Genomic DNA, 114,405 nt, shown 5'->3' with positions numbered 1-114,405 from the left:
CCTCGGCATCGGCGACACCAAAGGCCATCGGCAGCGCTGCCGCGACGGCAGTGACCGTGAGAAGCTTGTGGAGATGCATGTGCCTTTCCTTGCTTATCGTTGTGAGAGGATCAAAGCAGCATTCTTTCAAGCGTATGGCGGTCGGGGCCGGGGCGCTTGCCCCAGGCTCGGGAAGTTTTGCCCGTTACTGTTGTCTGGCTGAATCTGGCCGGGGTCCGGCTGAAAAGCGTCTGCGCTCAGTGGTCGAGGCAGCGGCGCTGCATGGAAGGCGTCACGCCGAAAGTGCGTCGGTATGCGCGGGAAAAGCTGCCCTGGTCGCGAAAACCGACCAGCGCTGCAATCTCCCCCAGGGGATGGATGCTGGTTTCGATCAACTCGCGGGCATGGGCCAGACGTCGCTGCTGCACGTAAGCCAGCGGCGTCATGCCGGCATGCTCACGGAAGCAGGCATGGAAGTGGCCGGGACTCAGGGCGCATTGTGCCGCCAGATCATCGACCAGAATCACCTCGTCGAGGTGGGCGTCGATGAACCCGTCCAGGCGTGCGAGATCGATCCGGGACCGCGCCTGCCCGCGACGCGGCGACGCCGGTAGCGCCTCGTCGTGCAGATTGAGGTAGATGGCTCTGAGCACCAGCGTGGCGATTTCGGTATGCAGCGCCGTGTGCTGCTGCACCTGTGGAAGGAGCCCATTCGCCAGCTGATAGAGGGTCTGCGGCACGTCGAAGAAGCGTGGCCGCTCGAAGAGCCGGCTCACCTCGTCGGCACAGGAGGTCAGCGCCAGATTGGCCAGCGGAATGTCCAGCACCAGGGTCTGGTTGGCACCGTCGCCGATGTACTCGTGATGGTAGGTGGAAGGAATCAGGCAGCCCCGCTCGCGCGTGATGCGTTCGCCCCGCCCCTCGATCTGCAACTCGGTGACGCCCGACGTCGCCAGGATCAGCTGGTGGTAAGGGTGCTCGTGAGCGATGTATTGCTGCATCAGGTTGCAGGTACGCAAATTGAAGAAGGACATGATGTTGTTGTTATCGATGGCCGTTGGGATGCGTTCTTTCACCATACCCCTGGACGGCTAGATCTGGAAGCCTCGCGTGAGCGCACGGGGCGGCAAGCGCTGCCGCCCCGGACGAATTCAGCAACGCCCCTTCTTGGCCTGCCCCGGCGGGCAGAAGTCGCCTCGATCATGGTCGCGATCGCGATGATCGTGATGCCCATCGCCGATTTCGATGACCGGCTCGGGATCGATACGTGCCGGGGTATAGCTACAACCACTAACGACGATACCCAGGGAAAGTACAGCGGCAATCAGTAAACGCGGACGCATGGCTCCTCCTTCTTTTTCGTGTCAGTCATGAAGCTTAAATAAAAAGCGCCCCCTACGTAAGTTGCATCGGCAAATGCCGGGTGTCGCTTTACAGTCGACACTGCGATTAGCAATTTGGTATACAACTCAGGTACACAAAACAATACACCTCCGGTACGACGAGCAAGGCACCTGAACCACTGACCGGGCTTCCCTGCGAGTGGGTAACCCTTCGAACTGGAAGGGGGTGTTCGATCGCCGAGGAGACACCATGACCGAGACTGCACGCACCCTGTGGATCCGCCACCCGCTGGCCTGCGCCGACGACCGCGCCGCCGGCGGCGTGGTGGTTGCCGGGACACGCATCGTGGAAGCCGTACCCGCCGGTGGCCAGCCCAGCCGGGCGGTGGACGAGGTATTCGACGCCTCACGGCACGTGCTGCTGCCGGGGCTGGTCAACACGCACCACCACTTCTATCAGACCTTGACCCGCGCCTATTCCCCCGCGCTGAACAAGGAGCTTTTCCCCTGGCTGACCACCCTCTACGACGTGTGGGCCAACCTGGACGAGTCGCAACTGGCGCTGGCCAGCGAGCTGGCCATGGTCGAACTGCTGATGTCCGGCTGCACCACGGTGGCCGACCATCATTACGTCTTTTCCGGTGCGCTGCTCAACGCCATCGACCAGCAGGTCGAGACGGCCCACCGCCTGGGCGTGCGCGCTGCGTTGACCCGCGGCTCGATGAGCGTCGGCCGCGATGACGGCGGGCTGCCGCCCCAAACGGTGGTGCAGGACGAACGGACGATCATCGACGACAGCCAACGCCTGATCGAGCGCTACCACGAGCGCGGCGACGGCGCGATGGTCACTTTGGCCCTGGCGCCCTGCTCGCCGTTCTCGGTCAGCCGGGAACTGATGCAGGAGAGCGCCCGCCTGGCCGAGACGCATGACGTACGCCTGCATACCCATCTGGCGGAAACCGAAGACGAGACCGACTACTGCCAGCGCCTGTTCGGCATGCGTCCGCTGGATTACCTGGAAGATTGCGGCTGGCTGTCCAACCGGACCTGGCTGGCCCACGGCATCCATTTCAACGACGACGAGGTGCAGCGCCTGGGCCGGGCGGGCACCGGCATCGCGCATTGCCCGTCGTCGAACATGGTGCTGGGCTCGGGCATGTGCCGCACGCTGGAGCTCGAGGCCGCCGGCGCACCGGTCGGGCTGGCGGTGGACGGCTCGGCCTCCTGCGATCATTCCAATCTCGCCGAGGAGATGCGCCAGGCCATGCTGCTCGGCCGCCTGCGCTATTCGCCGGGCGAGCTCACCCACGATGCGGTGATCCGCTGGGCCACGCGGGGTTCCGCGCGATGCCTGGGCCGTGACGACATCGGCGGGCTGGAAGCCGGCCAGCAAGCCGACCTGGCGCTGTTCCGCCTCGACGAATTGCGTTTCTCGGGGGCCGAAAATTCCCTGGCCGCCCTGCTGCTGTGCGGCGCACATCGTGCTGACCGGGTAATGGTCGCCGGGCGCTGGCGGGTGATCGACGCCCTGCCCTGCGAGGTCGATCTCGAGGCATTGATGGCCAGGCATGACGAGGCGGCACGCCGGTTGCGCGCCGCCCTGTAACCCAGTTCGATAACGACTATTCGGAAAAAAACATCCGACAACAACAACGGAGAATCACCACGATGCCCACTCCCGCATCCGAGCAGTTGCAGGCCGATCCCCCTCGGGTCCGCAGTACCCACGACGTCAATGCCATGCCGCCGTTGGGGCGCGCCGTCCCGCTGGGAATCCAGCATGTCCTGGCGATGTTCGTCAGCAACGTCACCGTGCCGATCATCATTGCCGGCGCGGCGGGCCTGTCGGAGGCCCAGACGACGATGATGATCCAGGCGGCGATGTTCGTCGCCGGGGTCGCCACTTTGGTCCAGTCGCTGGGCCTCGGCCCGATCGGCGCACGGCTGCCGATCGTCATGGGCACCAGCTTCGGCTTCGTGCCGGTGCTGATTCCCATCGCCGTGGGCATGGGCGTGCCGGCCGCACTGGGGGCGGCATTGTGCGGGGGTGTGGCGATGGCCCTGGTGGGGCTGTTCCTGCCCTATGTGCGCTTCCTGTTTCCCCCGGTGGTGACCGGCGCGTTCGTGATCATGATCGGCGCCCTGCTCATGCCGGTGGGCTTTGCGTACGTCGGTGGCGGCTTCGGTGCGCCGGACTTCGGTGCCCTGCATCACCTGTTGCTGGCCGGGCTGGTCATGGCGATCACCATCGGCCTGCATCAGTTCGGGCGTGGCATCTGGTGTGAAACCGCGCCGCTGATCGGCCTGGTGGTGGGCTTTGTCGTTGCCGTGGTGTTCGGCTATGTGGATTTCTCCAGCGTGGGCAAGGCCGCCTGGTTCTCGTTGCCGGTGCCCTTCGCGATCGGCGTGGAATTCCATCTGAGCGCCATCCTGCCGGTGGTACTGCTTGCCGTGGTGACCTGCGCCGAATCGATCGGCGACATCGTCGGTACCACGGTCGGCGGAGCGAACCGCGAGCCCACCGAAAAGGAACTCTCCGGCGGCGTGATGGCCGACGGCCTGGCCAGCGTCTTCGCGGCGATCTTCAATGCCTTCCCGCAGATCAGTTTCAGCCAGAACGTGGGCATCGTGGCCCTGACCGGGGTCGTCAGTCGCTACGTGGTCGCCATCGGCGGCGCCTTCCTGGTCATCGCCGGCCTGTTTCCCAAGCTGGGCGGGCTGATCTCGGGCATCCCCAATGCGGTGCTCGGCGGTGCGGTGCTGATCATGTTCGGCATGATCGCCAGTGCCGGCATCAAGATGCTCAGCGGCATCGACTTCAACAAGCGCAACATGCTGATCCTGGCCCTGGCGCTGGCCACCGCACTCGGCCTGCCGGCCCAGGAAGGCCTCTACGCCGGCTACTCCGACAACATCAAGGCGATCATCGAGTCCGGCCTGATCCCCGGCGCGCTGGTGGCCATCGTGCTCAACCTGATCCTGCCGCACAGCGAAAAATCGATGCGCAGCGACGTCTGAACGCCCTCCTGCCGCCCAGGTCCCGGCTGCACAGCACCGGGGCCAACTTCGACGCCTGGAAGGCAACTTAGTAAAGCGTCAACAGGACGACGCTACCCCACGTCACCAATACAGCGCCGATGATCCGCCCCACCCAATGCCCGGCGGGTACCAGCTTTTCCACCAGGACCAGCAGCGCTAGCCCGGCGATCCACGCCAGATTCATGACCCCGCCAACGAATAGCAACAGCATGAGCATCCAGCAGCACCCCAGACAGTACATACCGTGACGTAACCCCATCGCGTACGCACCATACAGCCCTTCACGCCAATGCATGAGCACGAAATCCAGGGGTGAGCGGCAATGCCTGAGACAGGCATGTTTGAGCGGCGTCCACTGGTAGATACCGGCAGCGACCAGTACCGTGCCCGCCATGGCCGTACTGGTTGCCTGCATCATTGGTGAGAGCAGCGCCGCCCTTTCCAAGGCGAACTGCAACGCGACAGCGGCCAGGCTGAATGCTGTCCAGACCGAGATATACCCCAGCGCAAACGTACCCGATACAACCATGCGCCTCGCAGGGGTCTGCCGCGCCCCGGCAATGGTGGCGAATAGCAACAGCATGGGCGCAGCGCCAGGCAACATCATCGCCACCATCATGATGGACCACATCAGGAACATCATCAGCGCATGACTCAGCGTCCACGCTGAAGGAGACATGGCCATCTCGTCCGCATCGCCTGTCATTCCCGTCATGACGCCTGCCCCTGCCAACAGGTAGGCCCAGCACAGGACGACGGCGATCAGTAGCGCGGATATGAAGAGGACCCGATCGTGCCGCAGCGCTCTTTCGAATACTGGAATCGCCATTACCGATCTCGCTTACGCTATGCTTCAACCCCCTCGGGCGTCTGCACCACATGCGCAAGCGTGCTATGCGACCCCTGCGTGGAAAACGCAATCGCTCCACTGCTCTGGATGGTGGCGCTAGCGATCTCGCCCGTGATGTGCTCGAACCCTTCCGGCATGACGACCCGGATACGGTGGGGCCTGTCGGTCACCGGGTTCCTGATCGGCTCCACGTTGCTTTCGAGCACCCCGGGAATGGATAGCCGTGCAGTTCGCGCTGATTCATCGAACTCGAACGTCACGGGGGCAAAGATCGGATCGTGCATCTTGTTCACGATGAGACTGAAGATATGAAACAGGGTCCCTTCCGCCGAGTGCTTTCCCGACATGATCTCGAACAACGCCTCGCGCTGTTCCGGACTGGCACGTTCATCGATGATCGGTTGTGCCTGGCCGTTTCCTTCATGTAGCGGTCCCGGGAATTGCACGACCACGAAGAAGCTCAGATCGTTCAGGTGAGTATTTTCGTAGTGCCCCTTGGTGATATGCATACCCAGTAGCCCTTTGCATTCACCGTTCGTCGGTCGAGCGTTGAAGTCGCATGGGCAACCGAACGCGCAATTACAGTTCTTGAGCCACTCCCCTTCGAGACGCCAATCTACCTGTGCCATGGTCGAAGCCTCCCCCGACGTGAAGTCGAGTCGTTCAAGGCTCGGCGCGGTCGAAGTATGTTTGTTGTGTAGAGTCGATGAACCCTCTGCCCATCTATTTCAATATAGTTCACCCCTTCCCACTCTGACCGTTCTTTGACCTGTCAATTCTGTCTATTTTTTAGCGCGCAAGTCTGGTTTGCCTCTGCGACCAAAGCTCTACTTTACGTTAACGTAAACCCCTCCTATCCTGCTTTTCATATCGAATTACGCTGCGACTCCGCAGCCAGCACAACGGCTCACAGACACAATTACCAGGAGCTAGGCCATGCACGCCGCTTATACCCCTCTCGATTTCGGCCTCCCCGACGAGCTGAACATGCTGCGCGATCACGTCAACGCCTTTGCCCGCGACGAGATCGCCCCGCGTGCCGCGCAGATCGACCAGGACAACGTCTTCCCCAACGATTTATGGCAGAAGTTCGGCGACATGGGCCTGCTCGGCATCACCGTGCCGGAAGAAGACGGCGGCAGCGGCATGGGCTATCTCGCCCACTGCATCGCCATGGAAGAGATCTCGCGGGCCAGCGCCTCGGTGGGGCTGTCGTATGGCGCGCACTCCAACCTGTGCGTCAACCAGATCAAGCTCAATGGCAGTGCCGAGCAGAAAGCCAAGTACCTGCCCAAGCTGATCAGCGGCGAGCACGTCGGCGCGCTGGCGATGTCCGAGCCCGGCGCCGGTTCCGACGTGGTGTCGATGAAGCTGCGCGCCGAGAAGCGCGGCGACAAGTACGTGCTCAACGGCAACAAGATGTGGATCACCAACGGCCCCGATGCCCACGTGCTGGTGGTCTATGCCAAGACCGATCCCGAGGCGGGCTCCAAGGGCATCACGGCGTTCATCATCGAGCAGGATTTTCCCGGCTTCTCCACCGCGCAGAAGCTCGACAAGCTGGGCATGCGCGGCTCCAACACCTGCGAGCTGGTGTTCGAGGATTGCGAAGTGCCGGCGGAGAACGTCCTCGGCGAGGAGAATCGCGGCGCCAAGGTGCTGATGAGCGGGCTGGATTACGAGCGCACGGTGCTGGCCGCCGGCCCCATCGGCATCATGCAGGCGGCGATGGACGTGGTGGTGCCCTATCTCCACGAGCGCAAGCAGTTCAACCAGGCCATCGGCGAGTTCCAGTTGGTGCAGGGCAAGGTCGCCGACATGTACACCACGCTGAATGCCTGTCGCGCCTACTTGTATGCAGTGGCCGGCGCCTGCGACCGGGGCCAGGCCTCACGCAAGGATGCCGCCGGGGTCATTCTCTATTGTGCAGAGAAAGCCACCCAGGTCGCGCTCGACGCCATCCAGCTGCTCGGCGGCAACGGCTACATCAACGAATACCCCACCGGGCGGTTACTGCGCGACGCCAAGCTGTACGAGATCGGCGCCGGGACCAGCGAGATTCGGCGGATGTTGATCGGACGCGAATTGTTCAACGAGTCGGCATAAGGGCGACGACACATGGCTATTCTGACGACTCAGATCAATCCGCGCAGCGAGGCCTTCCAGGCCAACGAGGCGGCAATGCGCGCCGAGGTCGAACGGCTGCACGCACTGACTGCGAGCATCGCCCGGGGCGGTGGCGACAAGGCCCGCGAACGCCACGAATCACGCGGCAAGCTGTTCGTGCGCGACCGCATCGATCATCTTCTCGACGAAGGTGCGCCCTTCCTGGAAATCGGCGCGCTGGCCGCCCACGAGGTCTATGGCACGGACTTGCCCGCTGCTGGCGCGGTGGCCGGCATCGGCCGGGTGAGCGGCGTCGAGTGCGTGATCGTCGCTAATGACGCCACGGTCAAGGGCGGCACTTACTTCCCGCTGACCGTCAAGAAACACCTGCGCGCCCAGGAAATCGCCCGCAAGCACCGCCTGCCGTGCATCTACCTGGTAGACTCCGGCGGCGCGCACCTGCCCCACCAGGACGAGGTGTTCCCCGACCGCGACCACTTCGGGCGTATCTTCTACAACCAGGCCACGCTATCCGCCGAAGGCATCCCGCAGATCGCCGTGGTAATGGGCTCGTGCACCGCCGGCGGCGCCTACGTGCCGGCCATGGCCGACGAATCGATCATCGTGCGCAACCAGGGCACCATCTTTCTCGGCGGCCCGCCGCTGGTGAAGGCCGCCACCGGCGAGTCGATCAGCGCCGAGGACCTGGGCGGCGCCGACGTGCACGCCAAGGTCAGCGGCGTGGTCGACCATTACGCCGACAACGATGCGCATGCCCTGCAACTGGCGCGCCGCGCCGTGTCGCGCCTCAACTGGCAGAAGCGCGGCAGTCTGGCGATGAAGGCCCCCAAGCCGCCGCGTCTCGACCCCCGCGAGATCTATGGCATCGTGGGTACCGACCTCAAGAAGCCTTTCGACGTGCGCGAGGTCATCGGGCGGCTGGTCGACGACTCCGACTTCGACGAGTTCAAGCGCTACTACGGCGACACCCTGGTCACCGGCTTCGCGCACCTGCACGGTCGTCCAGTGGGCATTCTCGCCAATAACGGCGTGCTGTTCTCGGAGTCCGCCGTCAAGGGCGCGCACTTCATCGAGCTGTGCGCCCAGCGCAAGATTCCGCTGATATTCCTGCAGAACATCACCGGCTTCATGGTCGGCTCGAAGTACGAGCAGGAAGGCATCGCCAAGCACGGCGCCAAGCTGGTCACCGCAGTGGCCTGCGCCAAGGTGCCCAAGTTCACGGTGCTGATCGGCGGCAGCTTCGGCGCCGGCAACTACGGCATGTGCGGCCGCGCCTACGACCCCAACCTGCTGTTCATGTGGCCCAACGCACGCATCTCGGTGATGGGCGGCGACCAGGCCTCCAACGTGCTGGCCCAGGTCAAGCGCGAGCAGCACGAACGTGCCGGCAGCGAGTGGAGCGCCGACGACGAAACCGCCTTCAAGGCACCGATCCGCGATCAGTACGAACGCCAGGGCCACCCGTACTACGCCAGCGCCCGGCTGTGGGACGACGGCGTGATCGACCCGCTACAGACCCGCGACGTGCTGGGGCTGGCGCTGGAGGCAGCGATGAATGCGGACGTGGAAGAGACGAAATTCGGCGTGTTCCGGATGTAACCGGCCCATTAGGCCCGAATGCAAGGCCTACATGAGCGGCGCCGGGAACAGGAACAAGCGAAGCTCATTTTTCAGGGACGAAAAATGGAGCGTCCAAGGAAGGATTTACAGCGTCTTCGCGGTTCATGTTCCCGGGTAAGCCGCGCGCTGTGAATGGGACTAGCCGGAAGAGAGACAGACATGGCTGATACACAGAGTTATTCCAAGCTGGACATCGACGAGCGCGGCGTCGCCTGGCTGACCCTGGCACGCCCCGACGTGCACAACGCCTTCGACGACGCGCTGATTGCCGAACTCAACCGTCATCTCGATCACCTGCATGGCGCCGCCGAACGTGGCGAGGTGCGCGTGGTGGTGCTGGGCTCGGAAGGTAAGCACTTCTCCGCCGGGGCCGACCTGAACTGGATGAAGCGCATGGTCGAGTACAGTTTCGATGCCAACCTCGACGACTCCCGCGAGCTGTCGCGCATGATGCACCGCCTCGACACCCTGCCCTGCCCGACCGTATGTCGCGTCCAGGGCGCGGCCTACGGCGGCGCCGTCGGGCTAGCGGCGTGCTGCGACCTGGTCATTGCCTCCGAGGCGGCACGCTTCTGCCTTTCCGAGGTCAGGATCGGCCTGTCGCCGGCGGTCATAAGCCCCTACGTGCTGCGCGCCATCGGCAGCCACCAGATGCGCCGCTACGCGCTGACCGCCGAGGTCATGGACGTGACCACCGCCCAGACGCTGGGGCTGGTCCACGAAGTCACCGGCAAGCAGGAAATCGACGAGCGCGTCGCGGTGTACGTCAACACCCTGCTCGACGCCTCGCCCCAGGCCAGCCGCGCCACCAAGGCCCTGCTCGCCGAAGTCGCCCGCGCCCCGGACAGCGACGCGACCCGCGAGCGCTGCTGCCAGGTCATCAGCGAGCTGCGTGTCAGCGCCGAAGGCCAGGAAGGCCTGAGCGCCTTCTTCGACAAGCGCCCGCCCGCCTGGAAGCCCCAACAAGACAACGACAAGGAGCCGGGTGCATGAGCCTCGCCAACGCCCCCAAGCCGCTTGCGACGGTCCTCGTCGCCAACCGCGGCGAGATCGCCTGCCGCGTGATCCGCACCGCCCGCCGCCTGGGCCTCAAGAGCGTGGCGGTCTATTCCGACGCCGATGCCAATGCCCGCCATGTGCGCGAAGCCGACGAGGCCGTGCGCCTGGGCCCGGCCCCGGCACGCGAGAGTTACCTGGCTATCGACGCTGTCATCGAAGCGGCCCGGCGCACCAACGCCGACGCCATCCACCCCGGCTACGGCTTCCTGTCCGAGAATGCCGCCTTCGTCGCCGCCTGCGAAGCGGCCGGCATCGTCTTCGTCGGCCCGCCGGCCAGCGCGATTGCCGCCATGGGCGACAAGTCCGCCGCCAAGGCGCGCATGGAATCCGCCGGCGTGCCGCTGGTGCCCGGCTACCACGGCGATGAGCAAGCCGACGACCATCTGAAAGCCGAGGCCGATCGCATCGGCTACCCGGCCCTGCTCAAGGCCAGCGCCGGCGGCGGCGGCAAGGGCATGCGCGTAGTCGAGCGTGGCGAGGAATTCCAGGCCGCCCTCGACGGCTGCCGCCGCGAGTCCCGGGCTGCGTTCGGCGACGACCGCATGCTGATCGAGAAATACCTGACCCAGCCCCGCCACGTCGAAGTACAGGTGTTCTGCGACAGCCAGGGCAACGGCGTCTACCTATTCGAGCGCGACTGCTCGGTGCAACGCCGCCACCAGAAGGTTCTGGAAGAAGCCCCCGCACCGGGCATGAGCGAGGCCCTGCGTCGCGAGATGGGCGAGGCCGCGGTGCGCGCCGCCAAGGAAATCGGCTACGTGGGCGCGGGTACCGTCGAATTCCTCTTGGATGCGGATGGCCGCTTCTACTTCATGGAGATGAACACCCGCCTGCAGGTCGAGCACCCGGTCACCGAGATGATCACCGGCGAGGACCTGGTCGAGTGGCAACTGCGCGTGGCCGCCGGCCTGCCGCTGCCCAAGGCGCAGGATGAACTGACCATCAGCGGCCATGCCTTCGAGGCGCGGCTCTACGCCGAGGACCCCGAGCAGGACTTCCTCCCCGCCACGGGCACGCTCGAGCGCTTCGGGCTCGATCTGACCGGCGCGGGGCTGGACGCCGAGCGTGTGCGGCTCGACAGCGGCGTCGAGGCCGGTGACGCGGTCTCGATGCACTACGACCCGATGCTCGCCAAGCTGATCGTGCATGGCGACGAGCGCGACCAGGCCCTGGCCACCCTCAACCGGGCGCTGAGCGCGCTCGACGTGGCCGGCGTGATCACCAACCGTGCCTTCCTGCAGCGCCTGGCCAGCCACCCTGCATTCAAGCAGGCCGAGCTCGATACCCGCTTCATCGAGCATCACCACGACAGCCTGTTCGCCGCCCCACGGCTCGATGCCCAGGCTTATGCCGCAGCGGCCCTGGTCGCCATCGACCGGCTGCAGAACGAGGCCCGCGCCGCCTCCCCCTGGGCACGCCGCGACGGCTGGCGGCTCAACGCCCCGGCAGCCATCCGCATCGCCCTCACCGCCCCGGCGCATGCCAGCGACGAGGCCGACAGCGACGCCATCGTCACCGTACTGGCCGAGCGACCGATGACCGACAACGACTGGCGCCTGCACATCGGCGGCGACACCCTGACCGGCCGCCTGCAACGCCTGGAAGGCGACGCTGCGGCAATCACCCTGGACGGGCATCGCCGCCGCCTGCTGGCCCGCACCGAGCGTACCGCCCACGGCGACACCCTCATCCTGGGCAACGCCCAGGGCGAGACCCGGCTGTTCTGGCGACGCCTCGATGCCGTCGATCATGGCCACCACGAAGTCGACGCCACCCTGACCGCGCCCATGCATGGGACCGTGGTCGCGCTGCTCGTCGAGCCCGGCCAGGCCGTCGAGAAAGGCACGCCGCTGATGGTCATGGAAGCGATGAAGATGGAGCACACCCTCAACGCCCCCGCCGAGGGCCATGTGGAAAGCTTCCACTTCCAGGCCGGCGATACGGTGGGACAGGGAGATGTGCTGGTGGAGTTCGCTCCCTCTGAATAAGCTAAAGCGAAACTGAGAGCGCCAAGGTGAGCGGCGCCGGGGACAGGGCGAAGCGGAGGTCATTTGCCAGGGAGGGCAAATGTAGCGTCCAAGGAAGGATTTACAGCGCCTCCGCATAGCCCTGTCGACGGAGAAGCCGCGTTGACAGAATCAGTTGAGCGGTAACAACTGGAGTAAACGGAATGGCATTTCCTAATCAAGTTAGGCTCGTTGAGGTCGGCCCCCGCGACGGCCTGCAGAACGAACCCGAGCCGATCAGCACCGCCACCAAGCTGGAACTGATCGACCGCCTCGGCGCGGCAGGCATCCGGCATATCGAAGCGGCCAGCTTCGTCTCGCCCAAGTGGGTGCCGCAAATGGCCGATCACCGCGAAGTGATGACCGGCCTCACCCGCCGCCCCGGCGTGGTGTACTCCGTCCTTACCCCCAACCTCAAGGGCCTGGAAGCTGCACTGGAATGCGGTGTCGAGGAAGTCGCCGTTTTCGGTGCCGCCAGCGAGGCCTTCTCGCAGAAGAACATCAACTGCTCGATTGCCGAATCGCTGCAACGCTTCGAACCGGTGCTGGAGCGCGCCAAGGCCGCCAACGTGCGTGTGCGCGGCTACGTCTCGTGTGTGCTCGACTGTCCCTACGAGGGCGAGATCGACCCCGCCAAGGTCGCCGAGGTTTCGAAAGCGCTATACGAGATGGGCTGTTACGAAGTCTCGCTCGGCGACACCATCGGCACCGGCACCCCGCTCAAGGCCAAGCGCATGATCGAAGCCGTGAGCCGAGACATTCCCCTCGACAAGCTCGCCGCCCACTTCCACGACACCTACGGCCAGGCACTCGCCAACCTCTACGCCGTGCTGGAAGAAGGCATCGCGGTTATCGACAGTTCCGTCGCCGGCCTTGGAGGCTGCCCCTACGCCAAAGGGGCCTCCGGTAACGTGGCGAGTGAAGACGTGGTGTATCTGCTGGATGGGCTGGGCATCGAGACGGGAATCAATCTGAACAAGCTGGCAGGAACCGGCAGTTGGATCACCCAAGCGATTGGGCGACCGAACCGGTCGAAGGTAGGGGTGGCGTTGGCGGCGAAGTAAACAGACCTGAATCAAAACCCCGGCCAGCGGTCTGAATTGCACTCCGAGAGTTGAACATTCATCCGACCTTGGGGATATTTTTGATGGTGGTTAACGCCCCCATCACCGGTGACCGAACCGCAGCGGAGGTTTTGGAATCCGGTGCATGCCCTGGTTATGTGCTGCTTCAGGCCGCAACAAGCCGCTTCACTTTGAGCTCTTTGCGATGTTGTTCGGCATGCCAGAGTTCATATTGGGACTGCTGATTCAGCCAGCTTTCTGCGGAGGTATCGAAAGCGATAGAGAGCCGGATTGCCATTTCTGGACTGATACCGGCCTTGCCATTCAACACGGCACTCAGCGTTTTGCGGCTAACACCCAGTGCCTCTGCCGCCGCCGTGACAGAGAGGCCAAGGAGCTCAAGACAAAGCTCTCGCAGTATTTCACCCGGGTGCGGAGGGTTGTGCATTAACATTGGCGGTACCTCAGTGATAATCCTCGTAGTTCACAATCTCGGCATCTCCGTCTTCAAACCAGAAGGTCACACTCCAGTTGCCACTTACTGTCACTGACCAGAATCGTCCCTAGTTTCGTAGACACCTCCAAGCCTTATACTGAAGGCATCAGGAGGTTCCATGAGCCCTCAACGATACGCTGAAGAATTCACCTTAGCCGTCCAAGTCAGCTTTGGGCATACCGTAACCAACCGTAACGTTGAGAACAACGCCAACATTAGCATTAGGCGGCACTAAGCGGCGGATCTTGATTGATATCTGCAAAATGAAAAACCCCGAAGGATGAATACAGTCTTCGGGGTTAGTTTCATACGAGGGGAGCTTCTCCCACTACGGGACTACCCCTCAGCGGTGCAGGTCGAAGCGGTCGTTCTCCATGACCTTGGCCCACCCTTTCACGAATCGATCTTTCATTCGCTCCTCGCCATCGTCGGGGTCGTACTCCTTGGCGATGGCGCGTTGCTGCGAGTTGAATTCATAGATGAGATCGGGTGGCGAAGCAGCAGCAATGTTCGGCGCCGACAACGATCCTTCTCGCAAAACATCGACTACTCGATTGTCGCATCGCTGCAACGTTTCGGACCGGTGGCATTCATCGTTTACATACTCGACTTTGAACGATTAGACCCAAGAACTTGCCGCAAACAACTAACTATCTCTGAGTTCTCTTGCTGCCTATATGCCTCGTCGAGTGCCGCATTCAGGAAGTTATCGTAATCTTTTCCGGCCTCGCTTTGTATCTGTCGTCCTCGCTTGGTAATCACGGTATAAACGCCACGTTTGTCGTTAGGACAAGCATCACGGATTGTATAACCATTGCGCTCCATGCGCTCCACAAGTCGTGTCACGGAACTCTGATTCAACCCGAGCTTATTGGCCAACTCTTGCATGCGTAGCTCGGAGTCGGTTGCTGTTGCAAGCAACTGCAATGCCCGATATTCAGTGAGACCCAAGCCATGCTCACGCTGCAGGTCTTTCGCAACTTGGCTCTCTACCGACTCGAAGACATTCCGAACCTGTTGCCACACTACTGATTGGGGGGTCATAGCTGTTCTCATCTAAGCAGTCGCAGTTATCGCTACCTATTAGCCTCGATACTTGTACATGCATACACTAGCCGATGTCTGACCTATGCGCCAGCCAAAGCCTCGGAACGTGTAGGAAATTTGCCACGTTGCGCGATGTTCACCTGATCTCCTCTCGAAGTCACCACTGCCCCTTTTATCACTAATCACCAATAAAAATTTTATATTTCATAGCATTAGGATAATCACCCTCGGTTACAGACAACCATTGCAAGCGAAATGACGCACAACATTCATTGTATTTGCATGTGCAAACATGTTGACACGCTAGCGCGCCCTGCTACCCTGTGAATGCTTGCACATGCAAGCATATGTTGAAGCATCCTCATGGGCGGAGCACATGATGAAGTTGCCCTTACGCGATGAACGTGACCAGTTGACCCTGCTCGACCGCAACGACTTCATCGCTAAAGTCCGTGGCGTGCGCCCCAACCTAGAGGACATCGAGCAGGCCTTGGCCAAGATGCCCATCGTCAAAAATGCCGTAATGATCACAATGGTTTAATATCAAATATTTGTATGTACAACCATAGGTGAATGTATGTCTAAACAAATCACTATCTATACCGACTACGTCTGCCCGTACTGCCTATTGGCAGAGCACATCATCGAAGAGGCGATTCAGGGGCAGGACGTCGAGATCAACTGGCGCCCCTACGAGCTGCGGCCCGAACCGGTACCGACCCTGCGCGTCGAGGATCCTTATTTGCCACAGATCTGGAAGCAATCGGTTTACCCGATGGCGGAGCGACTCGGCGTTCCGATCAAGCTGCCGGCCATTTCGCCCCAGCCACGCACCGACAAGGCCTTCGAAGTCTTCGCGATGGCAGATGAGCAAGGGCTGGGACATGCGTTTTCGATGCGCGCTTTGAAAGCCTTCTTCCAAGAGGAAAAGGATATCGGCAACCCCGAGATACTGGCCGATCTGGGGGCCGAGGTGGGCCTCGAGCGCGAGTCGGTACTGAGCGCACTGGCCAAGGGTACTTACCGTGAGCGTCACCGCGAGGCCCTGCGTCATGCCCGGGAGGATATGACCATCACGTCCGTACCCACCATTGTGGTGGGCAAGCAGGTGTTCCGTGGCGTGCCGTTACCTGGAGAGCTTCGCCGGGCACTGGAACAGGTCTCGATCGAGACGGGCCACGAGCAGCACCTGCCTGATACCTCGGTCGCAGGCAACGCACGCTAGGCCCACACCAACAGGGCCAAACACAACCAACGTTCCAACATTCTAGGAGTAAACATCATGATCAGCTGGCTATACCTCAGCGTCGCCGTCCTTTTTGAAATTGCCGTCGCCTTTTCAGCAGGAAATGCACAGGGGTTCACCCGACTCTGGTGGACGATTGCCACGCTTGTCAGCGGAGCCATTGCCACCTTCTTCCTCAGTCTCGCGCTTCTCGAGTTCGACGTCGGCGTGGGCTACTCCATTTGGACCTCCGTTGCCGGGGTCGGGATTGTCATCCTGGGTGCAGTGTTCTTCCAGGAGCGGCTCAACCTGAGAAAGCTCTCGGGCATCGCCATGGTCATTGGCGGTGTCATCGGGCTTCGGCTAAGCGGCGCGGCGTAAGACTAATCCAGCATTCAACGCAGTAGCGATACGTATGACATCCACACTAGACCAAAGGAAATCGACATGACTAATGCAACTACAAGCCAAACTAGCAACGGGCGTGCCTGGATCGCGCTATTGCTCGCCGGCGCCTTCGAGATCGTTTATGCCCTGAGTGTCGCTGGTAGTGAAGCCTTCACCGTTCTGAGCTGGTCGATCTCGGCCATCGTCTTCTTCTTGCTCACGCTATACGCGCTCAGTGTTGCCCTCAAGACGATCGATGTCGGGATTGGCTACGCCGTATGGGCGGGCATCGGCGCTGTAGGTTCAGCTGTTTTCGGTAGCGTGCTGTTCGAGCAATCCCTCACGTTGAGCCAGGCGTTCTGGCTGGCAATTATTATTGCGGGCGTCATCTGGCTGAAACTGGCCAGTAGCGAGAAGCTGCAAGCCGACGAATCGAGCCTTATAGCGCCCTAAAAGACACACAACCCTTCCGGAAGGACAAGCAACCGCAAGCTGCTTGTCCTTTCGTGGAGGATCCACTCAGTCGGAGATCTTGATGTCCACTAGCCCAACTGAACGCTTCTCGCAGCTCATGGAAAATCTTGTCGACTACTCCTGCGAGCATGTCCGCAATGGCGGCATCCCCTTCACTGCCTTTGTCGTCGATGCCACCGGAACGGTTCTGGGACGTGGCGTAAACCGCGTTCTGGAACATCACGACCCGACCGCCCACGCAGAGGTCGAGGCTATCAGAGACGCGTGTCGTAACGTCGGCGGCAGCCAATTGCGGGGGAAGACGCTCTTGGCTTCGGGCGAGCCCTGTGCCATGTGCTACCTAAACGCCCTCTTCGCAGGTATCGACGAGGTGATCTACGCGGTCGATCGGGACGGTGCCGCCGAAGCGGGCTTCGATTACCGAAGTTCGTACCAGATGCTGGCGCATTTCCCCGATCTTTGGCCAATGAAGGTGCACAAGCACGCCACCACCCAGGCACTCGAGCCGTTTAAACTTTGGAGAAGAAAAAGGATTTTCCTGTGAATGCCCCAATGACTCTCCGAAGCGTAAAGTGTCTCCTTCATCCAAGAGGGATAAAGTTCCTATGCGGTTCTCTCCGTACATAATGACTGACCAAGGCTTCTCGTTCCATCGTTGCCGATGAATAGAAAGCTGAAAGGCCTCATCCCATCCCCACCTCGCGGAAATGTGAGGGCCCATTGCATCTTTCTTCACCTGATAGGCAAAGTCGTATTCGTCGTTTAAGGCCGGTCTGAGGCGTAGATTCATACGTTTAACCTCTAGCGCCTTGGGTAAGCCGCCGGGACGGAGCCCAGCGTAGTACCGGTAGGCTTCATCCGCTGGTTAAGTTTTGTCTGCGGCTGCCACAAACAGATCATAATACTTCTCAGCCTCTTCCTCTGGTCCCAACGCAACATCTATAAGCATTTGGAGACTCTAGACTGGCCCGGGAATTACCTGATCCATATCTAAATCCTCTGGATAGGATTCCGGATCTATTGCCATTTCAACATGCTCGAACCACCACATTTCGATCTTTCGTAACAGAGCTACCATTTCGTCGAATGCTTCCGCAATGTTGAAATCTACGCCATTGGAAGCGAAAGAAAGCATCTCGTGTGTCAACGTGTTGCGACACTTTTTAATTGTGTTCAAACTTTCCCATGTCCTCAGCATTGATGGCGTCCATTCCCTGCAGCCACTTCAATGACGCGTAGAGGGGGCTTTTGTTCAGAGAAAGGACCTTTTCTTTGTATTCTGGGCTGACAAGCGGTCCATTCTGTTCAAACCCGTTCGTAAAGAAATCTTCGATCTTTTCAACAATGCTGCTCTTCAGCATTTCGAAAGCCATCGAGAATATTGACGCTGTGATGATGTTGGTTTTAAGGGTTTCTGGGTGAAGAGTCCGCTCCCAGGATGCTCGTATTTTTTCATCCATGACCGATCCCGATTTAAACTTATCGCCGAAGCTCAGTTGCCCCTATGGATCGAAGTAAAACAGCGGACAACCTCAGCGATCGGTTGGACACTCTTTAGTTCAACCAGAGCTTCATCCCTTCATGCGACGCGCTAAACCCGAGCTTTTCGTAAAAACGAATTGCGTCCGGCCTTTTTTTGTCGCTGGTTAATTGGACGATTAGGCAACCTTTTTCCTTGGCTCGTTGTATCGCCCATTCGAGAAGCTTGGCACCAACTCCCTCACCTCGCTTAGAAGACGCAACCCTAACGCCCTCGATCAACGCTCGCCAGCCTCCAATATAGGTCAGATAAGGTATGAACGTGATTTGGAGCATACCAAGTACCTGTCCATCCGATTCGCAAATGATGAGCTCGTTATTTGGGTCGTTTTGGATAGATTTAAATGCTGCAGCGTAGCCATAGTTCAACGGCGTTCCCGGTAGCTCACGAGATTGCCCAAGCTCATCATCAGCAAGCATTTCGACTAGAGCTGCAAGGTCATCTGATCGAGCTTCTCGGAACAGGTATTCCTTCATAGATACTTTACCTCGTGCTTTTTAGTCCCAACAGGTATTAGACTTCACGCTCGTTTATTCATTTGAAAGCGCATGTGCGTTCAAGAATATTATTTAGCGTACCATTTTCTGTCTAATGCACTGATTTAAAACCAACAACTATAATTCGGCATTTCATTCGTTTCCATGGAGTGCGCTATCCGGCCTGCATGGGAGCTTCCGAGACGCATGCATATAGAGCCTTTGCAGTGTGGAGCTGCATGTGCCGGAGACCACAAAATCAATCCGGTTAGAATTCAAGGGACGGGCACACTACCGCCCTACCCGTCAGAATGGATGATAATTAGCCATCCCTAGTGCGGCAGTCCCTGAGTACCCTGTTATTTCCTTAGCCGTCCAAGTCAGCTTTGGGCATACCGTAACCAACCGTAACGTTGAGAACAACGCCAACCAAAGCATTAGGCGGTACTAAGCCACGCCTCTTGATCTAGTTCTGCAACAAAAAAACCCCGAAGGCTGAATCAGCCTTCGGGGTTCATTCATCAGCGAGAGGCTTCTACTGCTACGGGCCTAATCCTCAGCGGTGCAGGTCGAAGCGGTCGTTCTCCATGACCTTGACCCAGCCCTTGACGAAGCGGTCGATCATTCGCTCTTCGCCACCATCGGCGGCGTACTCCTCCGCGATGGCGCGTAGCTGCGAGTTGGAGCCGTAGATAAGGTCGACGCGGGTGGCGGTCCACTTCTGCTCGCCCGTGGCCCGGTCCTTGCCGACGAAGCGTTCTTCGCTCTCATCGACCGGCTCCCAGACGGTGCCCATGTCGACGAGGTTGGCGAAGAAGTCGTTGGTCAGTTGCCCGGGCCGGTCGGTGAAGATGCCTTCATTGCTGTCGCCGACGTTGATGCCCATGGCGCGCATGCCGCCGAGCAGTGCGGCCATCTGCGGTACGCTGAGGTTGAGCATGAACGCCCGGTCGACCATCAGGTGTTCGGCGGGGATGGCGGTCACCTGGGGCTGCATGTAGTTGCGGAACGCATCGTGCCTCGGTTCCAGGTAGGCGTGCGTATCCACCTCGGTCATCTCCTGGGTGGCATCGGTGCGGCCCGGAGTGAATGGCACGGTGATGTCATGGCCGCCCGCCTTGGCGGCCGTCTCGACCCCGACGCTGCCAGCCAGCACGATCATGTCGGCCAGCGAGATGTTGATGCCGGAGTCACTGCGGATCTGCTCGAGCCGGTCGAGCACCTCGGGCACCCCGGAGCGCACGTTGACGTCCCAGCCGGCCTGCGGATCGAGACGGATGCGTGCCCCGTTGGCGCCGCCGCGGTGGTCGGTCTGGCGGTAGGTGCAGGCTGAGGCCCAGGCGGTGCCTACCAGTTGCTTGACGGTGAGGCCGGAGTCGGCGATCTGCTGCTTGAGCGTAGCGATCTGCGCCTCATCGACGAGCGGCCCTTCGTGCTTGGGTACCGGGTCCTGCCAGACGAGCACTTCGTCAGGCACCTGCGGGCCGAGGTAGCGGGCCTGCGGGCCCATGTCGCGATGCAGCAGCTTGTACCAGGCACGGGCGAACTCGTCGGCAAGTTTGTCCGGATTCTGGTGGAACTCCTTGCAGATCTCCAGATAGGCAGGGTCGGTGATCATCGCCATGTCGGCGGTGTTCATCACCGGCGGGTTCTTCTTGCCTGGGACGTGGGCGTCGGGCACCCAGTAGCCCTCCTTCACCTCGACCGGCTCCCACTGGTTGGCGCCAGCCGGCGACTTCTTGACCTCCCACTGATGGGCGAAGATGGTGTTGAGGTAGGAGTTGTCCCACTGGGTCGGGGTCGGCGTCCAGGCACCCTCAAGGCCCGAGGTCACCGTGTATTCGCCAAGGCCGGTCTCGTGCTTGTTGGCCCAGCCGATCCCCTGCTGGAAGATCTTCGCGCCTTCCGGTGCCTCGCCGACGGCATCCGCCGGGCCGTTGCCGTGCATCTTGCCGAAGGTGTGACCGCCAATGGTCAGGGCCGCCGTCTCGCGGTCGTTCATGCCCATGCGTGCGAAGGTTTCGCGCACGTCCTTAGCGGACTTCATCGCGTCAGGAATGCCATTGGGGCCCTCGGGGTTGACGTAGATCAGCCCCATCTGCACCGCAGCGAGCGGATTGTCCAGCAAGCGGTTGCCGTCCTCCCAGCTACCGGTGTAGCGCTCGTCCTTGGTGGCGAGCCATTCAGTCTCGGGACCCCAGTAGATGTCGTCCTCGGGTGCCCAGATATCGGCGCGGCCGAACCCGAAGCCGAAGGTGCGAAAGCCCATCGTCTCGAGGGCGCGGTTGCCGGCGAAGACCAGCAGGTCGGCCCAGGAGATCTTCTCGCCGTACTTCTTCTTGATCGGCCAGAGCAGTCGGCGCGCCTTGTCCAGGTTGCCGTTGTCGGGCCAGCTGTTGAGCGGTGCGAAGCGCTGCGCGCCGGTGCCGCCGCCGCCACGCCCGTCAATTGCTCGATAGGTCCCTGCTGCGTGCCATGACATGCGGATGAAGAACGGCCCGTAGTGGCCCCAGTCGGCGGGCCACCAGTCCTGCGAGTCGGTCATCAGTGCATCGACATCGGCGGTCAGTTCATCGACGTCGAGTCGCGAGAACGCCTCGCCATAGCGGAACTCGGGGCCGAACGGGCTCGCGTCGGGGTGCTTCTGATGCAGGATGTGAAGGGTAAGCTGGTCGGGCCACCAATGCTCGTTGCCCTGCAGGCGCGGCGTCGTGCGTGCAGCCCACTCCGGGCGCTTAGGCTTCTGGTCGGACATAGTAATTATTCTCCTCGACAGGATTGTGGCCCACAGGAAAATCCGACGATTCATATCGTCTTGGGGCTGCGGACTACCTTCAGGCCTATGCTGGAGGCTTTGAAATTCTTATAAGCCATCAAAATACAGTGAAGGATTCAGGAACACAGCCGTCAAGCAGAGAGAAGCTTTAGCCATGATAGGAAAAGCCTATAAGAGCAATCACTTAGGCTGCGAATGGCTCGAACGAAAAGGCCCTGATCTAGCCGATCGAGGCCTTCTCGAAGCCTTGGCAGTCGAACAGTCAGCCTTAGAATCTTGGATTGATACTCAACGACAGCATGGCCGATAACTGACACAACGGCCTTCCAGAACTCTGCTGCAACTCGTTGAAAGCGCCCTGCACGGCTTGCATATCGCGCTGACTGGTAGGGGGTTGGTCAACAACGCCTGCGGCTATCAGGCGTGCGACCACATCGCTGGTCAACAGGAACGTATCCTTTCCGACCAAGCGCAAAAATGCGGAAGCCGAGCGTCCGCCCAGGCGAGCGCCGCGTTTGGCCAGCAAACGCCATAAGCCGACGATGTCAGTGCTCGGCCAGTTGGCAATGAACTCGCCGAAACTGCTGCCCTGCTCCTGGCGAATATCCAGTATGAATTGGGCATTCTTGGGGATGGTCTGCAGTTTGGTGCGGTGGCGTATGATTCGATCGTTCTTCATATAGCCTTCGATTTGCTCTGGGCTGAGCAACACCATCGTCTCAGGAACAAAACCCCAGAACGCTTCTTCAAAGGCAGGCCACTTGGCATCGACCACCGAGTGTTGCATACCGGCCCGAAATACCCGCTGGCTCATGGCGGAAAGGTAACGGTCATCGCCCTTCTGCTTCAGCTCGTCGGCAGCAAGCGCTTTGGGCAGGAAAGCTTCCATGGCTTCGTCGGATTCAAAACGCCTGCGTGCGGTGTCGTAAAGCCAGCGGTAGTCGAGTGTCATGCTTGTCTCAATGGCGGTGATGGAATCAGTACCTTTTAAGCGCTCTCTGCTCCAGCGGCGCCCAGCATGCTTTCCAGCTCGCTTTCATTGACGCCGAGCATCCGCAGAATGTTGCGCTGAGCGGCGTTGAGGATGTGCTGTCGCTCCTGTTCGCCGGGCAGGCTCTTGGCGATGGCCACGGCGCCGACCAGCGAGGCAAGAATGACGCGGGACTTGTCGGCAATGACGTCGCGGTCGGGTTCGAAAGGCAGTTTCTTGAGGCGGCTCAGGGCGATGAGGCGGGTTTCGAGCATCTTCTTCATGCGCAGGTAGGAGGCTTCGAACAGCGTGCGGATCTCGGCGTTCTCGTTGCCGATCTCGTTGAACAGTACCGACTCCGGGCCCGGCTTGTGCTTGCGTTCCAACTCCTGGAGATTCCAGCAATTGGATACCAGTTCCGTCAGGTGCTTTACCGACAAGGGCCCCTTGACCAGCCTGGCCGCACGGCTGCTCTCCAGGGTTTCCTGTACCGAGGCGTGATAGAGCGCTTCCTTCGAGGCAAAGTGCGCGTAGAAGGCACCATGGGTCATCTTGGCCAGCTTCATGATCTGACCGATGGAGACTTTCTCGAAGCCTTTACGACTGAACAGCTCGATAGCGGACTTGAGAATGCGCTCCCGCGATTTGGCCTTGTGATGAGTCGAGTAGGGCATGGCGACTCTCATCTCCTGCGCTGAATATTACCTTGATCATATAAAGCCCGGTGCTAGCGTGGCACGATCCCAAGTCGTTCAGGAAACTACCATGCAATCACCGCTCGTCATCACCGGCATGGGCATGATCAGTCCCCTAGGTTGCGGCGTCAAGGCGGGCTGGGAGCGCCTTCTTGCCGGCCGCTCGGGCATTTCCCCGATCACTCGGTTCGATACCGGTGACCTGCCGATCAAGGTCGCGGGGTCGGTGCCCGATATCGCCGACGACCCCGAGGCCGGCCTCGACCCGGATCGTGTGCTCGATGCCAAGGAGCGGCGCAAGCTGGAGCTGTTCAGTCTCTACACCATGGCCGCCGCCGAAGAGGCGCTGGCCCAGGCCAACTGGTTCCCGACCAGCGATGCGGACCGCCTGGCCACCGCGACCATCGTTGGTTCCGGCATCGGCGGCTTCCCTACCATCACCCAGGCGCAGAACACCCTGTCGACACGCGGCTACCGCCGGCTCTCTCCGTTCACCGTACCGGCTTTCCTGGCCAACCTGGCGGCAGGCAATGTGTCGATTCGCCATGGCTTTCGTGGGCCGCTGGGCTGTCCGGTGACCGCCTGTGCCGCAGGCGTGCAGGCCATCGGCGACGGCATGCGTCTGATACGCAGCGGCGAGGCTGAGGTGGCCCTGGTGGGCGGCGCCGAGGCCTGTATCGACCCGCTGTCGCTGGCCGGCTTCCATGCCATGAAGGCACTCTCCACAGAGCAGGAAGAGCCCGCCAAGGCATCGCGGCCCTTCGATCAGGCTCGCAATGGCTTCGTCATGGGCGAAGGTGCGGGGCTGTTGGTGATCGAAACCCTGGCCCACGCCGAGGCACGCGGGGCAACGCCCCTGGCCGTGCTAAGTGGCTATGGCACCAGCGCCGATGCCTACCACATCACCGCCGGCCCGGAAGACGGCTCAGGAGCCGCGGCAGCCATCCGCGCAGCGCTGAAGATGGCGGGGCTTTCTCCCGAGGAGATTAGCCATATCAACGCCCATGCCACCTCGACGCCGGTCGGCGACCGGGCCGAGATCGCCGCCCTGCGCAATGCCTTTGGCGATGCCCTCGCCGGCATTCCGATTTCCGCGACCAAGTCGGCCACCGGCCATATGCTCGGTGCCGCCGGCGGCGTGGAGAGCATCTTCTCCGCTCTGGCGGCAATGCACGACCGGCTGCCCCCGACCCTGAATCTGGAAAACGTCGACGAGGATATTCAGGACCTGGACTTCGTCTCGGGCTCGGCGCGCGAGCATTCGACACAGCATGTGCTGTGTAACGGCTTTGGCTTTGGCGGGGTGAATGCGGCGCTGATCGTCAGCAAGGTGTAACGTCACACACTGACACTCACCGGATTATGAATGGCAAACCCCGAGTCAATACGTTGGCTCGGGGTTTACGAAGTATCATGTTCAGAGCCTGGCGGGTCGTTGGAGCCTCAGCGACTCCCTATGCATCAGGCCTTATCTTCGCGAGTCATGTCTGTCTCAGCCAACGTCTCTTCCTGATCAATGGGAGTTGACGCCTCGTCTTCACGCATCACAGTCTGGGCAGGCGCTGCGCTATCTACCTTATCGAACGCCGCGACCAATACTTCATTCTCGCTATTCATGTCGATGTCGCCACGAAACACAGCCCCATCCTCCAGCGCCAGGCAGGGAGTGATGATCGATCCCACGATATGCGCCGAGCGGTGCACGGTGACCTTCTTCGAGGCTATCAGACGCCCTTCCACCCTACCGGCAACATGCAGCGTCTGTGCATAGATATCGCCTTCTACGCGCCCGGTGCTGCCAATGCTGACGCCGTTGCGCTTGAACTCCACCGTGCCCGTTATCTGGCCATCGATGATCAGTTCTTCCTCCCCAATGACGCTACCTTCAACGCGGGTATTAGCCCCGATGATGGAGGGTCGCACGCCACTGCCGCGCAGCTCATCGGCACTCGAGGCACGCTGTGGCCGTGCGGGGGGCGTCGCCGCTTGATCGGCAGGGTCACTGGCGGGCTTGTGCTTGCTGAACATGAGGAAAGGCTCCGGGTCGCATGAAGGAATCGCACACTAGTGGATATTGCCTGGCCTGTATCGGATCAAAGCAGGAATTAGCCAGCGGAAAAGCCGGTTAGTCGTCAATTCTCAGCGTCTGGCAGCCCACTTATACTGGCAATGGGCATCCCACACCGATCAAGGGGCTATTATGGGGGGCAGGGACGTATTGTTCGTTCTGGGCGTCGTGGCGCTCATCATCCTTATACTCGACGGCAAGCGGCGCAGCAGAAAGCGTGCTGTGGCGTTCCGGCCGGCCGCCGTGGAAGCTGTCCAGGATCGAGTAGCCCTACTACCCCGCGAGTCCATCAAGCCGGCGACCCAAACGGCCAACCAGACGGATACTCCCTTGCCGGCTCTTCCCGCCGCAGCGCTCGCTCATGTGCTTCCGTCACATTCAGGCAGCCAGTTCGGCTCAACGTTGCTTATCCAAGGGAAAGTGGACTCAGGGGAATCGCTGGCCATCCACGGCACCATCGAGGGTAGCGTGACGGCCAGGGAGCATAGCGTGAATGTCGCCGCTTCGGGGCGCGTATGCCATTCCATCGAGGCACGCGTCATTAGCGTCGCGGGGCGCGTCACAGGGCGGCTAGTCGCCACGGATCAGGCGCTGTTGCTGTCCAGCGCGCGGGTCAATGGCAGCATCGATGCGAAACGTCTCAAGTGTGAAGCCGGTGCCTGGCTCAAGGTTGTCGGTAGCGTTAACGCGGAACGCAGCCACCTTTGAAAATTTATTGCCTTCTTGATCCGCTGGCTTCAATCGAAGATAAGGCCTTCCCCGCCTGATTCCTGACCCCTTCAATCCGACGGTGGCGAGCTAACCTCGTGCTCGGCAGCGTCTTCGAATCCTTCCTCGACCATTTCCCGAGCCCTCTCTGCTTCCTCAGCAGAGGCTCGCGGCTTTGCGTTGTCCTTATTCGCGACGGCCAGTGTCGCGGTAATGGCGAAGTGATCGGAGCCGAACACCCGTTGCCGGCCGAAGTCGGCCAGATGGAAGCCGTCGGAGACGAACAGATGGTCGATAGGATATCTCCATAGGGGGTGCTGTGCATGGTAGGTAGCCAGCAACCGCCGGCCACGGCGCGGATCCTTCAAGTCGGTCAGGTCAGCGAACAGTTGCGTCGTATCCGACCACGCCACGTCATTGAAGTCCCCGGTGACGATCCAGCGGTTGTCTGCGTCCTCCTCGACCTCGCGAGCGACTAGCATCAGCTCCGCGTCGCGGACTCGGCTGTCGCGACGCTCGGAGGTTTGGTCGTTACGGGCAATCCGGTCACGCAGCCCTGGCGGGACCGGATGGATACCGACATAACGGACCGGTCCGATTCCCGGTATATCCAGGGTCGTAAAGATCGAGGGACGGCGCTCGGAGACCAGATACTTGATCTCTTGTTCCAGTAGCGGGAACTTCGACCAGAGCACCATTCCCAGCCCCTCGCCACGGACCTCTCCAATCCGATGGGCATAGCGCTCATTCAGCGGCGCCAGACCCTCGTTCCACTCGCTGTCGATTTCGAGCGTTAGCAAAAGGTCTGGATCCTCATGCCGCACCAACTCCAAGACCTCGCTGTAGTGATCGTTGGTGTAGGTGACATTCGCGGTCATGACTTTGAATGTCACCCCGGCTTTGTTGGGGTGAGTCTCAGCGTCGGGGACTTCGGGCTGCCAGACCGGAGTGAACGGCAGGATATGTGACAGCTGCCATATCCCCGCCGCGAGGATTATTCCCAACCACGCTGCATGCTCTTTCCGCGGACGTTTCCACCAGGCGTGCACTGCAAGCAGCGCCAAGGGAAGGAGCAGCGCCCAAGCCAACTGAAGCCGTGGAAATTCCCACAGTCTGATCCACCACTGACCGCTGGGGACCTCTGGCAGCACACTCACCAGTGCCATGCAGAGCGCCAGCACCCGAATGGTCCACAGAAGGAACTTTGAAGCCATGACACCTCTTTTTCCGTGCGGCAGCGGTAATTTGGGACGCCCCGGTCGCATGGACGGCTTTGTCCAAGGCCGTGAAGCTCTTATTTGTCATTATCTCTTTCTTCAAGTCTGACGTAGATAATCTTTATCAAGTGGAGCAGGCTTCACCGATAACGTGACTAGGCACCAGCCGGCCCAGCCACGGCAAGACACGGCCCTCGGCTCCCATAGCAAAGCAGCGGAGAAGCGCCATTCTACAAGCGATTGCCTAGCCAGTACATGTACAGTATTCTGTACATAAATGACATCCCGCTCAGGAGCGCTTTATGGACGCCATCAGCTACACCGCAGCGCGAACTCATCTAGCCAAAACCATGGAGCAGGTCTGTGAAGACCATTCACCAGTCATCATTACCCGGAGCAAAGCGCAGTCCGTGGTGATGATCTCCCTGGAGGACTACGAAGCGCTGCAGGAAACCGCCTACCTGCTGCGTGCGCCGAAGAACACTCGCCGCTTATTGGAATCTGTCGCTGAACTGGAGCAAGGCCGTGGTCAGGAGAAGGAACTCCTTGAATGAAGCTGCTCTTCTCCGAAAACGCGTGGGAAGATTATCTGTACTGGCAAAAAACCGACAAAAAGACCCTTAACCGGATCAATAAGCTGATCAAGGAAACCAAGCGAGAGCCGTTCGAAGGTGTCGGTAAGCCTGAACCTCTCAAGCATAGCCTGGCCGGCTACTGGTCCCGGCGAATCAACGAAGAAGACCGCATGGTCTACAAGGTGACGGATGATGCGCTGCTTATTGCTCAACTTCGTTACCACTACTGAAGCTAAAGGCTGAGCCAGCGGAAGGCTTAGTGCACACCAACCAGCCCAGCCACGGCAAGGCATGACGCTCGACTGCCGTGATGCGCCAGGAAGATGAACTCCTCCAGTTCAAGACCGGCATCACGAAGCTGGGCTTTGAAATCGTCCTCATAGGTCACTTGGCCGAAATCGATACTCGTTACCCGTTTGAGTACGGGCTTTAGCGTCTCCATCCAGCGCGATGGCCGCGTCTGGATGGTTTGCGTGAAGAATATCCGTCCGCCCGGGCGCAACAGCTCGCAGCAGTGCCGTAGCGCCCGGTCAGGCTCGGGCAGGAGCATGAAGCTGGCCGAGAAATAGACGGCATCGTATGGCCCGCCCAGATGCTCGTAGACCGATTCGAGATGGATGTCGGTATGGTCAGCCAGTGGCGACTCCACCAACCTTTGCCGGGCACGTTGCATATAATCGGCATCGATATCGATGCCCGTCACATGCAGGCGCTTTCGCCTGACCAGTTCGGCATTGGCCAGCAATGCGCCCGCCGTGCCAATACCGACATCCAGCACGGCAGCGCCCTCGGGCACGCGCTGCAGCACCTCCGCATACCACCGGGAAGTGAGCCTGAGGATAAGCGTGTCGTAGATGAAACTGCGCATCGTGCCTCCTTGCACCTTGTCTGTCTTGATCCATGTCAAAGGAAAGCCAGCCAATGTCGGCTTGCTCGATAAATCCCGCCATCCGACTACTGTCTGGCCTATCCCTGCCGATAAAGCGCAGAGCCCCCTACTCGATTCGATGGAGAATTGTTCCGATGACCCAAGAGACTCCCACCGTAGTAGCCGACATCATGATCCGCGACATCGTCACACTACGTCTCGAGCAGACACTCAACGACGGTAACGAGACCATGCGGGAACACAAGATACGGCATCTGCCGGTGCTGGACGACCAGGGCCAACTGGCGGGATTGCTCAATCAGAAGGTCGTGCTGCGGGAAGCGTTGCGAATCACCGATACCTACGGCTCGAAGCGTTTGAGCCAGCATCTCGGGCGGATACCGCTTGCCGAGGTCATTTCCCGGGACGTGCTCACGCTGTCGGCCGACACGCCACTCGCCGACGCCGGGCGGCAACTGCTGGCACATCGCCAGGGCGCCATGCCGGTACTGGACGACGGAGGTCGTCTCGTCGGCATTCTTTCTTCCGTGGATTTCGTGCGTCTGGCCGTCGCGTTGCTCGAAACCGATCAGAAATAGCTCCGCTGCCCGTTTTCGATGCGCAGTCGCCCCGACGCAGCTTCCGGCCGAACTAACGACTGGCTCGGAGCTTGCGGCTTACCAAAGCTCGGGGCGCATGAGTGAGTCGGCACATATAAGTCGCCCCTGCAGCGATTCGAGCGAAATACCACGCAGTGAGCGAGCCATCCACGCTTCGGGATAGGGGAGCTCGTATGGTGGATGAACGTGGTGTTTCGAGAAGAAGCCATGGCGACCGTAATACTCGGGATCACCCAGCACGAACACCGCATCGCCATCTTGCTCACACAGGGCTTCGCAGCCACTTTCGATCAGTTTGCGGCCGATTCCCGAACGCTGAACGTCCTTGACGACCGCCAATGGGGCCAGGATATAACTGCAGATCTGCTCGGCGCCTTCAAGCGTTACCGCGCTGAAAATAACACTGCCGACAAGCCGGTCACCTTCTTCCGCCACGAGGGTTACCCGGGGCTGTGCGGATTTATCCTCTATCAGCGACAGGGCCAGATTCGATACAGCCTCACCCTCCTCCTCGAAGGCTTCGCGAAACAGTTGCCTGAGTGACTCAAGATCAGTCTCTTTTACCATTCTTATCTGCATGCGCCCTCCTGCTAGCCTGACGCCGCCCGTCCGGGGCGATGGCAAGTCAGTTCCACACCAGTACACAGTCCCGAATAGTGTGGAATATCTCACTGTAGGGCTATACGAGATTAACGAAAAGCCCCCGAGCCGGGAAACCGACGCGGGGGCTACGTTACCTATGAGGCAACGATCAGGCTGAGACTGCGGCTACTCCCGCTCTGGCAGCGCGCGCCGCGTGCAGCTTCCTGTAGCTCTCGATCAGGCGCTGATGGCGATCGATGCCTTCCAGCTTCATGCTGGTGGGCGTCAGGCCGTGGAAGCGCACCTCGCCGGTTACCGAGCCGACCACGGCGTTCATGGTCTCGTCGCCGAACATGCGCTTGAGGTTGGCGAAGTAATCGTCCAACGCCAGTTCGTCGTCCAGAGTGATTTCCAGCACTGCCTGCATCGCCTGGTAGAACAGCCCACGCGCCACGGTGTTGTCATTGAACTGCAGGAACATCGCGACGTGATCCAGCGCCTCTTCATGCTGCCCGAGCGCCAGGTGAATCAGCAGCTTCAACTCCTGAATGGTCAGCTCGGACCAGACGGTGTTGTCGTCGAACTCGATGCCGATGAGGGTGACGATCTTCATCTGCTCGTCGAGTTCGCTTTCCTCCAGGCGTTCGAGCAGATCTGCCAGTTGCCCGTCGTCCAGCGAATGCAGGTTGAGGATGTCCTCGCGGAAGGCCAGCGCCATGTTGGTGTTGTCCCAGACCAGGTCCTCGACCGGATAGACCTCGGAATAGCCGGGCACCAGGATGCGGCACACCGGCGCGCCAAGATCCTCGTGAACGGCCATGTAGGCTTCCAGGCCCATTTCCGAGAGAATCCCGAACAGGCGCTGCGCCTCTTCGTCGTTGGTACCCGAGAAATCCCACTCGCAGAACTCGACATCGGCATGCGAGCTGAAGAAGCACCAGGAAATCACCCCCGACGAGTCGATGAAGTGCTCGACGAAGTTGTTCGGCTCGGCCACCGCCTGGGAGTTGAAGGTGGGCGGCGGCAGGTCGTCCAGCCCTTCGAAGCTGCGTCCCTGCAATAGCTCGGTAAGGCTGCGCTCCAGCGCCACCTGCAGGCTGGGATGCGCACCGAAGGAGGCGAACACGCCGCCGGTACGCGGGTTCATCAGCGTGACGCAGGCCACCGGGAACTGGCCGCCGAGGGAGGCGTCCTTGACCAGCACCGGGAAGCCCTGGGCCTCCAGCGCCTCGATGCCTTCGCGAATGCCGGGATATTTCGCCAGCACCTCGTCGGGCACGTCGGGCAGCACGATCTCTTCCTCGATGATGTGCTTCTTCACCGCCCGCTCGAAGATCTCGGAGAGACACTGCACCTGCGCCTCGGCCACCGTGTTGCCGGCGCTCATGCCGTTGCTGAGGTAGAGGTTCTCGATCAGATTGGAGGGGAAGTAGACCGTCTCGCCGTCGGACTGGCGCACGAACGGCAACGAGACGATGCCGCGATCCGCCCGGCCGGAGTTGGTATCGATCAGGTGCGAACCGCGCAGCTCGCCGTCGGGGTCGTAGATCGCCCGGCAGTGATCGTCCAGGATGCCTTCCGGCAGTGCGTCGCTGGGCCCCGGCTGGAACCACTGCTCGTTCGGGTAGTGCACGAATGCGCTATCCGCGATCTCCGTGCCGAAGAACTGGTCATTATAGAAGAAGTTGCAGCTCAGGCGCTCGATGAACTCGCCCAACGCCGAGCATAGCGCGGCTTCCTTGGTGGCGCCCTTGCCGTTGGTGAAGCACATCGGCGAGGCGGCATCGCGAATGTGCAGCGACCATACGTGCGGCACGATGTTGCGCCACGAGGCGATCTCGATCTTCATGCCGAGCTTCTCGAGGATGCCGGTCATGTTGGCGATGGTCTGCTCCAGGGGCAGGTCCTTGCCTTCGATCCAGGTGTTCTCACCCTCGACGGTGCCTCCCATCAGCAGCGCCTGGGCATCCTCGTCGATGTTGTCGACCACCTCGATCTGGAACTCGGGGTTATTCTGGATCACCCGCTTGACCGAGCAGCGCTCGATGGAACGCAGGATGCCCTGGCGATCCTTGTCGGACAGGTCGTTCGGCAACTCGATCTGGATGCGAAAGATCTGGTTGTAGCGGTTTTCCGGATCGACGATGTTGTTCTGCGACAGCCGGATGTTCTCGGTGGGGATGTCCCGCGCGTTGCAGTACACCCGCACGAAGTAGGCCGCACACAGCGCCGACGAGGCCAGGAAGTAATCGAACGGGCCCGGGGCGGAGCCATCGCCCTTGTAGCGGATCGGCTGATCGGTGATGACGGTAAAGTCGTCGAACCTGGCTTCCTGACGCAGGTTCTCGAGATAGTTGACCTTGATTTCCATAAGCGGGAGCCGGGTTGATGGCTTTCGGGGAGTCTTGAGATATGGCCCGCCATTATCCCGATTTTGCCACCCGGCGTCTTGGGCAGCCGTCAAAAATTCCCTCCGGCCGCCCTACCCCATGCCGGCGAGAACCAACGTCAAGGCCTACATGCCGTATTCGCGCTCGACCCTGGCGATGCGCACCCGAAAGTCGCTATACCATTGCCCGCGGCCCAGTCGCTGTGCCTCCAGGTGTTCGGCGTGCCGCTTCCAGCTCCGGATGGCTTCCAGGCTTTCCCAGTACGATACGGTGATGCCCAGTTCCTCCCGGGCGGACTCGATGCCGAGAAAACCCGGCTGCGTGGCGGCCAGCGCCACCATGCGTTCGGCCATGGCGGCATAGCCATGATCGCCCTCGGTTCGATGGCTGCTGAAGATGACGGCGTAGTATGGCGGTTCAGGCGTGTTGGCTGTTGTCGACATGGGTTCTATAAGTGTAGGACCTGGAATCAATACAGAGCCTTGGTAATGATAGCTCTGCCCGTGCAACTAAAGCGTAATTTCGACACTCGAGGAAAGGAGATCGTCATGGCACTGACACCTTCCAACATGACCGAGCTGGGCTCGCCGATGCCGGAGTTTCGGCTGCCCGATCCCGAAGGAAACGAGATTTCCAGCGAGCAGTACGGCGGCCATCCACTGCTCGTCGCGTTCATCTGCAACCATTGTCCGTTCGTGCAGCATATCGCCGATAGCTTTGCGGCCTTCGCCAGTGAGTACATCGAAAAGGGCCTGATGGTCATCGCCATCAACAGCAACGACTTCCACGCCCACCCGGACGATAGTCCCGAGCGCATGCGCAAGGAAGCGATAGCTCGCGGCTATACCTTCCCTTACCTGGTGGACGAGAGTCAGGAAGTGGCGCGTGCCTTCGGGGCGGCATGTACACCGGATTTCTTCCTATTCGATAGCGAACACAAGCTGGCCTACCACGGACAGTTCGATGATAGCCGGCCCGGCAAGGGCACGCCGAATGGCAAGGACCTGCGAGCCGCTGCCGATGCCTTGCTGAAGGGCAAACAGCCGAATGCCAACCAGACGCCCTCGATGGGCTGCAGCATCAAGTGGAAGTGAGGCGTCAGCCAGAGCTGCGACACCGAGGATTACTGGCTACCTGCGCTAGCCAGGGCGTATATTAGCGGTTTGGCCAAGCGGCGGCTCGCTCATGCAATCCCACCTCGAACAGCGCGCATTGAAAATCTCCATTGGCATGACGCTGTTCGTCGCCGGGCTGGGTGTCGCCTTGGGCCTGCTGGCCGGCTCGCAATCCATCCTCTTCGATGGGATGTTCTCTACCATCGATGCGGCCATGTCGGGACTCGCCCTGCTGGTGTCGCGACTGGCCGTGCGTGAGGCCAGCGAGCGCTTTCAGCACGGCTATTGGCACTTCGAGCCGATGGTGGCCGCCTTCAACGGCGCCGTGCTGACACTACTCTGCTGCTATGCCTTTCTGAATGCCGTCCAGGGGCTACTCGAAGGCGGGCGCGACCTCGCCTTCGGCGCGGCCATCGCCTATGCAGTCGTGGTCGCCTGCGTCTGCTTCGGCATGTACGTCTTCGAGAAAGGGGTCAATCGACAAGCGGATTCCGAATTCCTGCGCATCGATACGCAAAGTTGGCTGATGGCGGCCCTGATCACCTCCGCGCTGCTGGTCGCCTTTGTCATTGCGGCGCTGCTCGAAGGCACTCCCCTGGACCACTGGACGCCTTATGTGGATTCACTGCTGCTGGCGGTGTTGACGGTTTGCTTCCTGCCGGTCCCACTGGGCATCGTTCGCCGCGCCATGAAAGAAGTGTTCCTCATCGCGCCGAGCCACATCGACCAGGAGGTTCACGATGCCATGCAACGGATCATGCAGCGCGACGGCCTGCTCGGCTATCACAGCCACGTCGCCAAGACCGGGCGCGGCCACTTCATCGAAATCCATATCATCACCCGCAAGGACTTCGCCTCGCAGCGCGGCATGACCGAACTCGACGAGATTCGCGAGGAGATCGCCGCGAACCTGAGCATCCCGCCGCAGAACCGCTGGTTCACGGTGGCCTTCACCGCCGATCCCCGCTGGGCCTGATACTGCGTTAGCCCCACCTTCACCCCCTTGTCGCCGCCCCGTAACACAACGTGGTCCATACTCAGCCGTGCCCCCGTTTTCAGGAAGAAGACAGCGAGTCGAACCATGCAAAAGAAGAATGCCCTATCTGTTGCCCTGAGCTTGGTTGCCTTGCCCACCATGGCCTCCCCGACTTGGGCGGACGACGCTGAGCAGGCGGTCATTGCCGCCACCGACCACATCACTTTGGGGCCACGCCCACTGTTTCTCGTTCAGGACATGGACGAAGACACCCAGCGCTCGCGCGACCTCAAGACCAGGCTGCTGAACTGTGCGGCCCAACGCGGCGACTGGCAGCGCACGGAATTTTCCATCGCCCACCGGGGGGCGCCGCTGCAGTTTCCCGAACACACGCGGGAGGCCTACATTGCCGGCGCGCAGATGGGCGCGGGCATTCTCGAGTGCGACGTGACCTTTACCGCCGACAAGGAACTCGTCTGCCGCCATTCCCAGTGCGACCTGCACACCACCACGAGCATTCTGGCAACGGACCTGGCGCAGAAGTGCAACGTGCCGCCCAAGTTCGACCGGAGCGGTGAGCTGACCAATGCGCCGGCAGTGCAGTGCTGCACCAGCGATATCACCCTGGCCGAGTTCAAGACGCTCAAGGGCAAGATGGAAGGCGCCGATACCGAGGCGCGCAGCATCGCAGCCTACATGGACGGGACACCCAACTGGCGAACCGACCTGTATGCTCAGCGCGGCACGCTGATGACTCATGCCGAGAGTATCGAGCTGTTCAAGGCCATGGGCGTAAAGATGACGCCGGAGCTCAAGGCCCCGAGCGTGGCCATGCCCTTCGACGACATGTCGCAGGCCGACTACGCGCAGAAGCTCATCGACGAGTATCGAGCTGCCAACGTTGCGCCCAGCGACGTCTATCCGCAATCGTTCGAGCTGGAAGACGTGCGTTACTGGATCGAGCATACGCCCGAGTTCGGCAAGCAGGCCGTCTATCTCGACGACCGCTATGACGAGGAAGGCTTCGATCACGCCAAACCCGATACCTGGGAGCCCAGCATGCAGGCGCTGGCCGACGAGGGCGTGAACATCATCGCCCCACCGCTGTGGATGCTGCTGGCCTCCAATCCCGAGGCTGGCGAATCCGGTAGCCGCATCGTGCCGTCGGTCTACGCCGAACGCGCCAGACAGGCGGGGCTCGACGTCATCGCCTGGAGTTTCGAGCGTTCTGGCCCGCTGAGCGAGGACGGCCAGTGGTACCACCGCACCACGGACGAGGTGATCGACAGCGACGGGGACAAGCTGTTGACGTTGGACGTGCTGGCCCGCGACGTGGGGGTGAAGGGCCTGTTCTCGGACTGGCCGGCGACCGTGACGTTCTACGATAACTGCATGAACGTCGGCACCTGACCCCTACTTCCCGGTCGGAGAACGCCTCATCCGCCTTGGATGAGGCGCCGTCATTACCTGATCGCTTGTCCAGATCAGCGGAACAGGGTATCGACGTGTGCCGCGCCAATACCCACTTTTTCATAATGCTCACGGCATAACGCTATATAGTCGTGAACGTCGAAATAACCATTCGCCTCTCCCTTTTCGTCCAGCCAGATCAGCGGCCCCTTGACGATAAAGAATACGCGCATGGGATCCGGATGGTCATAAGCCACCAAGGTGTGCCCTTCGCCTGGCGTTTCATAGACGAAATCACCCGCCGTGGCGATCCAGTCATGTTCCAGATAGCCCCACTTGCCCGAAATGGTATAGGCGAAGACCTCATTGGGATGATAGTGGCGGTTGACCAGCCCTGCTCCCTTGGCCATCAGTACGTCGCACCAGCGGTTCTGTGATGGCGAGATCCATAGTGGCCGCGAAGATACCGTTTCACTGAACGGTACGTAGTAACGCTCGTCGTCGGTAGGCGCATTGGCAATGTGTACTTCTGGCAAGGTATCCGGCTTGAAGCTGTTGGCAATGGGCGGCAGGTCTTTCCAGAATTCGTTCGTCGCCTGGTTGGGCATGGATGTTCTCCTCGGTGTTGTCGTTGTCAATCGGCTACTGCCGTGGCTAGACCTTAGCAACTCAGCCAAAGGCCGCATTGACCCAAGCGGACCGAACATTTGACTCTACGGGACATGCCATCACTGGGGAAAGACGCATGGCCCTGCCAGCATTGCGCCGCATATCGACGCGAGACGTGCCTCGAGAGCAGCGCCTCGCCTATTGGGAAAGCTCGGCGTGCGAGACCATCGTCGGACTGCGTTGTTCCTCGTTTGCCGAGGCAGGCCTCGATGCAGAACAGCTCAACCTGAAGACACCCGGCTTGGGACTAAGCGACATCCGAGGCAATGAGCATGTTATCGAGCGAACACCGGAACTCGTCAGAAGGAATGCCAAGGATTCCGTCTTTGCCTGTTTGTTGCTGGAAAGCGAGGCGTTCTTCTACCAAGGGAACCGTTGCGTCAATGTCAGCCCCGGTGAGCTGATCGTCTACGATACGGACATCCCCTACCTGTACGGCTTCGTCCATCCGATGCGTCAGCTGCTCGTCGATCTGCCCAAGGCCTGCTTGCAGGGCTTACCGGAGACAGCATTGGCGTCGCCTATCAAGATCGCTCCCGTCTCAGGCAGCGAACGCCTCTTGCTGCGTACCTTTCGGCAACGCCTGCTTGAAGCCCTGACCCGCCCTGCAGCGGACAATGGCAATGCATTGCATGGAGACATGCGTGAACTGCTGCAGTTGATGCTAATGAACGAGCGACGACCGGCGAGCTCCCTGGACACGGCCTATTTGCTTCTCGCTGGGCAATACATCGAAGACCATCTGCACGAGCCCGAACTCGATGGTGCCCGCATCGCCGCCGCTGCGGGCATTTCGCTGCGCCACCTCAATCGGTTGTTTGCCCGGCGGGAACAAAGCGTTGCCAGGCTCATCATGACGAAACGTCTCGACAGGGTGCACAGGATGCTGGGCGACGAGAAATGCCGGCACATGAGCATTGCCGAGATCGCTTACTCGTGGGGTTTTCTGAGTCAGGCACATTTCTCGCGTGCCTACAGAGCGCGCTTCGGCATGACAGCCAGGGAAACGCGACAGATGAGGCTCGATAACGCTTGCCACCCAGGCCCCGCCACAGCGTAATCATCCAAGAACATCACGGCGCCCGAGGCTCGATTCGCCCTCATGCCGTGCGCTCAACCAACTTTCGAACTCCTGGGCAGGCAGGGGTTTGGCCAACAGGTAGCCCTGCGCCTCGTCACATCCCAATGCTTGTAGCAGCCGATAGGCTTCATGCGTCTCTATGCCTTCGGCAACGACATGGTATCCAAGCTCGTGAGCCATTGAGATCATGGATTTCACCAGCGTCCAGCTGCGCGCCTCGTTCTCGATTTGCGCGACGAAAGAGCGGTCGACCTTAACGACTTGTGCCGGAACATGCTGCAAATACGACAGGCCGCTGTAACCCGTGCCGAAATCGTCGATGGCTATGCGCACGCCCGCCTTGGCAAGAGCATCGAGCTCGTCACGCGCCGCGCGCCCCTTGCCGACCAATGCACTTTCGGTCAACTCCAGTTCGATGGCGGATAACGGCACGTTCTGCGCTGCCAATGTCGCCAGCAAACGTGCCGTGAAATCCTTTTCTTCAAGATTGGTGGCGGAAATATTGATAGAAACGCGGATTCCCAGGTTTTGTCGGTGCCACTGGGCCGCTTGGGCAACGGCATGGCGAATGACCCAATCGGTCAATGCCCGTGCCAGCGGCGTTTTTTCAACCAAAGGGATGAATTCAGCCGGAGAGATCGTTCCGAGTCGAGGGTGGTTCCAACGGATGAGCGCCTCGGCGCCTACACAACCGCCTGTGCTCATCGACACCCGCGGCTGGTACGCCAGCCCGAGTTGTTGCGGTTGCTCCAGGGCCTGACGAAACCCGGCAATCAGGGAAAAACGGCGCTGATGAATGGCATCCAGCGCGAGAGAATAGAAGCCGACGCCGGTTTCTGCATGTCGCGCGTCCTGACAGGCACTATGTGCCGTACGCAGGATCGTGGCGGGGTCTTCCTTGCCCAGATGGAAGGGAGTCACGCCGACGGCGGGACTCAACATGAAAGGCAGCTTATCGGCATTCTCCATGGCTGCCAGCGTCTGCTGAAGCCAAGCCGCCCTGCTCACTACCTGCTCATGTTCCGCGTCCTCCAATACCAGCGCATATTGGCAGGGACCCATATGGTATAAAGTGACCTCGAGACCCAGCAGCTCCTGAAGAAAGCGGGCGGAATCGCGGGACAGGTCATCCAGATAAGCGGGCCCCATGACCCGTTGCAGGGTACTCGCCCCGGCGGTATCGACCAGATCGATAAACAGCGCGAAGCATATCGACCCGGTATTGTCCCGTGCGCGATCCTGAAGGTCTTCCACGAACTTGCTTCGATTGGGTAGGCCGGTTAGCGGATCGAGACGACCGAAGGCATGCTGCAACTCTATCTGCGCCATGACCATGGCTGCCAGATCCTGCAGTATCGCCACCTCGTGCTCGGTGATCTCGCGTGGTTGCTTGCCCAGCACGCACATGGCTCCCAGCGTATAACCATCGTTGGTCACCAATGGCGCCCCGGCATAAAAGCGAATGCCGGACTGGGCCAACGGACTGTCTCGATAGTGGTTCGACGCCAGCAGATCGTTGATCACCAGGGTATCGGCGCTATCGGCCACCTCGCCACAGCAGGCCTTGAAACGTGGAATCTCCCAATGCTCCACCCCGACCCGGGACTTGAACCACTGACGGTCCGCATCGGTCAGCGAAACCGCGGCAATGGGTAGGTCGAAAAGCTGGCTGGCAATGCGAGTGATACGGTCGAAACTTTCGCTGGGCGACGTGTCGAGCAGATTGAGTTGTCGCAAGGCAAACAACCGCTTGCGTTCATACTCTTCCGCTTCGTTATGCAAGGTATTAGTCATGGCGGCTCGTCTACGGCAAGACGTCTACCACATTGGCTAATTTCCCTTAACGCTGCAAGACGCGCCTTGTTATGGCCTTCAGCGGTACAACCGTGTTAAGCCACCGTCAACGTCCACCGGTCACGTCGATGATCGTTCCCGTGGTGTAAGACGCTGCATCGGAAAGCAGCCAGAGAATCGCCTGCGCCACTTCTTCGGCCTGCCCGCCGCGTTTCATGGGCACCGTGTCCTTGAGTCGGTCGACTCGTCCAGGCTCGCCGCCGCTGGTATGGATATCGGTATAAATGATGCCGGGTCTGACGGCGTTGACGCGAACGCCTTCGGCGGCCACTTCCTTGGCCAGTCCCAGCGTGAAGGTGTCGATGGCCCCCTTGGTCGCCGCATAGTCGACGTACTCGTTCGGCGCGCCCAGGCGTGCCGCGACGGAAGACAGATTGACGATGGCTCCACCCTGCCCGCCATGGGCCGTCGACATGCGCCGGATGGCCTCGCGCGCGCACAGAATGCTGCCGGCGACATTGACGGCAAGGATACGTGACAGGCGTTCGGCGTCCATGTCCTCGACGCGCATCTGGCGCTCGAGAATACCGGCGTTATTGACCAGCGCCGTGACCGGGCCCAGGCGCTCGTCCGTGGTCTGGAACAGCCGCAGGATATCGGCTTCGTTGCCCACGTCGGCTGCCACCGCGATGGCGGTTCCGCCGTCCCGCTCGATCCCGTCGACGACGGACTGCGCAGCGGCTTCGTTACCCCGGTAGCTGAGGCAGACACGATACCCGGCGGCGGCGCCCAACCTTGCCGTGGCGGCGCCAATGCCCCGGCTGCCGCCGGTGACGATCATGACCTTGTGCATCGATGGTTCCTTTGTGTTTTTTCTTGCCGGACACTCAGTGCGCGACCTGAAAGACCTTTTTAAGGTAGTTCACGTAACTCAAATCCCGGGATGACGCTTTGCCCGGCTCGTCCGAAATCTTGGCCACCGGCTGCCCGTTGCACGACATCATCTTGATGACGATGTTCATCGGCTGCACGCCGGGCACGTCGCAGGTCAGGTGGGTGCCGATCCCGAAGCTGTTCCTGATCCGTCCGTCCAGCGCCAGCTTGATGCCCATCGCCTTGTCGAAGGTCAGCGCGTCGCTGAAGATCAACGTCTTGGTCATCGGATCGATTCCCAGCGACTCGTAGTGCCGAATGCACTTTTCGGCAAATACCATTGGGTCGCCGCTATCGTGACGCAAGCCATCGAACAGCTTGGCGAAATACAGATCGAAATCGTGCAGGAAGGCATCGAGGGTAATGGTATCGGTCAATGCGATACCCAGATGACCGCGGTACTCCTGTACCCAGGCCTCCAGCGCCGCTCGCTGGCTGTCGATCAGCCGGCTGCCCAATTGCTGGTGGGCCATGACCCATTCATGGGCCATGGTACCCATCGGACACAGATCATGGCGATGCGCGATATCGACGTTGCTGGTGCCGACGAAGTTGCCGGGAAATTCCTCGGCCAGCACCTCGACGATGGCTTCCTGGACGGGCTGGGAAAGACGCCGGCGCGTGCCGAAGTCGGCCAGGTTGAATCCCTCCAGTTGCGCTGCCGTATAGCGGCTGCGCAAGCCGTCGAGCTTGCGACGCAGTTGCGCGACGGCCTGGTCGATCATCACCTCGGGATACAGGGCTCGATTGCGCACCTCGCTGACGATTGCCAGGATCACGATCTCGAAGAGGATGCTATGCGTCCAGGGCCCGTCGATGACGATGCATAGTTCACTGCCCTCCATGTGCACATCGACATATTCCGGGCGAAAGCGGAACAGCTCGAGAAAGCGGATGAAGTCGGGCGACAGATAGGGGAACGTACTCAGGTACGCCGATTCCTCGGGACTTAGCCGAATCGCTGCCAAATTGTCGATCTGTTCGCGTATCTCGTCGATGAACGGTTCGAGATCCTCGGCATTCCGGCTGCGAAACTCCCACGTCACGCTGGCGTTGGGGTACTTGTGATGCACCCCCTGCATCATGGTCAGCTTGTACCAGTCGGTGTCCAGCAGGGAAGTGATGATCGGTCCCTGGGTGCGGTAAGTCGCAGTCAACGTCGTCTCCCGATAAGCAGTCCATGTTGCCATCAGTGTACACGTACTGCGCTACCGGTTCCGAACATGCGCTTTGCGGCTCAAGCCAGGTGCGGCGTCAGCCATTGCTTGAGCTGAGAGCCCTGCATCGCTCCCGCTTGTCTGGCCACTTCCTGGCCGTGCTTGAAGACGATCAGGGTTGGAATGCTGCGAATGCCGAAGCGCCCCGCCAATGCCTGCTCGGCCTCGGTATCCAGTTTGGCGAACCGCATGCGGGGTTCCAGCTCACCGGCCACCTGGGCGAAGACGGGCGCCATGACCTTGCACGGCCCGCACCAGCTCGCCCAGAAATCCACCACCACCGGCAACTCGCTACGCACGACGACGGCATCGTAATTGGCCGCCGTCAGGTCGATGGGAACTCCCGTGAACAGCGCCTGCTTGCACTTGCCACAACTGGGCGCATCCTCGAGACGCGCCCGTTGCACCCGGTTCATCGCCAGACAATGGGGACACGCCAGCAATAAAGCCTCACTCATCGATCTCACTCCACACGCTGGATCCATCGGAAACTATGCTGGCGGCCCCTGGCGAGGTCAAGCCAGCCGGTTACTGGGGCCGATGATGCATCGGTTCTGCCTTCTGGCGGGCTGGCGGACCGAAACCGAAATAGCCGGCGACCAGCGTATTGAGCAGGTGCAGCCAGATATCGTTGCCATAGATCGGCGCCAGACCGAACAGGATGTTGGTGACCGGAAAGAGCCCCAGAATGACCAGCGCGCCGAAAATCACCGTGTTGGCCCGGGCATAGAACACCGCTGATCCGAAGCTCTTGGCGGCGACTATGCCCCATACCCCGATGGCCAGGTGAACCAGGTTGTGCCAAAGATTGACGGCGAAGAGGCCCAGAAGCTGACCGTAACCCGTATCGGCAGGCATATCGAGGGTCGCTTCCGGCGGGGTAACCAAGCCGGGAATGAACCCCATGATCCCGATCAGGACATAAACGATGCCGAAGATGAGTGCGAATTTTTTGACCATGGCGATTCCGTCCTTGTGGATTGGCGTAGCGTTCCTTACGTCCCATAGGCTAGCAATCCACGCTCTCCCGTCACCTGCCAATAGGCCATGCGAGATTAAAAAACGCTAAAAATTACCGCAATTTACATTGCATCCGAAAAAAGTGACATGCGGCAATCAACGCATGCACAGTAGCCTGCGCCGGTAACCCGCCGATACGTTTCCCCTCTCGCGGGCGTCTACGCTAACGACTGCATACTTCGATCCATACGCCTCACTTCAAGGACGACACCATGCACGAACGTTATCGAGACTTGCAGTTGATGCCTCTCGCTGGCGAATGGCGCGAGGGGAGCAGTGAACGCACCCGCGATGTGCAGAATCCTTACGACCAAAGCACTCTGCTTACGCTGTGCCAGGCCGATCGCAACGATATGGATGCCGCCTATCGCAAGGCAAAGGAGGTTCAGCCCGAATGGGCGGCCATGGGTCCGGCGGCTCGCGCCGAGGTCATGCTACGCGCGGTTGGCATTCTGGACGCACGCCGCGACGAAATCGCCGATTGGCTGATACGCGAAGCGGGCAGCACCTATATCAAGGCCCAACTGGAAATCGACCTGGTACGTGCCGTCACGCTGGAAGCGGCCAGCCTGCCCAGCCGTGTGCACGGTCGTATTTTGCCGTCGGAGATTCCCGGCAAGGAAAGCCGCGTCTATCGCGAGCCGCTGGGTGTGGTCGGCGTCATCAGCCCGTGGAACTTTCCGTTGCAACTGTCGCAGCGCTCGGTCGCACCGGCCCTGGCGGTGGGCAATGCGGTCGTCATCAAGCCCGCCAGCGATACGCCGCTGACCGGGGGACTGCTGTTGGCGCGCATCTTCGAAGAAGCCGGACTGCCGGCAGGCGTCCTGAGCGTCGTCGTCGGGCCTGGTTCGGAGATCGGCGATGCCTTTGTCGAGCATCCGATCCCCAAACTGATTTCGTTTACCGGCTCTACGCCCGTGGGCAAGAACCTCGGCAAACTGGCCAACGGTGGCGACTGCATCAAGCACGTCGCGCTGGAATTGGGTGGCAACGGCCCGCTGGTCGTACTGGACGATGCCGACATCGATCAGGCCGTCGATGGTGCGATTGCCGGCAAGTTCCTGCATCAGGGCCAGGTGTGCATGGCGGTGAACCGGATCATCGCCGCCAATGCCTGCCATGACGCCTTCGTCGAACGCTTCGTCGAGCGTGCGAGACAGCTGCCGGTTGGCGACCCCAGACAGGAAGATACCGTGATCGGTCCAATCATCAACGCCAAGCAACTGGACTCGCTTCGCGACAAGATCGAGACGGCTAAGCGTGAAGGCGCCAAGGTATTGCTCGACGGCGAGATCCGAGGCCAGATCGTGCCACCGCACGTCTTCGGCGACGTCACCCAGGACATGAACATTGCCAGCGAGGAGATCTTCGGTCCGCTGGTGGGCATCCTGCGCGCCCGCGACGAAGAGCATGCCCTGGCACTGGCCAACGACACCGAATACGGCCTGTCGAGTGCCGTCTATACCCGCAACCTCGAACGCGGCGTACGCTTTGCACGCCGCATGGAAGCCGGCATGACCCACGTCAACGACATGGCGACCAACGACTCGCCGAATGCGCCCTTCGGCGGCGAAAAGAACTCGGGCATTGGTCGCTTTAACGGCGATTGGGCCATCGAGGAATTCACTACCGACCACTGGATCACCGTCCAGCACGAGCCCCGCCGCTACCCCTTCTGAGCGGCATCGTTGTCAGCACCGGCCTGGTGGATGGCCAGGCCGGTGCAATCCCGTTACGCTGCCAGGATATCGTCGCCGAGATTGTCCCTTTCCCAGCCTGGATATCCCATGAGCCAATCGCGACCGAATCCGCGTATCCTGCTGCGCCTGCTCGGCCTGTTGCGCCCTTATCGAGTGCGCCTGGCGCTGGCGGGAGCGGCACTGTTAATTGCCTCGGGCAGCGTGCTGCTGCTGGGCCAGGGGCTGCGCCTGGCCATCGATCAGGGATTCATGGACCGCGACGCCAGCGACCTCAACCAGGCGCTGTTCGCCATGCTGTGTGTCGTCGGCGTGCTGGCCGGGGCGTCCGCCCTGCGTTATTACCTGGTGACGTGGATCGGCGAGCGCCTGGCAGCCGATCTGCGCCGTCGCGTCTTCGATCATTTGCTGACCCTCGACCCGGCCTTTTTCGAAAATGGCAGCCACAATCAGGGAGCGGGCGAGATACAGTCGCGCCTGACCGCGGATACCAGCGTGCTGCAGAGCCTGTTCGGCTCATCGCTGTCGGTGGCGCTGCGCAACCTGCTGATGCTCATCGGCGCCACCATTCTAATGCTGGTCACCCAGCCTTGGCTCAGCGCCCTGGTGCTGCTCGGCATACCCGCAACCGTATTGCCGATCCTGTGGTTCGGGCGTCGCGTGCGTCGCCTGTCGCGGCACAGCCAGGATCAGGTTGCCGAGCTGGGGCGCTATGCCGGCGAAACCCTGACCGGCATTCGCACCGTCCAGGCCTTTGGGCATGAAGCGGCCGACCGCCGCCATTATGCCCGGCATGTCGAGGCCGCCTTCGGGGTCGCCGTGGCCCGCACCCGTCAGCGGGCCTGGTTGACCGGGATCGCCATGCTGGTGATCTTTTCCGCCGTCGGGCTGATGCTCTGGCAAGGCGGCCACGCCGTATTGGCCGGTGACATGACTGCCGGCGAACTCTCCGCCTTCGTGTTCTATGCCGTGCTGGCTGCCGGTGCGGTCGCCGCGCTATCGGAAGTGGCCGGCGACGTGCAGCGTGCCGCCGGCGCCGCCGAGCGCCTGCTCGAGTTGCTCGATGCCCGGTCCAGTATTCGCCCGCCTGACCGGCCGATGCCGCTACCGTCGCCGCTGCAAGGCGCCATCGACATCGAGCGCGTTTCCTTCGCCTACCCCAGCCGGCGCCACACCCCCGCTCTCGATGACGTCACGATCCATATCCGTCCGGGCGAGCGAATCGCCCTGGTCGGCCCGTCGGGGGCCGGCAAGAGCACCCTGCTGCAGTTGCTGTTGCGCTTCTACGATCCCGATCGCGGCAGGCTATGTCTCGACGGTGTGGACTTGCGCGACCTCGATCCGGCCCAACTGCGCTCGGTCATCGGCATGGTCGCCCAGGAGCCGGTGCTGTTCACCGGTTCGGCTGCCGACAACATTCGCTACGGCGCCCCCCAGGCCAGCGATGCCGAGGTGCGTGCCGCGGCGCATGACGCCAATGCCCTGGCTTTCATCGAGGCCCTTCCCCACGGCTTCGATAGCCACCTGGGACCCGGCGGCGTGCAATTGTCCGGTGGCCAGCGTCAACGCCTTGCCATCGCCCGCGCCCTGCTGCGCAATCCCCGCGTGCTGTTGCTCGATGAAGCGACGAGTGCGCTCGATGCGGAGAGCGAGCGACTGGTCCAGGAAGCGCTGAACCGACTCATGCAAGGCCGCACCACCCTGGTCGTCGCTCACCGGCTCTCGACCGTGGTCTCCGCCGACCGGCTGCTGGTCTTCGACCATGGCCGGCTGATCGGCGAAGGTCCCCATCGTCATCTGCTGGAAAGCAATGCGCTTTATCGTCATCTGGCCAGCCTGCAGTTCGGCACCGGCTCAGCGAGCTCCGCAGATCATGACAGCGTCAGCTCCTTGGGGCTCGATTAGCGTTAAAGAGTCACGCTCGGCCGCCGATATCCGTGGGTAGGAGACTCCAGAAACCTGGCCGTCGGACGTGCCCCTACGGTGCTTTCGTGACGCCCCGCACCAGCGCTGAGCCATGCAGTCCACGACGCACAATAAATCGACCCACCGACGTTTCCTCGTCGTATTTGCGGCGCTGCTCTTGGTGGCGGGTACGTTGATGTGGTGTATCGCCCACGACACGCCACGGCTTTATTTTCTGCAAGCGACTTCCCTACCGCTACGCCTGGCCTTGTCCGCTGCAGTCCTGATCGCGGCCCTGGTCGCAACGGTGCTGTTCCTTCAGCGTTGCTTTACCCGCCCGGTCCACGATCTCGTCGAGTACGTCAGGCAACAGCGCGAAGGAAACGCTACCTCCCCTCCCAGGTCGCTGCTGCAACGAGACGACGACATAGGCTTGCTGACCAACGAGATACAAAGCCTGTTGGATACGCTTCGCGAGCAGAACGAGCGCCTGCTCGAACAGACACTCAACGACCCCCTGACCGGCCTGGGCAACCGACGCCTGCTGGAGCAGCGCCTGGATGTCGCCCTACCGCTGAGCCGGCGCCGTATGGCGCCACTGTCGGCGCTGATGGTGGATGTCGATCATTTCAAGGATTACAACGACCACTACGGCCATCCCGCCGGCGATGAGTGCCTGGTCGAGATTGCCAACGTGCTGCGCGACACCTTTCGTCGCGAAACGGACATCGTCGTCAGGCTGGGAGGCGAGGAATTTCTGGTGGTATTGCTCGATGTCGGTCTCGACGAAGCCATGCGCCTGGCCGAAGCCATGCGCAGCATGCTGCAGGCCGTCGGCATTCCCCACGAGAAGTCCAGCGCCGCCCCGGTGGTTACCGTCAGCATCGGGGTCGCCACCGCGCTTTCCGGCACGCCGATCGATGTCGAGACGCTGATCGCCTGTGCCGATTCGGCACTCTATCAGTGCAAGGCCAAAGGGCGTAACTGCAGCGTCGCTTCCATCGTCGATCCACAGATGCTGGAAAGCCTGCCACTCTCCACGACCTGATCAGCTGGAAAATTGAGCAACCGCCAAGGCTTTCGTACACTCGTTTGACACCTATCGACGAGGAAGGCGAATGGCTTTCGAAGGAACCTCCAGCTACGTTGCCACGGATGCACTGCGCCTGGCCGTGGACGCCGCCGTCGCTCTGCAGCGGCCGTTACTGATCAAGGGCGAACCCGGTACCGGCAAGACGCTGCTGGCCGAGGAACTGGCACGCTCGCTGGGCACCCGGCTCGTCACCTGGCACGTCAAGTCCACGACCAAGGCCCATCAGGGGCTCTACGAGTACGATGCCGTCAGCCGCTTGCGCGATTCCCAACTGGGCGTCGAGGGCGTGCACGACGTCAGCAATTACATCCGGCCAGGCAAGCTCTGGGAGGCCTTCGAGGCCGACCAGCGCGTGGTTCTGCTGATCGACGAAATCGACAAGGCGGATATCGAGTTTCCCAACGACCTGTTGCAGGAACTCGACCGCATGGAGTTCTACGTTTACGAAACCGATCAAACCATCCGTGCCCGCCACCGTCCGATCATCGTGATCACTTCCAACAACGAAAAGGAACTGCCCGACGCCTTCCTGCGCCGCTGCTTTTTCCACTATATCGAGTTTCCCGACCGCGAGACCATGCAGGCCATCGTCGATGTCCACTTTCCCGATATCGACAGGCGCCTGGTCGAACAAGCGCTGGAGGTCTTCTTCGACCTGCGCGATGCCCCGGGCCTGAAGAAGAAGCCTTCGACCTCGGAGCTGGTCGATTGGTTGAAACTGCTCATGTCGGATGAACTCGCCCAGGATGCCTTGCACGAGCGCGACCCGGCGCGAACGCTGCCGCCCCTGGCCGGCGCCCTGATCAAGAACGAACAGGACACCACCCTGCTCGACCGCCTGGCATTCATGGTCCGGCGCGGCGAGCGGAGGCGCTAGGGCAATGTTCATCGATCTGTTCGACCTGCTGAAACGCGCCGGCGTGCCGGTATCGCTACGCGAATGGCTCGACCTGCATGCCGCGCTGGAACGCGGCGTCGCGTTCGCCGACATCGACGCGTTCTATCGCCTGGCCCGGCTGGTCATGGTCAAGGACGAGCGCTACTACGACCGTTTCGACCGCGCATTCTCGGCCTGGTACGAAGGCGTCGGCAATCTCGATGCCGCTCTCGAGACGCTGATTCCCGAGCAGTGGCTGCGCCGCGAATTCGAGCGTTCGCTGTCCGAGGAGGAGAAGGCGAAGATCGACTCCCTGGGCGGCCTGGACCAACTGATCGAGACGTTCAAGCAGCGCCTCGCCGAACAGCGTGAACGCCATGCCGGGGGCAACAAGTGGATCGGCACTGGCGGCACCAGTCCCTTCGGCGCCTACGGCTATCATCCCGAGGGGATTCGCATCGGCCAGCCCGAGTCACGCCAGCGCCGCGCGGCCAAGGTATGGGACGAACGCCAGTTCCGCGATTACGACGACACCCTGACGCTGGGTCCACGCAACATGAAAATGGCCCTGCGCCGCCTACGTCGCTTCGCCCGCACCGGAGCCGGCGAAGAGTTCGACATCGATGCCACCATCGACGCCACGGCCCGCGACGGCGGACTGCTCAACGTGCGTACCCGCCCCGAGCGACACAACGCCGTCAAGGTATTGCTGCTGTTCGACGTCGGCGGCTCGATGGACGATCACGTGCGTATCTGCGAAGCCCTGTTCGCTGCCTGCCGAAGCGAGTTCAAGCATCTGGAGGCTTATTATTTTCATAACTGCCCGTATGAAGGGGTCTGGCGTGACAACTCACGCCGCGACCAGCGGCTGCCCACCATGGAGCTGCTGCGCACTTACGACAGCGACTACAAGGTCATCGTCGTCGGCGATGCCGCCATGTCGCCCTACGAAATCACCCACCCCGGGGGGAGCGTCGAACATTTCAATGACGAACCGGGCGCCATCTGGCTGCAACGCCTGACCCACAAATATCTCCGCTTTGCCTGGCTCAATCCGGCCCCGAGACGGCATTGGGACTACACCCAGTCCACCCGTTTGATACGCGAGCTGATCGGCGATCGCATGTACCCCCTGAGCGTACAGGGGCTCGACGCAGCCGCTCGCGAACTGGTGCGTTGAGATATTTCCGCTCGCGCCGGTTGGTTACATGCCTATACAACTCGAGGGCTGCAATGCCTAGCCAGTCGCTATATACTGTACATAAATACAGTATGGAAACTTGGTATCTATAATAGCCATATTTGACTATTATCTCGTTTAATAGCTTTTTTAAGCTATAGAATACGCACGAGGACCCCGCGATGGCCAACATCGGTGTCTTGACCGGCGATGTGGTCGGCTCTCAACGCATCGACGACAAGCAAGCGCTCAGCCATGCGTTGGACGATAGCCTGCGCCTGCTACAAACGACGTTGGGCGCACGTAGCGATCGTTATCGCGGCGACGGTTTCCAGGTTGCCGTTCCGAACCCCGGCCAGGCCATGCTGGCCGCCATCCTGTTGCGCGCCTCGTTGATCCGCCACTCCCCGTCGCGTTCGGCGATGTGGGATGCCCGGATCGCCGTGGCCGTCGGTGGCGGCCGCTTGCCCACCAGCGATCGATTCTCGGATGCCCAGGAAGAGGCCTTCGTCCTGTCGGGGCGGCGCCTGGACGCCCTGGGTGACGGCCCGGATCGCCTGGCCATCGTCACGCCGGCAGAAACCGCCGAAGGGCATCTGGCGCTGTTGACGCGCTTCGCCGACGACATCGTCAGTCACTGGTCGAGCTTTTCCGCCGAGGTGGTCTCGCTCAGCTTGTTGCATCGCGAATCGCAACAGCAACTGGCCAAGCGCCTGGGCCGCGCTCAGCCGACCGTCAACCGTCGACTGGCAGCGGCCCGCTGGCCGTTGATCCGCGATTATCTCGACTACATGCAAAAAGCATTGGGGAGCGTTGCGACGTGATGACGGACTCGATCGGCTCGCTTCTGGCCCTGCTGATGGCCCATCTGGGCGGCGATTTTCTGCTCCAGGGCAAGGCCTGGGTGCAGAGCAAGAAGAATCTGCAGCATCGTTCGCCTGCCCTTTACAAGCATGCCGGCGTGCATGCCCTGCTGAGTCTCGTGGCACTCCTGATCACGCAGCAGCCCTGGGGATCGGCCGTGGCTGGCGCGCTGGTGATCGGTGCAACCCACCTGGGCATCGATATCGTCAAAAGTCACCTGCCCGAGCGTCTGGGGTATTTTCTGCTCGACCAACTGCTGCATCTGCTCATGCTGCTGTCGGTCTGGCTGTGGCTCAGCGAGCCCTGGGCGGCGCTGACGGCCTTCGGCCAGTGGCTGCTGCGCCCGGAGACGCTACTCACCCTGCTCGCCTACCTGCTGATCACCCGCCCGCTGTCGATCCTGATTGCGCTGGTCATGCGCCGCTGGAGCGCCCAGGTCGACAATCGCAGCACCCTGGCGGACGCCGGGGCGCGTATCGGCATGCTGGAGCGGTTTCTGGTGCTGACCTTCGTGCTGGCCGGGGAGTGGACGCCGATCGGCTTCCTGCTGGCCGCCAAGTCGGTATTGCGATTCGGCGACCTGCGCGAGGATCGCGACCGCAAGCTGACCGAATATGTCCTGCTCGGCACCATGCTCAGCTTCTCGTTGACGCTGATGCTCGGGCTCGGTCTGCGCACCGTACTGGATGCCGCCCCCTGAGTTACGCTGTCGTCAGACGTCGATCCGGCGCGGATAGTGGATGACGTCATGGAAGCGCGCGGCGCTGTGGTGTCGATTGCGATAGCCATGCGCCCTGTCGGCCGCGAAGCGTAGCCCTTCGCCAGGTTTGAGAGGCTGCCAGACGCCTTCGACGCAGACGTCCATCTCTCCTTCGATGACGACGATGTGTTCCACCACGCCCCTGGCATGCGGCGTGGATTCGCTGAGCGCCCCCGGCGCCAGGTCGATCACGAAGAACTCGAAGCCCAGCTCGGACTCGAACGGGAACAGCGGCACCACCTGCATTCCCGGCGCACGTTCGACCAGCGCCGCCGTCTGACCACGTCGAAGCAACGTGCCTTCGGCCACGCCCGAAGTTTCGAGAAACTGGGAAAACGACACGCCGAGCCCACTGGCGATCTTCCACAGCGTCGCCACGGTGGGGCTCGACTCATGCCGCTCGATCTGTCCCAGCATGGCCTTGCTGACGCCGGTCTCCCGGGCGGTACGATCCAGGCTCCAGCCACGTGCCTGTCGCAACGTCTTCAAGGTAATGGCGATATGTTGGGCGATTTCCTGCATGAAGGGCTCCCGATGCGGACCACCATTGTACGTCATAACGCCCGGTGGTATGTTGCACTCCATCGTGCGTTATAACGCACAAGACACAACGAGGCGCACATGGCTCAGGAACCCTCAACGACCGCCCGGCGCCCCCGGCATTTCTCGCTATTTCGCGATATGGCCGCGTCCAGTGTGGTCTCGGGCTTCGTCGCCGTCCTCGTGGGTTACACCAGTTCGGCGGCGATCATTTTCCAGGCGGCGGAAGCGGCCGGCGCCAGCCAAGCCCAGATCGGCTCCTGGCTATGGGCGCTGGGCATCGGTACGGGGCTGACGACGCTGGGCTTCTCGCTGCGCTATCGCATGCCGCTGCTCACGGCCTGGTCGACGCCGGGCGCCGCCCTGCTCGCCACCAGCCTGCCGGGCATTGCCATGAGCGAGGCCATCGGCGCTTTCCTGTTTTCGGCCCTGCTGATTACCCTGTGCGGCGCGACCGGTCTTTTCGAACGGGTCATGCATCGCATTCCCCCGGCGATAGCGTCGGCCATGCTCGCCGGCGTGCTGCTGCGCTTCGGGCTGGATGTCTTCGTTGCCATGGAGTCGCGCTGGCTGCTGCCATTGAGCATGTTCGTCGCTTACCTGCTCGCCAAGCGATTGTGGCCACGCTATGCCATCGTCTGCGTACTCGCCGTAGGCGTTGTCGTTGCCCTGGCACAGGGCCTGCTGGATATCGGCAGCGTCGAGCTGGCCTTAGCCGTGCCGGTCTTCACCATGCCGAGCTTTTCGCTCCCGACGCTGATCGGGGTGGGCATCCCCCTGTTCGTGGTGACCATGGCCTCGCAGAACCTGCCGGGTATCGCCGTGATCCGCGCCTCGGGTTACTCCCCTCCGCTCTCCCCGCTGATCGGCTGGACGGGCGTCGCCACCCTGCTGCTGGCGCCGTTCGGCGGTTTCGCCTTCAATCTCGCCGCTATCACGGCGGCAATCTGCATGGGGCCCGAAGCGCACGATCAACCCGCCAAGCGTTACACCGCGGCAGTCGCCGCCGGCGTGTTCTACCTGCTCATGGGGGTGCTCGGCGCGACGGTGACGGCGCTGTTCACGGCCTTTCCCCGCGAGCTGATCATGGCCATCGCCGGGCTCGCCCTGCTGGCGACCATCGGTTCCGGCCTGGCCACGGCCGTCAGGGAGGACACGCACCGCGAGGCCGCCCTGATCACCTTTCTGGTGACGGCGTCGGGGATCAGCCTGCTCGGCATCGGCTCGGCATTCTGGGGCTTGCTAGCGGGACTGGCGGCGCTGGTCGTGTGGCGGCGTTCCAACAAGGCCTGACATCTAGACTCCGCACGGCGTCTTGCCATTGCAAGGCGTAGCCAGTCGAATCGCAACAGGCATCGCGTAGGGACGGGGCAAGTCGGAGTGAAGGTCATTCGCCAGGGATGGCGAATGTAGCGTCCAGGGAAGGATTTACAGCGCCTTCACGCAGGCCTGCCCCGGCCCGGCATGGCCACGAAACTGCCAGGGCTTGTAAACCGTATCAGGCCGCCTCGGTCACCGGCATCACATCCACCGCCACTTCCAGGCTATGCTCGCCGCCGCCGCTCATCACGCCGGTCAGGGGCGGTACGTCGCCGTAATCCCGGCCCCAGGCGACGACGATGTGCTGCTCACCCGGCAGGCTGCCATTAGTCGGGTCGAGCTCCAGCCATCCCCAGCCCGGCAGAAACACGGCCAGCCAGGCATGCGACGCATCGGCGCCGACCAGCTTGGGCTGTCCCGGTGGCGGCAGAGTTTCCAGATAGCCGCTGACGTAACGCGCCGCCAGCCCGATGGAGCGCAGGCAACCGATGGCCAGGTGGGCGAAGTCCTGGCAGACACCGCGACGCTGCTCGAGGACGTGCATCAGCGGGGTTGCCAGGGTGGTGAAGCTGGGATCGTAAGTGAAGTCCTCATAAATGCGCCGATTGAGATCCTGGACCGCCTCGAGCAATGGTCGTCCCGAGGCAAAGCTCGGCTTGGCGTAATCGGCCAGGCGGGCATCGCTGCGAATGAACGGCGAATCGAGGCGAAACATGCGGGCATGCAGGCAGGAGCGCTCGGCAGCGCCGGCCAGGGTAGCGCGGCAGCTCTGCCAGTCATCCTTCCAGGCTGCCGGCAGCGTAGGCCTGGCGAGCGTCTGCAAACGCGTGCTGACCGTCACCTCCAGTGCCTGATGAATATCCTGGATGGCAAAGTACATGACCCGGTTGCCGAAGAAGTCCATCCGCTCGCTCTGCACCGCCGGTGTCGGAGCGATCTGCACCCGGGAAGGTTCGCAGCGCTGCCACGGCAGCTCGCGCGGCAGCATGCGCGCCTCATTGTGGCAGAGTGCGACCGGTGCGCTGTATTCGTAGCGTGTGGTGTGGGAAAGCTGGTAGATCACGGTTGCACCTGCATCCTGAGCAGTTGCCGGGGCGTCTCGGCATGGCTGAAATGCGTGTGGCTGATCGCATCGGAAAGCTGTTCCAGCGGCTCGAGCAGATCGGCGAACAGCGTCGACAGTGCCTCACGCGCCGGTTCCGAGGCATGCACGTCGGACAGCAGGGCGATGTCGGCAAGTTGCAACGTACTCGTTGCCTGCAGGATGAGCCGCTGCTCGCGCGAGCGATACGGCGTACCGGCAGGCTGCGGCAGGCGCTCGATCTGCTGCCCCAGACGCCTGAGCATGTAGCCCACCGAGCGGGGGTTGCCTTCGTCGAACAGCAGCAGGTCGAGGATCGCGGTAGGATGCAGCTCACTGCGATAGCGCCGCCGGTAGGCGGTGAAATTGTCGGTGGTGGCCAGCACGACCTCCCACAACGGGATGCCGGGCTCATGCGCATCGGTCAGCACGCGCCGCAGCAACTCGAGCGTTCCCAGCGCACGTTCGATGAAGCGCCCGATGTCCATGAAACGCCAGCCGTAATGATGCGGCATGGTTTCGTTGCACAGGCCGAAGAAAGCCGCCAACTGGGTGATATTCTCCTCGCAGGCCCGCCGGCCGGCGCTGGCCGAAGGCACCTTGGGCAACGCCGCCGTATGGCGGCGAAGATGATTGATCACCCGCCAGGAGTCGTCACCCAGATGGTCGCGTACCGCCCGGCAATTGCGCAACATCTGCTGGAAGCACCTGGGTAAGCTACCTACGGCCTCGTCGCTTAGCAGAGTCAGCAAGGCTGCACGCAGTTCCAGGAAGCGACGCTCGCCCTGGGCCACTTCCGGCATCTCGAGTTCGAGCGCTTCGAACAGATCGATCAGCGTGCTGTCGGCGTATTCGTCCTGCTCCTGTTCGAGCAGACGCAACAACCCCTCGCGCAGCAGCCGCGAACGCACGTCCAGACGTTCTCCGTAGCGTCCCAGCCAAAACAGGCTGTCGGCCACCCGGCTGGGCAGATCGACGCCGTCGCGAGTGACCACGATCGGTCCGGTGGCCTGGCGAAGCTGGCTGATGTGCGGCTGCGGCGTTTCGGCCAACACCCAGACGTCCTTGACCACCTCGCTGCGCAGCGATGGCAGGCCCGGCGCACCCACCCAGGCCAGCCCACCGGGCATGGCGCGGTATCCCCACTCGTTGCTGTCCCGCTCCGCCGCCTCGCGGGTCACGAACATGCGCAGATTGAAGGGCCGTGAGACGAACCGCCGTTGTTCGTCATCGTAGACCGGCGCGGACGCCGACGCGACGGGACGCAGAGCGACATAACGCTCGGGGTGGGCCAGCAGCTTGTCGCGCAGCGCGCCGGCCTGCCTGTCGTTGAGCTCCGCCACTGCGACAGGCAGCGCCCCGGGATCGATGGTGCGCAGCGTCAACCGCTCGAACTGCGCCAGCACTTGCGTCAGCGATGCCGGATCGCCGCACCACCAGCTTTCCGGCGCCTGCAGCCGCAGCGGTTCGCCAAGCAATCGCTGGCACAGCGCCGGCAGGTACGGCGCCAACCCGGGATGTTCGAGCACGCCGACACCCAATGGGTTGGCCATGGCCACGTGACCGCTACGCGCCGCCTGGACCAGGCCGGGCACGCCGATCACCGAGTCGCTGCGCAGCTCCAGCGGGTCGCACCAGGCGTCTTCCAGGCGACGCAGGATGACATCCACCGGCTTGAGCCCCCCTAGCGTACGCATCCACACGCGGCCGTCACGCACCACGAGGTCCAGACTCTCGACCAGCGACAGGTTCATGTAGTTGGCCAGGTAGGCATGCTCGAAATAGCTGTCGCTACCCGGGCCCGGCGTCAGCAGCACGATATTGGACTGTTCGCGTTGCACCGGTGCCATGGTCGTCAGCGCCATGTGCTCGGCTTCGAGAAAGCCGGCCAGGCGGCGCAGCGGCGCCTCGCGGTATAGCGTGGGCATGGCGCGCGCCAGGATGATGCGGTTTTCGAGCGCATAGCCGGCCCCTGACGGGGCTTGCAGGCGATCGCCGAAGACCCGCCACTGGCCTTGGGCGTCGCGAACCAGATCGATACCGTGAAAGACCAGGCCGGGACCCTGTGTCGCCAGGCTCTGGTCGCAGGCCAACAGAAAACCGGGATGACCGAAAACGAGTTCGGGGGGAAGGTAGCCTTCGTCGATCAAGCGGCGCGGACCGTAGAGATCGGTCAGTAACGCATTGAGCAGTCGGCTGCGCTGGATCAGGCCAGCCTCGAGCTCTTGCCACTCGGCTGGGGAAATCGCCAACGGCAACGGGTCGACACGCCAGGTGCGCAGACGACCGTGCGTGTCGTCGTGCACATTGAATGTGACCCCGTTTTCGTAAAGCAGGCGCTGGACTTCGTCGGCACGTTCCGCCAGGCCTTGCTCGCCAAGGGTCGCCAGTTCACCGAGCAGACCGCGCCAATGCTCGCGCACTCGCCCTTCGTCGCTAAACAGGACGTCGTATTGCCCTGCGGGAACGTAGCCTGCGAGCAGTTTGGCGACCGCATCGTCTTCATCAAGCGGTGACGCCATATCGGCTCCGCTGCCTTGAACTTCACCCAGCATGGAAAGTTACCCGTTTGAACGCGCAAACAGGCCGGGATGAAGCGACGCTCCTTGTCCGTTTCCGGCCATCGCACTACTCGCCACGACGATACATGCCGGGCATGCTGGCGTATGCGCCAATTACACACCCCCAGCCCGGCTATCTCATCGAATCGGCTCAGGTGGGCCGACGCAGATCGAGCGTCAGCGGCAGTTCCAGACTCGGGATCTCCGGCGTGGCCGGCACCCGCCCCTGAGTATGGCCATGGGCCCAGAAACGCGCCAGGCGACGTGCTTCCGCTTCGTTGGCATTGACCGGGAAGGTAGCGTAATTGCGCCCCGCCGGGTGCGATACGTGATAGGTGCATCCGCCGACCGAGCGCTGATTCCAGGTATCGATGATATCGAACACCAGCGGAGCGTGCACCGGAATTCGCGGATGAAGCGCCGATGGCGGCTGCCAGGCTCTATAACGCACGCCGGCCACCGCCTCGCCGCTGCGCCCGGTGGGGTGCAGCGGCACGCGCCGTCCGTTGCAGGTCACCACGTAGCGATCGCCGCTCATGCCCGTCACCTTGACCTGCAGGCGTTCCACGGAGGAGTCGACATAGCGCGCCGTGCCGCCGCCGGCATTCTCCTCGCCCAGCACGTGCCACGGCTCGATGGCCTGGCGCAATTCGAGCTCGACATTGCGGTAGGCGACACGTCCATGAGCCGGGAAGCGAAACTCCAGAAACGGCGCAAACCATGCCGCCTCGAAGTCGAAACCGGCATCACGCAGATCGTCCAGCACGTCACCTAGATCGGCCCATAGAAAGTGCGGCAACAGCCAGCGATCGTGCAACGCCGTGCCCCAACGCACCAGCTTGCCGCGATAGGGACGTTCCCAGCAGCGCGCCACCAGGGCGCGAATCAACAGCATCTGCATCAGACTCATGCGTGCATGCGGCGGCATCTCGAAGGCGCGCAACTCCACCAGTCCCAGCCGCCCGGTCTCGGTATCCGGCGAGTAGAGCTTGTCGATGCAGAATTCGGCGCGATGGGTATTGCCGGTGATGTCGGCCAGCAGGTGGCGCAGCAGGCGATCCACCAGCCATGGCTGAGGCACCTCGCCTTCGGGTATCTGCGACAGGGCGATCTCGAGTTCGTAGAGCGACTCGTGGCGCGCCTCGTCGACCCTCGGCGCCTGGCTGGTCGGCCCCAGAAACAGGCCGGCGAACAGGTAGGACAGGCTCGGGTGATGCTGCCAGTAGGTCAACAGGCTGCCCAGCAGGTCCGGGCGACGCAGGAACGGCGAGTCGATCGGCGTCGCACCGCCCAGCGTGACGTGATTGCCGCCGCCGGTACCGGTATGCCGGCCGTCGAGCATGAACTTCTCGGTGCCCAGGCGTGCCTGTCGCGCTTCCTCGTAGAGGATCGTGGTGTTATCGACCAGCGTGGGCCAGTCTCCCGCCGGCATGACGTTGACCTCGATCACCCCCGGGTCGGGCGTGATCATGAATTTCTGCAGGCGTGGATCGGCGGGCGGAGGATAGCCCTCGACGACCACCGGCATGTCCAGCTCTGCGGCGGTGTCCTCGACGCTGGCCACCAGGTCCAGGTAGTGCTCCAGCTTGGTCAACGGCGGCAGGAAGACGTGCAGGCGCCCTTCTCGCGTCTCGAGGCACAGGCTGGTGTGGATGACCCGTTCGCCGGCGTCGATGGACGGCTGTTCCTGCCAGTCCTGCCCGGTTGCGCCACGGCGCGGTCGCTCATGCACCCCGTCGTGAGCCAGGCGATGGAACTGGCTGTGGCGGCGCATCACTTCGCCGTGCACATCGCCGAGCCCCTGCCGAAACTCGAACAGCGACTGGGGATGAGGGATGTCGGGGCGCTCGCTCCATGGCAGTGCCGTTAGCGGCAGGCGTAGCCCCATCGGCGAATCGCCGGGAACCAGGTAGAGGTGATCGCGGCGCAACGGCCATGCCCCACTCTCCCAGGTGTGCGCCTCGCGCAGCGAATGGCGCAGCGGCAAGGCGAAACCGGTCATTTCGCCCAGGCCCCGCTCCAGCAAGCGGGCCAGGCGACGACGCTCCTCGTCGTCATCGAGATCGTACCGGCGAGGATCGACATTGACCGGCAGCGTGTGCTCGCGCCATAGATAATAGTAGGCGTCCTCGTAAGCGGGAATCAGGCGGTCGCCGGCAATGACCAAGCGTCGGCAAAGTGCCTCGCCGAATCGCCGGGCATCGGCAACGTCATAGCGACCGGATTGACGATCGTCGGCCAGCAGGGCCTCGTCACGCCATAGCGGCGTGCCGTCCTTGCGCCAATAACAGGCTAGCGCCCAACGTGGCAACGACTCGCCCGGGTACCACTTGCCCTGGTGGGTGTGCAGCAGGCCGCCCGCGGCAAAGCGACGCCGTAGCCGCTTGAGCAGATCCCCCGCGAGCCTACGCTTGGTTGGTCCCATGGCTGCGGTGTTCCACTCGGCGCCATCCATGTCGTCGACCGACACGAAGGTCGGCTCGCCGCCCAGGGTCAAGCGTACGTCGTTGTCGTTCAGGCGTGCATCGACCCGCTCGCCCAGCGCCATGATGCGGGCCCATTGTTCCTCGCTGTAGGGTTTGGTGACGCGCGGGTCTTCATGAATACGCTCCACCTGCATGGAGAACTCGAACTCGACCTCGCACTCGTCGCTGAAGCCGCTGATCGGCGCCGCGCTGGAGGGCTCCGGCGTCGCGGCCAGCGGGATATGGCCTTCGCCGGCCAGCAGTCCCGAGGTGGGATCGAGCCCGACCCAGCCGGCCCCGGGAATGAACACCTCGGTCCAGGCATGCAGATCGGTGAAGTCGACGTCCGTGCCGGATGGACCGTCCAGCGCCTTGACGTCGGCGGCGAGTTGAATCAGATAACCCGATACGAAGCGTGACGCCAACCCCAGGTGACGCAGGATCTGCACCAGTAGCCAGGCACTGTCGCGGCACGAGCCGCTGGCCTTGCCCAGGGTCTCTTCGCAGGACTGGACTCCCGGTTCCATGCGCACCAGGTAACTGATGTCGTGCTGCAGCCGCCGGTTGAGGTCCACGAGGAAATCCACCGTACCCCGCGGCTCGCGCGGCACCTGAGCCAACCATTCGGCCAGGCGGGGGCCGTCCTCACGAACTTCGAGATACGGCGCCAGCTCCTTGCGCAGCGCTTCAGGATAGCCGAACGGAAAGCTGTCGGCGTACTCCTCGACAAAGAAGTCGAAGGGATTGATCACCGTCATCGGCGCGATCACTTCCACATCGACGGATAGCTCGGTGAGTTTGTCGGGGAAGACCGTGCGGGCGATGAAATTGCCGAAGGGGTCCTGCTGCCAGTTGAGAAAATGCGCTCCGCCCCCGATAGCCAGGGAGTAGGCCTCGATGGGCGTACGGCAATGCGGTGCCGGCCGCAAGCGGATCAAATGCGGCGATAGCTGGACCGGACGATCGAAGCGGTAACGGGTGCGGTGATGCAGGACAACGCGAATGGTCATGAAGGACTCCACGGCTCGCCGCCTGTACGGCGTCTGTCACACTAGCAAGTAGGCTGGAAATCGACACAAAGCCCGTTTCAACGCACCGACCTGTCGAGCGGAGCGATTCTGGTATAGCCTAGTTTACATAACTTCAATGTCTGCAACTTTGCAGAAGAAGCGGTCACTCGGCCGCTCAGGGCGAGGGAATGCCGATGAGTCTGATCGACTGGAAAAGCTATGACAGCAAGGGGTTCTATGACGAGTTGATGGAAGCCCCCGGCCTTCCCCGCCAGGCTGCGCGCGATCTGTGCGACGTCCTGGCCAGCTTTAGTCCCCAGGAGCTGGCCGAGCGCAAGGCCGCCGCGGAAATCGCCATCCAGACCATGGGCATCACCTTCACGGTCTACTCGGAAGGCAGCATGATCGACCGCGCCTGGCCGTTCGACATCGTGCCCCGGGTCATTCCTGCCAACGAGTGGCGGCGCACCGAGGCCGGGCTAAAGCAGCGCGTCGAGGCGCTCAACCTGTTCATCGACGATCTCTATCACGACCAGCGCATCGTCAAGGACGGCGTACTACCGGCCGAAGTGCTGGAACAGTCGGTCAACTTCCGCCCGCAGTGCCGGGGCATCGACCCGCCCCACCGGGTCTGGGCGCACATCTGCGGCTCGGACCTGGTGCGTGACCGCGACGGCACCCTTTACGTGCTGGAAGACAACCTGCGCGTGCCGTCGGGAGTGTCGTACATGCTCGAGAATCGCAACGTCACCAAGCGCGTCCTCCCCGAAGTGTTCGCCACGGGCCGCATCCTGCCGGTCGATGACTACACCGCCCAGCTCTACGATATGCTGGCCAGCCTGTCGCCGCGCCCCTACGACGAACCGCAGATCGTCGTGCTCACGCCGGGCATTTACAACTCCGCCTATTATGAACACGCCTATCTCGCCCAGCAGATGGGCGTGGAACTGGTCCAGGGGCCGGATCTGGTGGTCGACGATCACGATATCGTCTACATGCGTACCGTCGAAGGTCTGACCCGGGTCGACGTGATCTATCGCCGTATCGACGACATGTTCCTCGATCCCGAGGCCTTCAATCCCGACTCCATGCTTGGCGTACCCGGCCTGATGCGTGCCTGGCGCAACGGCAAGGTGGCCCTGGCCAATGCGCCGGGGGCCGGCGTGGCCGATGACAAGGTGGTCTACGCTTTCGTGCCCAGGATCATCCAGTATTACCTGGATCAAGAGCCGCTGTTGCCCAACGTGCCAAGCTACCTGTGCATGTTCGAGGACGACCGCAACTACGTGCTGGAGCATCTCGACGAACTGGTGGTCAAGCCGGCCAACGAATCCGGCGGCTACGGCATGCTGATCGGCCCGCGCGCCAGCGCCAAGGAGCGCGAGGAGTTCGCCGAGCGCATCAAGGCCAACCCGCGCAATTACATGGCCCAGCCGACCCTGGCCCTGTCTACTGCCCCGACGTTGTGCGACGGCACGACAGAAGCTCGCCATGTCGACCTTCGCCCGTTCATTCTCTCCGGCCCCGACATCCAGGTCACCATGGGTGGCCTGACCCGCGTGGCGCTGGTCAAGGACTCGCTGGTAGTGAACTCGTCGCAGGGCGGCGGAAGCAAGGATACCTGGATCGTCGAAACGGACGAGGAGTAACTGCCATGTTGTCGCGAGTCGCCGAAAACCTCTACTGGACGGCACGCTATATCGAGCGGACCGAGGACACGGCCCGCCTGGTCAGCGTCAATAGCCATCTATTGCTCGACCTGCCCCACCACACCGCGCTGGGCTGGTCGACATTGATCGACATCACCGGCAGCGATCAGCTCTTCGACGAGCGCTTCGAGCGGCGTAGCGAGAAGAACGTCCTGCACTTTCTGTGCATGGAACGCGACAATCCCGGCTCGATCCTGGCCTCGCTGGCCAGCGCCCGGGAAAACCTGCGCACTACACGCGACGTGGTCTCTCGCGAGATTTGGGAACAGATCAACGAACTCTACCTAGAGGTACGAGAGTCGAGCGACGCCGGCCTGGCGCCGCGCCGCCGCGACGCTTTCCTCAAACGCGTCATCCGCGGTTGCCAGACCGTCACCGGGCTCATCGAGGGTACCTTGAGCCATACCGCGACCCGCTGCTTCATCGAGCTGGGCCGTCATCTCGAGCGTGCCGACATGACCACACGCATCCTCGATGTCCGCTCGGGCAACTTATTGCCCAAGGATCCCGAGGAACTGCGACCGTTCGAGAATCTGCAATGGATGAGCGTGCTCAAGTCGCTGACCGGCTACCAAATGTACCGTCAGCAGGTGCGCCTGCGTGTGCGCGGCCCGGATGTATTGCGTTTTCTGTTGCAGGATAGACACTTTCCCCGCGCCGTGGCCCGCAGCCTGGAGGCCCTCTCGTGGGAGCTGCAAACCCTTCCCCGCCACGATCGCGCCCTGGCCGCGGCTGCGCTGGTCAGAGCCGACGTGCTGGAAGCCGACGTGCAAACCCTGGCCCGCTCGCCGGACGACCTGCATGCCTTCATCGATGAACTGCAGATCGGCTTCAACAACATTCACGACGCCATCTCTGCCACCTACTTCGCACGCTTCGATGACGTACCGCGCGCCGTCACGGCCGAAGCCGAACTGGACGAGGAGGAAGATTAGGCCTGCTGCGCATCGGCCTCCGTTCGCTTCACGGGCGATCTGACCAACCCGTGAACGTATTCGAGTTTATCGCGGATCGTCGGGGTAATGACTTCCGGCACCAGATCGGTAAGCCCCATGTCGCGGTTGAGTTCGTTGACGGCCAGGCCGACCTGCTGAAAGGCAATCAGTATCGATGCGAAGCTGTCATCGTACTCGACTCGCGATAGCCCCAGATTGCGCGCCGTGTCGATCACCGAGACGATATCCAGATAGAAGGCGAAGGTTTCGGCGAAGTCCTCCCAAGGATGCATGGTGGCGTATGCCGAGACGAAATGCTCCGGCCAGTCATCGGGCGGCCCCTGGTCGTAGTAACGCTCCAGGGCCTCGCCATAGGTGGGGTTGGCGTGGTCGCCGAATAGTCGGCGACTGTTCTCTTCGTCGCGCCCCTTGACCAGCACGTCCCAATAGTAGTGACCGATTTCGTGGCGGAAGTGGCCGATCAGGGTGCGATGCGACTCGTTCATGTCGACACGCAACCGCTCGCGCTCGACATCGTCGGCTTCCTTGAGGTTGATGGTGATATGCCCTTCGGCGTGTCCGGTATAGACCTTGTCCGTCCCGGACATGGTCCGCCACAGGCCGGCGTCGGGCATGGCATCGGCCATGAACGAGAAGGATAGCGGCGGCTCGACACCGTCCTCGGGCGTGCCGTGGGGCAAGCCCAGCAGATCGAGGGTGTAGAACAGACGGCGCTTGGCGGATTCCAGTGCCGCCCAGCGCTCGGGATGACCGGGAATGGTGAGGTCGGGAATCACAGCGTTGTAGCGACAACAGTCGCACAGGGCACTGGCCTCGCCTTCGCCTTCGGCGGCATCGCCCTGCATCGCCACCATGCGATTGCACACCTGATACTCGCTGTAATTGAGGCACTTGAGCAGCGCGGCTGCGCAATCCTCGTAGGTACAGCGGTAACCACCCTCGGACAGCGGCTCGAGTGCGGCGATCCGCGAGCAGACGGGACACCAGCCGACCTCGCGCTCGCAGTTGAGGCATTGGCTATTGTCGAAGAACAGACGATTCCCGCAGGTGCAATCATAGGTTCGCATGACAGGCTCCTTTGTCACGGCCCGGCTTCAGCCTATCCGGTCCCGACTACAGTCTAGATATAGCCGGGCCATTTGCGAGCAGACGCCGCTGGCTGGTCTACCGCCCCGGCACTTGGTAGGGTGCTTTCCAAAGCCATTGTCATCGGGAAAGAAACCACATGGTCGACATAAGATGTTTGCAGGGAAACGCCATCGAACCGTTTCTCGATGCATTGGCCACGCTGCGCATCAGGGTATTTCGCGATTATCCCTACCTTTACGACGGCGACCATGGCTATGAGTCGGATTATCTGCGTCGCTACGCCGAGTGCCCCGACAGCCTGTTCGTGCTGGCTTTCGATGGCGAGGCGTTGATCGGCGCAGCCACCGGCATGCCGTTACGCGCCGAATGCGACGAGTTTCGCGCACCGTTCGAAGCGCATGGCTACGCTATCGAGCGTATTTTCTATTATGGTGAATCCGTCCTGCTTCCCGAGTACCGTGGCCAGGGCATCGGCAAAGCCTTCATGACCGAGCGCGAGCGACACGCCGCGCAAGCCGGCTACGACCTCGTCGCGTTTTGCGCCGTCCAGCGTGCCGAGGACCACCCTGCCCGTCCAGCGAACTATCGACCGCTCGACGGCTTCTGGAAAAGCCGCGGTTACCAACGTCATCCGGAACTGACCACGCACTTTGCCTGGAAAGACGTGGGTGACAGTGACGAGAGTGAAAAACCCATGACCTTCTGGCTCAAGTCACCCGAGGAGGAACGCGCCTGATGGCCCGCACACTCGACGTCGCCACTGCGCAGTACCCGATCGATACGTTCACCTCCTTCGCGGATTTTCAGGCCAAGGCGGCACGCTGGGTCCAGGATGCCGTCAGTCATGGCTCGCAACTGCTGGTCCTGCCCGAATACGGCAGCATGGAGCTGGCGTCGTTGTTGGCGGATTCCATCCGTGACGATCTGCATGCCCAGGTCAGGGCGCTGCAGCCCATGCGCGACGACGTGGTAGCCACGTGGCGGGACCTTGCGCAACGCTATGGTGTGACGCTACTCGCCCCGTCGATGCCCTGGCAGCTCGACGACGAGCGGTTCGTCAACCGGGCCTGGCTGTTCACCCCGACAGGCGCCGACTTCCAGGACAAGCAGATCATGACCCGCTTCGAGCGTGGCCCCTGGGGCATCGGTCCCGGCCAGGACCTCAAGCTGTTCGATACGCCTGCCGGCCGGCTCGGCGTACTGATCTGTTATGACAGCGAGTTTCCGCTGCTTGCCCGCGCCCTGGTGGAAGCCGGCGCCGAGCTTCTGCTGGTGCCCAGCTGCACCGACACCGATGCCGGCTATCATCGTGTGCGCTGGTGCGCCCAGGCCCGTGCCATCGAACAACAGGTGGCGGTCGTTCATTCGCCCACGGTCGGCGAGGCACTCTGGTCACCGGCCGTGGATATCAATATCGGGCGCGCGGCAGTCTACACGCCATGCGATCATGGCTTTCCACCCAACGGCGTCCTTGCGCTGGCCGACGACAGTACACCCGGCTGGCAGTATGCCCGCCTCGATCTGGATGCCATTCACGAGTTGCGCAATTCCGGCCAGGTCAACAACCATGACGATTGGCCATTGCAGCACGAACGTCTCGAACATACGGTGAAACGCCTGTCGCTGCGCTAAGGCCATAGGGGGCTTTTGCTGCCGCTCACGCTTGGCCGTACAATGCACCCACGCTCGTTTACCCCTTACCAAGGAATCGCCGGACCCATGCGCGCCAGTCAATTGTTGATCGCCACTCTCAAGGAAACTCCTGCCGATGCCGAGGTCGTCAGCCACCAGTTGATGCTGCGGGCCGGCATGATCCGTCGGCTGAGCTCGGGTCTGTATACCTGGCTGCCGGTAGGCTTGCGTACCTTGCGCAAGGTCGAGCGAATCGTGCGTGAGGAGATGGACCGCGCCGGCGCCCAGGAAATCCTGATGACCGCCGCCCAGCCGGCGGAGCTGTGGCAGGAGTCGGGGCGTTGGGAGCAGTACGGCCCCGAGTTGCTGCGTATCGTCGATCGCCACCAGCGCGACTATTGCTTCGGGCCGACGCATGAAGAGGTCATTACCGACCTGGTGCGTCGCGAGATCAACAGCTACAAGCAGCTGCCGAGCAACTTCTACCAGATCCAGACCAAGTTCCGCGACGAGATCCGTCCGCGTTTCGGCGTGATGCGTTCGCGTGAATTCATCATGAAGGATGCCTACTCCTTCCACGTCGATGAAGACTCGCTGAAGGAAAGCTACCAGGCGATGTACGACGCCTACATGCGAATCTTCACTCGCCTGGGCCTGAACTTCCGCCCCGTGCTGGCCGACAACGGCGCCATCGGCGGCACCGGTTCGCATGAATTCCATGTTCTTGCCGATTCCGGCGAGGACGACATCGTGTTCTCCAGCGAGTCCGATTACGCCGCCAACATCGAAAAAGCCGAGGCGCTGCCAGCCCCGCAAGACAAGAGTGTCGAGCGTGCCGCCCCCAGCGAGGAACTGCGCCTGGTCGATACGCCGAACGCCAAGACCATCGCCGCCTTGGTCGAGCAGCATGGCCTGCCCATCGAGAAAACCATCAAGACACTGATGGTGCATGCCGCAGAAGGCGGCCTGATCGCCCTGCTGGTGCGCGGCGACCATGAGCTGAACGAGATCAAGGCCGAGAACCTGCCCGAGGTCAAGGCACCGCTGACCATGGCCAACGAAGAGGAAATTCGCGCAGCCGTAGGGGCCGGACCGGGCTCGCTGGGCCCGGTCAATCTGGACATGCCGGTCGTCATCGACTGCAGCGTGGCGCTGATGAGCGACTTCGGGGCCGGCGCCAACATCGATGGCAAGCACTACTTCGGCATCAACTGGGAGCGCGATGTCGCCCTGCCCAAGGTGGCCGACATCCGCAACGTGGTCGAGGGCGACCCGTCCCCGGACGGCAAGGGCACGCTGTCCATCAAGCGCGGTATCGAGGTCGGACACATCTTCCAGCTCGGCAAGAAGTATTCCGAGGCGATGAACGCCACGGTGCTCGACGAGAACGGCAAGGCCGCCACCCTGTGGATGGGCTGCTACGGCATCGGTATTACGCGCATCGTTGCGGCCGCCATCGAGCAGAATAACGATGCCAACGGTATCATCTGGCCGAATGCCATCGCTCCCTTCGAGGTCGTTCTGGTGCCGATGAATGCGCACAAGTCCGAACGCGTCCGGCAAACCGCCGAGCGGCTCTACGCCGAGCTCACCGCTCAGGGTTTCGACGTGCTGCTCGACGATCGCGACACGCGTCCCGGCGTCAAGTTCGCCGACCAAGAGCTGATCGGCATTCCCCACCGCATCGTCATCGGCGATCGCGGCCTGGACAATGGCGAACTCGAGTACAAAGGGCGCCGTGACGAGGCCAATACCATGATCCCAGCCGACGATGTGGTCACGTTCCTGCGTGAACGTTTGCAAGGGTAAGTCTCGCGTCGCCATGAGCCTGCTCATGGCGACTTTCCTGCACGTTTCATCCTCCACACCAGCGACGGCCGCCGCGCAGGTGCCCGAGGCGCTGCCTCCTACATTGATCGACACGCTGACCGAGGCGACAACCTTTCCCTTCGATAGCCAACGACGGGCCACGACCGAGACGTGGCTTGCCCATCGCCACGATCGGCTGGCGCGCTTCGCCCCCCAGGCAGAACGACGCCTCGCCCTACTCGCCGGGGTACAGGCAGAAGCGACGCTGGCCGGCCTTTCGCCGGATATCGTCATGGCGGTCATCCAGGTCGAGAGCGGGTTCGATAGCCATGCCGTTTCCTCCGCCGGAGCCCAAGGACTGATGCAGATCATGCCATTCTGGAAAGAGGCCATTGGGCGTGCCGATGACAATCTTCTCGATCCCGGCCTGAATTTGCGTTATGGCTGTACGATACTTGCCTATTATCTAAAATTAGAAAGTGGCGATCTCACCCGTGCATTGGCACGCTACAACGGCAGCCTGGGGCAGACATGGTATCCCGAGCGAGTCATGCAGGCTTGGGTCGAGTATTGGTGGACGTCTGACGCCGATTAAATAACGCGCCGCCATGCGCACTTTTTTGCGTCGCCGCAGTCAAAGTCAGTAACAAAGCGTTTACAATTGCCGTTATCATGCCTGTCCTGAGCCGGCGTCTGTACGGCTATGCTCCGGAAAGGAACGGTTCCGTTCATCCCTTACCCTTGTACAGTGACTCTTCAACGTGATGCTAGCCAACTTTCGACGCTGCCTCGGATTGTTACTGCTAGGCTTGGCACTAGGTGCGAGTCACTTGGCGATGGCCCTGCTGCCAGCCTCGGCCCGCTGTCCTCCGACACCGCTCATGAACCGTCAGCAAAGCCTGCTCAACCGGTTTCAGAAACGCCTGCTGGCATGGCAGACGCCACTTCACGCCAGCAACCTCGACGCCCTGACCGGCCTCGGCACCTACGTGAGTGCGCTGCAGGAAATCGATCGGCTGGTGACAGCCAACGCCGAGTTTTCGTTGATTCGACTGAGCGTCGATAACGTCAAGCAGATCAACAAGACACTGGGCCATACATTGGGCGATCAGTTCCTCATTGCCCTGACACATCGTCTCCTGTCCTTGGATTTTCATCACGGCCGGCTGTACCGCTTGGGTGGCAATGAGTTCCTGATGCTGGTCAACCATCCGGAAGCGTCTGTCGCCGTAACCGACCGGCTGCGTGAAGAGCTCTGCTTACCGCTCGAACTGGACGGCACCGCCCTGGTACCGTCCTTGTCCATCGCCGACCTGCAGAGCCCCGAGCATGGGCAGGATCCCCGGCGCCTGCTGAGGCGCTCGGCCATCGCCTTGGGGCTCGCCCGGGATACCAACGATGGTTACTATGCCTACCAGAGCGGCCACGATCGAAACTATGAGCGTGACCGATTGCTTCTGCGCGACCTGGTCAGGGCGGTTCGCGACCAACAGCTGCACCTGGTCTATCAACCCAAGGTCGGTATCGCCAACGGCGAAGTCAGAGGTTTCGAGGCACTGTTGCAATGGCGGCATCCTGCCTTCGGGCTGCTCCAACCCGACGAATTTCTTCCCCTGGCCGCGCAATCGGGCCACATGGGCCTGATTAGCGACTGGATGCTCAGCCAGGTCATCCAGCAAATGGCCGATTGGCAGAGCCTGGGAGAGCCACAGACAGTCGCCGTCAACCTCACGGCCGACGATCTCGAAGACAGTCAACTTCCGACGCGCCTGTTACGCAACTTGGAACAGCAGGGTATTGCGCCCCATCTGTTAATGCTCGAGATCACCGAGCAGGCTGTCATGCGAGACCCCGCCCTGGCGGCCAAGCTTTTGAGCGAGCTTCGCGACCATGGCATTCGTGTCGCCATCGACGATTTCGGCACGGGTTACTCCTCGCTGGCCCAGTTGCGCCGCCTTCCTCTCGACGCCCTCAAGATCGACAAGTCCTTCGTACTCGATCTGCCGCTACAGCCCGAAGATGCGGTGATCGTGCGTGCCAGCGTCATGCTGGCCCACAATTTCGGCCTTCAGGTCATCGCCGAAGGGGTCGAAACGCAACAACATCTCTCGCTGCTTGCCGAAGCCGGCTGCGATCAGGCTCAGGGATACCTGTTTTCACGTCCATTGAGTGCCGATAAGGTCCTGGCATGGATAGCGGAGTACCGGCCCGCACATGTCGGGCTCACCTCGGAAGCCGATACCCGCCTTACCTAGACTCGCGCGATCCCATTGTCAGTGTTGGGTTGATAGGCGAGATATTGACGATCAACGCAGCAAGTCGTCAGACTTTCATGATTCGGCGCCTACTGCCGCCGCCTTGAGGCCCCATAAGGGGCTGACACTTGGCATGACGAAAGAAGAACGACAACCCGCTCTCCGTTCCAGCCACGGGCGCTACCGGGCCCGATTACTGTTGGCCATGCTCCTGTTGGGCAATTTTTTGGCCGCTGCTCTCATCATCGTATGGGTGAACCAACAGCAAGCCGATTCCTCCCCAGACAGCCTGTTTCTGCAAATGCTAGCTGCCATCCTGGTTAGCCTGGGCCTGCTCGGCATCGTGGCGATTCTCGGTTATCGCTACTTGTCTCACCATGGCCGGGTCCTGTCCCGACAGAACGACGAACTGCGCGACACCCAGGCTCGGCTACGTCAACAGCAGCAGATCTGGCAACATTTGCGCGACCTCTACCATCAGGATATTTCCGAAGAGAATTTTCTGCAGGCGGTTCAGGTCGCACTTAGTGAATTGCTGAACGTACATCGCATCTCGTTATGGTTCTTCGACGATCCTCCGGGCGCCATGACCTGCCGAAGCAGCCTGGAAACGTCGCTCGTCGGTGTCCAGATCGACATGACCTCGCTCGGCAAGTACATCGAAGCGCTGCATCGCGCGCCTTGCCTGGCCACGCTCCATTCTCAGCAGGATCCAAGACTGGAGGCATTGCGCTCTTACTTTGTCGAACACGGCATTGTATCCACCATGGAAGTGGGCATTTTCGTTGGCGGAGAACTGCGCGGCACCCTGTGCTGCGAATCGCTACAGCCCCGCGAATGGCGTGCCGATGAGATCAATAGTGTCATGGGCGTTTCGGGACTGCTGTCGCAGTTTGCCGAATCGCTCCGGCGGCGCGAAATCGAACACGACCTGTATCAGCACATTCATTACGACCATGTGACCGGGCTGCCGACGATTCACGCCCTGAACGAGACGCTCGAACGGACCGCGAGTCGTATGCCGGCGTTTCACCTGGTTCTGATACGCGTTCGCGGGCTCGGACACATCAATGCACTACTCGGCCAGGGTGGCGGTGATGAAGCCTTGCGCCAGGTCGCCACGGAAATCCGCGGTTACCTGCTGCCGCATCGTCGCATTCCCCGTCTGGTGAGATTGCCCGCCAACCAGTTGGCCATCATCCTTCCGGGTACGGGGCTCGATGCCTGGCTTCAGCAACGCCTTGGCGAAATGCTGAGCAATCTGACCGAGCGGGCCTGGCTAGTACAGGCCCAGTCCTGCCAGTTGCGTTTTTCGGCAGGCATGGCGCATTACCCCAGTGACGGAAACGACTTGCAGCTCGTGCTACAGCGTGCCGAGCTGGCCCTCAAGCATGCCCGTCAACAAACCATACCGGCGCTCATCCAGTACGAGCCGGCTCTCGGCGAGTGGGAACGCCAGCAAATCCAGATCGAACGCGAACTCCGCCTGGCGCTCGACACGCAACAGTTCCGGCTCCACTTGCAGCCACAATTCACACCGGAGGGCGAACTGCGCGGCGCAGAGGTGCTGTTGCGTTGGCAACACCCGGAACACGGCCTGGTGGCGCCCGGCTACTTCATCGACCATGCCGAACGCAGCGGATTGATTCGTCCGATAGGCTATTGGGTACTCGAGCAAGCCGTCGAATTGCTGCGTGGCCCGCTGTCGGGTACCGATACGACGCTATCGGTCAATGTATCCGTCCAGCAGCTCAGCGACGACGATTTTCTGTCACGCATCGAAACGCTCCTGGATAAAGGCGGTTTCGCCCCCCGACGCCTGGTGTTGGAAATCGTCGAATCACTGCTGGCCACACCCGGCATGGTCACGACCTTGTGTGCACTGCGCCAGTTGGGCGTGCAACTCGCCCTGGACGACTTCGGCACGGGTTATTCCTCATTGCGTTACCTGCAGGAATTCCCTGTCGACGAGATCAAGCTCGACAAGGCATTCATCGATCCCGTCCAGCACGGTGCCGATGCGCCCTTGGCCCGATCCATCATTGCATTGGCACGCACGCTACATCTGCGTCTCGTGGCCGAAGGCGTGGAAACGGCCACTCAGTTGGAGTTTCTGCGTCAGCAACAGGCCAGCATGATGCAGGGTTACTATCTGGCTTATCCCGAGCCGGTCGAGACGTTCCTCGCAAGGCCCGAGTTGCAAGCCTGTTCGATGACCTCGGAGTGAAAGCGCCCAATAAAAATGCCGGCCCGAAGGCCGGCTAGCGGGGGCAGCAGCCCCCTCCCCTGACGACAACCTGAAACACTGGGATCAGCGCGGGCGTTTTCCCTTGCCGCGCTTGTTGTCATGCACGACGAAGGCAAAGATTCCGCCCATGAAGGCGATCAGCAGACCTACCGTCACCAGCCCGAAAACGACCGCTTCATCCCAGTACATGATCCTGTCCCCCAACCGATGTTGAACCCAATGTAGCGGGGAGAAGACGGGGAAGTACTGACCCAGGTCAATGTCCTGCCTGCCGAGTGCAAGACGTACCGCCAGGTTTGATCCCGATCAGAAACTCAGAACTGTTTACGATCTTCGACTTGGGTGTGATCGACATCCTCATCCAGCGGGTGCCCTTTGGCGAGTTCGGCACGCGTGGCCTCTCTCACCTCGAGAATATCGACGTCATAGTGCAGGGTCTGCCCGGCCAGGGGGTGGTTGGCATCCACCGTGACCCGGGTATCGTCGGCATCGACCACCGTCACGGTTCGCGGACCGTCGGGGCCTTGCGCCTGAAAGCGCATGCCGGGCTTCAGATCGGCGACATCGCCGAAGGCACTGCGCGAGACATGACGGACCAAGGCCTCGTCGCGTCTGCCGTAGGCCTGCTCCGGCGCCAATGTCACGGTCAAGCGCGTTCCGCTTTCGGCCCCGGTCAGCGCCTGCTCCAGGCCGGCCACGATATTGTCGTGACCATGCAAGTAGCTTAACGGCGCATCGCGCTGTCTCGAATCGTCGAGTACATGCCCTTCAGCGTCGCGAAGCATGTAATGCAGGGTCACGACCTGCTGGGGGATTATCGGCATGGTTACCTCGTTAATTGCACGAATTGGCTTGAGACTCGTCATGAACGCTTAATGCCGACGCAGATCCCCGACGGGCACTTCCAGGCGCTGCTGCTGATGCAGCATATTGAGCAGGACGATGGCGCGCTCTTCGCCTTTCTGGCTCTCGAAGACCGCCTGAAGCGCGCGGAACGGCCCCTCGGTGATCTCGACGATCTCACCGGCACGGAAATAGACGTTGGTATCGTGAGGCCCGGCCTCTTGACTGGCTTTTTCGAGCAGGACATCGACCAGGCGGTCATCGACCGGTAGCGGATCGTCGCCGAATCCGACCAGCTTGAGTACGCCACGGGTAGAACGGATTGGACGCCAGTTGCTGGCAACACGGTCGAGGTGAATGAAAAGGTAATAGGGAAACAGCGGTTCTTCGCTCCAGCAGAGCTTACCGCGGCGCTTCTTCTGGACCTGTAGAACGGGATGAAAGACCCGGTAGCCCTGGTTGCCCAGATGCTCCGCGGCACGAAAGGATTCCCCCCCCTTGCACTGGATCACATACCAACGCGGAGTCGCGTCTTGTCCGTTCAGGCTGCGATCCTCCATCTGATCACTCATAATGCTCCACAAACGTCATGGCCTCACGGCTCGCTGCCAACAGACTGGCAACGGCAAGGCGTTGAATTGCCGGGGATGAACAACGTAAGTTATCCCTCAGTTTATCATTGCAGCCGGTATCGTCGGCTATCGGCAATCACGCCTTTTCGGTTAGGAGAATACCTCTTGATGCACCGCCCCCCATCCCGATCTTGGCTAGACGCTTTTGGCGTCTATTTCAAGGCGCCGGTCATCGCCATGCTGTTTTTGGGTTTCTCGGCCGGCCTGCCCTTTCTGCTGGTGTTCTCGACACTGACGGCCTGGCTCCGGGACGTCAATGTCGAGGTGGCTGCGATCGGCTTCTTCTCCTGGATCGGCATGCTCTACTCGATCAAGTTCTTTTGGGCGCCGGTGGTCGATCGGCTGCCACTGCCCGGGTTGACTCGTCTGTTCGGCCAACGCCGTGGCTGGATGCTGCTCGCCCAGGCGACCATCGCCGGCGGTCTGGTGGGATTGGCGCATGTCGACCCCACCGCGAGCTTGGCGGCGGTCGCCGGCTTTGCGCTGCTGGTGGCGTTCGGTTCGGCGACACAGGATATCGTCATCGATGCGTTTCGCATCGAGTCCGCCGCCGAGGAAATCCAGGCCGCCATGGCCTCGACGTACATCATCGGCTACCGGGGCGGCTTGCTGGCGGCGGGCGCCGGTGCGCTCTATGTGGCCGACCTGGCTTCATGGTACTGGGCCTACCTGACCATGGCCATGCTGGTCGGCGTCGGCATGCTGACCGTGCTGCTGCGTCCCGAGCCTCCCCGTTCATCGCTGGGCATACAGCTGATCCACGAGCCCCAGGTACGCGCGTTTTTGCGTAAGACACGTGGGCAGCCACGGCTCTGGAGGCGCGTGGGGGCGTGGACCATCGGCGCCGTGGTATGCCCGTTCACGGATTTCTTCCGGCGCTATGGCCACAAGGCGCTGTGGTTGCTGCTACTGGTCGGACTCTATCGCATCAGCGACCTGTCGATGGCCGCCATGGCCAATCCGCTGTATATCGATCTGGGCTTCTCACTGTCCCAGATTGCCAACGTGACCAAGGTGTTCGGCATCCTGATGAGCATTGCCGGCGGGATCCTGGGGGGGCTGCTCGTGGTGCGCTATGGCATCGGGCCGATGCTGGTCGCCGGCGCACTGATCGTGGCGCTGACCAACCTGCTGTTTGCCGCCCTGGCGTCGATAGGCGCCGAACTGCCCATGCTGGTGGTGACGATCATGGGCGACAACCTGGCCAACGGGCTGGCCAGTACGGTGTTCATCGCCTTTCTGTCGAGCCTGACCTCGCGCGCCTACACGGCGACCCAGTACGCGCTGTTCTCGTCGTTGATGACGCTGCCTGGCAAATTCATCGGCGGCTTCTCGGGCATCGTGGTGGCCAGTCAGGGTTACGTCACTTTCTTCCTGCTGGCCTCGCTGCTTGGCTTGCCTGCCATCGTCCTGGCCTGGTATATCGCCCGGGACCGCACGCTAGTGCCTATGGGCAATCCCGTTAGCGATACCTAAGCGACTCGGCACAGGCTTGCCAACTGAAGACCTGTGCCGAACACACGCCTAGAGGATCTGGCGCCGCTGCTCCGCCAGCCAGCCCAACGCACCCTGCGTCGCCGCCCACTGGTCGCGCATCAGGGCACGGTATTGCCATGCCTCGGCCTTGGTACCCGGCTCGGGGACTTCCAGGGCCAACGGAACCGGTCGGGGATTCTCGGCACACATCATGGCGATGGCATGGCTGTTCAGTTCGTGGACCGCACGCAACGACGCTTGGGCTTCACTCAGTTGCTCGAGACGATAAAGCGCGAGAACACGGCCCATGAGCACGCCCAGCAGTGGCGACTGGCCAGCCGGTTCGGCCTGATCGCTGAGCTGGAGAGCCTCTTCGTCACGTCCCTCGCGCAGCAACTGATCGAGCACCAGTTCACGCAGACCCAGGCTGTCCTGATCGTCCAGCACCAGCAGGCGCTCGGCCAGCTGTCGCGAACGCTGCCGATCCCCGCGCTCCATGCCGACCACCAGCGCCAGGCCGGTCCTCAACAGCAAGGCATTGTCGGCATCGTCCCAGGCGAAGCGCCCCCCCTCCGTTTCGACCTGCGTCAGCCAGCGCTCGTAGCGACCCGCCAAGGGAGCAAAGAAGCTATCCGCCATCCACGGCAGGCTGCCGAAACGGCTGGCCAGGGCCATCGCCAGGGTCTGGACCACCTGCGGAGAATCCAGCCACTCCGGATGTGCACAGAGTTCCGGCAACCAATCGCCGGCATAGGGCCAAGGGTCTTCCTGGAAACCCAGCGCCGCTTCCTCATCGACAAGCGCCTTGAAGTGACTCTGCCAAGCGGCGAACAGGGTATCCTCGCGCGCCGAGGTGCGGTACTCGAGGCGCCCGTCGGCGGCATGCGTGAAGGTCAGACGCGGCGCACCGGACAACGCTTCGAGTAGCGCCTGGAGTGCGGTCAAGGGCTCGGCCAGCGCCTCTTCGGAATTGACCATTTGCTCGGCCAGCGTCGCTCCGGGGTTTTCCGCCAGATCGGCCAGGAACTGGAGCTGCTCGGGGTCGAGATCGCCGCGCCGGGCCAGGCGGCGGAACCAGAAGCGCGCCCGCTCGCGTGCCTCGTCGGCATGCCCCTCGTGCAGCAACAGCATGGCCTCGATGTAGGCCAGCGTCGGGGAATCGGGCAGCGTCTGCTGGGCGCGCACGAAGGCTTCGCGCGCACTGGCCAGGTCGTCGCTGTCGAGATGCATCAGGCATAACCGCTCGAGCGCCACGCCGCGCAGGAAAAGCGGGCCCCTGTCGAGAATCGCATCGAGCAGTGCCGCCTTCTTGCGGTGAAATCCGCGCTCTTGGTAGAGATCGGTGAGCAATTCGAACGCGGGCTCGGCCTGTTCAGGCAACCGGCTCCAGTCGCTGGTATCGAAAAGAGCCTCGAGAATCTGCTGGGCGCGACCGCGTTGGCCGCCCTCGGCCGCAATCAGACCGGCCTCGAGCAGGGCCTGGGCAGGTGCACGACCGCTTTCCAACGCCGCTTTCAGGGTGTCGCCCTTCCATTCACGCAGCGACAGCATCCACATCAGGTGCGGCGGTATCGGACCAGGCAGCGTTACGGCGCCGCAGCACTGCTTGGTCTTGCGCCCGGAGTCGCACCAGCAAGGTTCATTCCGGCCAGGCAACGCCAACGCCTCGCAATCGAAATCGAGTCGCACCAAGGGCGTCTGGTTCCACAGCTCGGGGGCCAGCGCCTGCGCCAAGGCCAGGTTCCCGCCCACGTGTTGCGCACCCTCATCTCGCGCCCAGGCCATTAGCGCCGGGTAATGTTCGTCGCTACGAATCGTCTCGAGCGCGCCTGCGGCATACCCCAGCAATTGCTCAACCCACATTGCCAGCATCGCACCCCTCCTCATGAAAACCGCCCTAGTCTAGCATGCCGACCGATTGGCGCTCATCACGCTGCAGCGCTGGCAGCCGTCTCCCGGCGATGCTAGGTTAGGGCCTCCTGCCTTCGTATAGTACAAGGATCAGTCAGTTGCGCCTGCCGTTTCGTCGCCCTGCCCGTTCTCATACCGAAACCCCTCAGGTGCGCCTCGAACGCGAAGGGCGTGACGAAATCCGTCGCATCACCTCAGCGGTCGAAAGGGTGCCATGGACCGTCAGCCTGCTTCAGATCCTTTGGACCGCGGGCCCGGTCACTTTGCTCGGGGCCTGGGGCGGTTACCTGATGGGCTATGGCAAGGCGCCCACTGCCGAAAATTACATTTTTTTCATTTCCTATACGGTGATCACCGGGGCGGCGGGCATTATCGCCAATCTCGCCCATAACCTGACCGGCGGGCGCAAGGCGGAACGCACCGCAGTCAAGGTCGAGCGAGTCATCAGCAGTTTGCCCGAGCTACTGCTAGTCACCCGTAATCTGATCGTCGAAAGCCTCGAGGGTGACGCCAGGCGACGCGAGGCCGCGGCCATGCTGTTGCGCAAGCAGGATCTCTCGCCCGAGGGTGTGGAGCTGGCGGCCATCGAGTTGCTCGACGATCGCGACAGCGCGCGCATCATCGCCCAGATCGAGATCTACCGCCGAATCGGTCTGCAAGCGCGTATCCGTGACCTGACGAGTCTTTATCAGGACACACTCATGCCTCAGTTTAGCGAACTGGCCGAACTGGCTCCGGATGCCACGGCCCTGCTACGTCAGCGCTTCGAAGGCCATGCACCCGACATTCGCCACGGCGTGGCACGCGACGACAACTTCATCGAACGCGTTCTCGCCGCCATCGAGCAGGACGACGAGCTGCTGATGACGCTGCAGGATGTCGAAGAGATGATCGTGTTGGCGTTCGAGCTGATCAGCGGTCGCCGCATCCCCATGCTGACCTTCGAGTATCGCGGCCGCTGGCGCCTGGCCCAGGCGCTGGATGCACTCGAGAAGTCGCGTGCCCGTTATCGCATCGCCCAGGCGACCGGTCTTTCCCGCCTGAAGGCGTTGACCGCCTATCTCGCCGAACAGTCCGGCACGCTGATCGAGGATGCCGCTACGGGCCTGCGCGCCGAAGTCCTCGAGCAGCGCGCCGTTCAGGCACTCGATGCATTGACCGAGCAGACCCAGCATCTGGCCCACGCAGTGGCCAGCGGCCAGACCGAGCGCAAGAGCCAACTACGCTACAAGGCCGACCAACTGGCCACTGCCATTCGCCTGTACCGCACGGCTTACAACGCCTATGCCCAGGTCGGACGCGATCATGTCCAGGTACTCAAGGCGGCTCAGCGCTGGGAAAACGTGACCGCCGGTCTGGACGATCGCAAGACGCGCCTGCGCCTGGGTCCGGGACGTCGCGGGCTGCGCATTCGCGAACACGTCATCGCCCTCAACGATGCCGCCAAGGCCGAAGTCTGCAAGCACCTGGCCAGGTATCTGGGCGAGGTGAGCGGCGAGGTCAACCATCTGCGCAATGGCTCGAGAATCGAACACGAGCGCCTGCTGACGATGGGCATCGATGCGGCCAAGCGTCTGGCGATCGAGATCGCCCTGGCGCTGGAGCCGCACATCCAGCTTTCCCGGCCCGAGGTGCAGCGCGCCATCAACAGCACCAATGCCGCCGATTTCGGCCAGTTGGAGCTGAACCTTTCCGCCGCCGCCAAGGCCGCCCTGGGGGCGGCCATGGTCAAGGAGATCGACGTCGATCTCTCACGTCCTGCCGAGTCCTTGGCCCTGGCTCTGGTCAGGCACTACCGCGTCGACCTCGACCCGGCCGCCAAGGACTTTCTCGTCAGCCAATACGGCGCGCGCGAGGCAACCCTCAACATGCTCTCCAACTACCTTTCCCAGCAATCGCGCAGTCCGGCACACCCCGTCAGTTACCTGAGTCAGCGTCCGCCGGTGGTCAATGCGCCCCAGCGCGACTGGTACCGTGCCCTGGTCAGGGCACGGCGTGCCCTGCGTTGATTGGCAACATCGTCAAAGACTGTAAGAATATACAGACCGCCTGAAGATGAGTGTGTCATGCGCCTGATCATTGCCGAGAAACCCAGCCTCGCCCGCGCCATCGCCGATGCCTTGCCGGGCCACGTCTCACGCGAGGAAGGCTCGCTGCGCGTTGGGCAAACGCAAGTCAGCTGGTGCCTGGGTCATCTGCTCGAACAGGCAGCCCCGGATGCCTACGATCCGCGTTACAAGCAATGGCGCCTCGATCACCTGCCGATCGTTCCCCAACAATGGAAGCTGATTCCCCGTCACAACGCCCGCGGCCAACTCAAGGTGTTGCGCGCATTGATCAAGCAGGCCGACAGTGTCGTTCATGCCGGCGATCCCGACCGCGAGGGACAATTGCTGGTGCAGGAGGTCATCGACTACCTCGGCTGGCGTGGCCCGGTCGATCGCCTGTTGATCAGCGATCTCAACCGGCCCGCCGTGGTACGGGCCCTGGAGCGGATGGAAGACAACCGCGCCTATCAAGCGCTGTATTACGCTGCCGAAGCGCGCTCCCGCGCCGACTGGCTGTATGGCATCAACCTGTCACGTGCCTGGACCCTGACAGGACGTCAGGCAGGCCATGACGGGGTACTCTCGGTGGGCCGCGTGCAGACGCCCGTGCTGGGCCTGGTAGCCAGGCGCGACCGCGAGATCGCCGACTTTGTTCCACGACCGTTCTATGTACTCTGGGCCGATTTTCAGGTCGAGCACGGAACGCTCCGGGCCTGGTGGCAGCCCGACGACAGTCACGCCCTGGACGACCAGGGCCGTCTGCTAAAGCGCGAACCCGCCGAGACTCTGGCGGCGCGTTTGCCAGGTGCCCAAGGCAACGTGTCGGCCCTCGATACCCAGAAGAAACGTCAGGCCGCTCCCTTGCCCTATTCGCTCTCGGCGCTTCAGGTCGATGCGTCGCGACGCTACAAGCTTTCGGCAAAAAGCGTGCTCGATGCCTGCCAGGCCCTCTATGAACGCCATCGCTTGATTACCTATCCACGCTCGGATTGCCGCCACCTTCCCCAGGGCCATTGGAGTGAGGCACGGCGTACTTTGGAAGGCGCTTGCCTCGGTGACGATCAACTGGCCGGCTGGTTTGGCGGCGCCGATTTTTCGTTGCGTTCCAAAGCCTGGAACGACAAGCAGGTCGGCGCCCACCACGCCCTGGCGCCGACCGGGGCACGCCCCGACTTCACGCGTCTGAACGCGACCGAAGCCAATGTCTTTCGCCTGATCGTGCGCAACGTCCTTGCGCAGTTCTATCCTCCCTTGGAAAGCCGCGAGGTCAAGGCCGACTTCATGGTGCTTGGCGAACGCTTTCGCGCCCAAGGGCATGAAATCCTGGTGCCCGGCTGGAAACCCCTGTTCACGACCCGCGACGAGGCGCCCCCACTCCCGCCGTTACGCCAGGGCGAAGCAGCACGCGTCGTCGATCGAGCGGTAGAGGACAAGCAAACGCGTCCCCCCGAGCCGTTCACGGATGCTAGCCTTATCAAGGCGATGATGAACATTGCCCGCTATGTTGAAGACAATGCGGTCAAGCGGACATTGCGCGACACCGACGGCCTGGGCACCGAAGCTACCCGTGCCGGCATCATAGAGACCCTGCTCGAGCGTGGCTTCATCGTTCGCCAAGGCAGCGCGCTACGTGCCACCCGCACGGGGCAGGCATTGATCGCGGCACTGCCCGACGCGGCGACACGCCCCGAGCGTACCGCGCTATGGGAGCAACGTCTGCGCGCCATCGCCGAAGGTAACGATCAGGCCGCCCCCTTTCTCGATGCACTGCTCGGCGATCTACGTGCACTGCTTGCCTGCGCCGATGCGGGACGCATGCGTCAGGCGCTGGCCACGGCAGAAGGTTTCGAGGCGTCAGCCAGATCCAAGGTGCGCAAGACCGGGCGACGCAGTGCGAAAGGCACCTCGACGAAGCGGCGTACCACGCGAAGAACGCGTAGCGAGAGCAAGGAGAAGGCATGAGTAACGGCACTTGGCTGATTCTCGGCCCCGGCGCTCTGGGGCGTTTGCTGGCCGTTCAACTGGCGGGCCACGTGCCCCTGGCCGTGATCGGGCGTCAGGCCAGTGAGCAACCGTTCATGCAGAGCACGCCCGAGGGCGAAAGCCGTATCCGCTACGTGCCGCGACTCTCCCTCGAACAGGTTCCGCAACGTCCGCTGATGGTGCATATCACTACCAAGACTCATGCCGTAGACGAGGCGCTGGATCGTCTTGCCCAGCGGATCGACGACGATACACCCATCGTGTTGTGGCAGAACGGCTTTCAGGTCCAAGAGCCGGTCACGCGCCGATGGCCTGGTCCGGTGCTATGCGCAACCACCAGCGAAGGCGCTTATACCGAAGGGATGGACAGTGTCGTGCATGCCGGGCATGGCCAGACCTACATCGGTCATCTGGACGGACGCTACCCGGCGCTTGCCGAATGCATTGCCGTCACCCTGACCGTGGCAGGATTGCATGCCGAACCCTGCAGCGACATACGTCGACGGCTCTGGCACAAGCTCGCCGTCAATGCCGCGATCAACCCTCTCGTGGCACGCTATCGCATTCGTAACGGCCAACTGCGCGATCCGCCCTATCGTGCCATGGTCGAGGCCATCATCGACGATCTGGCTACACTCATGGACGCCGAAGGCATCGACGCCCCGGATGCCGGCTGGTCGCATCACGTGTGGAGTGTCATTGGCGCCACCGCCAACAACCGTGCATCGATGCTGCAGGACGTGATCGCTGGTCGCCCCACCGAACGCGACGCCATCCTCGGCCCCTTGCTCGACGCCGCACAGCGCCACGGCATGCCAACACCCACCCTGACCGAGCTGTACCGCAACACGCCGGGGTAGACTGGACAGCAAGAGGGTGCGAGCAATAGCCAGACAAGGCGGAAGCAGGCGAGAAAAGCGCAGTTTACATGCAGTAAATGAGCATTTTCGAGCCCGCTTCCAACACTGTCTGGCTGAAGCGCAGCCCGTCTTAACCAGTATTGCGCAGGCCGGCTGCTATCCCCGCCATCGTCACCATCAACGCCCGCGACAGCGCCGGGCTGATCGCTCCGTCCGCATCGCGGTTACGCTGTAGCAGTTCGGCCTGTAGACCATGCAGCGGATCGATATACGGATTGCGCACTTCGATCGCTTGTCGGATCAATGGCGTACCCTCGAGCAGTTCGCGCTGATCGAGAATGTCCAGCAGCACGCCATGCAGACGCACCAGGCGATCCCGGAGCTGCTGCCCCAGCGCCTTCAGCGAAGGCTCATCGACCAAGCGATGCTCATAGTAGGCGGCAATCTCGATGTCCGCCTTGGCCAGCAGCATTTCAAGCATGTCGAGATAGGTGCCGAAAAACGGCCAGCGCTGGCGCATCTCCCGCAGCCGCTCGAGACCGTTTTCTTCCTCCATTCGTGTGGCGAAGGCCTCACCACTGCCCAGCCAGGCCGGTAGCATCAGGCGAATCTGGGTCCAGGCGAAGATCCAGGGGATCGCCCGCAGCGACTCGACACCGCCTTCCTGGCGGCGCTTGGCCGGACGCGATCCCAAAGGCAGACGTCCCAGCGCTTCTTCCGGTGTCACGGCCCGGAAGTAGGGCACGAAATCCGGATCCTCGCGCACCACACCGACATAGGCCTTGTGTGCGATATCGGCCAGTCGGTTCATTTCCTCGCGCCATTCCGGCTGCGGGGATGGCGGCGGCAGAAGCGTCGCCTCGAGAACGGCACTGGTGTAAATCTCCATCGAGCGCAGCGCGATATCCGGTTGCCCGAACTTGAAGCGGATCATCTCGCCCTGCTCGGTCACGCGCAGGCTGCCGTTGACCGACCCCGGCGGCTGGGAAAGGATCGCGGCATGCGCCGGACCGCCGCCACGTCCCACGGTGCCGCCTCGGCCATGGAAGAGCGTAAAATCGACGCCGTGTTTGCGACAGACCTCGACCAGGGTCTCTTGAGCGCGGTACTGCGCCCAGGCGGCAGCCAGTTGGCCGGCATCCTTGGCAGAGTCCGAGTAGCCGATCATGACCTCCTGGCGATCGCCGATCAGCCGCCGGTAGCCGGGCAAGGACAGCAGCTTGTCGATAGCCTCAGCGGCATGATCGAGATCGTTGAGGGTTTCGAATAGCGGTGCGATCGGCAGGCGTACGTCGCCTCCAACCTCCTTCATTAGCAGGGCCACGGCCAACACATCGGAGGGTTGTGCCGCCATGGAGATGATGTAAGTCCCCAGCGCTTCACGATGCTCGTTGGCGATGACGCGGAAGGTATCGATGACTTCGCGCGATTCGGTGGAGCACTCCCAGCGACGTGGAATCAGCGGGCGTGGCGACTCCAGCTCCGCCAGCAGAAACGCTTGTCGCTTCTCCTCGTCCCACTCGCTATAGTGCCCCAAGCCTAGATAGGAGCAGAGCTCGTCGAAGAGCAAGGCATGGCGCCCCGCTTCCTGACGAATATCGAGTTTGGCCAGCGTGACGCCGAAGACGGCGATACGCCGCAGAGTGTCGAGTAGAACGCCATTGGCAATCGCATCGAGGCCGGCATCGCACAGCGAGCGATAACAGGCCAGTAGCGGCGCATAGAGCTGGTCCCGGGTCTCGATGATCGGACCACCGTCGTACTTCTCACCGTCAAGGGTCGCCTGCGCCCAGTCCCGGGTTGCCTCGACACGTGCCACCAAGCGCTTGAGCAGCGCCCGGTAGGGCTCCGGGTCGTCGCCCACCTCGGCCTTCAATGCACTGTTGGCCTTCCACATCGACAGTTCGACCTTGAGTTGCTCCAGGTCGCGCAGATAGAGATCGGCGGCCATCCATCGGCCCAGCAGGAGCACCTCACGCGTCACCTTGGCCGTCACATTGGGATTGCCGTCCCGGTCGCCCCCCATCCAGGACGCGAAACGCAGCGGTGCGGCATCCAGAGGCAGCCGCTCACCGGCCGTTTCGAGCAGCAGGTTGTCCAGGTCCCGGTGGAAGTTGGGAACGGCTTCCCAGAGCGAATTCTCGATGACGGCAAAGCCCCACTTGGCTTCGTCCACCGGGGTGGGGCGCTCATGGCGTATTTCGTCGGTATGCCAGGCCTGGGCGATCAGCTCGTTGAGACGGGTATGCGCTCGCGTAGCCTTCTCGGGATAGTCCGCCGCGCTCTCCATCAGCGTCAGGCATTCATCGATGGCATCGTATTTCTGAATCAGCGTGCGTCGAATGACCTCGGTCGGATGCGCGGTGAGAACTAGCTCGACCCGCATGCCGGCAAGGGTTTCGACGATATGTCTTGGGCTGTGCCCCGCTTCGCGGATACGTTGCAGCAGTTCGCCGAGTGCTGGCTGAAAGCCGGGCTTGTAGTCCTCCACGCGGCGAAAACGGGCCCGGTAGTGCTGTTCGGCGATATTGGCCAGGTTGAGAAACTGGTTGAAGGCCCGCGTCACGGGCAGCAGATCCTGATCGGGCAAGCCGCGCAGGTAATCGATCAGCTCGCGCTGGGCTTGTGCATCGCCCTGCCTGCCGCGTTTGGCATAGGCGCGAATGGTCTCGATCTTGTCGACGAAGGCATCGCCCAGATCGTCGGCGATGGTGTGTCCCAGACTGTCGCCCAGAACGCGGACATTGTCGCGTAGCGATTCATGCAGGTCATCACTCATGCAGCTCTCCTTGGGCTGTTACGCTCCTTCACGGGCCGGCATGCTCCCGAATACAGGCGCGATCAACGTTGTTCCGAATGCTTCTCCAGGCGCTTGGCGTCGTTCCAGTGGGCATCCATCTCTTCCAGGCTGGCATCGACAGGCATGTGTCCCGAGCGGGCCAGGGCCTGTTCCACATACCGGAAACGGCGCTCGAACTTGGCGTTGGTAGCGCGCAGGGCCTGCTCGGGATCGGCCTTGAGCCGTCGCGCCAGATTGACGACGGCAAACAGCAGATCGCCGACTTCCTCGCGGGCATGGGCGTCGTCGCCCGCCGCCAGCGCCTCTTCGACTTCGTCGAGTTCCTCGCGAATCTTGTCCAGGACGCCACGCGTATCCGGCCAGTCGAAGCCGACCCTCGACGCTCGCTTGGTCAGCTTGGCGGCACGCGACAGCGCCGGCAGGGCCCGCGGCACGTCGTCGAGCGCCGAATCCGCCTGTCGCGTCTGACGCTCCTGAGCCTTGAGCGCTTCCCACCGGGAGTTTACCTGGGCGGTCTCGACCTTTGCGGCATCGACGCCTTGGCGCCGCGATGCCAGCGTGCCATCGGGAAACACGTGGGGGTGACGCGCAATCATCTTGGCGGTTAGGGTATCGACCACGTCATGAAAGTCGAAGCGCCCTTCCTCCTTGGCGAACTGACTGTAATAGACCACCTGAAACAACAGGTCGCCCAGTTCACCGGGCAGCTCATCGTAGGCCCGCCGCTCGATGGCATCCGCCACCTCGTAGGCTTCTTCGAGGGTATGCGGAACGATGGAATCCCAATCCTGCTTGATGTCCCATGGGCAGCCCTGCTCGGGGTCGCGAAGCACGGCCATGAGCGTCAGCAGGTCCGGTAGAGAGTGGCGTGAGTCGATCATGAAGCGGCCTTTTTCCTGACGCCACTGCGCAGGCGCTTGACGTCGATGATGTTGGGCAATTGCTGGATGCGCGAAAAGATACGCCCCAGCGACTCCAGACCATCGACCTCGAGGGTGATCTTCAAACGGGCAACGTTATCGGTCGCGTTGGTCGCCGTGTTGACGGCCAGCACGTTGACACGCTCATGGCTGAGCACACTGGTGACATCGCGCAGCAGGCCCGAGCGATCCCACGCCTCGATCTCGATGTCGACCGGGTAGTGAGCGCGTGCCTGGCTTCCCCATTCCACATCGACGATACGCCGCGGCTCCTCGGCACGCAGCTGCAGAATGTTGGGACAATCCTGACGATGGACGGTGACGCCTCGTCCTTGGGTAATGTAGCCGACGATCTGATCGCCGGGTACCGGATGGCAGCAGTTGGCCATCGCGGTCTTGAGGTTACCCACGCCAAGCACGGTGATGCCGTCGTCCTTGACCTTGCCGCTGCGTTTGGGCTTGGTCAGCAGGCGATCGAGCTGGTCCTCGTCCTCGGTGTCGCCGAACAACTGCTGGGCCTGATGAAGCACTTGTCCGATACGCAGATCGCCCGCCCCGATGGCGGCGTACATGTCGTCGGGCGATTGATAGTTGACCGACTTGGCCAGTGTGTCGAGGTCGAAGCCCTCGAGGTCCAGGCGACGAAATTCCTTCTCGAACAGGGCCCGCCCTTCCTCGAGATTCTGATCCCGCGCCTGGTGCTTGAACCAAGCCTGGATCTTGGACCGCGCACGCGAGGTCTTGACGAAACCCAACGAGGGATTGAGCCAGTCGCGACTGGGGCCCCCCTTGGTTGCAGCCAGAATCTCGACCTGTTGACCGGTCTTGAGCTTGTAGGTCAATGGCACGATACGGCCGTTGATCTTGGCGCCACGGCAGCGGTGGCCGATCTCGGTGTGTACCCGGTAAGCGAAATCGATGGGCGTCGCGATTCGCGGCAGGTCGATGACGTGGCCATCGGGCGTAAACACATAGATGCGATCCGGCGCTACATCGCTGGACAGCCCTTCTTTGAGATCGCCCAGGTCGCCCACTTCGTCCTGCCATTCGAGGACCTGGCGCAGCCAGGCGATCTTCTCCTCGTAGCCCCGGCTCTTGGCATTGATATCGTGGCCCTTGTAGCGCCAATGAGCGCAGACGCCCAACTCCGCCTCTTCGTGCATGGCGAAGGTGCGTATCTGGATCTCCAACACCTTGTTCTCGGGGCCGATCAGTGCCGTATGCAGCGACTGATAGCCGTTCTTCTTGGGGTTGGCGATATAATCGTCGAACTCGTTGGGCACGTGACGCCACTGCGAGTGCACGATGCCCAGTGCGGTATAGCAATCGGTGACTTCGGGGACGAGGATGCGCACGGCACGTACATCGTAGACCTGCGAAAAGTCGATGCGCTTGCGCTTCATCTTGCGCCAGATGGAATAGATGTGCTTGGCCCGGCCATCGACCTGATAGCGCGCAATGCCGTGCTCTTCGAGCAGTTCTTCCAGGCGGGAAACGACATCCTGAATGTAGTGGTCGCGATCCAGGCGCTTCTCGGCCAGCAGCTTGGCAATCGACTTGTAGTCGTCCTCGTGCAGGTAGCGGAAGGAAAGATCCTCCAACTCCCATTTCAACTGGCCGATGCCGAGACGGTGCGCCAGCGGCGCATAGATATCGAACACTTCGCGAGCCACACGCAGGCGCTTGTCGCGAGGCGCCTCACGCACCTGGCGCAGGGCGCAGGTACGTTCGGCGATCTTGATCAGTGCGACCCGCACATCGTCGATCATGGTGACCAGCATCTTGCGCAGGTTGTCCTGCTGGTTATGCTGCGTCATGCCATGGCTCGGTGCCTGCTGCTGGCTGATGGCCGCCATGTTGAGCACGCCTTCGATGAGCCGGGACACGCTCGCGCCGAAACGCTTTTGTATCGCCTCGAGAGTGACCCGCCCCTCACGCACGGCCCGATACAGGACAGCGGCTTCCAGTGCCTCCTGGTCCAGCTTCAGTTCGCTGAGGATATCGGCCATTTCCAGCCCGGTTCGAAAACTGGAGCCGTCTTCGAGCCAGGCCTTGTGGGGTTTATCCGCCTCGTTCGCCAAGCGTTCGGCGAGCTCGCACGCGGCCCGCATCTCGCCGACATCACGTAGCGCGACATCGTCTTGCAACCGCTCAAGCCAAACCCCGATATCGACACTGCCCGTAGCGGTCAGTGGCTGGTCTTCACGAACCTTGACCATGTTATTGGACCCCTCCTGTTCCCGACCATACTGACAGGAACGTCACGAACCCTACCCACGCTCGAACAGCAGCATGGATTCAAGATGCGCCGTCTGAACGAACATATCGGCGACGGCGGCACGCGTGATGCGATATCCGGCATGCACAAGATGTGCCGCATCGCGGGCCAGCGTTGCCGGATCGCAGGACACATAGAGAATGCGCGACACCTTGGATCGGGCCAGGCCCCGGCAAACCGCCTCGGCGCCATCGCGCGGCGGATCCAGCACCACCAGATCGGGCAGCGGTTCGAGTGCCGGTGCCTGCCCCAGATCGGCCTGCCTGGCTTCGACATTGTGCAAACCGTTGCCCCGCGCGTTGTCCTGCAGGCGCGTCACCATATCCGGACTGCCCTCAATGCCGATGACCTCCGCCACATGAGGCGCCAGTGCCAGCGTAAAGTTCCCCACCCCGGCGAACAGGTCGAGTACCCGGTCGGTCACGGCCGGCTGCGACCAGTCGAGCGCCAGCGACACCATCTGCTGGTTGATCTCGGCGTTGACCTGCAGAAAATCGCCTGGCAAGAAGGACAGTCGCAGGTGGCGATCACCGCTTTTGAGGGTATAGCCCAAGTCCGGCGCTGTGCCGAACCACTCGAGCCGGGGGGCGTCGCGACCTATCAGACGGGCCAAGGCAACGTCGTGCGCGCTGGCCCATGTCTGCCATCGTTGCCAGTCCAGCGTATCGTCTCGCAACTGACGGATGACTACCACCGCCTGTTCACTGCCGGCCACCAGCTCCACATGGCCAACCAGGCGTGGCGACCGGAGACGTTCCAGGCATTCGCGAAGCGAAGGCAGTAGCGTCTCCAGGGCGGGTAACAGGACCGGACAGGAATCGATGTCGATGAGATGGCGGCTGTTCCGTTCGCGAAAGCCGAGGTGCACACGCCCCTGTGAGTCGACCTTGCCGCCAAGGCGGGCCCGGCGACGATAGCCCACGCCCTCGCCCGCGAGCACGATGGGCTCGCCGGGCAACGATAGCCCCTGGCGCGCCAGCTGGTCGACGAGCACGCTGCGCTTGTGGCGTCGCTGCGCACTCAGCGACAGGTGCTGCAGGTCACAGCCCCCACAACGCTCGTAATGCGGGCAGACGGGCTCGACCCGCTCGCGTGACGTGACCAACCATTCCCGGACATGGGCTTCTTCGTAGCGCTTGCGGTTGCGGTGGACGGCGATATCCACCCGCTCACCCGGTAGCGCACGGTCGATGAACAGCGTCTTGCCCTCGGCATTACGTGCGACCCCCCTACCATCGTGAGCCAGACGAGTCACCTCGACGCCTGCCCGACCATTGGCCGGAGGAGTGTCGGGGCCGGAATGACGTTGCGACGCCGTCTTCTTTGCCGTAACCGAGCGTCGCTTTCCCAACATGGCCATGGTTCAGAGACCCGGCGCAAAGAGGCCGGTGGACAGGTAACGGTCGCCGCGATCGCATACGATGAACACGATCACGGCATTCTCGACCCGTTCGGCGATCCGCAATGCGCCGGCCAGGGCGCCGCCGGAAGAGACACCGGCCAGGATGCCTTCCTCCCTGGCCAGGCGACGCATGTTCTCTTCGGCCTCGTGCTGGCCGATATCCAGCACGCTATCGACCCGGCTGGCGTCGAAAATGCTCGGCAGATACTCCTCGGGCCAGCGGCGAATACCGGCGATGCTGGCCCCATCCTCGGGTTGCAGACCGACGATCTGAATCTCCGGGTTACGCTCCTTGAGATAGCGCGACACTCCCATGATCGTGCCGGTAGTGCCCATCGAACTGACAAAATGGGTGATGGTGCCCTGGGTCTGCTGCCACACTTCGGGCCCCGTAGTGCGATAATGGGCCTCGGGATTGTCCGGGTTGGCGAACTGATTGAGCGGCTTGCCCTCGCCCCGGTCGATCATCGACTGAGCCAGGTCACGCGCCCCCTCCATGCCCTGCTGCTTGGTCACGGTGATCAGCTCGGCACCATAGGCCGCCATGGCCTGCTTGCGTTCGCTCGAGGCGTTATCGGGCATGATCAACACCATTCGATAACCCTTGATGGCTGCCGCCATCGCCAGCGCAATTCCGGTATTGCCCGACGTTGCCTCGATCAGCGTATCGCCCGGTGCAATTTCCCCGCGCGCCTCGGCCTGGGCAATCATCGACAACGCCGGCCGATCCTTGACCGAGCCGGCCGGATTGTTGCCCTCGAGCTTGGCCAGTAGGGTATTGTTGCGTCCGGCACCGATACGCTGCAGGCGCACCAGCGGCGTATTGCCGACGACATCCTCGAGTGTAGGAAACTGCATTGGCTTATCCTTGCTAGCCGAGAGATCCGAGCCTTTTCGAACAATCGGCAACTGGGCGAAAAATTCGTTGCCGACATTATATCCATGCTACCCCGCACTGGACAGGCGGGCTTGAACTCTGTGGCATACTGTTACCCTGATCATCGTCCGCTGGATATTTCATGGCCTTGAAGACCCGGCTGTTTGCGCTCTCGCTAGGCATCCCCTTGCTGTTGACCCTGTTATATACCGGTTATCTGCTGGCTCAGGACAGCCAACAGCGCTCTGCCATGCTCCAGGTGCGCCTGGAAGAAGCCATCGACCTTCTCTCGCCGTCCATGGCCGGAGCGCTCAATACAGGCGACATGGCTTCTCTCGAAGAGCTTACGCAACGTCTTCTGGACCTTCGCGGCGTTCAGTCCGTGACGCTCCGACAGCGATCCGGAGACTCCTTGCTGCGCATGGGCACCACCCAGTCGGTCCCGGCGCTGCCCCTACCCAACCAAACGACACTGGTCAAAGGCGAGCAAAGCTGGCGCTTCATCGAGCCGCTGCCGGTGGTCACACCGCAAGGCGACTCACGGGCCACGCGCAGCAATCAGTATTGGGTGGACCTGGCCATCAACGGTAACGAGATGGAACTCATGACCTATCGCCAGTTGGCCAACCATGCCCTGGTCTGGATTGGCATGGCCCTGCTGTTGCTGGCGCTGGCCTACGTCATTCACCGCCGCTTCTTTCCGGTGCTATCCGCGCAGCGCGATGCACTGGCCAGACTCAGCACCGGCGACTACGAGTATCGGCTCCCCACGCGCGGGCCCCAGGAATTGATTCCCCTGACCCAGGCCATCAATGCCATAGGCCAACATCTCCTCGATAGCCGCAACAACATGCGCCAACAGATCGAGCAGACCACCGCGGACCTGCAGGAGTCGATGGAAACCATCGAAATCCAGAACATCGAACTCGACATGGCCCGCCGTCGCGCGCAACAGGCCAACCGCATCAAGTCGGAATTCCTCGCCAACATGAGCCATGAAATACGCACACCGCTGAACGGCATCATCGGTTTCTGCCGTCTGCTAGGGCGCAGCCGTCTCGATGCTCGCCAGCGCGAGTGGCTCGGCCACGTGGCAACGGCCTCGGACAGTTTGCTTTCGCTCATCAACGATATCCTCGACTTCTCCAAGATCGAAGCCGGCAAGCTGGAACTCGAATCCGTACCTATCGACATGGTCGCGATGGTCGACGAAGTACTGACGCTCCAGGCACCAACGTCACAACAGAAGGACCTGCAGCTCCTGGGCCTGGTGTATGACGATGTACCTGCCGAGCTGATAGGCGACCCCCTGCGTATCAAGCAGGTGCTGACCAACCTGGTGCACAACGCCGTGAAATTCACCGAAACGGGTGAAGTCATCGTGAGAGTGCTGGTCGAGGAATCGGACAATGGCGACCCGGTGCTCGGCGTCAAGGTCAACGATACCGGCATAGGGCTTTCCGCCGAGCTCCAGCAGCGCCTCTTTCAGCCTTTCAGTCAGGTTTCCACGGCACGTACGCGCCACCATGGTGGATCGGGGCTGGGCCTGATGATCTGCAAACAGTTGATCGAACAGATGGGGGGCCAAATCGCCGTCTCCAGCCGCCCCGGTCAGGGCAGCGAATTTCGCTTCACGCTGCCCCTTCGGCTGACTGACGTACACCAAACGGAACGACCGCCCGAAGTGCAGTTGGATGGTCCGCAAGTCGCCATTTACGAGCCGCACGACGCGACGCGCCGAGCCTTGTGCCATCTCTTCGAACGCTGGGGCGCCAGCGTTCATGTCATTGGCGGCAATCATGCCCTGGAGCCGGCCCGCTTCGACCTGATGATCGTGGGGCTACAGCGGCACGAACTTCAGGAACACGCCTTGCAGAGTTGGAACGAGTGTCTGTCTGGCCTGGCCTGTCCTGTCCTGGCCTTGGTCAATACCAATCCCTATGACGTAACCGAACTTCGCCTGCCGCCGCGGAGCGATATATTGCCCAAGCCGTTCGGGCGTGGAAAATTGGCGGATAGCGTACGGCGACTGCTCGGCCAGAGCGACGCCCGGGGCCAGGAAGATAACCTTCCCAACGGCGCCAAGCCCGGCTTGCGACAGCATCGCGTCATGGTGGTTGACGACATCCTCTCCAACCGCCTGCTCATCAAGGAGCTTCTCGATCAGGCGGGCCTCGAATGCCTTCTCGCCGCCAGCGGCGAGGAAGCGCTCGCCCTCGCCCATGAACATTCCGTCGGGCTCGTACTTATGGATATTCGCATGCCCGGCATGAATGGCGTCGAGGCCATGCAGTCCCTGCGCCGTCTGGGAGGCAGTTGGGCGAGTTGCCCGTATATTGCGCTGACGGCCCATGCGCTGGAGGATGAAACCCGCAAGCTGCTTGAGGCCGGCATGCACGAAGTGCTGACCAAGCCGCTGCAAGAGCGCTCGCTCGCCAAGGTGCTGGAAACCTACCTGGACATCAAACTGAAACTGCGCACGAAACATGAGCGGCATCACACGGAAGACGAACTGCCGGTCGTGGATATGGAATTGGGACGCGCCATGGCCGGAGGCAACCCTGAGCTGGCCGAAGACACCCTGAAAATGCTACTCGACAGTCTGGACGACAACGAGAAGACATTACGCCAGGCGTACTCCCAAGGCGATTCGGAAGCGTTGCTCGACGCCGTGCATTATTTGAACGGCGCTTGCCGTTACTGCGGTGTGCCGCAACTGGCCCTGCTCTGTGAATCCCTGGAAACACGTCTGCGCACGCAGGGCATAACGGCCATCGATGACATGCTCGATGCCGTTTTCGAGGCCATGCAACGCCTGCGTGAATGGCAGGCGTCGCAGGCTCGCTGAGCCGCGTCAATGACAGCAGTCACTGCCCTCTTCATGGCCATGGTCATGGTCATGGTCGTGGCTCTCCAGAGCAGCCACGAAGCCGGCTTCCTGTCCTGCAATCACCAGCCGCTTCATCTCGGCGACGGCCTCTTTCAAACCGACGAACAAGGCACGCGCAATGATGGCATGACCGATATTCAGTTCGTTCACACCGGGAATCGCCGCGATGGCCTCAACGTTGTGATAATGCAGGCCATGGCCGGCATTGACGGTCAGACCAAGCTCATTGGCAAGTTCCGCCGCGGCGGCAATGCGTTCGTACTCGATGCGCATCGCATCACCGACAGCCTCCGCATAGGCCCCGGTATGCAGTTCGATCGTTGGCGCGCCCACGTCGAGCGCCGCCCGGATCTGGTCGGGGTCGGGATCGATGAACAACGAGACGTCGCAGCCGGCTGACGCCAGTCTCCGGCAGGCATCGGCAATCCGCTCACGGCCAGCGATTACGTCGAGTCCGCCCTCGGTCGTGAGCTCCTCGCGCTTTTCCGGCACCAGGCATACATGGGCCGGCCGGATCCGTTCAGCCAATGCGATCATCTCATCGGTGACCGCCATCTCCAGATTCATGCGGGTGTTCAACACATCGGCAAGGATCCGAATATCGCGATCCTGGATATGTCGGCGGTCTTCGCGAAGATGCACCGTGATGCCATCCGCGCCGGCCTCTTCGGCCAGCAAGGCGGCCTGAACCGGATCGGGATAGCGGGTTCCCCTGGCTTGCCGCAGGGTAGCGATATGATCGATGTTGACGCCCAGCAGGATACGCGGCGGGTTCATAGCAACTCCATGCAAACGAAAGAATGTCAGGAAGGACGGCGACGCGCTGCCAAGCGGTACATCAATTCACGCGAGCGCAGCGGCTTGTCCCCCAGCAAAGGCGACAATGCCGCGCGGGTCAACGCCTTGGCGACCCCCGCCAATCCGGGTTGTGTCCAATCGCCCTGCGCCAACAGACGAAGGCTGCGGCCATCGACACCGCCCTGCCCGTCAGGCGCCGTCTCGAAGCGGCGATAGCCGGCACGATAGACATAGCGTCCCTGGGGATCCAGCTCACGATCCTCGATATCGCGAAACACAGGGTCCGCATCCAGCGCCTCCAGCACCGCGAGCTCGAGCCGCCGCAAGCCAGGCGCACGACGCTCCGGCGCGGGCAGCGCCTCCAGCAGCGATGTATAAAAGGCGAACACCTCGGGAACGGAAAATTCCACCGGCAACACGCGGCTCAGCAGCTCATTGGCGTACAGGCCGCACAGTAGCCCCTCGCCAGCCAGCAGCGCCGACGCGCCTCGCGACTCCATGAGACGCAGGCGCTTGAGATCGCCGTTACCGATCCAAGTGACGTGCAGGGGGGCGAACGGTTGCAGGCGCGAACGACTCTTGCTGCCTGCGCGCTGTACACCCTGAGCGACTGCGCGCACCCGGCCGTGGCCGAGCGTGAGCAGTTCTACCAGTGCGCTGGTCTCGCGGTACGGACGTCTATGAAGCAAATACGCCGGCTGCGGCTGCATTCCGGTTACTCGAGATCGTAACCGAGACTTTTCAGAGCGCGATCGTCATCCGACCAGCCACGCTTGACCTTGACCCATAGATTGAGCATGACCTTGGCGCCAAACGCCTTCTCCATGTCCAGGCGAGCCTCGCGACCGATCTTCTTGATCCGCTCACCGTTCTCGCCGATCAGAATCTTCTTTTGTCCCGGGCGCTCGACCAGCATCAGTGCGCTGATGTGGATAATCCGCCCTTCGTCGCGAAACTCCTCGATCTCCACCGTCATCTGGTAGGGCAGCTCGTCGCCGAGCTGGCGCATGACCTTTTCCCGCACCAGTTCGGCGGCGAGAAAACGCTGACTACGGTCGGTAATCTGATCGTCCGGGAAGTAATGGATGCTCTCGGGCAGGTACTTGGCGACTTCCGCTTCCAGCTCGGGGACGTTGGTTCCATGCTTGGCCGAAATCGGCAGAATGGCGGCAAACGTTCGCTTGGTCTGCAACTGCTCGAGCCAGGGCAATAGCTCCTGCTTGTTCTCGACCCAATCGACCTTGTTGACGGCGAGGATGACCGGCGCCTCGACATGCGTCAGCTTGTCGAGCACGTTGTCGTCCTCCCGGGTCCAGCGGGTCCGGTCGACCAGGAACACCACGCAGTCCACGTCACGCAGGGCCTGGGTGGCGGCCTGGTTCATGAAGCGGTTGATCGCCTTGTTGCGATCCTTGCTCTGAATGTGCATGCCAGGCGTGTCGACATAGATGAACTGCGCATCGTCCTCGGTCTTGATGCCCATCACTTGGTGCCGCGTGGTTTGCGGGCGACGCGAAGTGATCGATATTTTCTGGCCCAGGATTCGATTCATCAGTGTCGACTTGCCGACGTTGGGACGCCCGACGATCGCTACGAAACCACAGGTCTGGGTCATGCTCGCCCTCCTTTCGGCTCTAGCAGCGACAATGCTTTCTCGGCGGCTTCCTGTTCGGCATGGCGCCGACTGGTACCGACACCGAGTGTATGTTTATCGATCATGTCGACATGGCATTCGACGGTAAACGTCTGTGCATGGGCCTCGCCTTGCACGCTCGTCACTTCATAGCGGGGTAACGCCGCTTGACGCGACTGCAGGAACTCCTGCAACCGGGTCTTCGGATCCTTCTGCGTGTCCTGCAGGTCGATCGACTCGAGCCGTGTACCGTACCAGGATAGAACCCGCGCCTTGGCGACATCCATACCGGCGTCCAGATAGATGGCGCCGATCAGGGCTTCGATGGCATCCGCCAAAATCGAGTCGCGCCGAAAGCCTCCGCTCTTCATTTCGCCAGAGCCAAGACGCAACTGCTCACCGACGGCGAATTCACGTGCCAGCTCCGCCAGTGTCTGTCCTTTGACCAGACGAGCGCGCAACCGCGAAAGCTGCCCCTCTCGTGCCTGGGGGAAGCGCTGAAAAAGCGCCTCGCCAATGACGAAATTGACGATGGAATCACCCAGAAACTCCAGCCGCTCGTTGTTATCGCCACCGTAGCTGCGGTGGGTCAACGCCAGCTCCAATAGAGAGGGATCGCGGAAGGAGTGGCCGATCCGTCGGCTGAAGGCTTGATGGGAGGTACTCACTAAACACCTGCTTTATGTATTGGCTTGGCGTGCCGGTTGAAGCCGGCCGGTTCATTCAATGGCACGTACCGTCGAGAAACTCGGCAGGCCGCCATCCCAGTGCATCCATACGGCAAACGCCTTACCGACGATGTTCTCTTCCGGAACGAAGCCCCAGTAGCGGCTGTCGTTCGAGTGGTCACGGTTATCGCCCATCATGAAATAATGATTGTCGGGAACGACCAATTCACGCACCTGAGGGCCAGGATCGCGTGGATTGTTGTAAATACCGTGAACATGCTCGCCCAGTTCCTCCTCGAACAGCAACTCACCCGGCGCTGCCGGTGGCGATGCATCGATCAACTGTTTGGGAACGGGTTCGCCGTTGACATACAGCTGCTTGTCCTCGTAGCGAATATGGTCGCCAGGCAAGCCAATCACTCGCTTGATAAAGTTGACGGAGGGTTCTTCGGGAAAGCGGAACACCATCACGTCGCCCCGCTCGGGCTCGCCCAGGTCCACGATTTCGGTATGCAACACCGGCAGACGCAGGCCATAGGTAAATTTGTTCACCAGGATGAAATCGCCCACCTTCAGCGTTGGCCGCATCGATCCGGAAGGAATCTGGAACGGCTCGATGACGAAGCTGCGCAGCACCAGCACAACCAGCAACACCGGAAAGAAAGAGCGCGCATAATCCACCGGCCAGGGCTCCTTGGCCAGCTTGCGGCGCGCCTTGGGCTCCAGAGGACCTCCCGCACTCGCCTCGGCAGTGGCCAAGCGAGCTTGGCGATGCCGGCGCCACCAGACCACGTCCAACAGCCAAACCAACCCCGTGACGGCGACAGCCACCACCAAAAGCAGCGAAAAATCCATGAGTTTCGTGTTCCTAGTCGTTCACCTTGAGCACGGCAAGGAAGGCATCCTGCGGAATCTCCACTCTACCGACCTGCTTCATGCGCTTCTTGCCCGCCTTCTGCTTCTCGAGGAGCTTTTTCTTACGCGTGACGTCACCGCCATAACACTTGGCAGTCACGTTCTTGCGCAGTGCCTTCACGGTCGATCGCGCCACGACCTGGCCGCCGATCGCCGCCTGTATCGCGACATCGAACATCTGGCGCGGGATCAATTCCTTCATTTTCTCGACCAGCAGGCGTCCACGCCCATGGGCATGATCACGGTGAATGATAGCGGCCAGGGCATCGACCTTGTCACCATTGATCAGCACGTCCAGGCGCACCAGCTTGGCGGCCTGGAAGCGTTCGAAGCTGTAGTCGAGGGAAGCATAGCCGCGCGAGATCGACTTCAGTCGATCGAAGAAGTCCATGACGACTTCGCTCATCGGCAGTTCATAGGTCAGTTGGATCTGGTTGCCCAGAAATTGCATGTCGAGTTGCACGCCCCGCCGCTGCTCGCATTCGGCGATCACATTGCCCACGAACTCCTGCGGCACCAGGATACTGGCACGCACGATGGGCTCGCGCATCTCGTCGACGTTGGCCATGTCGGGCAGCTTGGAAGGGTTGGAGACATAGCGTATCTCACCGTTATCCATGGCCAGTTCATAGACAACCGTCGGCGCGGTGGTGAGCAGATCGAGATCGTATTCGCGTTCGAGCCGTTCCTGGATGATTTCCATGTGCAGCGTGCCGAGAAACCCGACACGAAAGCCGAAGCCCAGGGCATCGGAATTTTCCGGCTCGTAGTCAAGCGAGGCATCGTTCAGCGCCAATTTCTCCAGCGCATCGCGGAAATCTTCGTAATCGTCGGCACTCACCGGGAACATGCCGGCATAGACCTGCGGCTTGACCTTCTGGAAACCGGGCAGGCGAGGCACATCGGGGGTCTTGGCATGGGTAATGGTATCGCCCACCGGCGCGCCATGAATATCCTTGATGCCGGCCACCACGAAGCCGACCTCACCGGCACGCAGCATACCGGTCTGGTGACGCTTGGGCGTGAAGATCCCCACCTCGGTGACGTCCCAATCGCGGCCCGTGGATTTCATACGGATCTTGTCGCCCTTCTTCAACGTGCCGTCGAAGAGGCGGACCAGCGACACTACGCCGAGATAGTTGTCGAACCAGGAGTCCACGATCAACGCCTGCAGGGGAGCGTCGGCATCGCCCTTGGGCGGCGGAATATCGCGCACCAGTCGCTCGAGAAGCCCTTCCATGCCGAGCCCTGTCTTGGCCGAGACCTGACAGGCATCGACGGCATCGAGACCGATGATCTCCTCGATTTCCTGGGCGACACGATCCGGATCGGCCTGGGGCAGATCGATCTTGTTGAGCACCGGCAGGACTTCCAGGTTCTGAGCGATCGCCGTATAGCAGTTGGCTACCGACTGGGCTTCGACGCCCTGGGCTGCATCGACGACCAATAACGCCCCCTCACAGGCGTAAAGCGAGCGCGAGACTTCGTAGGAGAAGTCGACATGCCCGGGCGTGTCGATGAAATTGAGCTGATAGGTTTCGCCATTCTCGGCCTGGTAGTCGAGCGTAACCGACTGGGCCTTGATCGTGATGCCCCGCTCGCGCTCGATATCCATCGAGTCGAGTACCTGCTCTTTCAGTTCACGCTCGGTCAGGCCACCGCAGATTTGGATGATGCGATCGGCCAGGGTCGACTTACCGTGATCGATGTGGGCGATGATCGAGAAGTTTCGTATGTGACTGATGCGACCGGGACTTGCCTTGTCTGTCATTTAACCTATATCCGCCATGCTGGTTGCGCGCCCTTGTCCAGGCGCAACGGGCAAATTTGCCGGCCATTGTACCGACAAGCCGGCACCAAGGACAGCGAGCCGGCTCACGCGGTGACGAAACAGCGACGGGGCCGCATGGCCCCGTCGCAATCACTGGCATGTCGCTAGCACTGTCTTACTCTGCCTGCCCCAGACGCAGGGCAACGAACAGCGAGCGACCATCACGGTACAGGCGCAGCGGCACGGCGCGATTGCCTTCGACCTGACTGATCACTTCGGCCAACTGCTCGGGAGAGGCGATATCCTGCTGATCCAGCGACACGATGATATCGCCGGCGCGGACACCCGCCTTGGCAGCGGCACCGGCAGGATCGACCTGGACCACACGCACGCCGGAGTCGAGTTCGAGACGCTCGAGCTGCTCCTGCTCCAGCGGCGCAACGCTGATCCCCAGACGTGATTGCGGATCACGTGCGTCACCGGACGCACCGGCCCGGGCCTCTTCCGGCCAGTCGCCCACGGTCACGGTCTTTTCGACGCGCTCACCGTTACGCAGCACTGCGAGGTCGGCCTCTTCGCCGGGATTGACGCGTCCGATCAGGCGCGGCAGCGTCGTGGAGCTATCGACCTCCTCGCCGTTCACGGACAGGATGATATCCCCTGCCTTGAGTCCGGCATCGGCGGCCGGCGTGTTCGGCGCCACTTCTGCAATCAGGGCGCCCTTGGCACCGTCCAGCCCAAAGGACTCCGCCAGATCACGCGATACCGGCTGAATCACGACACCCAGCCAACCGCGGCTGACACGACCTTCAGAGCGCAGCTGGTCGGCGATGTCCATGGCAACGTTGATGGGAATGGCGAAGGACAGCCCCATGAAGCCACCGCTGCGGGTGAAAATCTGGGAGTTGATGCCTACCACTTCTCCGTCGAGGTTGAACAACGGACCGCCGGAATTGCCTGGATTGATCGCCACATCGGTCTGGATGAAGGGCACATACGCATCACTCGGCAGGGTACGGTCGATGGCGCTGACGATACCTGACGTCACCGAGTGATCGAAGCCGAACGGCGAGCCGATGGCCGCCACCCATTCACCGACCTCGAGCTGGTTGGAATCGCCGATATTGAGTGTCGGCAGATTATTGGCATCCACTTTCAACAAAGCGACGTCGGTCTTGGCATCGGAACCGACGACTTCGGCATTGAGTTCGCGGCGATCGTTCAGACGCACCACGACCTCATCGGCACCGTCGACGACGTGCGCATTGGTCAGGATGTAGCCATCCTTGTCGATAATGAAGCCGGAGCCCAGCGAATGGCGCTCTTCCGAGCCGCCAGGAATGCCGCCCTGCCCGAAAGGAATCTGATCGCCGAAGAAGTGGCGGAAGATTTCGGGGATTTCCTGCCCCTGAGGGCCGGAGAACGGCATGCTACGACGCTCGACCTGACGCGTCGTGGAGATGTTGACCACTCCCGGCGCAGCCTGCTTGACCAGCTCGGTAAAGTCGGGCAATTCCTGAGCCTGTGCGGCCTGCACACCGAGCGTAGCGACCAGCAGCAACAGCCACACGGAGAATTGTCGTTTAATGCGTTGCATTGGGTACTCCTGCTTCGTGCACTTGAGCTTAAGCAAATTACAGTCTTGTCATGACCAGAGGTTGCGAGCCGGGACGACTCGTTAACGCTCGGAACGCCAGTTTTGATAGCAAGGCAAGAAAAGAGTTCATCATCGGCGCCAAAATCATTGGCAGCCTGTCACGCCGAGGTTCCATCGACCAGCAGATGCGGGCGATAACGGCGGCCCCAGCTCCGGCCACGCCAGCGCGCAACGCTCACGCCGATCATCAGTCCGCCAACGAACATCAGCGGTACGCTGGCATGCCCCGGCGCAGCCATCGCCTCGGCAATGCTTCCCGCCAACAAAGCGCAGCCCAGTGGCCAGGCATATACCGTCAGTGCGGCATTCAACAAGCCACGTGCAGGCACCTTGACGTGCACGATATCGCCCACCGTTAGCGTACTCGAAGTAGCGATCCAGAGACGGGAGCGGGCCCGCCGACGTGACAGCAACCCCATGCCACAGGAGGTACGTCCGGAACAGCCCTGACAGCCCGTCAGCGGCAGCGTTTCTATCCAGACGCCTTCGGAGAGTACATCCACTACACGGCCCGGTGTCTCCAGCCAGGCAATATCCGAATCGTACACCATCACAACGTCACGACGCGGGCGCGAGGCGAGAGGAATCGGGTTGGAACTGCATTTCCGCTGCGACACGCACCAGGATCTGCGGAGGCAATTCACCCATCACTACGATCTGCATCAGCCGCCCGCCGAGGGGCAAGTGTCGTACAGCGGCGTAGGAAATGCCCAGACGATGCAGGCCCGGCCGCAAAGCAGGAGAATCGTCGGACAAGGGTTCGATGAACAAGCTGAAACTCGACAGGCCATCACTGTATAACCGATGCGACAGGGCGCTTCTCGGCGCCTCTCCCGTATCGGGCAACGGCGAAAGCTGATATCCCGCAGGCAGCCAGCCGGGTTGCCAGGGCCCTTCGGGACGAGGGGTGAACGTTTCGAAAGAGATCGATTGCTCGTACAGTGACGGATCGACGAGTTCCGTCATCTGAAAGGTTTCCAGGATGCGGCCATCCACATCGAGCAGGACCTGCTTCAGAGGCAGTCCCGTCTGGGTATCCAGCCAAAAGCGATGACCATAACGGAGAGCGTCGAGGGGCTCGATGTCCAGGCGAACACTGCGCCTTCCCGCAATCCGCTCTTCGCCACCCAGCGTCAAACGATAATATTGCCCTATATGCTCTGCATCCATCGATGAGGCAATCGGCTTGGCACCTTCGCTGACGCTACTGCCGCTCCCGACGATCTTGCCATGCCGTTCGTAGACGACGGGCGGACCATCGAGGTAGCTCGCAACCTCACGGACCACGCCATTGCGTATGTCGTGAGAGAGCGCCAGCGTCCGCACCCCTTCGCGACTGATACGAACGGCACGTGCCTGAAAGATATAGCAGTGCCCTGCCAGCATGCTGCGCTCAAGCCATTCGATTGCCATGGACGGCGTCGGTTCATCGGCGAGCCGACGGCAATCGAATCCCTTGGGCTCGGCATTGGCCGACACCGCGAACGACATCAGTAACACGCTGACAGCCTTACGCATAACGAAACGCGACCTGACCATCAACGAGTACTCAGCGATTCCTGTGCGGATGCACGCAACAGCGGCATCCAGGCTTCACCGGAGCGATAGGCCGCTCCATCGGCATGTCGGTCCAGATAGGACTGGAGCACCCGGGCCTGTTCGAGATCCGCACGCTGAGACTGGCGCTGATTCGGTGACATGAACAGCGGCGCGTTATCGACGCCAGCACCAACGGACATCAGGCCGCCGCCAAGCATCGGCGACGTCTGAAACATCGGCATGTCGACCGGCGTTCCCAACGAGTCGGCCGTCGCCATGGACGAGGATGCCACCGGCAAGGATGTGGCGTTGTCGACGTTGCGGCTGGCCATGTCGGATGTTCCGTCAGCGTCCAGACCGTTGTAGAACTGCACGCCGGTGATCACCATCAAGGAAACGGCGGCGGCAACGGCCGCGCTGCCTGCGAAGGAGAACGAGCCATGGCGACGCGTCTGCCGGGAAGTGTCAGCCATGTAAGGTACAGGCTCGTCCTTGATACGAGCCATGATGCCCGCCGACAGATCGGCGCTGACATCGATGTCTCGATCGCGCTGCATGAGACTGCGGGCCAGATGATAGCGGCGCCAGCGCTCAGCGGCATCAGGCGAATCGTCGAGAACCTTTAGCACACGTCGCAATTCGAGTTCGTCGCCTTCATTGTCCATCAACGCAGACAGTGATTCGCACAGATCGTCCTTCATCCTCACACCCTCATACTCGCCAATGCGCTTGGTCGGAGTCGCTCCGATCCATTATTATCAGCTCGTTACGTACCATGCCCAAGCATCTCCAGGATACTGGCACCATTCCCCTCGCACCGTGTGGCGCGAACACCTCTTGAGACGTCACGAGCGCTGGACAGTTCATTCGGTTCACGAAAAAAGTTTTTGCCGTCATTCCTGCACAAGATCCTTGGTACGTGCCGTGCCCACATAGGGCTGAATATGCTTGTCCACGGCCTCACGAGCACGGAAAATACGCGAACGCACCGTACCTACGGGGCACTGCATGATATTGGCAATGTCCTCGTACGACAGGCCATCGAGTTCGCGAAGCGTGATCGCCGTACGCAGGTCCTCGGGCAGATTCTCCAACGCTTCGAAGACGGCCGCTTCGAGCTGGTCGCGCGACACCGCGGCTTCGGGCGTTTCGATGTCCGACAGACGCCCACTCTGATCGATGACCTCGGCGTCGCCAATGTCCAAGTCGCTGCCAGGCGGGCGGCGCCCCTTGGAGACCAGGTGGTTCTTGGCGGTATTGATGGCGATTCGATACATCCAAGTATAGAAGGCACTTTCGGAGCGAAACTTGTCCAAGGCCCGGTAGGCCTTGATGAACGCCTCTTGAGCAACGTCCTGCACTTCGGCATGGTCGTGCACGTAGCGGCCGATCAGACCGATGATCTTGTGTTGATATTTCTTTACCAGTAGGTCGAACGCCCGCGTATCACCTTGCTGGGCTCTTTCCACGAGTTGCTGATCGGTTTCCCTGTTGCCCATTCACCCTCTCCCCTTGCGGGCTGGACGGGGCGCGTACTCAGCGCGTACGGGATCGGTCATGAGTGGCATGGTTCGCTTCAGGATCATGGAGTCGGTCTGTGGCCCCGTGCTGGTCATCGTTAACACAAGTGTTCCTGTTTATTGAAATACCTTCAAGTTTGGCGGCAGACCGCTTCCAGCATAGTGCCGACCGAGTCCCTTTCGCCCCACCGGCATTGATTTTCTATCAGCCAACGCGCGATAGTAGACAACATTCCCTCCCAGCGCGAACAGTTACAGGTAGCTGAATGTCAGAACAGCAGGTTAACAATATCAACGTCCTGGCACAGGACGTATTGATCACGCCAGATGACCTGAAGCGTGATATCCCCTTGTCCGAAGCGGCGGAAAGGACAGTCATCGAAGGACGACGGACCATTCAGCGCATTCTCGATGGCGACGACCCCCGCCTGGTCGTGGTGGTAGGCCCTTGCTCGATCCACGACGTGAAAGCCGCCAGGGATTATGCCCGTCGCCTGAAGACATTGGCCGAAGAGGTCAAGGATTCGTTGTATATCGTCATGCGTGTCTACTTCGAGAAGCCACGCACTACGGTCGGCTGGAAAGGATTGATCAACGACCCGCACCTCAACGACTCCTTCGAGATCGAGGAAGGTCTGCATATCGCTCGCAGCCTACTGGTGGAATTGGCCGAGATGGGCCTCCCGCTCGCCACCGAAGCGCTCGACCCGATCTCTCCGCAGTATCTGCAGGACTGTATCAGTTGGTCAGCCGTCGGTGCACGCACCACCGAGTCCCAGACCCACCGCGAGATGGCATCCGGCCTGTCCTCTCCCGTCGGCTTCAAGAACGGCACCGACGGTAGCCTCGACGTCGCCGTGAATGCCCTACAGTCCGTCGCCCATCCGCACAATTTTCTGGGTATCGACCAGACCGGCAAGGTCGCCATCATCCGCACCCGAGGGAATGCCTACGGCCATGTCGTGCTGCGGGGCGGCAACGGCAAGCCCAACTACGATAGCGTCAGTGTGGCGTTGGCGGAGCAGGAACTCAACAAGGCAGGCCTTGGCGCAAACATCATGATCGACTGCTCGCATGCCAACTCCAACAAGGATCCGGCATTGCAGCCTCTGGTCATGGAGAACGTCACCAACCAGATCCTCGACGGCAATCGCTCCATCATGGGGCTGATGGTCGAATCTCACCTGGGCTGGGGTAGCCAGAAGATTCCCGAAGATCGCAGCCAACTGAAATACGGCGTCTCGATCACCGATGCCTGCATCGATTGGGAAACGACCGAAAAGACCTTCCATAGCATGGCCGAAAAGCTCAAGCCGGTTCTATCCCAGCGCCGCAGTGCATAACGCAGGCCGAAACGCTCCAAATCCCGAAGGCCTACCGGAAACGGTAGGCCTTCGGCTTGCCTGACTCATTGCATCACGCCATCGATCTCGCGCCGGAACGGTGGCAATGCATCGAGCAGCGCCCGACCATAGCGACGCGTCAGGACGCGCCGATCCAAGAGCGTAATACGCCCCTGATCGGCTTCCTTGCGGATCAGTCGCCCACAGGCCTGAACCAGCTTGATCGAGGCATCGGGCACGGAAATGCGCATGAAAGGATTGCCGCCGCGACTCTCGATCCACTCGGCCATGGTGGCGCCGACCGGATCGTCAGGCACGGCAAAGGGCAGCCGCGTGATGACTACGTGGGTCAGATAGTCGCCCGGCAAATCGATACCCTCGGCGAAACTGGCAAGACCGAAAATGATGCTGCCTTCGCCGGCATCGACTCGTTTGCGATGACGCTCGATGAGCTCCCGCTTAGGCAATCGGTCCTGGGAAAGGACGCGATCCTGCTGCATGCCAGGCAATGCCTTTTCCACGGCACGCATCTGTGCCCGCGAAGAGAACAGCATCAGCACCGCTTCGCTCGCTTCCAGCGAGGCGACGAAATCGACGATGGCTCTCTCGTGAGACTCGCGGTCCACTGGATCGACCGCCATCCGCGGGATACTCAGCACTGCCTTGGAATAATCGAAAGGACTCGGCAAACGTTGATAACGATAACGATTGGCTAACCCGGCACGCTCCTGAATTCGCTCGAATCGGCCCAACGCCGTCAACGTCGCGGAGGTGATGACCGCCCCGAAGCAACTGCCCCAGAGATAACGAGCCAGGGTTTCTGCCGCCGAAACGGGGCTAGCCGAATACGTCAGTTCGCTATCCCCCCCTTGCTGCTCGAAGGTCATCCAGCGCGCCTGCGGTGGTTCTCCCTCCCTATCGTCCGCGGCCATGGCCTGCCATAAGGCATGAGCCTCGAGGGCACGACCGTGCAGGAGAGCCACCAAGGGCAGCCAAGGCTCGGCCTGTTCTTTCGCCAAGCCGGTCGATTTCTCCGGGTCGAGGCTTTCGCGCAGGATATCGGCCATGGTTTCCAGGTTGCGCGACAGCTCGGCGAACGGCACGACCAAGGCGGACGCCAATTCCCGCAGCGGACCAGGCGCACGCCCCATCGTGAAGCGATGATGCCGAGCTTCCTCGCCTGCACCATGAGGCAGGTCGGCAAGCTGATGCCCCAGGGCAAAGGCTTCACCGAGACGGGGCTCGAGCGCCGCGATCAACTCAGGAAAACCGGCCAACAACCTTGCCAGCGTCGGCTGGGCGCCAAGCGCCGTGTTCAACTCGGTCAACGATTTCTTGAGCGTACGCAACCAGCGCAGCGTGGCATTGACGCCAAAGCGATGATAGAAGTGCTCCAATGCCTTGTCCGGCAGATGGTGCCCTTCATCGAATACATAGATGCAGTCCTTGGGCGGCGGCAGCACGATACCACCGCCCAGTGCCAGGTCCGCGAGCACCAGATCGTGGTTGGCGACGATGACGTCGGCCTGATCGAGGTGGCGCCGCGCGCGAAAGAACGCACAAGCACTGAAATGACTGCAGCGACGGTTGGTGCATTGCCGATGGTCGGTCGTCAGGCGGCGCCAATGGCCGTTCTCAATGGCACCGGGCCAACTGTCCCGGTCTCCTTCCCAGCGGCCATTGCCGTAGGCTTCCGCCAGTTCCTGCACCAGTGCATGGAAATCGTCCCCGTCGCGGGATTCGAGTGCCTGCTCGAACAGCGACAACGTCGGGTTATCCTCGACGCCGTCCATGGCCTGATCCAGCTTGGCCACACACAGATAGCGCCCGCGTCCCTTGGCCAGGGCATAATGAAACGACAGCCCACTGTGCTTCTTGAGCGCGGGGAGATCCTGATGCAACACCTGCTCCTGCAACGCCACGGTGGCTGTCGAAACGACGAGCCGCTTGCCACGCGCCTGGGCCACCGGCAATGCCGACAATAGATAAGCCAGCGTCTTGCCGGTTCCCGTCCCGGCTTCGAGCACACAGATGTGCTCATTGGAGAGGCGACGCCCGCTGTCGTCCGCCTCGATGGAAGCCAGAGTCCGAGCAATTTCGGCGATCATCAGTCGCTGGCCGTAGCGAGGAGTCAGGTCGAGCCCCTCCAGGACCCGACGATAGGCGGTTTGGATCTCGTCCTTCAGGGACTCTTCGAGCATGGCTTTTCTCAGAGCAATCCTTCGGGCGGATGCTCGCAGGGAAGCTTGTCATTGATGAAGCGCTCGATTTCGGGCAGCGAAAAGGCGTCTTCCTCACCCACGAAGCTAATCGACACGCCCTTGGCCCCGGCACGCCCGGTACGCCCGATGCGATGCACATAGTCCTCGGGATCTTCCGGCAGCGTATAATTGATGACATGGCTGACATCATCGATATGAATGCCGCGACCCGCCACGTCGGTGGCAACCAGCACCGTCACCTCACCTTCACGGAAACGCTCGAGGGTCTTGATACGCTGGTTCTGGGGCACATCCCCGGATAGCATCGCCACGTTGATATCGGCCTTGCGCAGCAGATCGTCCAGCTTGCGAACCAGATCGCGACGGTTGCCGAATACCATGACGCGCTCGAAGTCCTCCTGCTTGAGCAGATTCACCAATAGGCGCTGCTTGTCATCGTCGCCAACGAGATAGACCCGTTGATCGATGTGCGCTGCGTTATCGACGGTCACCTCGATCTCGACGTGGGCCGGCTGGTGCGTCCATTGGCTGGCGAGATTGAGGATGTCCTGGGTGAACGTTGCCGAGAACAGGAAGGTCTGACGTTCCTCCTTCTTGGGCGTGTAGCGAATGATACGCTTGACGTCGGGGATGAACCCCATCGACAGCATGCGGTCCGCCTCGTCGAGCACCAGCACCTCGACCTGACTCAGATCGACGTCGCGTTTCTGATGGAAGTCGAGTAGTCGACCGGGCGTAGCTACGAGGATATCGAGCGTCTTGCCGAGATTGTCGCGCTGCTTCTGGTAATCCATGCCACCGACCACGCTGGCCACGTTGAGGGACGTGAAGCGCGCAAGGGCCTTGGCATCCTTTTCGATCTGCAGGGCCAGTTCCCGTGTCGGTGCCACGATCAGCGCACGCGGCGCACCTGGCAGTTGCCCGTCCGGGACTTCCTCCTCGAGGAAGTAGGCCAGCATGGAGATCAGGAAGGCCGCCGTCTTGCCGGTGCCGGTCTGGGCTTTGCCCACCACGTCGCCACCCAGCAACGTGTGTGCCAACGCCTCGGCCTGAATCGGCGTGCAGTATTCGAACCCCAGGGCATGGATCGCCCGCATCAGCGGCAACGGCAGATCGAAATCATGGAAGCGCCACTTGCCTGCAACCGGCGCCACCTGAAATTGCCGCAGGTCCCAGCTGGGCTGCGATCTGCGCGGCTTGCGACGGCGACGCTTGGGTTTGCGGTTCTGGGCCGGTGCAGGGGTCTTTTCCGACTCACTCATAGGCTTGAGATTCTATTCCGGAATTCGATGGATGGAGAAACAAGCCGCCATTGTAACAGTCATTGGCCATCAGGGCGCGCCCCGACACTCGCACGTATCTGTCGGCCGTTCCTGCCTAGCTGGTAGAATCGCCCTCATCCAACACAGGGAAACGCTATGACACGCAAGAAGAAGACGCGCTCGCTGGCCGACAAGGTGACCCTGCGTACCGGTCGGCGCAAAGACTATCGCAAGTGGCGCCATGAGAATCCCGACGAGGTGACCTCTTCACGGCGATTCGTCCAGAAAAAGCGCCAGCAGCGCAAGGCGCAGGCTGCGCGCAAGCAGGCCCGCCAACAGCAAGCGCCTAAACTGGACCTTCATCGTCCGGGCGATGGCCATGGAAAAGGAGACGAGTGATGCGCCTTGTGTCCTTCAATATCAACGGCATTCGTGCCCGGCTCCACCAGTTGGAGGCACTGGTGACTACGCATTCGCCGGACGTCATCGGCCTGCAGGAAACCAAGGTGCACGACGATGAGTTCCCGGCCGATGCCGTAAGGTCATTGGGCTACCACGTCTACTATCATGGCCAAAAAGGCCATTATGGCGTGGCACTGCTCTGCCGCGAGGAGCCCGACGAGGTCTTCTACGGATTTCCGGACGACGGTGAAGAGGCCCAGCGTCGCCTGATCGGCGCCCGCCTCAAAGGCGCTGACGGACAGACCATGACCGTCTGGAACGGTTATTTCCCCCAGGGGGAAAACATCGGCCACCCGACGAAGTTCCCCAATAAGGAGCGCTTCTACACCCAGATGCAGCGCCTTCTCGAAGACACGCACCGCCCCGAGGAACGCATAGCGGTCATGGGCGACTTCAACATCTCGCCGGAAGACAGCGACATCGGTATTGGCGAGCCCAGTCGCAAGCGTTGGTTGCGTGAGGGCAAGACCAGCTTTCAGCCGATCGAGCGAGAATGGCTGGGACGCATCAAGTCCTGGGGGATGCAGGATTGTTACCGGCTCTGCTATCCGGACAGCTGCGATAACTTCAGTTGGTTCGACTATCGTTCGCGAGGCTTCGAGCGCGATCCCAAGCGCGGCCTGCGAATCGATTACATTCTGGTCAGCAAGCCCCTGGCCGAGCATGTCACGGATTCCGGCATCGACTACGTGCTGCGTGGCATGGAGCGGCCTTCGGATCACGCACCGGTATGGGCCGAACTCGACCTATAGGTCATCAACTTTCGTTCCGAATCCCGGCCTGGGGGTTCGGAACCTCCGCCTCGCTTGCACTATCGAGGCTGGCCAGCCAAGCCTCGGCCTGGTCGGCACCGGCTTGCCGTGCCGCCAGGAAGGCCTGTCGGGCTTCGTCCCGTTCGCCGAGTTCGACATGGGCGACGCCTTCAAGCAGCCAGGCACGTGCCGAATCTCCCCCGGTTTCGCGTGCCTTGGCCAAGGCGTCGATAGCGGTCTGCCAATATCCCCAACCATATGCCAGCTCGCCGAGACGCTGCCAATCCTGTCCCGCCTGGGTCCGTTCGGCCAATGCCTGCCATGCCTGGAGGGCCTGATCGCGATCTCTTGCTGCCGTCCATGCCTCGGCCAATAAGCGCTGATTGGCCTCGTTACGCGCCAGCTCGCCATCTTCCAGCGCCTGACGCAAATACTCCGCGGCTCTCGCCGGGGTACCGCCCGCCAGGTGCAACTGCGCCAACTGACGCAGATCCTCCGAGGACGACAGCACGCCTTGACGCCAGGCGGCGTCCCAGAGCGCAGCGGCCCTTCCAACGTCGCCCAAGCGCTGGGCCAATGCCGCGGCGCGGCGCCAAGAGGCAGGATCGGCGCTGCCCTGAGCGAGTAGCTGATCCAAAATGGCCAGTGCAGTTTCATTGCGCCCGGCACGTTGATAGATGCTCGCCGCCAGGCCGAGACGCTCTTGCGTCATCGCTGCATCGGCGCGACGGGCGCGATCCACCCACGTTGCCGCTGCCTGCCATTGCGACTGCGTGGCCAAACTCTGAGCCATTAGCCAATAGTCGTCAGCTCCGGCCTGCCCTTCGGCCTGGTTCAGCCAGCGATCGAGAAGCTCGATTCCCCTCTCGCTTTGCCCGGCGCGCAGCCGTAATCGCGCCTCCTGATTCAACCACCGCAGGCGCTGAGCGGACTCCACCCCATCGATGCCGCGTGCCGTGGCAAACAGGTCCGCCGCCTGTGCCTCATTCCCCATACGCGCCTGAGCCGTCGCGGCCAGTTGCAGAAAAAGCGCTCTGGCCCAGCGGTCGGCAGCGTTGCCGCCTTCTAGCCGCTCGGCCGCACTCATGGCCTGGCTTGCTACGTTGGCGGCGTCCCCGTCGGACAAGCGCTGCTGCATGGCCTCCAGACTGCGTACCATATCGGGACGCAACGCCGGTGCTGCCTGACCGATCGCAGGAAAGAGGACGATTGCCAAGATAGCGCTGCTGCACACAAGCGCAAGAAGCTGCCTATGCGTCACCATGCCTTATCCCTCGAGCTTGAATTCAAGACGCTGACGCGCCTCGCGCGGTGCCGACGCGGCAGGAAATTGCCAGTCGGCGATAGCCCTCATGGCTGCGCGCTCGAATACGTTACGCGGCCGAGCCTCGACGACGCGCAACGATCCCTGATCCACCTTGCCGCTGGGCTGAATGGTGAAACGTACCTCGACATACCCTTCGATACCTCGCCTCAGTGCACGCCGTGGGTACTCGGGTGGCACCCGACGTGTCGGCTGCGGGGAAACGATTTCTCCGCTGGCCGCCGGCGCGGGAGCGGCCGCCTGGCCACTATCGGCCAACGACTCGGCAGGGGTCGGCTGAGGTTGCGGACTCGGAGCGGGAGTCGGTTCGGGATCAGGAGCCGGTTCGGGTTCAGGACGCGGCTCCGGCTGCGGTGTCGGCTCGGGCTGAGGCTCGATCTCGGCCAATTCGGGAAGCTCCATTTCCTGAGGCACCGGAGGGGCCTCCATCGCCGGCAAGTCAGGCTCCGGCATGACGATATTGCCATCGATTGCCGGGCTCGGCAGCGGTGCGGGTGGCGGAGGCGGTGCAGCCGCCGGCGGGGGCGGCGGCGCTTCCGCCGGACTCGCTGCCTGCTCGGGCGCTTGTTCAGCGGGCGCCTCGACCATGGATACGGAAAGCGGCATTTCGATGACCTGCCGCTCGTCTTCCGGCGGCGCCACCAGTAGCGCCAGCAAGAAGAACAGGACCAGCGCCAGCGCAATGCCGCCCACTGCACCCAGCAGGTAACGCATCAGCGACCCCCTCGGGTTGCAGCGACGGCGACGTTGTCGACGCCAGCCTCACGTATACGATCCATGACCTCCACCAGCAATCCCGTCGTCGAGTTACGGTCGGCCTGAATGACGACGCTTCCCTCGGCGCTCACCATATCGGCCACCGCCGGCCCGACCCGGTGGGTGTCCACCGGCTTGCCATCGACCCAAACCGCCCCCTCGTTGCTGATAGCCACCATGACCTGGGCATCCGGGCGCGGCGAGGCGGCAGATGACTCGGGACGATCGATCTCGATACCACTTTCCTTGACGAAACTGGTCGTGACGATGAAGAAGATCAACATGATGAATACGACATCCAACATCGGCGTGAGATTTATCTCGGCCGCTTCGCTTTCGCCCTGCATCCGGCGCCTACGCATGGCTCTTCTCCATATCTTCCTCTGCAGCACGGGCCATGCGGTCGTGCAACCGCTGGTCTTCGCGCCGAATCACCTGCTCCAGGCGTGTGGTGAAAAGCAGCCCGACCACGGCAACCGCCATGCCGGCCAGCGTCGGCAAGGTCGCTCGCGCCACCCCATCGGCCATCGCCCGGGCCTGGCCGACGTCCGTCATGGCCAGGCTATCGAACACATGGATCATGCCGGTCACCGTCCCCAGCAGGCCCAACAGTGGACATAAGGCAACCAGCAATTTGAGCCACGGCAGTGGCTGCCGCAAACGTGCAATCAGATCTCGGGTCCAGATCTCACGCAGTGTCAGTGCACTCCAACTGGCGTGGTCGCGGCGCGCTGCCCATTGCGATACCAGCGCCTGTCGAGCCTTACGATGGGCAAAGCGCCAGTAGAACCACCGTTCGAGCCCCAGTGCGAACAAGGCCGTGGCCACCAACGCAATCACGACCAGCACCGCCCCGCCGGACTCGGCGAGACGGTAAAGCGGTTCAAGCAAAAGTGGCATGGCGACGCTCGCTGACCTCTGTCGGACGAGATTCGAGATGTTCCGCCAATACGGCGCTGGCCCGTCCTTCGAGAGTGCCGATCAGATTGCGGCTGCGACTGGCCAGGGCCGTCTGGGCAAACAGCAAGGGCACGGCCGTAATCAGACCCAGCACGGTCGTTACCAGGGCCTGGCTGATCCCACCGGCCATCAATTGCGGATCACCGGTACCGAACACGGTGATCGACTGAAAAGTGACGATCATCCCCGTAACGGTTCCCAGCAGTCCCAGCAGCGGCGCAACGGCGGCCAGCAACTTGACCAGCGGCTGGCCACGCTCCAAGCGAGGCTGCTCGGCCAGCAGCGCCTCGTCGAGGCGAGCTTCCAACGCCTCCGGGGCGTGCCCTTCCCCCAAGGCATTGAACCGCGACAGGACACGCCCCAGGGGATTGTCCTGACGCAGGGCACTCGGCTCACGCAGTTGCCGACGCATACGCACCGTGACGAGCAGCAGATAGGCATACTGCGCTAGAGCGATGATAAGACCAAGCACCCCCAGCGCTACGACGACGTAACCCACGGCACCGCCCTGCTGGAAGCGCTCCCAGAGCGTGGGTTGCTGTGCCAGGGCATCCAGCACGGCTCCACGCGTCGGATCGAAGGCCACTACATCGCCGTTTCCTGCCTGGTACGCCTCAAGAAGCTCCGATACATAGGACGGGGTATGCTCGGCGACGCTCAACGGCCCCGACCCACTAGGCACTTGCAGCAACTGGCCATTGCTGAAGCCCAGGTAGTCGCCAAGGCGCACGACCTCGCGAGACGAGACATTGCCGGCAGCATCGGCGACCGGCGCGGTGATTTCGATGCCTCGGCCACTCTCGAGCGTAAGGGAAATCAGACTGTCTCCAAGTGAGGCGAGCGTAGCCACGTCCAGCAGACCTTCGTCATCGAGACGCTCGGGCAATGCGGCTTGCCCACCGACCGTGAGCCAGCTGGCGTCAAGCGCGTTGCGCAGGTCGCTGGCATGGCGTCGCGCAACATCGTAGACGCTCTCCAGATCGCCAGCTTCTTCGCCCCGGCGTTCCCGCAACTCGGCAAGACGTGCCTGTTGCTCGGACTGCCGGGTTTCCAGCGTCTCCTGACGCTCCCGCGCCTGAGCGAGAGACTCACGCGCCTCGGACAATGCGGTATCCAAAGCCTGTTGATCGTTCAGTAACGCTTCGAGACGTTGGCGATCGCGAGTCTCAGCGGCCTGGCGATCGGCACGCAGAGTTTCCAATAACTGATCGGACGACTGCCTGACGTCTTCAGCCCCGGATTCGCCATCACCACTTTGGGCGAATGCCAACGGTACCCAGAACAGCACACCCAATGTCAGCAGCAAGCGAACCTTCATGACGCGCCCCCGCTCTGCGATCCCGCCGCAGTCACCTCGATGGAGGTCGGCAAGGCCAGCAGTTCCGGCGCGCGTTGCTCGCGCGCAATGCGCAACCCCTTGCGAACTTCAGCCAGCTGGTCGTCGTTGAGCGGCTGCCACTGGTTGGCACGGCTCTTCCAGACACCGCCTTCACTGCCGTCGGGGGCGACGTAGTACCACCCCACACGCCCTAGGCGAAGGTAATCGACTTCACGGTTTTCCGCGCCGGCGAGCTGCCCCTGCCAGGCATCCATCTCGCGCCCATAGTCGAGTTCGGTGCGCCAAGCACCCAAAAGCCGGTCTAGTTTGTCCGACGCGCTCATTTCGGCGTTGGCGAGCATGTTTTCGAGTTCGTCGACGCGTGCCAGGCGCTCCTCCTGGAGGAACGGCAGGTCCGTTTCTACCCATTGGCGCAACCGGTCGACCATGTCACGCATCAGTACCGGCATGGCTTCGCGTGTTTCCGACAGCGTATTCAGCGCCTGTTCACGCTGGGCAATGGTGTCTGCCTGCCGCTCGACCAGTGGGGCGAGCTCTGCATTGTAGGCCTTGAGCCGGTCGGCCTCGCGCTCTGCCGCTCGCAATTTGCGTAGCGCCTCTCGCGTCGCCTCGTCTGCCGCATCGATTTTTTCCTGCAGCTCGGCCTGCTCTCGCTGTGCCTCGATGCTTTCCTCGCGCACCTCGGTCTGTGCCAGCGCCAAGGTACAGGCTCCCATCAGGAGCATGACGACGGATAGACGACGGGAACGGCGCAATCGTCCTTGCTTCATGTGTCTTGCGCTCATCAATTCCTCACTGACGCTGTACGTGACTCGGGGTCACGCCACAGCATATCGGACAGTACAAATGACCAAGCTAATACAAACAAGAACAATTATCAATAAAGCCCAGCAACTTGCATGAAAAAACCGGCCCCTCGAGGGCCGGTTCAGAAGGCGTCACTGCCCTGAGCTTACAGCTTCTGTTCAAGCTCCGGCAGGATCTGGAACAGGTCGCCAACCAGACCATAATCCGCGACCTGGAAGATCGGTGCTTCCTCGTCCTTGTTGATCGCCACGATGACCTTGGAGTCTTTCATCCCCGCCAGGTGCTGAATC

At 61.8% G+C, this 114,405-nt stretch carries 104 protein-coding genes and 1 pseudogene (1 of these 105 only partly in view); 45 read left to right on the top strand and 60 right to left on the bottom strand.

Going from position 1 to position 114,405, the window contains the following annotated elements:
- From dctP to MHM84_RS00510, 3 genes are all read right to left on the bottom strand, one after another.
- Positions 1-79: the beginning of a TRAP transporter substrate-binding protein DctP gene (dctP, locus tag MHM84_RS00520; RefSeq protein ID WP_239261309.1), read on the bottom strand. 1,001 nt of this gene lie to the left of the window's left edge; 79 of the gene's 1,080 nt are visible here — the first part of the coding sequence; it begins with the start codon at positions 77-79; its stop codon lies off the left edge, out of view.
- 157 nt (positions 80-236) lie between these two features.
- Positions 237-1,055, bottom strand: coding sequence for an AraC family transcriptional regulator (locus tag MHM84_RS00515; protein WP_343218264.1), 819 nt, complete (start codon positions 1,053-1,055; stop codon positions 237-239).
- 75 nt (positions 1,056-1,130) lie between these two features.
- Positions 1,131-1,322 (bottom strand): hypothetical protein, encoded by a 192-nt coding sequence (locus tag MHM84_RS00510; RefSeq protein ID WP_239261307.1) that lies wholly within the window; start codon positions 1,320-1,322, stop codon positions 1,131-1,133.
- A 250-nt stretch (positions 1,323-1,572) separates the two neighbouring features.
- Between MHM84_RS00510 and MHM84_RS00505 the strand changes: the two genes are divergently transcribed.
- Positions 1,573-2,928 carry an 8-oxoguanine deaminase gene (locus MHM84_RS00505; RefSeq protein WP_239261305.1) on the top strand — a complete coding sequence of 452 codons (1,356 nt, stop codon included), beginning with the start codon at positions 1,573-1,575 and terminating at the stop codon, positions 2,926-2,928.
- Between the two features lie 62 nt (positions 2,929-2,990).
- Complete coding sequence (locus MHM84_RS00500; RefSeq protein WP_239261303.1) at positions 2,991-4,340, top strand: nucleobase:cation symporter-2 family protein; 1,350 nt, start codon at positions 2,991-2,993, stop codon at positions 4,338-4,340.
- 67 nt (positions 4,341-4,407) lie between these two features.
- Here the strand turns inward: MHM84_RS00500 and MHM84_RS00495 are convergent, their stop codons facing one another.
- Both MHM84_RS00495 and MHM84_RS00490 read right to left on the bottom strand, forming a co-directional pair.
- Positions 4,408-5,190, bottom strand: coding sequence for a DUF2182 domain-containing protein (locus tag MHM84_RS00495; protein ID WP_239261301.1), 783 nt, complete (start codon positions 5,188-5,190; stop codon positions 4,408-4,410).
- A 17-nt stretch (positions 5,191-5,207) separates the two neighbouring features.
- Entirely contained in the window at positions 5,208-5,840 is a 633-nt protein-coding gene (locus tag MHM84_RS00490) for a DUF1326 domain-containing protein (RefSeq protein WP_239261299.1), read from the bottom strand.
- Between the two features lie 307 nt (positions 5,841-6,147).
- Between MHM84_RS00490 and MHM84_RS00485 the strand changes: the two genes are divergently transcribed.
- From MHM84_RS00485 to MHM84_RS00465, 5 genes are all read left to right on the top strand, one after another.
- Positions 6,148-7,317 carry an isovaleryl-CoA dehydrogenase gene (locus MHM84_RS00485; protein WP_239261297.1) on the top strand — a complete coding sequence of 390 codons (1,170 nt, stop codon included), beginning with the start codon at positions 6,148-6,150 and terminating at the stop codon, positions 7,315-7,317.
- A 12-nt stretch (positions 7,318-7,329) separates the two neighbouring features.
- The gene (locus tag MHM84_RS00480) at positions 7,330-8,937 is read left to right on the top strand and encodes a carboxyl transferase domain-containing protein (RefSeq protein WP_239261295.1); all 1,608 of its coding nucleotides are present in this window, start codon (positions 7,330-7,332) and stop codon (positions 8,935-8,937) included.
- 180 nt (positions 8,938-9,117) lie between these two features.
- Positions 9,118-9,951 (top strand): enoyl-CoA hydratase-related protein, encoded by an 834-nt coding sequence (locus MHM84_RS00475; RefSeq protein ID WP_239261293.1) that lies wholly within the window; start codon positions 9,118-9,120, stop codon positions 9,949-9,951.
- Positions 9,948-12,005, top strand: coding sequence for an acetyl/propionyl/methylcrotonyl-CoA carboxylase subunit alpha (locus tag MHM84_RS00470; protein WP_239261291.1), 2,058 nt, complete (start codon positions 9,948-9,950; stop codon positions 12,003-12,005). The genes MHM84_RS00475 and MHM84_RS00470 overlap by 4 nt, the downstream gene beginning before the upstream one ends.
- A gap of 182 nt (positions 12,006-12,187) precedes the next feature.
- Positions 12,188-13,087 carry a hydroxymethylglutaryl-CoA lyase gene (locus tag MHM84_RS00465; protein ID WP_239261289.1) on the top strand — a complete coding sequence of 300 codons (900 nt, stop codon included), beginning with the start codon at positions 12,188-12,190 and terminating at the stop codon, positions 13,085-13,087.
- Between the two features lie 166 nt (positions 13,088-13,253).
- On the opposite strand, the gene MHM84_RS00460 is transcribed toward MHM84_RS00465, so the two are convergent.
- The 4 genes from MHM84_RS00460 to MHM84_RS00445 form a co-directional block, all read right to left on the bottom strand.
- A complete protein-coding gene (locus MHM84_RS00460; protein ID WP_239261287.1) occupies positions 13,254-13,541 on the bottom strand; it encodes a HigA family addiction module antitoxin in 288 nt (95 codons plus the stop codon).
- 10 nt (positions 13,542-13,551) lie between these two features.
- Complete coding sequence (locus MHM84_RS00455; protein ID WP_239263760.1) at positions 13,552-13,611, bottom strand: hypothetical protein; 60 nt, start codon at positions 13,609-13,611, stop codon at positions 13,552-13,554.
- 315 nt (positions 13,612-13,926) lie between these two features.
- Positions 13,927-14,106, bottom strand: coding sequence for a hypothetical protein (locus tag MHM84_RS00450; protein ID WP_239261285.1), 180 nt, complete (start codon positions 14,104-14,106; stop codon positions 13,927-13,929).
- Between the two features lie 74 nt (positions 14,107-14,180).
- Positions 14,181-14,627, bottom strand: coding sequence for a MarR family transcriptional regulator (locus MHM84_RS00445; RefSeq protein ID WP_239261282.1), 447 nt, complete (start codon positions 14,625-14,627; stop codon positions 14,181-14,183).
- A gap of 382 nt (positions 14,628-15,009) precedes the next feature.
- Between MHM84_RS00445 and MHM84_RS00440 the strand changes: the two genes are divergently transcribed.
- The 5 genes from MHM84_RS00440 to MHM84_RS00420 all read left to right on the top strand — a co-directional run bounded on the left by MHM84_RS00440 (position 15,010) and on the right by MHM84_RS00420 (position 17,260).
- Positions 15,010-15,171: a hypothetical protein gene (locus MHM84_RS00440; RefSeq protein ID WP_239261280.1), complete on the top strand. Its 162-nt coding sequence runs from the start codon at positions 15,010-15,012 to the stop codon at positions 15,169-15,171.
- A 36-nt stretch (positions 15,172-15,207) separates the two neighbouring features.
- On the top strand, positions 15,208-15,855 hold the full coding sequence (locus MHM84_RS00435; protein WP_239261278.1) for a DsbA family protein: 648 nt from the start codon (positions 15,208-15,210) through the stop codon (positions 15,853-15,855).
- 57 nt (positions 15,856-15,912) lie between these two features.
- Positions 15,913-16,236: a multidrug efflux SMR transporter gene (locus MHM84_RS00430; RefSeq protein ID WP_239261276.1), complete on the top strand. Its 324-nt coding sequence runs from the start codon at positions 15,913-15,915 to the stop codon at positions 16,234-16,236.
- A gap of 66 nt (positions 16,237-16,302) precedes the next feature.
- Complete coding sequence (locus tag MHM84_RS00425; protein ID WP_239261274.1) at positions 16,303-16,695, top strand: multidrug efflux SMR transporter; 393 nt, start codon at positions 16,303-16,305, stop codon at positions 16,693-16,695.
- A gap of 82 nt (positions 16,696-16,777) precedes the next feature.
- Positions 16,778-17,260 (top strand): nucleoside deaminase, encoded by a 483-nt coding sequence (locus MHM84_RS00420; RefSeq protein WP_239261272.1) that lies wholly within the window; start codon positions 16,778-16,780, stop codon positions 17,258-17,260.
- 619 nt (positions 17,261-17,879) lie between these two features.
- On the opposite strand, the gene MHM84_RS00415 is transcribed toward MHM84_RS00420, so the two are convergent.
- The 5 genes from MHM84_RS00415 to MHM84_RS00395 all read right to left on the bottom strand — a co-directional run bounded on the left by MHM84_RS00415 (position 17,880) and on the right by MHM84_RS00395 (position 23,152).
- Entirely contained in the window at positions 17,880-18,176 is a 297-nt protein-coding gene (locus MHM84_RS00415; protein ID WP_239261270.1) for a hypothetical protein, read from the bottom strand.
- 94 nt (positions 18,177-18,270) lie between these two features.
- Entirely contained in the window at positions 18,271-18,732 is a 462-nt protein-coding gene (locus MHM84_RS00410) for a GNAT family N-acetyltransferase (RefSeq protein WP_239261268.1), read from the bottom strand.
- A gap of 556 nt (positions 18,733-19,288) precedes the next feature.
- Positions 19,289-21,487 (bottom strand): catalase/peroxidase HPI, encoded by a 2,199-nt coding sequence (gene katG, locus MHM84_RS00405; RefSeq protein ID WP_239263758.1) that lies wholly within the window; start codon positions 21,485-21,487, stop codon positions 19,289-19,291.
- Between the two features lie 289 nt (positions 21,488-21,776).
- Complete coding sequence (locus MHM84_RS00400; RefSeq protein WP_239261266.1) at positions 21,777-22,460, bottom strand: DNA-3-methyladenine glycosylase I; 684 nt, start codon at positions 22,458-22,460, stop codon at positions 21,777-21,779.
- A gap of 35 nt (positions 22,461-22,495) precedes the next feature.
- Positions 22,496-23,152, bottom strand: a complete 657-nt coding sequence (locus MHM84_RS00395) for a TetR/AcrR family transcriptional regulator (RefSeq protein ID WP_239261264.1) — start codon at positions 23,150-23,152, stop codon at positions 22,496-22,498.
- Between the two features lie 91 nt (positions 23,153-23,243).
- Between MHM84_RS00395 and fabF the strand changes: the two genes are divergently transcribed.
- Positions 23,244-24,509 carry a beta-ketoacyl-ACP synthase II gene (fabF, locus tag MHM84_RS00390; protein ID WP_239261262.1) on the top strand — a complete coding sequence of 422 codons (1,266 nt, stop codon included), beginning with the start codon at positions 23,244-23,246 and terminating at the stop codon, positions 24,507-24,509.
- A gap of 125 nt (positions 24,510-24,634) precedes the next feature.
- Here fabF and MHM84_RS00385 read toward each other — a convergent pair whose 3' ends face one another.
- Entirely contained in the window at positions 24,635-25,201 is a 567-nt protein-coding gene (locus MHM84_RS00385; protein WP_239261260.1) for a polymer-forming cytoskeletal protein, read from the bottom strand.
- Positions 25,202-25,373: 172 nt separating this feature from the next.
- Between MHM84_RS00385 and MHM84_RS00380 the strand changes: the two genes are divergently transcribed.
- On the top strand, positions 25,374-25,949 hold the full coding sequence (locus tag MHM84_RS00380) for a polymer-forming cytoskeletal protein (protein ID WP_239261258.1): 576 nt from the start codon (positions 25,374-25,376) through the stop codon (positions 25,947-25,949).
- 71 nt (positions 25,950-26,020) lie between these two features.
- On the opposite strand, the gene MHM84_RS00375 is transcribed toward MHM84_RS00380, so the two are convergent.
- A complete protein-coding gene (locus tag MHM84_RS00375; RefSeq protein ID WP_239261256.1) occupies positions 26,021-27,163 on the bottom strand; it encodes an endonuclease/exonuclease/phosphatase family protein in 1,143 nt (380 codons plus the stop codon).
- A 305-nt stretch (positions 27,164-27,468) separates the two neighbouring features.
- Between MHM84_RS00375 and MHM84_RS00370 the strand changes: the two genes are divergently transcribed.
- Together MHM84_RS00370 and MHM84_RS00365 are read left to right on the top strand one after the other, a co-directional pair.
- Positions 27,469-27,720 carry a type II toxin-antitoxin system prevent-host-death family antitoxin gene (locus tag MHM84_RS00370; protein ID WP_239261254.1) on the top strand — a complete coding sequence of 84 codons (252 nt, stop codon included), beginning with the start codon at positions 27,469-27,471 and terminating at the stop codon, positions 27,718-27,720.
- Positions 27,717-27,971: a Txe/YoeB family addiction module toxin gene (locus tag MHM84_RS00365; protein WP_239261252.1), complete on the top strand. Its 255-nt coding sequence runs from the start codon at positions 27,717-27,719 to the stop codon at positions 27,969-27,971. The genes MHM84_RS00370 and MHM84_RS00365 overlap by 4 nt, the downstream gene beginning before the upstream one ends.
- Before the next feature lie 26 nt (positions 27,972-27,997).
- Here MHM84_RS00365 and MHM84_RS00360 read toward each other — a convergent pair whose 3' ends face one another.
- Positions 27,998-28,609, bottom strand: coding sequence for a class I SAM-dependent methyltransferase (locus tag MHM84_RS00360; protein ID WP_239261249.1), 612 nt, complete (start codon positions 28,607-28,609; stop codon positions 27,998-28,000).
- Between the two features lie 155 nt (positions 28,610-28,764).
- Here MHM84_RS00360 and MHM84_RS00355 point away from each other — a divergent pair, with 155 nt between their 5' ends.
- Positions 28,765-29,208, top strand: a complete 444-nt coding sequence (locus MHM84_RS00355; RefSeq protein ID WP_239261247.1) for a CBS domain-containing protein — start codon at positions 28,765-28,767, stop codon at positions 29,206-29,208.
- Between the two features lie 78 nt (positions 29,209-29,286).
- Here the strand turns inward: MHM84_RS00355 and MHM84_RS00350 are convergent, their stop codons facing one another.
- From MHM84_RS00350 to MHM84_RS00340, 3 genes are all read right to left on the bottom strand, one after another.
- Complete coding sequence (locus MHM84_RS00350) at positions 29,287-29,808, bottom strand: N-acetyltransferase (RefSeq protein ID WP_239261245.1); 522 nt, start codon at positions 29,806-29,808, stop codon at positions 29,287-29,289.
- A gap of 172 nt (positions 29,809-29,980) precedes the next feature.
- Entirely contained in the window at positions 29,981-32,182 is a 2,202-nt protein-coding gene (locus tag MHM84_RS00345; protein WP_239261243.1) for an OsmC domain/YcaO domain-containing protein, read from the bottom strand.
- Between the two features lie 144 nt (positions 32,183-32,326).
- Positions 32,327-32,644, bottom strand: a complete 318-nt coding sequence (locus MHM84_RS00340; RefSeq protein ID WP_239261241.1) for an antibiotic biosynthesis monooxygenase — start codon at positions 32,642-32,644, stop codon at positions 32,327-32,329.
- 105 nt (positions 32,645-32,749) lie between these two features.
- Here MHM84_RS00340 and MHM84_RS00335 point away from each other — a divergent pair, with 105 nt between their 5' ends.
- The 3 genes from MHM84_RS00335 to MHM84_RS00325 all read left to right on the top strand — a co-directional run bounded on the left by MHM84_RS00335 (position 32,750) and on the right by MHM84_RS00325 (position 35,702).
- The gene (locus MHM84_RS00335; protein WP_239261239.1) at positions 32,750-33,295 is read left to right on the top strand and encodes a thioredoxin family protein; all 546 of its coding nucleotides are present in this window, start codon (positions 32,750-32,752) and stop codon (positions 33,293-33,295) included.
- Positions 33,296-33,386: 91 nt separating this feature from the next.
- Positions 33,387-34,292: a cation diffusion facilitator family transporter gene (locus MHM84_RS00330; RefSeq protein WP_239261237.1), complete on the top strand. Its 906-nt coding sequence runs from the start codon at positions 33,387-33,389 to the stop codon at positions 34,290-34,292.
- A gap of 105 nt (positions 34,293-34,397) precedes the next feature.
- Positions 34,398-35,702: a glycerophosphodiester phosphodiesterase family protein gene (locus tag MHM84_RS00325; RefSeq protein ID WP_239261235.1), complete on the top strand. Its 1,305-nt coding sequence runs from the start codon at positions 34,398-34,400 to the stop codon at positions 35,700-35,702.
- Between the two features lie 74 nt (positions 35,703-35,776).
- Here MHM84_RS00325 and MHM84_RS00320 read toward each other — a convergent pair whose 3' ends face one another.
- A complete protein-coding gene (locus MHM84_RS00320) occupies positions 35,777-36,310 on the bottom strand; it encodes a 2,4'-dihydroxyacetophenone dioxygenase family protein (protein ID WP_239261233.1) in 534 nt (177 codons plus the stop codon).
- A gap of 137 nt (positions 36,311-36,447) precedes the next feature.
- Between MHM84_RS00320 and MHM84_RS00315 the strand changes: the two genes are divergently transcribed.
- A complete protein-coding gene (locus tag MHM84_RS00315; protein ID WP_239261231.1) occupies positions 36,448-37,431 on the top strand; it encodes a helix-turn-helix domain-containing protein in 984 nt (327 codons plus the stop codon).
- Here MHM84_RS00315 and MHM84_RS00310 read toward each other — a convergent pair whose 3' ends face one another.
- The 5 genes from MHM84_RS00310 to MHM84_RS00290 all read right to left on the bottom strand — a co-directional run bounded on the left by MHM84_RS00310 (position 37,432) and on the right by MHM84_RS00290 (position 42,356).
- Positions 37,432-39,246 carry a sensor domain-containing phosphodiesterase gene (locus tag MHM84_RS00310; RefSeq protein ID WP_239261228.1) on the bottom strand — a complete coding sequence of 605 codons (1,815 nt, stop codon included), beginning with the start codon at positions 39,244-39,246 and terminating at the stop codon, positions 37,432-37,434. It lies immediately after the preceding gene.
- Positions 39,247-39,352: 106 nt separating this feature from the next.
- Positions 39,353-40,099, bottom strand: coding sequence for an SDR family oxidoreductase (locus tag MHM84_RS00305; protein WP_239261226.1), 747 nt, complete (start codon positions 40,097-40,099; stop codon positions 39,353-39,355).
- A 34-nt stretch (positions 40,100-40,133) separates the two neighbouring features.
- Positions 40,134-41,336, bottom strand: coding sequence for a nicotinate phosphoribosyltransferase (gene pncB / locus MHM84_RS00300; protein ID WP_239261225.1), 1,203 nt, complete (start codon positions 41,334-41,336; stop codon positions 40,134-40,136).
- 80 nt (positions 41,337-41,416) lie between these two features.
- Complete coding sequence (gene trxC / locus MHM84_RS00295; RefSeq protein WP_239261224.1) at positions 41,417-41,854, bottom strand: thioredoxin TrxC; 438 nt, start codon at positions 41,852-41,854, stop codon at positions 41,417-41,419.
- Between the two features lie 70 nt (positions 41,855-41,924).
- Complete coding sequence (locus MHM84_RS00290) at positions 41,925-42,356, bottom strand: DUF4383 domain-containing protein (RefSeq protein ID WP_239261223.1); 432 nt, start codon at positions 42,354-42,356, stop codon at positions 41,925-41,927.
- 272 nt (positions 42,357-42,628) lie between these two features.
- On the opposite strand from MHM84_RS00290, the gene MHM84_RS00285 reads away from it, so the two are divergent.
- From MHM84_RS00285 to MHM84_RS00255, 7 genes are all read left to right on the top strand, one after another.
- Entirely contained in the window at positions 42,629-44,095 is a 1,467-nt protein-coding gene (locus tag MHM84_RS00285) for an aldehyde dehydrogenase family protein (RefSeq protein ID WP_239261222.1), read from the top strand.
- 108 nt (positions 44,096-44,203) lie between these two features.
- Entirely contained in the window at positions 44,204-46,018 is a 1,815-nt protein-coding gene (locus tag MHM84_RS00280) for an ABC transporter transmembrane domain-containing protein (protein WP_239261221.1), read from the top strand.
- 112 nt (positions 46,019-46,130) lie between these two features.
- Complete coding sequence (locus tag MHM84_RS00275; protein WP_239261220.1) at positions 46,131-47,066, top strand: GGDEF domain-containing protein; 936 nt, start codon at positions 46,131-46,133, stop codon at positions 47,064-47,066.
- Between the two features lie 70 nt (positions 47,067-47,136).
- A complete protein-coding gene (locus MHM84_RS00270) occupies positions 47,137-47,988 on the top strand; it encodes a MoxR family ATPase (protein WP_239261219.1) in 852 nt (283 codons plus the stop codon).
- A 4-nt stretch (positions 47,989-47,992) separates the two neighbouring features.
- Positions 47,993-49,168, top strand: a complete 1,176-nt coding sequence (locus tag MHM84_RS00265; protein ID WP_239261218.1) for a VWA domain-containing protein — start codon at positions 47,993-47,995, stop codon at positions 49,166-49,168.
- 182 nt (positions 49,169-49,350) lie between these two features.
- Positions 49,351-49,992, top strand: coding sequence for a hypothetical protein (locus MHM84_RS00260; RefSeq protein ID WP_239261217.1), 642 nt, complete (start codon positions 49,351-49,353; stop codon positions 49,990-49,992).
- On the top strand, positions 49,992-50,732 hold the full coding sequence (locus tag MHM84_RS00255; RefSeq protein ID WP_239263756.1) for a DUF3307 domain-containing protein: 741 nt from the start codon (positions 49,992-49,994) through the stop codon (positions 50,730-50,732). Before MHM84_RS00260 ends, MHM84_RS00255 begins: the two co-directional genes overlap by 1 nt.
- 12 nt (positions 50,733-50,744) lie before the next feature.
- Here the strand turns inward: MHM84_RS00255 and MHM84_RS00250 are convergent, their stop codons facing one another.
- Positions 50,745-51,314 carry an XRE family transcriptional regulator gene (locus MHM84_RS00250; protein ID WP_239261216.1) on the bottom strand — a complete coding sequence of 190 codons (570 nt, stop codon included), beginning with the start codon at positions 51,312-51,314 and terminating at the stop codon, positions 50,745-50,747.
- A gap of 99 nt (positions 51,315-51,413) precedes the next feature.
- On the opposite strand from MHM84_RS00250, the gene MHM84_RS00245 reads away from it, so the two are divergent.
- Complete coding sequence (locus tag MHM84_RS00245) at positions 51,414-52,625, top strand: benzoate/H(+) symporter BenE family transporter (RefSeq protein WP_275445613.1); 1,212 nt, start codon at positions 51,414-51,416, stop codon at positions 52,623-52,625.
- A 205-nt stretch (positions 52,626-52,830) separates the two neighbouring features.
- Here the strand turns inward: MHM84_RS00245 and MHM84_RS00240 are convergent, their stop codons facing one another.
- From MHM84_RS00240 to MHM84_RS00230, 3 genes are all read right to left on the bottom strand, one after another.
- Positions 52,831-53,715, bottom strand: coding sequence for a transglutaminase family protein (locus tag MHM84_RS00240; protein ID WP_239261215.1), 885 nt, complete (start codon positions 53,713-53,715; stop codon positions 52,831-52,833).
- A complete protein-coding gene (locus MHM84_RS00235; protein WP_239261214.1) occupies positions 53,712-56,255 on the bottom strand; it encodes a circularly permuted type 2 ATP-grasp protein in 2,544 nt (847 codons plus the stop codon). Before MHM84_RS00235 ends, MHM84_RS00240 begins: the two co-directional genes overlap by 4 nt.
- Before the next feature lie 190 nt (positions 56,256-56,445).
- Entirely contained in the window at positions 56,446-59,769 is a 3,324-nt protein-coding gene (locus MHM84_RS00230) for a transglutaminase family protein (protein ID WP_239261213.1), read from the bottom strand.
- A 194-nt stretch (positions 59,770-59,963) separates the two neighbouring features.
- Here MHM84_RS00230 and MHM84_RS00225 point away from each other — a divergent pair, with 194 nt between their 5' ends.
- Positions 59,964-61,418, top strand: coding sequence for a circularly permuted type 2 ATP-grasp protein (locus tag MHM84_RS00225; RefSeq protein ID WP_239261212.1), 1,455 nt, complete (start codon positions 59,964-59,966; stop codon positions 61,416-61,418).
- Positions 61,419-61,423: 5 nt separating this feature from the next.
- Positions 61,424-62,413: an alpha-E domain-containing protein gene (locus MHM84_RS00220; RefSeq protein ID WP_239261210.1), complete on the top strand. Its 990-nt coding sequence runs from the start codon at positions 61,424-61,426 to the stop codon at positions 62,411-62,413.
- On the opposite strand, the gene MHM84_RS00215 is transcribed toward MHM84_RS00220, so the two are convergent.
- Positions 62,410-63,501, bottom strand: coding sequence for a putative zinc-binding metallopeptidase (locus MHM84_RS00215; RefSeq protein WP_239261209.1), 1,092 nt, complete (start codon positions 63,499-63,501; stop codon positions 62,410-62,412). The two genes, MHM84_RS00220 and MHM84_RS00215, sit on opposite strands and share 4 nt — an antisense overlap.
- Positions 63,502-63,659: 158 nt before the next feature.
- On the opposite strand from MHM84_RS00215, the gene MHM84_RS00210 reads away from it, so the two are divergent.
- The 6 genes from MHM84_RS00210 to MHM84_RS00185 all read left to right on the top strand — a co-directional run bounded on the left by MHM84_RS00210 (position 63,660) and on the right by MHM84_RS00185 (position 71,446).
- A complete protein-coding gene (locus MHM84_RS00210; RefSeq protein WP_239261208.1) occupies positions 63,660-64,259 on the top strand; it encodes a GNAT family N-acetyltransferase in 600 nt (199 codons plus the stop codon).
- Positions 64,259-65,155: a carbon-nitrogen hydrolase family protein gene (locus tag MHM84_RS00205; RefSeq protein WP_239261207.1), complete on the top strand. Its 897-nt coding sequence runs from the start codon at positions 64,259-64,261 to the stop codon at positions 65,153-65,155. The genes MHM84_RS00210 and MHM84_RS00205 overlap by 1 nt, the downstream gene beginning before the upstream one ends.
- An 87-nt stretch (positions 65,156-65,242) precedes the next feature.
- Positions 65,243-66,964, top strand: a complete 1,722-nt coding sequence (locus MHM84_RS00200) for a proline--tRNA ligase (protein WP_239261206.1) — start codon at positions 65,243-65,245, stop codon at positions 66,962-66,964.
- Between the two features lie 25 nt (positions 66,965-66,989).
- A complete protein-coding gene (locus tag MHM84_RS00195) occupies positions 66,990-67,559 on the top strand; it encodes a lytic transglycosylase domain-containing protein (protein ID WP_239261205.1) in 570 nt (189 codons plus the stop codon).
- 286 nt (positions 67,560-67,845) lie between these two features.
- Positions 67,846-69,219: a bifunctional diguanylate cyclase/phosphodiesterase gene (locus MHM84_RS00190; protein ID WP_239261204.1), complete on the top strand. Its 1,374-nt coding sequence runs from the start codon at positions 67,846-67,848 to the stop codon at positions 69,217-69,219.
- Between the two features lie 133 nt (positions 69,220-69,352).
- Positions 69,353-71,446: a GGDEF and EAL domain-containing protein gene (locus tag MHM84_RS00185; protein ID WP_239261203.1), complete on the top strand. Its 2,094-nt coding sequence runs from the start codon at positions 69,353-69,355 to the stop codon at positions 71,444-71,446.
- An 84-nt stretch (positions 71,447-71,530) separates the two neighbouring features.
- Here the strand turns inward: MHM84_RS00185 and ccoM are convergent, their stop codons facing one another.
- From ccoM to rfaH, 3 genes are all read right to left on the bottom strand, one after another.
- Complete coding sequence (ccoM, locus tag MHM84_RS21395; RefSeq protein WP_275445612.1) at positions 71,531-71,656, bottom strand: cytochrome c oxidase subunit CcoM; 126 nt, start codon at positions 71,654-71,656, stop codon at positions 71,531-71,533.
- Positions 71,657-71,781: 125 nt separating this feature from the next.
- Positions 71,782-72,291, bottom strand: coding sequence for a peptidylprolyl isomerase (locus MHM84_RS00180; RefSeq protein WP_239261202.1), 510 nt, complete (start codon positions 72,289-72,291; stop codon positions 71,782-71,784).
- 48 nt (positions 72,292-72,339) lie between these two features.
- Positions 72,340-72,882: a transcription/translation regulatory transformer protein RfaH gene (gene rfaH, locus MHM84_RS00175; RefSeq protein ID WP_239261200.1), complete on the bottom strand. Its 543-nt coding sequence runs from the start codon at positions 72,880-72,882 to the stop codon at positions 72,340-72,342.
- A gap of 168 nt (positions 72,883-73,050) precedes the next feature.
- Here rfaH and MHM84_RS00170 point away from each other — a divergent pair, with 168 nt between their 5' ends.
- A complete protein-coding gene (locus tag MHM84_RS00170; RefSeq protein WP_239261198.1) occupies positions 73,051-74,418 on the top strand; it encodes an MFS transporter in 1,368 nt (455 codons plus the stop codon).
- Between the two features lie 48 nt (positions 74,419-74,466).
- Here MHM84_RS00170 and MHM84_RS00165 read toward each other — a convergent pair whose 3' ends face one another.
- Entirely contained in the window at positions 74,467-76,290 is a 1,824-nt protein-coding gene (locus MHM84_RS00165; protein ID WP_239261196.1) for an SEC-C domain-containing protein, read from the bottom strand.
- Positions 76,291-76,427: 137 nt separating this feature from the next.
- Between MHM84_RS00165 and MHM84_RS00160 the strand changes: the two genes are divergently transcribed.
- Genes MHM84_RS00160 through MHM84_RS00150 form a run of 3 tightly spaced genes read left to right on the top strand, consistent with a single transcriptional unit; the run spans position 76,428 to position 81,220 of the window.
- Positions 76,428-78,338, top strand: a complete 1,911-nt coding sequence (locus MHM84_RS00160; protein WP_239261195.1) for a hypothetical protein — start codon at positions 76,428-76,430, stop codon at positions 78,336-78,338.
- Between the two features lie 57 nt (positions 78,339-78,395).
- Positions 78,396-80,339, top strand: coding sequence for a DNA topoisomerase III (locus MHM84_RS00155; RefSeq protein WP_239261194.1), 1,944 nt, complete (start codon positions 78,396-78,398; stop codon positions 80,337-80,339).
- Complete coding sequence (locus MHM84_RS00150) at positions 80,336-81,220, top strand: 2-dehydropantoate 2-reductase (RefSeq protein WP_239261193.1); 885 nt, start codon at positions 80,336-80,338, stop codon at positions 81,218-81,220. Before MHM84_RS00155 ends, MHM84_RS00150 begins: the two co-directional genes overlap by 4 nt.
- 130 nt (positions 81,221-81,350) lie before the next feature.
- On the opposite strand, the gene ppc is transcribed toward MHM84_RS00150, so the two are convergent.
- From ppc to cysM, 5 genes are all read right to left on the bottom strand, one after another.
- Entirely contained in the window at positions 81,351-83,999 is a 2,649-nt protein-coding gene (ppc, locus tag MHM84_RS00145; protein WP_239261192.1) for a phosphoenolpyruvate carboxylase, read from the bottom strand.
- Between the two features lie 62 nt (positions 84,000-84,061).
- On the bottom strand, positions 84,062-84,901 hold the full coding sequence (gene mazG / locus MHM84_RS00140) for a nucleoside triphosphate pyrophosphohydrolase (RefSeq protein ID WP_239261191.1): 840 nt from the start codon (positions 84,899-84,901) through the stop codon (positions 84,062-84,064).
- Positions 84,898-87,159 (bottom strand): GTP diphosphokinase, encoded by a 2,262-nt coding sequence (relA, locus tag MHM84_RS00135; protein WP_239261190.1) that lies wholly within the window; start codon positions 87,157-87,159, stop codon positions 84,898-84,900. The genes mazG and relA overlap by 4 nt, the downstream gene beginning before the upstream one ends.
- Positions 87,160-87,210: 51 nt before the next feature.
- A complete protein-coding gene (rlmD, locus tag MHM84_RS00130; protein WP_239261189.1) occupies positions 87,211-88,578 on the bottom strand; it encodes a 23S rRNA (uracil(1939)-C(5))-methyltransferase RlmD in 1,368 nt (455 codons plus the stop codon).
- A 3-nt stretch (positions 88,579-88,581) separates the two neighbouring features.
- The gene (cysM, locus tag MHM84_RS00125) at positions 88,582-89,478 is read right to left on the bottom strand and encodes a cysteine synthase CysM (protein WP_239261187.1); all 897 of its coding nucleotides are present in this window, start codon (positions 89,476-89,478) and stop codon (positions 88,582-88,584) included.
- A 161-nt stretch (positions 89,479-89,639) separates the two neighbouring features.
- Between cysM and MHM84_RS00120 the strand changes: the two genes are divergently transcribed.
- Complete coding sequence (locus MHM84_RS00120) at positions 89,640-92,345, top strand: ATP-binding protein (RefSeq protein WP_239261185.1); 2,706 nt, start codon at positions 89,640-89,642, stop codon at positions 92,343-92,345.
- Positions 92,346-92,351: 6 nt separating this feature from the next.
- Here the strand turns inward: MHM84_RS00120 and pdxJ are convergent, their stop codons facing one another.
- The 11 genes from pdxJ to rpoE all read right to left on the bottom strand — a co-directional run bounded on the left by pdxJ (position 92,352) and on the right by rpoE (position 102,867).
- Complete coding sequence (pdxJ, locus tag MHM84_RS00115; protein WP_239261183.1) at positions 92,352-93,164, bottom strand: pyridoxine 5'-phosphate synthase; 813 nt, start codon at positions 93,162-93,164, stop codon at positions 92,352-92,354.
- Between the two features lie 26 nt (positions 93,165-93,190).
- Positions 93,191-93,895: a DNA repair protein RecO gene (recO, locus tag MHM84_RS00110; RefSeq protein ID WP_239261181.1), complete on the bottom strand. Its 705-nt coding sequence runs from the start codon at positions 93,893-93,895 to the stop codon at positions 93,191-93,193.
- Between the two features lie 5 nt (positions 93,896-93,900).
- Positions 93,901-94,800 carry a GTPase Era gene (gene era, locus MHM84_RS00105; RefSeq protein ID WP_239261180.1) on the bottom strand — a complete coding sequence of 300 codons (900 nt, stop codon included), beginning with the start codon at positions 94,798-94,800 and terminating at the stop codon, positions 93,901-93,903.
- The gene (rnc, locus tag MHM84_RS00100) at positions 94,797-95,486 is read right to left on the bottom strand and encodes a ribonuclease III (protein WP_239261179.1); all 690 of its coding nucleotides are present in this window, start codon (positions 95,484-95,486) and stop codon (positions 94,797-94,799) included. Before rnc ends, era begins: the two co-directional genes overlap by 4 nt.
- 51 nt (positions 95,487-95,537) lie before the next feature.
- The gene (gene lepB, locus MHM84_RS00095; RefSeq protein ID WP_239261178.1) at positions 95,538-96,341 is read right to left on the bottom strand and encodes a signal peptidase I; all 804 of its coding nucleotides are present in this window, start codon (positions 96,339-96,341) and stop codon (positions 95,538-95,540) included.
- A 13-nt stretch (positions 96,342-96,354) separates the two neighbouring features.
- Complete coding sequence (lepA, locus tag MHM84_RS00090; protein ID WP_239261177.1) at positions 96,355-98,172, bottom strand: translation elongation factor 4; 1,818 nt, start codon at positions 98,170-98,172, stop codon at positions 96,355-96,357.
- 175 nt (positions 98,173-98,347) lie between these two features.
- Entirely contained in the window at positions 98,348-99,769 is a 1,422-nt protein-coding gene (locus tag MHM84_RS00085; RefSeq protein WP_239261176.1) for a DegQ family serine endoprotease, read from the bottom strand.
- A gap of 158 nt (positions 99,770-99,927) precedes the next feature.
- Complete coding sequence (locus MHM84_RS00080; RefSeq protein WP_239261175.1) at positions 99,928-100,380, bottom strand: SoxR reducing system RseC family protein; 453 nt, start codon at positions 100,378-100,380, stop codon at positions 99,928-99,930.
- Positions 100,381-100,387: 7 nt separating this feature from the next.
- Positions 100,388-101,347 carry a MucB/RseB C-terminal domain-containing protein gene (locus MHM84_RS00075; RefSeq protein WP_239261174.1) on the bottom strand — a complete coding sequence of 320 codons (960 nt, stop codon included), beginning with the start codon at positions 101,345-101,347 and terminating at the stop codon, positions 100,388-100,390.
- Between the two features lie 20 nt (positions 101,348-101,367).
- The gene (locus MHM84_RS00070; RefSeq protein ID WP_239261172.1) at positions 101,368-102,069 is read right to left on the bottom strand and encodes a sigma-E factor negative regulatory protein; all 702 of its coding nucleotides are present in this window, start codon (positions 102,067-102,069) and stop codon (positions 101,368-101,370) included.
- 192 nt (positions 102,070-102,261) lie between these two features.
- Positions 102,262-102,867 carry an RNA polymerase sigma factor RpoE gene (rpoE, locus tag MHM84_RS00065; protein ID WP_239261171.1) on the bottom strand — a complete coding sequence of 202 codons (606 nt, stop codon included), beginning with the start codon at positions 102,865-102,867 and terminating at the stop codon, positions 102,262-102,264.
- Between the two features lie 287 nt (positions 102,868-103,154).
- Between rpoE and MHM84_RS00060 the strand changes: the two genes are divergently transcribed.
- Entirely contained in the window at positions 103,155-104,231 is a 1,077-nt protein-coding gene (locus MHM84_RS00060; protein ID WP_239261170.1) for a 3-deoxy-7-phosphoheptulonate synthase, read from the top strand.
- A gap of 65 nt (positions 104,232-104,296) precedes the next feature.
- Here MHM84_RS00060 and dinG read toward each other — a convergent pair whose 3' ends face one another.
- Entirely contained in the window at positions 104,297-106,432 is a 2,136-nt protein-coding gene (gene dinG / locus MHM84_RS00055) for an ATP-dependent DNA helicase DinG (RefSeq protein ID WP_239261169.1), read from the bottom strand.
- Between the two features lie 8 nt (positions 106,433-106,440).
- A complete protein-coding gene (gene rhlB, locus MHM84_RS00050; protein WP_239261168.1) occupies positions 106,441-107,715 on the bottom strand; it encodes an ATP-dependent RNA helicase RhlB in 1,275 nt (424 codons plus the stop codon).
- Between the two features lie 156 nt (positions 107,716-107,871).
- Between rhlB and MHM84_RS00045 the strand changes: the two genes are divergently transcribed.
- The gene (locus MHM84_RS00045; RefSeq protein ID WP_239261167.1) at positions 107,872-108,114 is read left to right on the top strand and encodes a hypothetical protein; all 243 of its coding nucleotides are present in this window, start codon (positions 107,872-107,874) and stop codon (positions 108,112-108,114) included.
- Positions 108,114-108,929, top strand: a complete 816-nt coding sequence (gene xthA, locus MHM84_RS00040; protein WP_239261166.1) for an exodeoxyribonuclease III — start codon at positions 108,114-108,116, stop codon at positions 108,927-108,929. The genes MHM84_RS00045 and xthA overlap by 1 nt, the downstream gene beginning before the upstream one ends.
- Before the next feature lie 4 nt (positions 108,930-108,933).
- Here the strand turns inward: xthA and MHM84_RS00035 are convergent, their stop codons facing one another.
- The 7 genes and pseudogenes from MHM84_RS00035 to MHM84_RS00005 form a co-directional block, all read right to left on the bottom strand.
- Entirely contained in the window at positions 108,934-110,145 is a 1,212-nt protein-coding gene (locus MHM84_RS00035; RefSeq protein WP_239261165.1) for a hypothetical protein, read from the bottom strand.
- A 51-nt stretch (positions 110,146-110,196) separates the two neighbouring features.
- Complete coding sequence (locus MHM84_RS00030; RefSeq protein ID WP_239261164.1) at positions 110,197-110,967, bottom strand: energy transducer TonB; 771 nt, start codon at positions 110,965-110,967, stop codon at positions 110,197-110,199.
- Positions 110,967-111,371, bottom strand: coding sequence for a biopolymer transporter ExbD (locus tag MHM84_RS00025; protein WP_239261163.1), 405 nt, complete (start codon positions 111,369-111,371; stop codon positions 110,967-110,969). Before MHM84_RS00025 ends, MHM84_RS00030 begins: the two co-directional genes overlap by 1 nt.
- Complete coding sequence (locus MHM84_RS00020; RefSeq protein WP_239261162.1) at positions 111,364-111,909, bottom strand: MotA/TolQ/ExbB proton channel family protein; 546 nt, start codon at positions 111,907-111,909, stop codon at positions 111,364-111,366. Before MHM84_RS00020 ends, MHM84_RS00025 begins: the two co-directional genes overlap by 8 nt.
- Positions 111,893-113,287 (bottom strand): MotA/TolQ/ExbB proton channel family protein, encoded by a 1,395-nt coding sequence (locus tag MHM84_RS00015; protein WP_239261160.1) that lies wholly within the window; start codon positions 113,285-113,287, stop codon positions 111,893-111,895. Before MHM84_RS00015 ends, MHM84_RS00020 begins: the two co-directional genes overlap by 17 nt.
- Positions 113,284-114,093, bottom strand: coding sequence for a DUF3450 domain-containing protein (locus tag MHM84_RS00010; RefSeq protein ID WP_239261159.1), 810 nt, complete (start codon positions 114,091-114,093; stop codon positions 113,284-113,286). The genes MHM84_RS00015 and MHM84_RS00010 overlap by 4 nt, the downstream gene beginning before the upstream one ends.
- A gap of 167 nt (positions 114,094-114,260) precedes the next feature.
- A pseudogene (locus tag MHM84_RS00005) lies at positions 114,261-114,405 on the bottom strand (electron transfer flavoprotein subunit alpha/FixB family protein); the annotation flags it as partial.

The organism is Halomonas sp. McH1-25 (assembly GCF_022348165.1).
Taxonomy (GTDB): domain Bacteria; phylum Pseudomonadota; class Gammaproteobacteria; order Pseudomonadales; family Halomonadaceae; genus Modicisalibacter.
This window is presented reverse-complemented; position numbering and strand designations above follow the sequence as displayed.

What these genes read in the sequence shown, in the direction of transcription:
- ppc (WP_239261192.1), bottom strand. Translation starts at nt 83,999, where the DNA reads ATGAGTGATGACCTGCATGAATCGCTACGCGACAATGTCCGCGTTCTG.
- MHM84_RS00285 (WP_239261222.1), top strand. Translation starts at nt 42,629, where the DNA reads ATGCACGAACGTTATCGAGACTTGCAGTTGATGCCTCTCGCTGGCGAA.
- MHM84_RS00470 (WP_239261291.1), top strand. Translation starts at nt 9,948, where the DNA reads ATGAGCCTCGCCAACGCCCCCAAGCCGCTTGCGACGGTCCTCGTCGCC.
- MHM84_RS00150 (WP_239261193.1), top strand. Translation starts at nt 80,336, where the DNA reads ATGAGTAACGGCACTTGGCTGATTCTCGGCCCCGGCGCTCTGGGGCGT.
- MHM84_RS00345 (WP_239261243.1), bottom strand. Translation starts at nt 32,182, where the DNA reads ATGGAAATCAAGGTCAACTATCTCGAGAACCTGCGTCAGGAAGCCAGG.
- recO (WP_239261181.1), bottom strand. Translation starts at nt 93,895, where the DNA reads ATGCAGCCGCAGCCGGCGTATTTGCTTCATAGACGTCCGTACCGCGAG.
- cysM (WP_239261187.1), bottom strand. Translation starts at nt 89,478, where the DNA reads ATGCAGTTTCCTACACTCGAGGATGTCGTCGGCAATACGCCGCTGGTG.
- MHM84_RS00020 (WP_239261162.1), bottom strand. Translation starts at nt 111,909, where the DNA reads ATGCCACTTTTGCTTGAACCGCTTTACCGTCTCGCCGAGTCCGGCGGG.
- MHM84_RS00235 (WP_239261214.1), bottom strand. Translation starts at nt 56,255, where the DNA reads ATGGCGTCACCGCTTGATGAAGACGATGCGGTCGCCAAACTGCTCGCA.
- ccoM (WP_275445612.1), bottom strand. Translation starts at nt 71,656, where the DNA reads ATGTACTGGGATGAAGCGGTCGTTTTCGGGCTGGTGACGGTAGGTCTG.
- MHM84_RS00025 (WP_239261163.1), bottom strand. Translation starts at nt 111,371, where the DNA reads ATGCGTAGGCGCCGGATGCAGGGCGAAAGCGAAGCGGCCGAGATAAAT.
- MHM84_RS00475 (WP_239261293.1), top strand. Translation starts at nt 9,118, where the DNA reads ATGGCTGATACACAGAGTTATTCCAAGCTGGACATCGACGAGCGCGGC.
- MHM84_RS00495 (WP_239261301.1), bottom strand. Translation starts at nt 5,190, where the DNA reads ATGGCGATTCCAGTATTCGAAAGAGCGCTGCGGCACGATCGGGTCCTC.
- rhlB (WP_239261168.1), bottom strand. Translation starts at nt 107,715, where the DNA reads ATGAGTGAGTCGGAAAAGACCCCTGCACCGGCCCAGAACCGCAAACCC.
- MHM84_RS00480 (WP_239261295.1), top strand. Translation starts at nt 7,330, where the DNA reads ATGGCTATTCTGACGACTCAGATCAATCCGCGCAGCGAGGCCTTCCAG.
- MHM84_RS00425 (WP_239261274.1), top strand. Translation starts at nt 16,303, where the DNA reads ATGACTAATGCAACTACAAGCCAAACTAGCAACGGGCGTGCCTGGATC.
- MHM84_RS00265 (WP_239261218.1), top strand. Translation starts at nt 47,993, where the DNA reads ATGTTCATCGATCTGTTCGACCTGCTGAAACGCGCCGGCGTGCCGGTA.
- MHM84_RS00460 (WP_239261287.1), bottom strand. Translation starts at nt 13,541, where the DNA reads ATGTTAATGCACAACCCTCCGCACCCGGGTGAAATACTGCGAGAGCTT.
- era (WP_239261180.1), bottom strand. Translation starts at nt 94,800, where the DNA reads ATGACCCAGACCTGTGGTTTCGTAGCGATCGTCGGGCGTCCCAACGTC.
- MHM84_RS00315 (WP_239261231.1), top strand. Translation starts at nt 36,448, where the DNA reads ATGGCCCTGCCAGCATTGCGCCGCATATCGACGCGAGACGTGCCTCGA.
- lepA (WP_239261177.1), bottom strand. Translation starts at nt 98,172, where the DNA reads ATGACAGACAAGGCAAGTCCCGGTCGCATCAGTCACATACGAAACTTC.
- pdxJ (WP_239261183.1), bottom strand. Translation starts at nt 93,164, where the DNA reads ATGAACCCGCCGCGTATCCTGCTGGGCGTCAACATCGATCATATCGCT.
- MHM84_RS00340 (WP_239261241.1), bottom strand. Translation starts at nt 32,644, where the DNA reads ATGTCGACAACAGCCAACACGCCTGAACCGCCATACTACGCCGTCATC.
- rfaH (WP_239261200.1), bottom strand. Translation starts at nt 72,882, where the DNA reads ATGAGTGATCAGATGGAGGATCGCAGCCTGAACGGACAAGACGCGACT.
- MHM84_RS00430 (WP_239261276.1), top strand. Translation starts at nt 15,913, where the DNA reads ATGATCAGCTGGCTATACCTCAGCGTCGCCGTCCTTTTTGAAATTGCC.
- MHM84_RS00245 (WP_275445613.1), top strand. Translation starts at nt 51,414, where the DNA reads ATGGCTCAGGAACCCTCAACGACCGCCCGGCGCCCCCGGCATTTCTCG.
- MHM84_RS00045 (WP_239261167.1), top strand. Translation starts at nt 107,872, where the DNA reads ATGACACGCAAGAAGAAGACGCGCTCGCTGGCCGACAAGGTGACCCTG.
- MHM84_RS00410 (WP_239261268.1), bottom strand. Translation starts at nt 18,732, where the DNA reads ATGAAGGAATACCTGTTCCGAGAAGCTCGATCAGATGACCTTGCAGCT.
- MHM84_RS00335 (WP_239261239.1), top strand. Translation starts at nt 32,750, where the DNA reads ATGGCACTGACACCTTCCAACATGACCGAGCTGGGCTCGCCGATGCCG.
- MHM84_RS00190 (WP_239261204.1), top strand. Translation starts at nt 67,846, where the DNA reads ATGAACCGTCAGCAAAGCCTGCTCAACCGGTTTCAGAAACGCCTGCTG.
- MHM84_RS00365 (WP_239261252.1), top strand. Translation starts at nt 27,717, where the DNA reads ATGAAGCTGCTCTTCTCCGAAAACGCGTGGGAAGATTATCTGTACTGG.
- MHM84_RS00330 (WP_239261237.1), top strand. Translation starts at nt 33,387, where the DNA reads ATGCAATCCCACCTCGAACAGCGCGCATTGAAAATCTCCATTGGCATG.
- MHM84_RS00350 (WP_239261245.1), bottom strand. Translation starts at nt 29,808, where the DNA reads ATGCAGATAAGAATGGTAAAAGAGACTGATCTTGAGTCACTCAGGCAA.
- rlmD (WP_239261189.1), bottom strand. Translation starts at nt 88,578, where the DNA reads ATGGCCATGTTGGGAAAGCGACGCTCGGTTACGGCAAAGAAGACGGCG.
- MHM84_RS00275 (WP_239261220.1), top strand. Translation starts at nt 46,131, where the DNA reads ATGCAGTCCACGACGCACAATAAATCGACCCACCGACGTTTCCTCGTC.
- MHM84_RS00280 (WP_239261221.1), top strand. Translation starts at nt 44,204, where the DNA reads ATGAGCCAATCGCGACCGAATCCGCGTATCCTGCTGCGCCTGCTCGGC.
- MHM84_RS00170 (WP_239261198.1), top strand. Translation starts at nt 73,051, where the DNA reads ATGCACCGCCCCCCATCCCGATCTTGGCTAGACGCTTTTGGCGTCTAT.
- relA (WP_239261190.1), bottom strand. Translation starts at nt 87,159, where the DNA reads ATGGTCAAGGTTCGTGAAGACCAGCCACTGACCGCTACGGGCAGTGTC.
- MHM84_RS00370 (WP_239261254.1), top strand. Translation starts at nt 27,469, where the DNA reads ATGGACGCCATCAGCTACACCGCAGCGCGAACTCATCTAGCCAAAACC.
- MHM84_RS00205 (WP_239261207.1), top strand. Translation starts at nt 64,259, where the DNA reads ATGGCCCGCACACTCGACGTCGCCACTGCGCAGTACCCGATCGATACG.
- MHM84_RS00075 (WP_239261174.1), bottom strand. Translation starts at nt 101,347, where the DNA reads ATGCGTAAGGCTGTCAGCGTGTTACTGATGTCGTTCGCGGTGTCGGCC.
- MHM84_RS00070 (WP_239261172.1), bottom strand. Translation starts at nt 102,069, where the DNA reads ATGAAGGACGATCTGTGCGAATCACTGTCTGCGTTGATGGACAATGAA.
- MHM84_RS00325 (WP_239261235.1), top strand. Translation starts at nt 34,398, where the DNA reads ATGCAAAAGAAGAATGCCCTATCTGTTGCCCTGAGCTTGGTTGCCTTG.
- MHM84_RS00215 (WP_239261209.1), bottom strand. Translation starts at nt 63,501, where the DNA reads ATGCGAACCTATGATTGCACCTGCGGGAATCGTCTGTTCTTCGACAAT.
- MHM84_RS00270 (WP_239261219.1), top strand. Translation starts at nt 47,137, where the DNA reads ATGGCTTTCGAAGGAACCTCCAGCTACGTTGCCACGGATGCACTGCGC.
- MHM84_RS00400 (WP_239261266.1), bottom strand. Translation starts at nt 22,460, where the DNA reads ATGACACTCGACTACCGCTGGCTTTACGACACCGCACGCAGGCGTTTT.
- MHM84_RS00010 (WP_239261159.1), bottom strand. Translation starts at nt 114,093, where the DNA reads ATGAGCGCAAGACACATGAAGCAAGGACGATTGCGCCGTTCCCGTCGT.
- MHM84_RS00060 (WP_239261170.1), top strand. Translation starts at nt 103,155, where the DNA reads ATGTCAGAACAGCAGGTTAACAATATCAACGTCCTGGCACAGGACGTA.
- MHM84_RS00180 (WP_239261202.1), bottom strand. Translation starts at nt 72,291, where the DNA reads ATGCCGATAATCCCCCAGCAGGTCGTGACCCTGCATTACATGCTTCGC.
- MHM84_RS00485 (WP_239261297.1), top strand. Translation starts at nt 6,148, where the DNA reads ATGCACGCCGCTTATACCCCTCTCGATTTCGGCCTCCCCGACGAGCTG.
- MHM84_RS00120 (WP_239261185.1), top strand. Translation starts at nt 89,640, where the DNA reads ATGGCCTTGAAGACCCGGCTGTTTGCGCTCTCGCTAGGCATCCCCTTG.
- MHM84_RS00030 (WP_239261164.1), bottom strand. Translation starts at nt 110,967, where the DNA reads ATGCGTTACCTGCTGGGTGCAGTGGGCGGCATTGCGCTGGCGCTGGTC.
- MHM84_RS00165 (WP_239261196.1), bottom strand. Translation starts at nt 76,290, where the DNA reads ATGCTGGCAATGTGGGTTGAGCAATTGCTGGGGTATGCCGCAGGCGCG.
- rpoE (WP_239261171.1), bottom strand. Translation starts at nt 102,867, where the DNA reads ATGGGCAACAGGGAAACCGATCAGCAACTCGTGGAAAGAGCCCAGCAA.
- MHM84_RS00375 (WP_239261256.1), bottom strand. Translation starts at nt 27,163, where the DNA reads ATGGCTTCAAAGTTCCTTCTGTGGACCATTCGGGTGCTGGCGCTCTGC.
- MHM84_RS00440 (WP_239261280.1), top strand. Translation starts at nt 15,010, where the DNA reads ATGAAGTTGCCCTTACGCGATGAACGTGACCAGTTGACCCTGCTCGAC.
- MHM84_RS00420 (WP_239261272.1), top strand. Translation starts at nt 16,778, where the DNA reads ATGTCCACTAGCCCAACTGAACGCTTCTCGCAGCTCATGGAAAATCTT.
- MHM84_RS00255 (WP_239263756.1), top strand. Translation starts at nt 49,992, where the DNA reads ATGACGGACTCGATCGGCTCGCTTCTGGCCCTGCTGATGGCCCATCTG.
- MHM84_RS00210 (WP_239261208.1), top strand. Translation starts at nt 63,660, where the DNA reads ATGGTCGACATAAGATGTTTGCAGGGAAACGCCATCGAACCGTTTCTC.
- MHM84_RS00395 (WP_239261264.1), bottom strand. Translation starts at nt 23,152, where the DNA reads ATGCCCTACTCGACTCATCACAAGGCCAAATCGCGGGAGCGCATTCTC.
- MHM84_RS00015 (WP_239261160.1), bottom strand. Translation starts at nt 113,287, where the DNA reads ATGAAGGTTCGCTTGCTGCTGACATTGGGTGTGCTGTTCTGGGTACCG.
- MHM84_RS00230 (WP_239261213.1), bottom strand. Translation starts at nt 59,769, where the DNA reads ATGACCATTCGCGTTGTCCTGCATCACCGCACCCGTTACCGCTTCGAT.
- MHM84_RS00320 (WP_239261233.1), bottom strand. Translation starts at nt 36,310, where the DNA reads ATGCCCAACCAGGCGACGAACGAATTCTGGAAAGACCTGCCGCCCATT.
- MHM84_RS00435 (WP_239261278.1), top strand. Translation starts at nt 15,208, where the DNA reads ATGTCTAAACAAATCACTATCTATACCGACTACGTCTGCCCGTACTGC.
- MHM84_RS00490 (WP_239261299.1), bottom strand. Translation starts at nt 5,840, where the DNA reads ATGGCACAGGTAGATTGGCGTCTCGAAGGGGAGTGGCTCAAGAACTGT.
- MHM84_RS00415 (WP_239261270.1), bottom strand. Translation starts at nt 18,176, where the DNA reads ATGGATGAAAAAATACGAGCATCCTGGGAGCGGACTCTTCACCCAGAA.
- MHM84_RS00360 (WP_239261249.1), bottom strand. Translation starts at nt 28,609, where the DNA reads ATGCGCAGTTTCATCTACGACACGCTTATCCTCAGGCTCACTTCCCGG.
- MHM84_RS00225 (WP_239261212.1), top strand. Translation starts at nt 59,964, where the DNA reads ATGAGTCTGATCGACTGGAAAAGCTATGACAGCAAGGGGTTCTATGAC.
- MHM84_RS00355 (WP_239261247.1), top strand. Translation starts at nt 28,765, where the DNA reads ATGACCCAAGAGACTCCCACCGTAGTAGCCGACATCATGATCCGCGAC.
- MHM84_RS00260 (WP_239261217.1), top strand. Translation starts at nt 49,351, where the DNA reads ATGGCCAACATCGGTGTCTTGACCGGCGATGTGGTCGGCTCTCAACGC.
- MHM84_RS00505 (WP_239261305.1), top strand. Translation starts at nt 1,573, where the DNA reads ATGACCGAGACTGCACGCACCCTGTGGATCCGCCACCCGCTGGCCTGC.
- MHM84_RS00200 (WP_239261206.1), top strand. Translation starts at nt 65,243, where the DNA reads ATGCGCGCCAGTCAATTGTTGATCGCCACTCTCAAGGAAACTCCTGCC.
- MHM84_RS00465 (WP_239261289.1), top strand. Translation starts at nt 12,188, where the DNA reads ATGGCATTTCCTAATCAAGTTAGGCTCGTTGAGGTCGGCCCCCGCGAC.
- MHM84_RS00080 (WP_239261175.1), bottom strand. Translation starts at nt 100,380, where the DNA reads ATGGTGTACGATTCGGATATTGCCTGGCTGGAGACACCGGGCCGTGTA.
- katG (WP_239263758.1), bottom strand. Translation starts at nt 21,487, where the DNA reads ATGTCCGACCAGAAGCCTAAGCGCCCGGAGTGGGCTGCACGCACGACG.
- trxC (WP_239261224.1), bottom strand. Translation starts at nt 41,854, where the DNA reads ATGAGTGAGGCTTTATTGCTGGCGTGTCCCCATTGTCTGGCGATGAAC.
- mazG (WP_239261191.1), bottom strand. Translation starts at nt 84,901, where the DNA reads ATGATCGACTCACGCCACTCTCTACCGGACCTGCTGACGCTCATGGCC.
- fabF (WP_239261262.1), top strand. Translation starts at nt 23,244, where the DNA reads ATGCAATCACCGCTCGTCATCACCGGCATGGGCATGATCAGTCCCCTA.
- MHM84_RS00250 (WP_239261216.1), bottom strand. Translation starts at nt 51,314, where the DNA reads ATGCAGGAAATCGCCCAACATATCGCCATTACCTTGAAGACGTTGCGA.
- MHM84_RS00510 (WP_239261307.1), bottom strand. Translation starts at nt 1,322, where the DNA reads ATGCGTCCGCGTTTACTGATTGCCGCTGTACTTTCCCTGGGTATCGTC.
- MHM84_RS00310 (WP_239261228.1), bottom strand. Translation starts at nt 39,246, where the DNA reads ATGACTAATACCTTGCATAACGAAGCGGAAGAGTATGAACGCAAGCGG.
- MHM84_RS00220 (WP_239261210.1), top strand. Translation starts at nt 61,424, where the DNA reads ATGTTGTCGCGAGTCGCCGAAAACCTCTACTGGACGGCACGCTATATC.
- MHM84_RS00380 (WP_239261258.1), top strand. Translation starts at nt 25,374, where the DNA reads ATGGGGGGCAGGGACGTATTGTTCGTTCTGGGCGTCGTGGCGCTCATC.
- MHM84_RS00445 (WP_239261282.1), bottom strand. Translation starts at nt 14,627, where the DNA reads ATGACCCCCCAATCAGTAGTGTGGCAACAGGTTCGGAATGTCTTCGAG.
- lepB (WP_239261178.1), bottom strand. Translation starts at nt 96,341, where the DNA reads ATGGATTTTTCGCTGCTTTTGGTGGTGGCTGTCGCCGTCACGGGGTTG.
- MHM84_RS00385 (WP_239261260.1), bottom strand. Translation starts at nt 25,201, where the DNA reads ATGTTCAGCAAGCACAAGCCCGCCAGTGACCCTGCCGATCAAGCGGCG.
- MHM84_RS00195 (WP_239261205.1), top strand. Translation starts at nt 66,990, where the DNA reads ATGGCGACTTTCCTGCACGTTTCATCCTCCACACCAGCGACGGCCGCC.
- MHM84_RS00155 (WP_239261194.1), top strand. Translation starts at nt 78,396, where the DNA reads ATGCGCCTGATCATTGCCGAGAAACCCAGCCTCGCCCGCGCCATCGCC.
- MHM84_RS00305 (WP_239261226.1), bottom strand. Translation starts at nt 40,099, where the DNA reads ATGCACAAGGTCATGATCGTCACCGGCGGCAGCCGGGGCATTGGCGCC.
- xthA (WP_239261166.1), top strand. Translation starts at nt 108,114, where the DNA reads ATGCGCCTTGTGTCCTTCAATATCAACGGCATTCGTGCCCGGCTCCAC.
- MHM84_RS00290 (WP_239261223.1), bottom strand. Translation starts at nt 42,356, where the DNA reads ATGGTCAAAAAATTCGCACTCATCTTCGGCATCGTTTATGTCCTGATC.
- MHM84_RS00185 (WP_239261203.1), top strand. Translation starts at nt 69,353, where the DNA reads ATGACGAAAGAAGAACGACAACCCGCTCTCCGTTCCAGCCACGGGCGC.
- MHM84_RS00500 (WP_239261303.1), top strand. Translation starts at nt 2,991, where the DNA reads ATGCCCACTCCCGCATCCGAGCAGTTGCAGGCCGATCCCCCTCGGGTC.
- MHM84_RS00085 (WP_239261176.1), bottom strand. Translation starts at nt 99,769, where the DNA reads ATGCAACGCATTAAACGACAATTCTCCGTGTGGCTGTTGCTGCTGGTC.
- dinG (WP_239261169.1), bottom strand. Translation starts at nt 106,432, where the DNA reads ATGCTCGAAGAGTCCCTGAAGGACGAGATCCAAACCGCCTATCGTCGG.